Origin of the sequence: Micromonospora terminaliae, from assembly GCF_009671205.1 — a bacterium.
Taxonomy (GTDB): Bacteria; Actinomycetota; Actinomycetes; order Mycobacteriales; family Micromonosporaceae; genus Micromonospora; species Micromonospora terminaliae.
Window position 1 is genome coordinate 964,028 of the sequence record NZ_CP045309.1, and the last position, 110,993, is coordinate 1,075,020.

At 74.6% G+C, this 110,993-nt stretch carries 110 protein-coding genes (2 of these 110 running past the window's edge); 61 read left to right on the forward strand and 49 right to left on the reverse strand.

From position 1 onward, the window contains the following. The 3 genes from GCE86_RS04335 to GCE86_RS04345 all read right to left on the reverse strand — a co-directional run. On the reverse strand, positions 1-229 hold the 5' portion of the coding sequence (locus tag GCE86_RS04335) for a YciI family protein (RefSeq protein WP_154225717.1). It extends 101 nt beyond the left edge of the window; 229 of the gene's 330 nt are visible here — the first part of the coding sequence; the start codon lies at positions 227-229; its stop codon lies beyond the left edge, outside the window. A gap of 158 nt (positions 230-387) precedes the next feature. Next, entirely contained in the window at positions 388-708 is a 321-nt protein-coding gene (locus tag GCE86_RS04340; protein WP_154225718.1) for a DMT family transporter, read from the reverse strand. 120 nt (positions 709-828) lie between these two features. Continuing rightward, positions 829-3,438, reverse strand: a complete 2,610-nt coding sequence (locus GCE86_RS04345) for a glycoside hydrolase family 9 protein (RefSeq protein WP_154225719.1) — start codon at positions 3,436-3,438, stop codon at positions 829-831. Positions 3,439-3,640: 202 nt separating this feature from the next. On the opposite strand from GCE86_RS04345, the gene GCE86_RS04350 reads away from it, so the two are divergent. Further along, the gene (locus GCE86_RS04350) at positions 3,641-4,366 is read left to right on the forward strand and encodes a PP2C family protein-serine/threonine phosphatase (protein ID WP_154225720.1); all 726 of its coding nucleotides are present in this window, start codon (positions 3,641-3,643) and stop codon (positions 4,364-4,366) included. 6 nt (positions 4,367-4,372) lie between these two features. On the opposite strand, the gene hrpB is transcribed toward GCE86_RS04350, so the two are convergent. Further along, a complete protein-coding gene (gene hrpB / locus GCE86_RS04355; protein WP_154225721.1) occupies positions 4,373-6,886 on the reverse strand; it encodes an ATP-dependent helicase HrpB in 2,514 nt (837 codons plus the stop codon). Positions 6,887-6,981: 95 nt separating this feature from the next. Between hrpB and GCE86_RS04360 the strand changes: the two genes are divergently transcribed. Continuing rightward, positions 6,982-7,713: a class I SAM-dependent methyltransferase gene (locus GCE86_RS04360; RefSeq protein WP_154225722.1), complete on the forward strand. Its 732-nt coding sequence runs from the start codon at positions 6,982-6,984 to the stop codon at positions 7,711-7,713. A gap of 93 nt (positions 7,714-7,806) precedes the next feature. On the opposite strand, the gene GCE86_RS04365 is transcribed toward GCE86_RS04360, so the two are convergent. Continuing rightward, the gene (locus tag GCE86_RS04365) at positions 7,807-8,631 is read right to left on the reverse strand and encodes a SigB/SigF/SigG family RNA polymerase sigma factor (RefSeq protein ID WP_154225723.1); all 825 of its coding nucleotides are present in this window, start codon (positions 8,629-8,631) and stop codon (positions 7,807-7,809) included. Between the two features lie 336 nt (positions 8,632-8,967). Here GCE86_RS04365 and GCE86_RS04370 point away from each other — a divergent pair, with 336 nt between their 5' ends. Continuing rightward, on the forward strand, positions 8,968-9,723 hold the full coding sequence (locus tag GCE86_RS04370) for an acetoacetate decarboxylase family protein (protein WP_154225724.1): 756 nt from the start codon (positions 8,968-8,970) through the stop codon (positions 9,721-9,723). On the opposite strand, the gene GCE86_RS04375 is transcribed toward GCE86_RS04370, so the two are convergent. Next, positions 9,672-11,261 carry a phospholipase D family protein gene (locus GCE86_RS04375; RefSeq protein WP_154230329.1) on the reverse strand — a complete coding sequence of 530 codons (1,590 nt, stop codon included), beginning with the start codon at positions 11,259-11,261 and terminating at the stop codon, positions 9,672-9,674. The two genes, GCE86_RS04370 and GCE86_RS04375, sit on opposite strands and share 52 nt — an antisense overlap. Before the next feature lie 136 nt (positions 11,262-11,397). On the opposite strand from GCE86_RS04375, the gene GCE86_RS32295 reads away from it, so the two are divergent. Continuing rightward, positions 11,398-11,526, forward strand: coding sequence for a hypothetical protein (locus tag GCE86_RS32295; RefSeq protein WP_275587250.1), 129 nt, complete (start codon positions 11,398-11,400; stop codon positions 11,524-11,526). 50 nt (positions 11,527-11,576) lie between these two features. Here GCE86_RS32295 and GCE86_RS04380 read toward each other — a convergent pair whose 3' ends face one another. Together GCE86_RS04380 and GCE86_RS04385 are read right to left on the reverse strand one after the other, a co-directional pair. Continuing rightward, positions 11,577-12,563 carry a pirin family protein gene (locus GCE86_RS04380; RefSeq protein WP_154225725.1) on the reverse strand — a complete coding sequence of 329 codons (987 nt, stop codon included), beginning with the start codon at positions 12,561-12,563 and terminating at the stop codon, positions 11,577-11,579. A 10-nt stretch (positions 12,564-12,573) separates the two neighbouring features. Further along, the gene (locus GCE86_RS04385) at positions 12,574-13,056 is read right to left on the reverse strand and encodes a MarR family winged helix-turn-helix transcriptional regulator (RefSeq protein WP_154225726.1); all 483 of its coding nucleotides are present in this window, start codon (positions 13,054-13,056) and stop codon (positions 12,574-12,576) included. A gap of 126 nt (positions 13,057-13,182) precedes the next feature. Between GCE86_RS04385 and GCE86_RS04390 the strand changes: the two genes are divergently transcribed. Next, entirely contained in the window at positions 13,183-13,767 is a 585-nt protein-coding gene (locus GCE86_RS04390) for a DUF1684 domain-containing protein (RefSeq protein ID WP_154225727.1), read from the forward strand. A gap of 52 nt (positions 13,768-13,819) precedes the next feature. On the opposite strand, the gene GCE86_RS04395 is transcribed toward GCE86_RS04390, so the two are convergent. Beyond that, positions 13,820-14,407 (reverse strand): general stress protein, encoded by a 588-nt coding sequence (locus GCE86_RS04395; protein WP_154225728.1) that lies wholly within the window; start codon positions 14,405-14,407, stop codon positions 13,820-13,822. Between the two features lie 110 nt (positions 14,408-14,517). Here GCE86_RS04395 and GCE86_RS04400 point away from each other — a divergent pair, with 110 nt between their 5' ends. Next, positions 14,518-16,338 (forward strand): glycoside hydrolase family 15 protein, encoded by a 1,821-nt coding sequence (locus tag GCE86_RS04400; RefSeq protein ID WP_154225729.1) that lies wholly within the window; start codon positions 14,518-14,520, stop codon positions 16,336-16,338. Positions 16,339-16,406: 68 nt separating this feature from the next. Beyond that, the gene (locus GCE86_RS04405; RefSeq protein WP_154225730.1) at positions 16,407-16,907 is read left to right on the forward strand and encodes a metallophosphoesterase family protein; all 501 of its coding nucleotides are present in this window, start codon (positions 16,407-16,409) and stop codon (positions 16,905-16,907) included. Position 16,908: 1 nt separating this feature from the next. Here the strand turns inward: GCE86_RS04405 and GCE86_RS04410 are convergent, their stop codons facing one another. Then, positions 16,909-17,136, reverse strand: a complete 228-nt coding sequence (locus GCE86_RS04410; RefSeq protein ID WP_154225731.1) for a DUF3072 domain-containing protein — start codon at positions 17,134-17,136, stop codon at positions 16,909-16,911. A gap of 103 nt (positions 17,137-17,239) precedes the next feature. On the opposite strand from GCE86_RS04410, the gene GCE86_RS04415 reads away from it, so the two are divergent. Further along, the gene (locus GCE86_RS04415) at positions 17,240-18,187 is read left to right on the forward strand and encodes an NAD(P)/FAD-dependent oxidoreductase (protein WP_154230330.1); all 948 of its coding nucleotides are present in this window, start codon (positions 17,240-17,242) and stop codon (positions 18,185-18,187) included. Between the two features lie 66 nt (positions 18,188-18,253). Further along, positions 18,254-19,351, forward strand: a complete 1,098-nt coding sequence (locus GCE86_RS04420; protein WP_163636931.1) for an anti-sigma factor RsbA family regulatory protein — start codon at positions 18,254-18,256, stop codon at positions 19,349-19,351. On the opposite strand, the gene GCE86_RS04425 is transcribed toward GCE86_RS04420, so the two are convergent. From GCE86_RS04425 to GCE86_RS04435, 3 genes are all read right to left on the reverse strand, one after another. Continuing rightward, entirely contained in the window at positions 19,257-20,552 is a 1,296-nt protein-coding gene (locus GCE86_RS04425) for a cation:proton antiporter (protein ID WP_154225733.1), read from the reverse strand. The genes GCE86_RS04420 and GCE86_RS04425 overlap by 95 nt on opposite strands. A 65-nt stretch (positions 20,553-20,617) precedes the next feature. Continuing rightward, positions 20,618-21,379, reverse strand: a complete 762-nt coding sequence (locus GCE86_RS04430; RefSeq protein WP_154225734.1) for an HAD family hydrolase — start codon at positions 21,377-21,379, stop codon at positions 20,618-20,620. 42 nt (positions 21,380-21,421) lie between these two features. Then, positions 21,422-23,560, reverse strand: a complete 2,139-nt coding sequence (locus GCE86_RS04435; RefSeq protein ID WP_154225735.1) for an ATP-binding SpoIIE family protein phosphatase — start codon at positions 23,558-23,560, stop codon at positions 21,422-21,424. 189 nt (positions 23,561-23,749) lie between these two features. Between GCE86_RS04435 and GCE86_RS04440 the strand changes: the two genes are divergently transcribed. Further along, positions 23,750-24,613 (forward strand): mechanosensitive ion channel family protein, encoded by an 864-nt coding sequence (locus GCE86_RS04440; protein WP_154225736.1) that lies wholly within the window; start codon positions 23,750-23,752, stop codon positions 24,611-24,613. A 57-nt stretch (positions 24,614-24,670) separates the two neighbouring features. Here GCE86_RS04440 and GCE86_RS04445 read toward each other — a convergent pair whose 3' ends face one another. Beyond that, positions 24,671-25,033 (reverse strand): DUF6401 family natural product biosynthesis protein, encoded by a 363-nt coding sequence (locus tag GCE86_RS04445; protein WP_154225737.1) that lies wholly within the window; start codon positions 25,031-25,033, stop codon positions 24,671-24,673. 164 nt (positions 25,034-25,197) lie between these two features. Here GCE86_RS04445 and GCE86_RS04450 point away from each other — a divergent pair, with 164 nt between their 5' ends. Continuing rightward, entirely contained in the window at positions 25,198-25,644 is a 447-nt protein-coding gene (locus GCE86_RS04450; RefSeq protein WP_154225738.1) for a hypothetical protein, read from the forward strand. On the opposite strand, the gene GCE86_RS04455 is transcribed toward GCE86_RS04450, so the two are convergent. Then, positions 25,645-25,854 (reverse strand): hypothetical protein, encoded by a 210-nt coding sequence (locus GCE86_RS04455; protein ID WP_154225739.1) that lies wholly within the window; start codon positions 25,852-25,854, stop codon positions 25,645-25,647. Positions 25,855-26,032: 178 nt separating this feature from the next. Between GCE86_RS04455 and GCE86_RS04460 the strand changes: the two genes are divergently transcribed. Further along, positions 26,033-27,262, forward strand: a complete 1,230-nt coding sequence (locus GCE86_RS04460) for an MFS transporter (protein ID WP_244317179.1) — start codon at positions 26,033-26,035, stop codon at positions 27,260-27,262. 21 nt (positions 27,263-27,283) lie between these two features. On the opposite strand, the gene GCE86_RS04465 is transcribed toward GCE86_RS04460, so the two are convergent. From GCE86_RS04465 to GCE86_RS04480, 4 genes are all read right to left on the reverse strand, one after another. Continuing rightward, a complete protein-coding gene (locus GCE86_RS04465; protein WP_154225741.1) occupies positions 27,284-27,547 on the reverse strand; it encodes a hypothetical protein in 264 nt (87 codons plus the stop codon). A 99-nt stretch (positions 27,548-27,646) separates the two neighbouring features. Then, positions 27,647-28,108, reverse strand: a complete 462-nt coding sequence (locus tag GCE86_RS04470) for an SRPBCC family protein (RefSeq protein ID WP_154225742.1) — start codon at positions 28,106-28,108, stop codon at positions 27,647-27,649. Positions 28,109-28,163: 55 nt separating this feature from the next. Then, positions 28,164-28,580 carry a DUF2795 domain-containing protein gene (locus GCE86_RS04475; RefSeq protein ID WP_154225743.1) on the reverse strand — a complete coding sequence of 139 codons (417 nt, stop codon included), beginning with the start codon at positions 28,578-28,580 and terminating at the stop codon, positions 28,164-28,166. Positions 28,581-28,666: 86 nt separating this feature from the next. Further along, on the reverse strand, positions 28,667-29,641 hold the full coding sequence (locus GCE86_RS04480) for a YihY/virulence factor BrkB family protein (protein WP_154225744.1): 975 nt from the start codon (positions 29,639-29,641) through the stop codon (positions 28,667-28,669). A 143-nt stretch (positions 29,642-29,784) separates the two neighbouring features. Here GCE86_RS04480 and GCE86_RS04485 point away from each other — a divergent pair, with 143 nt between their 5' ends. Then, a complete protein-coding gene (locus GCE86_RS04485; RefSeq protein ID WP_154230331.1) occupies positions 29,785-30,189 on the forward strand; it encodes a ChaB family protein in 405 nt (134 codons plus the stop codon). A 60-nt stretch (positions 30,190-30,249) separates the two neighbouring features. On the opposite strand, the gene GCE86_RS04490 is transcribed toward GCE86_RS04485, so the two are convergent. Further along, positions 30,250-31,683, reverse strand: a complete 1,434-nt coding sequence (locus tag GCE86_RS04490) for an aldehyde dehydrogenase family protein (protein ID WP_154225745.1) — start codon at positions 31,681-31,683, stop codon at positions 30,250-30,252. A gap of 72 nt (positions 31,684-31,755) precedes the next feature. Between GCE86_RS04490 and GCE86_RS04495 the strand changes: the two genes are divergently transcribed. Beyond that, positions 31,756-33,348 (forward strand): phytoene desaturase family protein, encoded by a 1,593-nt coding sequence (locus GCE86_RS04495; RefSeq protein WP_154225746.1) that lies wholly within the window; start codon positions 31,756-31,758, stop codon positions 33,346-33,348. A gap of 310 nt (positions 33,349-33,658) precedes the next feature. Here GCE86_RS04495 and GCE86_RS04500 read toward each other — a convergent pair whose 3' ends face one another. The 3 genes from GCE86_RS04500 to GCE86_RS04510 all read right to left on the reverse strand — a co-directional run bounded on the left by GCE86_RS04500 (position 33,659) and on the right by GCE86_RS04510 (position 35,977). Beyond that, positions 33,659-34,426, reverse strand: a complete 768-nt coding sequence (locus GCE86_RS04500) for a polyprenol monophosphomannose synthase (RefSeq protein WP_154225747.1) — start codon at positions 34,424-34,426, stop codon at positions 33,659-33,661. Between the two features lie 115 nt (positions 34,427-34,541). Then, positions 34,542-35,543 carry an SDR family oxidoreductase gene (locus GCE86_RS04505; protein ID WP_154225748.1) on the reverse strand — a complete coding sequence of 334 codons (1,002 nt, stop codon included), beginning with the start codon at positions 35,541-35,543 and terminating at the stop codon, positions 34,542-34,544. Continuing rightward, entirely contained in the window at positions 35,540-35,977 is a 438-nt protein-coding gene (locus GCE86_RS04510; RefSeq protein WP_338106368.1) for an SRPBCC family protein, read from the reverse strand. The genes GCE86_RS04505 and GCE86_RS04510 overlap by 4 nt, the downstream gene beginning before the upstream one ends. Before the next feature lie 155 nt (positions 35,978-36,132). Here GCE86_RS04510 and GCE86_RS04515 point away from each other — a divergent pair, with 155 nt between their 5' ends. The 8 genes from GCE86_RS04515 to GCE86_RS04550 are packed head-to-tail and all read left to right on the forward strand — an operon-like array spanning position 36,133 to position 44,836. Then, positions 36,133-37,845: an HAD-IIIA family hydrolase gene (locus GCE86_RS04515; RefSeq protein WP_167537027.1), complete on the forward strand. Its 1,713-nt coding sequence runs from the start codon at positions 36,133-36,135 to the stop codon at positions 37,843-37,845. After that, a complete protein-coding gene (locus tag GCE86_RS04520; RefSeq protein WP_154225751.1) occupies positions 37,842-38,816 on the forward strand; it encodes a glycosyltransferase in 975 nt (324 codons plus the stop codon). The genes GCE86_RS04515 and GCE86_RS04520 overlap by 4 nt, the downstream gene beginning before the upstream one ends. Continuing rightward, positions 38,801-40,018 carry a glycosyltransferase gene (locus GCE86_RS04525; RefSeq protein WP_154225752.1) on the forward strand — a complete coding sequence of 406 codons (1,218 nt, stop codon included), beginning with the start codon at positions 38,801-38,803 and terminating at the stop codon, positions 40,016-40,018. The genes GCE86_RS04520 and GCE86_RS04525 overlap by 16 nt, the downstream gene beginning before the upstream one ends. Next, complete coding sequence (locus GCE86_RS04530) at positions 40,018-40,710, forward strand: D-sedoheptulose-7-phosphate isomerase (RefSeq protein ID WP_154225753.1); 693 nt, start codon at positions 40,018-40,020, stop codon at positions 40,708-40,710. The genes GCE86_RS04525 and GCE86_RS04530 overlap by 1 nt, the downstream gene beginning before the upstream one ends. Positions 40,711-40,721: 11 nt before the next feature. Beyond that, positions 40,722-42,197 carry a PfkB family carbohydrate kinase gene (locus GCE86_RS04535; RefSeq protein WP_154225754.1) on the forward strand — a complete coding sequence of 492 codons (1,476 nt, stop codon included), beginning with the start codon at positions 40,722-40,724 and terminating at the stop codon, positions 42,195-42,197. Then, a complete protein-coding gene (locus GCE86_RS04540; protein ID WP_154225755.1) occupies positions 42,194-42,895 on the forward strand; it encodes an SDR family oxidoreductase in 702 nt (233 codons plus the stop codon). Before GCE86_RS04535 ends, GCE86_RS04540 begins: the two co-directional genes overlap by 4 nt. Continuing rightward, positions 42,892-43,863 (forward strand): glycosyltransferase family 9 protein, encoded by a 972-nt coding sequence (locus GCE86_RS04545; protein ID WP_154225756.1) that lies wholly within the window; start codon positions 42,892-42,894, stop codon positions 43,861-43,863. The genes GCE86_RS04540 and GCE86_RS04545 overlap by 4 nt, the downstream gene beginning before the upstream one ends. Further along, positions 43,847-44,836 carry a DNA topoisomerase IB gene (locus GCE86_RS04550; RefSeq protein ID WP_154225757.1) on the forward strand — a complete coding sequence of 330 codons (990 nt, stop codon included), beginning with the start codon at positions 43,847-43,849 and terminating at the stop codon, positions 44,834-44,836. The genes GCE86_RS04545 and GCE86_RS04550 overlap by 17 nt, the downstream gene beginning before the upstream one ends. A gap of 164 nt (positions 44,837-45,000) precedes the next feature. Here the strand turns inward: GCE86_RS04550 and GCE86_RS04555 are convergent, their stop codons facing one another. The 7 genes from GCE86_RS04555 to GCE86_RS32300 all read right to left on the reverse strand — a co-directional run bounded on the left by GCE86_RS04555 (position 45,001) and on the right by GCE86_RS32300 (position 52,539). Further along, positions 45,001-46,041: a helix-turn-helix domain-containing protein gene (locus GCE86_RS04555; protein WP_154225758.1), complete on the reverse strand. Its 1,041-nt coding sequence runs from the start codon at positions 46,039-46,041 to the stop codon at positions 45,001-45,003. A 122-nt stretch (positions 46,042-46,163) separates the two neighbouring features. Then, the gene (locus tag GCE86_RS04560) at positions 46,164-46,667 is read right to left on the reverse strand and encodes a hypothetical protein (protein ID WP_154225759.1); all 504 of its coding nucleotides are present in this window, start codon (positions 46,665-46,667) and stop codon (positions 46,164-46,166) included. 66 nt (positions 46,668-46,733) lie between these two features. Continuing rightward, on the reverse strand, positions 46,734-48,365 hold the full coding sequence (locus tag GCE86_RS04565; protein ID WP_154225760.1) for a RecQ family ATP-dependent DNA helicase: 1,632 nt from the start codon (positions 48,363-48,365) through the stop codon (positions 46,734-46,736). A gap of 45 nt (positions 48,366-48,410) precedes the next feature. Beyond that, a complete protein-coding gene (locus GCE86_RS04570) occupies positions 48,411-50,246 on the reverse strand; it encodes a vWA domain-containing protein (protein WP_154225761.1) in 1,836 nt (611 codons plus the stop codon). Positions 50,247-50,249: 3 nt separating this feature from the next. Then, complete coding sequence (locus GCE86_RS04575; protein WP_208818109.1) at positions 50,250-51,293, reverse strand: ATP-binding protein; 1,044 nt, start codon at positions 51,291-51,293, stop codon at positions 50,250-50,252. A gap of 87 nt (positions 51,294-51,380) precedes the next feature. Continuing rightward, the gene (locus GCE86_RS04580; protein WP_154225763.1) at positions 51,381-52,331 is read right to left on the reverse strand and encodes a TIGR03557 family F420-dependent LLM class oxidoreductase; all 951 of its coding nucleotides are present in this window, start codon (positions 52,329-52,331) and stop codon (positions 51,381-51,383) included. An 85-nt stretch (positions 52,332-52,416) separates the two neighbouring features. Further along, positions 52,417-52,539 (reverse strand): hypothetical protein, encoded by a 123-nt coding sequence (locus GCE86_RS32300; protein WP_255474570.1) that lies wholly within the window; start codon positions 52,537-52,539, stop codon positions 52,417-52,419. 135 nt (positions 52,540-52,674) lie between these two features. Here GCE86_RS32300 and GCE86_RS04585 point away from each other — a divergent pair, with 135 nt between their 5' ends. Continuing rightward, a complete protein-coding gene (locus GCE86_RS04585; RefSeq protein WP_154225764.1) occupies positions 52,675-54,177 on the forward strand; it encodes a glycoside hydrolase family 3 protein in 1,503 nt (500 codons plus the stop codon). A 17-nt stretch (positions 54,178-54,194) separates the two neighbouring features. Here GCE86_RS04585 and GCE86_RS04590 read toward each other — a convergent pair whose 3' ends face one another. Then, positions 54,195-54,482 carry a GNAT family N-acetyltransferase gene (locus tag GCE86_RS04590; RefSeq protein WP_154225765.1) on the reverse strand — a complete coding sequence of 96 codons (288 nt, stop codon included), beginning with the start codon at positions 54,480-54,482 and terminating at the stop codon, positions 54,195-54,197. Continuing rightward, entirely contained in the window at positions 54,479-55,705 is a 1,227-nt protein-coding gene (locus GCE86_RS04595) for a cysteine desulfurase-like protein (RefSeq protein ID WP_154225766.1), read from the reverse strand. The genes GCE86_RS04590 and GCE86_RS04595 overlap by 4 nt, the downstream gene beginning before the upstream one ends. Before the next feature lie 74 nt (positions 55,706-55,779). Between GCE86_RS04595 and GCE86_RS04600 the strand changes: the two genes are divergently transcribed. The 7 genes from GCE86_RS04600 to GCE86_RS04630 all read left to right on the forward strand — a co-directional run bounded on the left by GCE86_RS04600 (position 55,780) and on the right by GCE86_RS04630 (position 60,150). Further along, on the forward strand, positions 55,780-56,145 hold the full coding sequence (locus GCE86_RS04600) for a hypothetical protein (protein WP_154225767.1): 366 nt from the start codon (positions 55,780-55,782) through the stop codon (positions 56,143-56,145). A 63-nt stretch (positions 56,146-56,208) separates the two neighbouring features. Continuing rightward, positions 56,209-57,030, forward strand: coding sequence for a DUF1206 domain-containing protein (locus GCE86_RS04605; RefSeq protein WP_154225768.1), 822 nt, complete (start codon positions 56,209-56,211; stop codon positions 57,028-57,030). Positions 57,031-57,108: 78 nt separating this feature from the next. Further along, complete coding sequence (locus GCE86_RS04610; protein ID WP_154225769.1) at positions 57,109-58,305, forward strand: mechanosensitive ion channel family protein; 1,197 nt, start codon at positions 57,109-57,111, stop codon at positions 58,303-58,305. Between the two features lie 311 nt (positions 58,306-58,616). Beyond that, the gene (locus tag GCE86_RS04615) at positions 58,617-59,051 is read left to right on the forward strand and encodes a phage holin family protein (protein WP_154225770.1); all 435 of its coding nucleotides are present in this window, start codon (positions 58,617-58,619) and stop codon (positions 59,049-59,051) included. Then, entirely contained in the window at positions 59,048-59,389 is a 342-nt protein-coding gene (locus GCE86_RS04620; protein WP_154225771.1) for a DUF3618 domain-containing protein, read from the forward strand. The genes GCE86_RS04615 and GCE86_RS04620 overlap by 4 nt, the downstream gene beginning before the upstream one ends. Then, positions 59,386-59,658 carry a DUF4235 domain-containing protein gene (locus GCE86_RS04625; RefSeq protein ID WP_154225772.1) on the forward strand — a complete coding sequence of 91 codons (273 nt, stop codon included), beginning with the start codon at positions 59,386-59,388 and terminating at the stop codon, positions 59,656-59,658. Before GCE86_RS04620 ends, GCE86_RS04625 begins: the two co-directional genes overlap by 4 nt. A gap of 288 nt (positions 59,659-59,946) precedes the next feature. Then, positions 59,947-60,150, forward strand: a complete 204-nt coding sequence (locus tag GCE86_RS04630; protein WP_007075740.1) for a cold-shock protein — start codon at positions 59,947-59,949, stop codon at positions 60,148-60,150. A gap of 91 nt (positions 60,151-60,241) precedes the next feature. On the opposite strand, the gene GCE86_RS04635 is transcribed toward GCE86_RS04630, so the two are convergent. Together GCE86_RS04635 and GCE86_RS04640 are read right to left on the reverse strand one after the other, a co-directional pair. Continuing rightward, positions 60,242-60,439, reverse strand: coding sequence for a hypothetical protein (locus GCE86_RS04635; RefSeq protein WP_154225773.1), 198 nt, complete (start codon positions 60,437-60,439; stop codon positions 60,242-60,244). A 91-nt stretch (positions 60,440-60,530) separates the two neighbouring features. Next, complete coding sequence (locus tag GCE86_RS04640) at positions 60,531-61,514, reverse strand: aldo/keto reductase (RefSeq protein WP_154225774.1); 984 nt, start codon at positions 61,512-61,514, stop codon at positions 60,531-60,533. An 85-nt stretch (positions 61,515-61,599) separates the two neighbouring features. Here GCE86_RS04640 and GCE86_RS04645 point away from each other — a divergent pair, with 85 nt between their 5' ends. Next, on the forward strand, positions 61,600-62,427 hold the full coding sequence (locus GCE86_RS04645; RefSeq protein ID WP_154225775.1) for a trans-aconitate 2-methyltransferase: 828 nt from the start codon (positions 61,600-61,602) through the stop codon (positions 62,425-62,427). Further along, on the forward strand, positions 62,424-63,449 hold the full coding sequence (locus GCE86_RS04650) for an adenosine deaminase (protein ID WP_154225776.1): 1,026 nt from the start codon (positions 62,424-62,426) through the stop codon (positions 63,447-63,449). The genes GCE86_RS04645 and GCE86_RS04650 overlap by 4 nt, the downstream gene beginning before the upstream one ends. On the opposite strand, the gene GCE86_RS04655 is transcribed toward GCE86_RS04650, so the two are convergent. The 3 genes from GCE86_RS04655 to GCE86_RS04665 form a co-directional block, all read right to left on the reverse strand. Further along, on the reverse strand, positions 63,406-63,681 hold the full coding sequence (locus GCE86_RS04655; RefSeq protein WP_154225777.1) for a hypothetical protein: 276 nt from the start codon (positions 63,679-63,681) through the stop codon (positions 63,406-63,408). The two genes, GCE86_RS04650 and GCE86_RS04655, sit on opposite strands and share 44 nt — an antisense overlap. Positions 63,682-63,918: 237 nt before the next feature. After that, positions 63,919-65,307, reverse strand: coding sequence for a HAMP domain-containing sensor histidine kinase (locus tag GCE86_RS04660; protein WP_154230332.1), 1,389 nt, complete (start codon positions 65,305-65,307; stop codon positions 63,919-63,921). Between the two features lie 29 nt (positions 65,308-65,336). Next, positions 65,337-66,026: a response regulator transcription factor gene (locus GCE86_RS04665; RefSeq protein WP_089155714.1), complete on the reverse strand. Its 690-nt coding sequence runs from the start codon at positions 66,024-66,026 to the stop codon at positions 65,337-65,339. Between the two features lie 73 nt (positions 66,027-66,099). Between GCE86_RS04665 and GCE86_RS04670 the strand changes: the two genes are divergently transcribed. After that, entirely contained in the window at positions 66,100-67,026 is a 927-nt protein-coding gene (locus tag GCE86_RS04670; RefSeq protein WP_154225778.1) for an ADP-ribosylglycohydrolase family protein, read from the forward strand. Between the two features lie 93 nt (positions 67,027-67,119). On the opposite strand, the gene GCE86_RS04675 is transcribed toward GCE86_RS04670, so the two are convergent. Further along, the gene (locus GCE86_RS04675; protein WP_154225779.1) at positions 67,120-67,983 is read right to left on the reverse strand and encodes a DUF1775 domain-containing protein; all 864 of its coding nucleotides are present in this window, start codon (positions 67,981-67,983) and stop codon (positions 67,120-67,122) included. 203 nt (positions 67,984-68,186) lie between these two features. Between GCE86_RS04675 and thrS the strand changes: the two genes are divergently transcribed. The 4 genes from thrS to GCE86_RS04695 all read left to right on the forward strand — a co-directional run bounded on the left by thrS (position 68,187) and on the right by GCE86_RS04695 (position 73,058). Continuing rightward, positions 68,187-70,211, forward strand: coding sequence for a threonine--tRNA ligase (thrS, locus tag GCE86_RS04680; RefSeq protein ID WP_154225780.1), 2,025 nt, complete (start codon positions 68,187-68,189; stop codon positions 70,209-70,211). 62 nt (positions 70,212-70,273) lie between these two features. After that, positions 70,274-70,837: an HIT family protein gene (locus GCE86_RS04685; RefSeq protein WP_154225781.1), complete on the forward strand. Its 564-nt coding sequence runs from the start codon at positions 70,274-70,276 to the stop codon at positions 70,835-70,837. A gap of 189 nt (positions 70,838-71,026) precedes the next feature. After that, positions 71,027-71,647: a CG0192-related protein gene (locus GCE86_RS04690; RefSeq protein WP_154225782.1), complete on the forward strand. Its 621-nt coding sequence runs from the start codon at positions 71,027-71,029 to the stop codon at positions 71,645-71,647. A gap of 352 nt (positions 71,648-71,999) precedes the next feature. Continuing rightward, a complete protein-coding gene (locus GCE86_RS04695) occupies positions 72,000-73,058 on the forward strand; it encodes an aldo/keto reductase (protein WP_154225783.1) in 1,059 nt (352 codons plus the stop codon). Between the two features lie 175 nt (positions 73,059-73,233). Here GCE86_RS04695 and GCE86_RS04700 read toward each other — a convergent pair whose 3' ends face one another. Continuing rightward, positions 73,234-75,396: an elongation factor G-like protein EF-G2 gene (locus tag GCE86_RS04700; protein ID WP_154225784.1), complete on the reverse strand. Its 2,163-nt coding sequence runs from the start codon at positions 75,394-75,396 to the stop codon at positions 73,234-73,236. 251 nt (positions 75,397-75,647) lie between these two features. Between GCE86_RS04700 and pgsA the strand changes: the two genes are divergently transcribed. From pgsA to GCE86_RS04735, 7 genes are all read left to right on the forward strand, one after another. Further along, positions 75,648-76,268: a phosphatidylinositol phosphate synthase gene (gene pgsA / locus GCE86_RS04705; RefSeq protein WP_154225785.1), complete on the forward strand. Its 621-nt coding sequence runs from the start codon at positions 75,648-75,650 to the stop codon at positions 76,266-76,268. Beyond that, positions 76,265-77,194: a phosphatidylinositol mannoside acyltransferase gene (locus GCE86_RS04710; RefSeq protein WP_154225786.1), complete on the forward strand. Its 930-nt coding sequence runs from the start codon at positions 76,265-76,267 to the stop codon at positions 77,192-77,194. The genes pgsA and GCE86_RS04710 overlap by 4 nt, the downstream gene beginning before the upstream one ends. 71 nt (positions 77,195-77,265) lie before the next feature. Then, positions 77,266-78,426: a glycosyltransferase family 4 protein gene (locus GCE86_RS04715; RefSeq protein WP_154225787.1), complete on the forward strand. Its 1,161-nt coding sequence runs from the start codon at positions 77,266-77,268 to the stop codon at positions 78,424-78,426. Positions 78,427-78,509: 83 nt separating this feature from the next. Then, positions 78,510-79,013: a hypothetical protein gene (locus GCE86_RS04720; protein WP_154225788.1), complete on the forward strand. Its 504-nt coding sequence runs from the start codon at positions 78,510-78,512 to the stop codon at positions 79,011-79,013. Positions 79,014-79,150: 137 nt separating this feature from the next. Then, the gene (gene pdxS, locus GCE86_RS04725) at positions 79,151-80,068 is read left to right on the forward strand and encodes a pyridoxal 5'-phosphate synthase lyase subunit PdxS (RefSeq protein ID WP_148426792.1); all 918 of its coding nucleotides are present in this window, start codon (positions 79,151-79,153) and stop codon (positions 80,066-80,068) included. A gap of 56 nt (positions 80,069-80,124) precedes the next feature. Continuing rightward, positions 80,125-80,730: a pyridoxal 5'-phosphate synthase glutaminase subunit PdxT gene (gene pdxT, locus GCE86_RS04730; RefSeq protein WP_154225789.1), complete on the forward strand. Its 606-nt coding sequence runs from the start codon at positions 80,125-80,127 to the stop codon at positions 80,728-80,730. Between the two features lie 235 nt (positions 80,731-80,965). After that, positions 80,966-81,715, forward strand: coding sequence for a YebC/PmpR family DNA-binding transcriptional regulator (locus GCE86_RS04735; protein ID WP_154225790.1), 750 nt, complete (start codon positions 80,966-80,968; stop codon positions 81,713-81,715). A gap of 67 nt (positions 81,716-81,782) precedes the next feature. Here the strand turns inward: GCE86_RS04735 and GCE86_RS04740 are convergent, their stop codons facing one another. Next, positions 81,783-82,376 (reverse strand): hypothetical protein, encoded by a 594-nt coding sequence (locus GCE86_RS04740; protein WP_154225791.1) that lies wholly within the window; start codon positions 82,374-82,376, stop codon positions 81,783-81,785. A 192-nt stretch (positions 82,377-82,568) separates the two neighbouring features. Between GCE86_RS04740 and GCE86_RS04745 the strand changes: the two genes are divergently transcribed. Further along, the gene (locus tag GCE86_RS04745) at positions 82,569-84,023 is read left to right on the forward strand and encodes a serine/threonine-protein kinase (RefSeq protein ID WP_154225792.1); all 1,455 of its coding nucleotides are present in this window, start codon (positions 82,569-82,571) and stop codon (positions 84,021-84,023) included. 9 nt (positions 84,024-84,032) lie between these two features. Here GCE86_RS04745 and GCE86_RS04750 read toward each other — a convergent pair whose 3' ends face one another. Both GCE86_RS04750 and GCE86_RS04755 read right to left on the reverse strand, forming a co-directional pair. Beyond that, the gene (locus GCE86_RS04750) at positions 84,033-84,569 is read right to left on the reverse strand and encodes a hypothetical protein (RefSeq protein ID WP_154225793.1); all 537 of its coding nucleotides are present in this window, start codon (positions 84,567-84,569) and stop codon (positions 84,033-84,035) included. After that, positions 84,562-85,101 (reverse strand): RNA polymerase sigma factor, encoded by a 540-nt coding sequence (locus GCE86_RS04755; protein WP_154225794.1) that lies wholly within the window; start codon positions 85,099-85,101, stop codon positions 84,562-84,564. Before GCE86_RS04755 ends, GCE86_RS04750 begins: the two co-directional genes overlap by 8 nt. Before the next feature lie 153 nt (positions 85,102-85,254). On the opposite strand from GCE86_RS04755, the gene GCE86_RS04760 reads away from it, so the two are divergent. Continuing rightward, complete coding sequence (locus GCE86_RS04760) at positions 85,255-85,824, forward strand: GNAT family N-acetyltransferase (protein WP_154225795.1); 570 nt, start codon at positions 85,255-85,257, stop codon at positions 85,822-85,824. 53 nt (positions 85,825-85,877) lie between these two features. Here the strand turns inward: GCE86_RS04760 and GCE86_RS04765 are convergent, their stop codons facing one another. Both GCE86_RS04765 and GCE86_RS04770 read right to left on the reverse strand, forming a co-directional pair. Continuing rightward, entirely contained in the window at positions 85,878-86,825 is a 948-nt protein-coding gene (locus GCE86_RS04765) for a permease prefix domain 1-containing protein (RefSeq protein WP_154225796.1), read from the reverse strand. Further along, positions 86,822-87,163: a PadR family transcriptional regulator gene (locus GCE86_RS04770; RefSeq protein WP_154225797.1), complete on the reverse strand. Its 342-nt coding sequence runs from the start codon at positions 87,161-87,163 to the stop codon at positions 86,822-86,824. Before GCE86_RS04770 ends, GCE86_RS04765 begins: the two co-directional genes overlap by 4 nt. 182 nt (positions 87,164-87,345) lie before the next feature. Here GCE86_RS04770 and dnaE point away from each other — a divergent pair, with 182 nt between their 5' ends. Next, on the forward strand, positions 87,346-90,879 hold the full coding sequence (dnaE, locus tag GCE86_RS04775; protein WP_154225798.1) for a DNA polymerase III subunit alpha: 3,534 nt from the start codon (positions 87,346-87,348) through the stop codon (positions 90,877-90,879). Between the two features lie 340 nt (positions 90,880-91,219). Continuing rightward, positions 91,220-91,597, forward strand: coding sequence for a VOC family protein (locus GCE86_RS04780; protein WP_154225799.1), 378 nt, complete (start codon positions 91,220-91,222; stop codon positions 91,595-91,597). A gap of 25 nt (positions 91,598-91,622) precedes the next feature. On the opposite strand, the gene GCE86_RS04785 is transcribed toward GCE86_RS04780, so the two are convergent. From GCE86_RS04785 to GCE86_RS04795, 3 genes are all read right to left on the reverse strand, one after another. After that, on the reverse strand, positions 91,623-91,964 hold the full coding sequence (locus GCE86_RS04785; protein WP_154225800.1) for an NIPSNAP family protein: 342 nt from the start codon (positions 91,962-91,964) through the stop codon (positions 91,623-91,625). A 64-nt stretch (positions 91,965-92,028) separates the two neighbouring features. Then, complete coding sequence (locus GCE86_RS04790) at positions 92,029-92,709, reverse strand: response regulator (RefSeq protein WP_154225801.1); 681 nt, start codon at positions 92,707-92,709, stop codon at positions 92,029-92,031. Beyond that, complete coding sequence (locus tag GCE86_RS04795) at positions 92,706-94,292, reverse strand: ATP-binding protein (RefSeq protein ID WP_154225802.1); 1,587 nt, start codon at positions 94,290-94,292, stop codon at positions 92,706-92,708. Before GCE86_RS04795 ends, GCE86_RS04790 begins: the two co-directional genes overlap by 4 nt. Before the next feature lie 134 nt (positions 94,293-94,426). Between GCE86_RS04795 and GCE86_RS04800 the strand changes: the two genes are divergently transcribed. Then, positions 94,427-95,809: a cation:dicarboxylate symporter family transporter gene (locus GCE86_RS04800; RefSeq protein WP_154225803.1), complete on the forward strand. Its 1,383-nt coding sequence runs from the start codon at positions 94,427-94,429 to the stop codon at positions 95,807-95,809. A 110-nt stretch (positions 95,810-95,919) separates the two neighbouring features. Then, the gene (locus tag GCE86_RS04805) at positions 95,920-96,957 is read left to right on the forward strand and encodes an aminotransferase class V-fold PLP-dependent enzyme (RefSeq protein WP_154225804.1); all 1,038 of its coding nucleotides are present in this window, start codon (positions 95,920-95,922) and stop codon (positions 96,955-96,957) included. 49 nt (positions 96,958-97,006) lie between these two features. Here GCE86_RS04805 and GCE86_RS04810 read toward each other — a convergent pair whose 3' ends face one another. Continuing rightward, positions 97,007-98,179, reverse strand: coding sequence for an acyl-CoA dehydrogenase family protein (locus GCE86_RS04810; RefSeq protein WP_154225805.1), 1,173 nt, complete (start codon positions 98,177-98,179; stop codon positions 97,007-97,009). A 223-nt stretch (positions 98,180-98,402) separates the two neighbouring features. Between GCE86_RS04810 and GCE86_RS04815 the strand changes: the two genes are divergently transcribed. Genes GCE86_RS04815 through GCE86_RS04825 form a run of 3 tightly spaced genes read left to right on the forward strand, consistent with a single transcriptional unit; the run spans position 98,403 to position 101,617 of the window. Next, on the forward strand, positions 98,403-99,056 hold the full coding sequence (locus GCE86_RS04815; protein WP_154225806.1) for a TetR/AcrR family transcriptional regulator: 654 nt from the start codon (positions 98,403-98,405) through the stop codon (positions 99,054-99,056). Positions 99,057-99,101: 45 nt separating this feature from the next. Then, positions 99,102-100,544: an aldehyde dehydrogenase family protein gene (locus GCE86_RS04820; RefSeq protein WP_154225807.1), complete on the forward strand. Its 1,443-nt coding sequence runs from the start codon at positions 99,102-99,104 to the stop codon at positions 100,542-100,544. After that, a complete protein-coding gene (locus tag GCE86_RS04825) occupies positions 100,541-101,617 on the forward strand; it encodes an alcohol dehydrogenase catalytic domain-containing protein (protein ID WP_204342887.1) in 1,077 nt (358 codons plus the stop codon). Before GCE86_RS04820 ends, GCE86_RS04825 begins: the two co-directional genes overlap by 4 nt. On the opposite strand, the gene GCE86_RS04830 is transcribed toward GCE86_RS04825, so the two are convergent. Then, positions 101,601-102,518, reverse strand: a complete 918-nt coding sequence (locus tag GCE86_RS04830) for a TetR/AcrR family transcriptional regulator C-terminal domain-containing protein (protein ID WP_154225808.1) — start codon at positions 102,516-102,518, stop codon at positions 101,601-101,603. The two genes, GCE86_RS04825 and GCE86_RS04830, sit on opposite strands and share 17 nt — an antisense overlap. Positions 102,519-102,664: 146 nt before the next feature. Here GCE86_RS04830 and GCE86_RS04835 point away from each other — a divergent pair, with 146 nt between their 5' ends. From GCE86_RS04835 to GCE86_RS04870, 8 genes are all read left to right on the forward strand, one after another. Continuing rightward, positions 102,665-103,864 (forward strand): FAD-dependent monooxygenase, encoded by a 1,200-nt coding sequence (locus GCE86_RS04835; RefSeq protein WP_154225809.1) that lies wholly within the window; start codon positions 102,665-102,667, stop codon positions 103,862-103,864. A 218-nt stretch (positions 103,865-104,082) separates the two neighbouring features. Beyond that, positions 104,083-104,844 (forward strand): ABC transporter ATP-binding protein, encoded by a 762-nt coding sequence (locus GCE86_RS04840; RefSeq protein ID WP_154225810.1) that lies wholly within the window; start codon positions 104,083-104,085, stop codon positions 104,842-104,844. Then, entirely contained in the window at positions 104,831-105,523 is a 693-nt protein-coding gene (locus GCE86_RS04845) for an ABC transporter ATP-binding protein (protein WP_154225811.1), read from the forward strand. The genes GCE86_RS04840 and GCE86_RS04845 overlap by 14 nt, the downstream gene beginning before the upstream one ends. Positions 105,524-105,570: 47 nt before the next feature. Continuing rightward, the gene (locus GCE86_RS04850) at positions 105,571-106,821 is read left to right on the forward strand and encodes an ABC transporter substrate-binding protein (protein WP_154225812.1); all 1,251 of its coding nucleotides are present in this window, start codon (positions 105,571-105,573) and stop codon (positions 106,819-106,821) included. A gap of 67 nt (positions 106,822-106,888) precedes the next feature. Then, the gene (locus GCE86_RS04855; protein ID WP_154225813.1) at positions 106,889-107,770 is read left to right on the forward strand and encodes a branched-chain amino acid ABC transporter permease; all 882 of its coding nucleotides are present in this window, start codon (positions 106,889-106,891) and stop codon (positions 107,768-107,770) included. After that, on the forward strand, positions 107,767-108,786 hold the full coding sequence (locus GCE86_RS04860) for a branched-chain amino acid ABC transporter permease (RefSeq protein ID WP_154225814.1): 1,020 nt from the start codon (positions 107,767-107,769) through the stop codon (positions 108,784-108,786). The genes GCE86_RS04855 and GCE86_RS04860 overlap by 4 nt, the downstream gene beginning before the upstream one ends. Positions 108,787-108,971: 185 nt before the next feature. Then, entirely contained in the window at positions 108,972-110,537 is a 1,566-nt protein-coding gene (locus GCE86_RS04865; protein ID WP_154225815.1) for an MFS transporter, read from the forward strand. A gap of 11 nt (positions 110,538-110,548) precedes the next feature. Then, positions 110,549-110,993, forward strand: partial view of a TetR/AcrR family transcriptional regulator gene (locus GCE86_RS04870; protein WP_154225816.1) — the 5' portion only. The gene runs 164 nt beyond the window's last position; only the first 445 of its 609 coding nucleotides appear in the window; its start codon is at positions 110,549-110,551; the stop codon falls past the right edge of the window.

The following is a 110,993-nucleotide window of genomic DNA, read 5'->3' on the forward strand; positions in this document are numbered from 1 at the left end:
AGAAGCCGACGACGTGCTCCTTCGACTCCACGTAGGGACCGTCGGTGAACACCGGCTCGCCGTCCCGGCCGTCCACCACGGTGGCCGTGTCCGGCGACGTGAGACCGCCGGCGAAGACCCAGTGGCCGTCGGCCTGCAGCTGTTCGTTGAAGACGTCGATCGCGGCCATCTCCTCCGCGGTGGCGAGGGCGGACGTGTCGTTCAGAACGGACATCAGGTACTGCGCCATCGGGATCATCTCCTGTCGTCGGGTGGCCGCCCGCTCGGGCCGCCGTTCACCCCTGCTACGAACGTCGCCGCCCCGATCCGACACGCGCCGCCGGACTCAGTGTGCCCCCTGCGGTTCGACAAGCCGACGCCCGCGATCACCAGCACCGGAACGCCGAGTCAGTGCGCGCCGCCGAGGTTGAGCACCACCACCCCGGCGATCACCAACCCCGCCCCGAGCACCTTCGCCACATTCAGCGGCTCGCCGAGGAACACCGCCCCGATCGCCATGATCGCCGCCGTCCCCAACCCCGACCACACCGCGTACGCGACGCCGACCGGGATGTCCTTCACGGTCAGGGAGAGCAGCCCGAACGACGACAGGTAGGCGACCGCCACCGCGAGCGTCGGCCAGAGCCGGCTGAAGCCGTCGGTCGCCTTGAGCAGGCTCGTACCGATCACCTCAGCCGCGATCGCACCAAGCAGGAGAAGATACGCCATCCCCGGACGCTACCGAACCCCGCGGCCCCCGCGGCCCCCCTCGGACGATCATGGAGTCGTGGCGCCCGGTTCGCCCGTACGGCGGCTTTCCGGTGGTGCCACGACTCCATGATCGGCGGGTCAGGAGATCGTGCAGGCTTGGCCGTTCAGGGTGATCAGGTTGGGGCGGGGGTTGGGGCCGCCGGACGTTGAGCCGGTGAGGCCGAAGGTGATTGTCCCGCCGGGTGCGATTCGTGCGTTCCACGACTCGTTTCGTGCGGTGACCGTGGCGCCCGACTGGGTGAGCTTCGCCGACCAGTAGCTCGCCACGCGCTGGTCGCCGGTGAACGCCCACCGCAGGCTCCACCCGTTCACCGCCGACGGGCCGGTGTTGCGCACCGTGACCTGGGTGGTGAAGCCGTCCGGCCAGCTGCCGTGGGTGGTGTACGCGACCGCGCAGGTCGGCCCCGGCACGGCGCCTGCGTCGCCCTGGTCGGCGAGGAACGACGCCAGCCAGGCCAGTGCCGAGTTCCAGTTGATCGCCACCTCGTTGGTCGCGTACGAGTTGATGTCGTCGACGTAGCAGAACATCGGGGCGCAGCCGGCGAGCAGGTTGGCCGCGTACGGGTCCTGGAGGGCGGCGTTCGGGCCACCGGCCAGCGAACCGGCCGGCGGGTTCGGCAGGTCCGGGTTCAGCTGGTGGGCGAAGATCCGGCTGTGCTGGTTGCGCGCGTGCTGCTCGCCCCAGCCGGTCACGTAGGACATGTTCAGCGCGTTGCGGCCGAGCAGGTAGTCGGCGCTCTGCACCGCCCCGTCCCGGTACTTCGCGTCCCGGCTCAGGTCGAACGCCGTGGCCAGCACGATGGCGTTGTTGACCACGTTGCTGTTGCTGCCCCAGACGTAGGCGTCGGCGGCGCCGGGCAGCGGCAGCCCGTACGCCTGGTCCCGCAGCGTGGCCAGGTAGCGGTCGGCGGCGGCGGTCACCGAGGCGCGGATCCGGGTCCGTTCGGCGGCCGGCAGGCCGTTGGGCACGGTGGCCAGGTCGAGCCGGCCCAGCGCGGCCACGCTCTGCCACCCGAACGCGCCGCCCGGGGCGAAGACGTCGGCCGTGTGCAGCGGCGAGGCGGTGAGGTCGGCCAGGTACGCCGATCCGCCGGTGGTCAGCCACAGTTCGGCGGCCGCCCAGTAGAACTCGTCGGTGACGTTCGTGTCGTCGTACGCGCCGCCGCCGGTGCCGTCGGTCGCCGGGGCGTAGACCGCCGGGTGAGCCTTGGCCGCGGCATACGCGGTCTTCGCGGCGGCGCCGCAACGGGCTGCGAACGCGGCGTCGTACGGGGCGAAGAGGCGGGCGCACTGGGCGGCCACGGCGGCCAGGTTGAGCGTGGCGGTGGTGGACGGCGGGTGCAGCTCGCGGGGCTGCGGGTCGTCCTGCGGCGCGAGCGGCAGGCCGGTCCAGTTCCGGTCGTGGATCTTGTGGTGGACCATCCCGGCCAGCGGCCGGCCGGCCGGCACCTGCATGCGCAGCAGGAACTCCAGCTCCCACCGGGCCTCGTCGAGGATGTCGGGGACCTGGTTGCCGCGCTCCGGCACGCGCAGGGTGCTGTCGCCCAGCGCCGCGCCGCCGGCCGCCGTCTCCGCCGTCCTGGTCCGCTCGAACGCGTTGAGCAGCTGGTAGGTGGCGATGCCGCCGTTGACGACGTACTTGCCGTGGTCACCGGCGTCGTACCAGCCGCCGCGCACGTCGAGGGAGTGGTCGCAGACGCCGGGCTGGCAGGGCACGTCGGTGTCGCCCTGGTTGGGCGCCACACCGAGGTGGCCGGCCGGGCGGGCGTAGGCGGCGCCGATCAGGTCACCGTCGATCGGGGTGCCGCTGCGCTGGGCGTAGAAGAACTGGAGCGAGTCGGCGCGCAGCCGGTCGTAGAGGGTGCCGGAGATGTCGAACGGGTGGCTGGTCTCGCCGTCGACGACGAGGGTGTAGCCGGTGCCCGGGGTGCGGTACGCGGAGAAGTCGACGGTCTGCACCGGCTGCCCCGACGCCGGGTCGGTGCCGCGTGGTGTGGTGGTCCCGTCGGCCACGACGGTCCCGGCGGCCGACCGCAGCTGCCACGGCAGCGCCTCGGCGGCGTCGGTGACCACGGTGGCGTGCTTCGGCCCGCCGGGCAGGTAGCCGACCTGGTTGACCCGCACCCGCGGCCCGGTGTCCGGCTCGTAGGGCGGGGCGGCCTCGCCGCCGCGCAGGGACACGTTGTCCAGGCAGAACGTCTGCGCCTCCGCGCTGCCGCCGACCTGGAAGATCAGTTGCGCGCCGGCGTTGTCGGCCGGGGCGGTGAACGTCGTGGTGACGTGCCGTGCGGCGCCGGTGGCGGTCGCGTCGACGCTCGCGTACGTCGTGTAGGGCGCGCTGCCGAGCTGGAGCACCGCCCGCAGCGCCGCGCCGGGGGTGGCGGAGATGTCGAAGGACAGCTCGTACTCGGCGCCGGCGATCAGCGGCACGGCGTCCTGCCCGATGCCGGCGTCCCAGGGGTTGGCGAGCCCGCCGGCGACGGCGGTGCAGAGCCGGCCGTCGCTGACCCCGAGCTCGCCGGTGCCGTAGGAGAACCAGGGGGACGTGCCGGCGCTGAAGTCGCCGTTGCGCAGCTGTTCGGGGGCGTCCGGCGGCACCTCGGCGCGGGCCGGGCCGGCGGTGCCGCCGGCGAGTGCGAGGGTGGTGGCCGCGGCGAGGGCGGTGAGCCGGCGTCGGGATGGGGTCACGGAGGTTCCTTCCGTGCGCGGGGACGGGTCGGGAGCTGGGAGCGCTCCCAATGCGGTCCGATGTTTCCAGCGCGCTGCGCCGCTGTCAATCGATCCGGTCCGATGGCCGCGCGCCGCGCCGACAGTGAGATTCACCGCGCCACGTAGCATGGTCCTGATCTCCTAGAGACAACCGAACCCTCCAACTGGCAGGCTGCGTCCCATGACCCTGAAGCTTCGTTCCGTCGGGGCGAGCGACCGTGGGCTGATCCGCAGTGGCAACCAGGACGCCCAGCACGCCGGCCGGTGGCTCGTCGCCGTGGCCGACGGCATGGGCGGCATGGCCGCCGGTGACCTGGCCAGCCGCATCGCGATGGACGCGGTCACGCCGCTGGACGTGGAGACTCCCGAGGACGGGCTGGTCGCGGCCCTCCAGGGCGGCATCGAGCTGGCCACCGCGCGGATCCGGCAGGCCGTCGAGGAGGACCCGGAACGCCAGGGCATGGGCACCACCCTCACCGCGCTGCTGTTCGCCCGCACGGGCAGCTGCCTGGCCCTCGCCCACGTCGGCGACTCCCGGGCCTACCTGTTCCGGGAGGGCGTGCTCAAGCAGGTCACCCGGGACGACACCTTCGTGCAGATGCTGGTCGACCAGGGCGTGATCACCGCCGAACAGGCGAGCAGCCACCCCCGCCGGGCCGTGGTGACCCAGGCGTTGCAGGGTGACGAGGTCTCCCCGACCTACGCCACCATGGTCCCCTGGGCCGGCGACCGCTGGCTGCTGTGCAGCGACGGGCTCTCCAACGTGGTCCGCCCCGACACCCTCGCCGAGGTGCTCGGCGGCCATCCCGACCGCGAGGCGTGCGCGGCCAAGCTGATCGACCTGGCGTTGCGGGCCGGCGGCCCGGACAACGTCACCGTGGTCATCGCGGACGTGGTCGACGAGTAGCCGGGGTCAGCGCCGGCGCGGGCTGGCCCGCCGGGTGGGCTCGGCGCTGGTGGGGTCCTCCGGCCACGGGTGCCGCGGATACCGCCCCCGCAGCTCCGACCGCACCTGCGGGTAACCGGTCTGCCAGAACGAGGCCAGGTCGGCGGTGACCGCCACCGGCCGGCCGGCCGGGGAGAGCAGGTGCAGCAGCACCGGCACCCGGCCGTCGGCGATCCGCGGCGCGGCGGCCCAGCCGAACGTCTCCTGGAGCTTCACGGCCAGCACCGGGGCGGCCGGGTCGGCGTAGTCCAGCCGGATCCGCGATCCACTCGGCACGGAAAGCCGCTCCGGCGCCAGCTCGTCGAGCCGCGCCGCCTGCCGCCAGTCCAGCAGCCGGCGCAGCGCCGCCGCCACGTCGACCCGGGCCAGGTCGGCCCGGCGGCGCGCGCGGGCCAGCTCCGGGCCCAGCCACGTCGGCGCCGCGGTGAGCAGCGCGGCGTCGGACACGTCCGGCCACTCGTCGCCGAGCGCCCGCCGGCAGAAGGCCAGCCGCCGGCGCAGCGCCATGGCCTCCGGCGTCCAGGTGAGCAGGGCCAAGCCCTCCTGGCGCAGCCCCGCGAGCACCGCCTCGGCGAGCCGCGCCGGATCGGGTGCCGCCAGGGGCCGGTCGACCAGCTCGATGGCGCCGAGCCGGACCACCTCCCGGGCCACCACGTCCCCGCCGGACCAGCCGACCTCACGGGCGTCGCGCAGCAGCGGCCCACCGGCCTCCCGGGCGGTCGCCTCGTCCACCGGGGTGGCCAGCCGGATCCGCGCGGTCGGCGCGCCGGGGGAGCGGTCCGCCACGGCAATGGCCAGCCATTCCGATCCCACGAGCCCCGACCCGGCCGCCAGCTCCGCGGCGGTCCCACCGGCCATCAGGTAGGCGGACCCGCCCGCCCGCCGCACCCGCGCCAACCGCTCCGGGTACGCCAGCCCCACCACGATCCCCGCGGCCAGGTCATCCGGGAGCCGTCCCGCGCGGGGAGGGGGCGGGGTGGGAAGGGCGGTGCGCAGGCGGCGTACCTCGGCGCGCCAGCGGGCGGTCGCCGCCGGGTCCGCCCCCGTGCGCAGGCGGCGCCACAGGGCCGTGAGGTCATCTCCGGCGCCGCCCAGCGTCTCCTCGGCCAGCAGCGCCACGATCTCGGCGGCCCGGTCGGCGCTGACTCGTTCCGCGCCGTCGAGCAGCGCGCGGGCCAGCCGGGGGTGCGCGCCGGCGGACGCGATGGCCCGGCCGCGGGCGGTGATCCGGCCGTCGGCGTCGACCGCGCCGAGCGTGGTCAGCGTGTCCCGGGCGACGGCCAGCGCGGCCGGCGGCGGGGGATCGGGCAGCGCCAGGCCGGCGCCGTCCGGGGTGCCCCAGGCGGCCAGCTCCAGCGCGAACCCGGTCAGGTCGGCGGTGGCGATCTCCGGCTCGGGCTGCGGAGCGAGCCGGGCGTGGGTCGCCTCGGACCAGCACCGGTAGACCGCACCCGGCGCCTCCCGCCCCGCGCGGCCGGCCCGCTGGGTGGCCGCCGCCCGGGACACCGGCACGGTGACCAGCGCGCCCAGCCCGCGGGCCAGGTCGGTGCGGGCCACGCGGCTCAGCCCGGCGTCCACCACGACCCGGACGCCCGGCACGGTCAGGCTGCTCTCCGCCACGGCGGTGGCCAGCACCACCCGGCGCCGCCCGGGTAGTGGCGTGAGGGCCGCGTCCTGCGCCGCGCCGGAGAGCCGGCCGTGCAGGGGCAGCACGGCGACCGCCTCGCGCAGGTCGGCCAGGCGGCCCGCCATGGCCGCGATCTCGCCGGCGCCGGGCAGGAAGACCAGCACGTCCCCGTCCCGCTCGCGCAGGGCCCGGCGCACCGTCCCCGCCACGTGGTCCAGCAGCGCCGGGTCGACGCGGCCCGCGCCGGGCGCGGCGACCGGGCGGGGCGGGGGCGCCCAGATCCGGTCCACCCGGTGCAGGGCGGCGTCGGCCCGGACCACCGGCGCGGCAGCGCCGCCGCCGAGCAGCGCGGCGAACCGGTCCGCCTGCGGGGTGGCCGACATGGCCAGCAGCCACAGGTCCGGCCGGAGCGTGCCGCGGGCCTCCACGCCGAACGCCAGGGCCAGGTCGGCGTCGAGCTGCCGCTCGTGGACCTCGTCGAGCAGCACCGCGCCGACGCCGGGCAGCTCCGGGTCGTGGTGCAGCCGGCGGACCAGCAGGCCGGTGGTGACCACCTCGATCCGGGTCCGCGGGCCGGTCCGGCGCTCGCCGCGCACCGCGTACCCGATCCGGTCGCCGACCCGCTCCCCGAGCAGGGCGGCCATCCGGTGCGCGGCGGCCCGCGCGGCCACCCGGCGGGGCTGGGCGATCACGACCCGGCCGGGAACCTCGCCGGCCACCGCCAGCGGCGCGAGGGTGGTCTTGCCGGTGCCCGGGGGCGCCACGAGGACCGCCGCGCCGGCCGCGTCCAGCGCCTCGACCAGCGCCGGCAGCACCGGCCGGACCGGCAGGTCCAGGGCGACGTCGGAGAGCACGGACCCACTCTCGCACCCCGGGCCGGGCGGCCGGCGCCGGGTCCTGTTCGACTTCTCACATTGACCGTGACCGTTTCCTCGCGTGGAGTGACGGGATGGCGATGATGGCGTACGACGAGAGGTCGGCCGAGGCCTTCGCGGCGACCCGGCACGTGCCGGCCGACGGCCTGGCGAGCTGGCGCGCCGCGGTGGCCCGGCACCTGCCCGCCGGGCCCGGGAAGCGGGTGCTCGACGTGGGCGCGGGCACCGGCGCGTGGGCCGCCGCCTTCCGGGCCTGGTACGGGGTGGACGTGCTGGCGGTCGAGCCGGCGGCGGCCATGCGGGCCCGCTCGGCGTACCCGGGGATGGTGGCCGGTCGGGCGGAGGCGCTGCCCCTCGCGGCGGCCGGCCTGGACGGCGCGTGGCTCTCCACGGTGGTGCACCACCTGCCCGACCTGCCCGCGGTCGCCGCCGAGTTGCGCCGGGTGCTGCGGCCCGGCGCGCCGGTGCTGATCCGGTCGGTCTTCGCCGGACGGGGCGGTGGCGTCACGCTGTTCCGCTGGTTCCCGGAGGCGCTGCGGGTGCTGGAGGGTTATCCCTCGGTGGCCGAGGTCTGCGCGGCGTTCGAGCCGGCCGGGTTCGCCCCGGTCGCGCTGGAGCCGGTGCCGCAGGTCAGCGCGCCATCGCTGCGGGCGGCGGCCGAAGGGCTGCGCCGCGCCGCGCACACGCCGCTGGTGCTGCTCGACGACGCCGACTACGACCGGGGGGTACGCCGGCTGCGCGCCGCGGCGCGGCGGACGCCGGACGCCCCGGTGGTCGACGCGCTGGACCTGCTGGTGCTGCGCTGAACGCGGAACGGCCCGGCCGGCGCAGCGCCGACCGGGCCGGAGTGGACGTCAACGGTGGCCGGGCCCGCCGACCCGGCCACCGCCGCCACCCCCCTAGTACGTTCCGTCGAGCTGCCCGCGCAGCTTCGTGAGCGCCCGGGCCAGCAGCCGGGACACGTGCATCTGGGAGACGCCGATCTGCTCGGCGATCTGGGACTGGGTGAGGTTGCCGTAGAAGCGCAGCGTGAGGATCTTCTGCTCGCGCTCGTCGAGGGTGGCCAGCGCGGGCCCGAGGGCGACGCGCAGCTCGGCCAGCTCGAACTCGCCGTCCTCGCCGCCGAGCATGTCGCCCAGCTCGGTGGCCCGGTCGCCGTCGCCCGTCGGGGTGGACAGCGACACCGCGTTGTAGGCGCGGGCACCCTCCAGGCCCTCCAGGACCTCTTCCTCGGTGAGGTTGAGGTGGCCGGCGATGTCGGCGACGGTCGGCGAGCGGCCGAGGGTCTGCAGCAGCGTGCTGTTGGCGTCGGAGATGGCCAGCCGCAGCTCCTGGAGGCGGCGCGGCACCCGGATGTCCCAGGTGCGGTCGCGGAAGTGGCGCTTCAGCTCGCCGATGATGGTCGGGATGGCGTAGCCGGCGAAGTCGACGCCGCGGGACGGGTCGAACTTGTCGATCGCCTTGATGAGGCCGACGGCGGCGGTCTGCGCCAGGTCGTCGGTGGGCTCGCCCCGGCCGCTGTAGCGGTGGGCGAGGTGGTTGGCGAGAGGCAGCCAGGCCTCGATCGCCCGGTCGCGCAGCGCGGCGCGCGACGGGTGGTGGGCGGGCAGTGCCGCCATCGCGTGGAGCAGGTCGGCGGCGCTGTCGGTGAGCGCCCGCGGGTCGAGCTTCTCGGAGGTGGACGGCGTTCTCGTCGCCGGCTCGCTGATCGTGTGCGCGGTCATGGGTGGTCCTCCCTGCACCTCGTCCGCGAAACAAAAAGACGTGACGCTTCGGTTTAGCTTCAGTTAGGCCGTTCGGAAGCCACCTTAACCTGATCGGCCTGAGGAAATCTAGCCGAAAGTACGATGTACTTAAGCCGTGTCTGGGCACCGAACGGCATGAAGCCGGGCATACACCCTTTGGACGGCCGCGCGGGGCCGGCTGGCCGTACGGACGAACCAGGGGACCGACCGGTCAACATGAAACCCGACACTCGGTTCAGACTGTCGCCATTCCGTCGTTGTCCCGCCAACGGGACCGCCCGTAGCGTCCAGGGTGTACACGTCTACGGAGGCACCGTGCTGGATCCCGCCGCTCCGCAACTCGTCGTCAACGCCCGGACGCTGCTGTTCAGCTGGCTCCCGGCAGACCCCGACGCCGTCGCGGCGCTCGTCCCGGCCGGCCTGCGCCCCCGTCCGGACCGTGCGGTGTTCCTCTGCCAGTACGTGGTGGACGACGAAACCCAGACCTCGGGGTTCGGCGCGTACTCGCTCACCTTCCTCGGTGTCTCACTCACGGACATGGACCCGCCCGACGGTGGGACACCGGGCGGCTGGTGGACGCACTACCTCGCCTCCAGCCCGCGCGTCCGGCAGTACGCGTCCGCCCGGGGCGCCCCCGCCGGGCCGGGGGAGACCCTGCTCGACGTCCGGGGCGGGCGGCTGACCGCCGAGACGTGGGCCGACGGGCGGCCGCTCGTCCAGGTCACCGCCCGGGTCGGGCACACCGGCACCGAGGCGTACAACGGCCACCACCGCTACCTCACGGCGCGCGACGGCGAGCTGATCGTGGCGGACTACCCGTACGTGGCCGAGCCGGTGTCGCCGTTCGAGGTCGAGTCGGTGGAGTTCCTCGCACCGGAGCACCCGGTCTACGCGCTCCGGCCGGCCAACCCGCTAGAGGTCTGCTGGGGCTTCTACTCGCCCCGGGTGTCGTTCGCATACCCGGCGCGGCCGAACGCGCTGGACGAACCGCTGCCCGCGGCCGAACCGGTCGCGGCGGCTCACCAGGTGCCGGCGCGCCGGGCGCGCAGCGGCCTGCCGTCCGGGTCGTAGACCAGCCGGTACGCCGGCAGCGCCCAGAGCCGCGTACGCCAGGGCAGCCGCTCCGGCCGGTGCGGTCGCAGCCGCCCCGGCGGGCGGGGGCCGACCCGCCCGGACTCGTGCCACCGCTCCAGCTCCGCGGCGGCCGCCGTGATGGCCGCGACCGCGTCGGCCGGGTCGAGCAGGTCGTGGTCCTCGCCGCCGTCCGGATCCCGGTCCAGGTGCTCACGCCACAACCGCAGCCGCAGCTCGCGGGCGAACACCCGGGCACCGTCGCCGAGCCCCGCCGGGTCGGCCGGGGCCCGCTCGTCCCGGGTCTCGTCCAGCACCGCGCAGGACAGCTCGCTGTCGTGGGTCCACGAGCGGCGGTTGAAGTTGTCGCTGCCCACGCTGGCCCAGACGTCGTCCACCACGCACACCTTCGCGTGGACGTACACCGGGGTGCCCTCGTGGTTCTCCACGTCGAAGACGTGCACCCGGTCCGGCGCGGCCCGGTGGCACAGCGCGAGGGCCTGCGCCCGGCCGACCATGTTGGGTGGCAGCGCCAGCCGGCCGTCCACGTCCGGGTGCCGGGGGACGACGGCCACCAGGTGCAGCTCCGGCTGCTCGCGCAGGGCCCGGGCGAAGAGGTCGGCGACCTCGGTCGACCAGAGGTACTGGTCCTCCAGGTAGATCAGCCGGCGGGCCCGGCGGACCGCCTTCGTGTAGCCGCGGGCCACGGTCCGCTCGCCGTCGGGGGCGAACGAGTAGCGCGGGCGCACGGCCGGGTAGGTGCGCAGCACCTGCACGTGGTGCGGACCGCAGGGGGGCGGGTCGGCGGGCTGGTCGGGCAGCGGGTCCGGGCTCAGGTCCGAGCCGCGGAGCCGGTCCCGCAGGTACGCCATCGGGTTCTCCGAGTCCAGCGGCATGGGGTCGGTCCACCGCTCCCGGAAGGTGGTGTCCAGCGCACCGACCACCGGCCCGCGCAACGCGAGCTGGACGTCGTGCCAGGGCGGGTGCGGGCCGTACCGCGGGGACATGGTCACCGGCTGCGGGTCCCCGCCGTGCGCGGCGTGGTCGCGCCGGCTGTGGCAGAGGTCGATCCCACCGGCGAAGGCGATGTCCCGCTCCGGGTCGCCGGGGCGGCGCAACACCACGAGCTTCTGGTGGTGCGAGCCCCCGCGGCGCACCCGCTGGTCGAGCAGCACCTCCCCGCCGGCGGCACAGATCGCCTCGCTGAGGCTGCGGTTCTCCTCCTCGCTGTAGGAGAGCGCGTCGAGGTGGGAGCGCCAGATGAGGCCCTTGACGACCACGCCGCGCTGGGCGGCCCGGGCGAACAGCTGCACCACGGTCGGGCCGTCCGGCCGCATCCGCTCGTCCGGGTCACCGCGCCAGTCGGTGAAGAAGAGATGGTCGCCGGCCCGCAGCTGCTCCACCTCGCTGACCAGCCGGTCGAAGTACGCGCCGCCGTGAATCAACGGCTCGGCGAGGTTTCCGCTCGTCCAGACGGGTAATTCAGACCCCGGGTTGGCGCGTTCCTGTGCGGAGAGGAACCACTGTCGCATCGTCACGTTCCAGCCCCCCGAGGTCGACAACGTCCTCACGGTAGGACCCCCGGCACGGCCCCGCACGCCGACGGTTTCCGTCGGTGGGGCGCTCGCGTGGGGGTGCACCGACCCTGGATCGCGAAACCGAGGAGGCCAACACATGTCCGCCGAGACGCCGAACACCGTGACCGAATACCGCGAGCAGGCGGTGGAGGGTGAACGGGGGGCGCTGGTGGCGGTCTTGTTGATGGTGATCCTCGGGGTGGCCGGCATCTTCGCCGTCTCCTGAGACCGCCGGCGGGCGCCCCGGGACACCGGGACGCCCGCCGGATCGAACGGTCAGGGGCGGTCGCCCTCGCCGCCGCTGTGCGGCATCCGCTCGGCCGGGATCACCCCGAGCCGGCCGGCCTGGTAGTCCTCGACCGCCTGGACCAGCTCGGCCCGGGTGTTCATGACGAACGGGCCGTAGTGCGCCACCGGCTCGCGGATCGGCTGGCCGCCCATGATGTAGAGCTCCAGCGCCGGGGTGTTGGCGTCCTGGCGGGCGTCGGCGGTGACGCGCAGCGCGTCGCCGGGCCCGTGCACGGCGAGCTGGCCGAGGTGGATCGGCCGGCGGTCGGTGCCCACCGTGCCCCGGCCGGCCAGCACGTAGACCAGCGCGTTGAAGTCCGGCCGCCAGGGCAGGCTCAGCTCGGCGCCGGGCTGGAGCGTCACGTGCGCGATGGTGATCGGGGTGTGGGTGGAGCCCGGCCCCCGGTGCCCGGCGACCTCGCCCGCGATCACCCGGATCAGCGCGCCGCCGTCGGGCGTGGTCAGCAGCGCCGACTCCTTGCCGCGGATGTCCTGGTAGCGCGGCGGGTTCATCTTCGCCACGCGGGGCAGGTTGACCCAGAGCTGGAGGCCGTGGAAGAGGCCACCGCTCAGCACCAGGTGCTCCGGCGGCGCCTCGATGTGCAGCAGGCCGCGGCCGGCCGTCATCCACTGGGTGTCGCCGTCGGTGATGCTGCCGCCGCCGCCCTGCGAGTCCTGGTGGTCCATGATCCCGTCGATCATGTAGGTCACCGTCTCGAAGCCCCGGTGCGGGTGCCACGGGGTGCCCTTCGGCTCTCCCGGGGCGTAGTCGACCTCGCCCATCTGGTCGAGGTGGATGAACGGGTCGAGCTCGGTCATCGGGACCCCGGCGAAGGCCCGGCGGACCGGGAAGCCCTCGCCCTCGTAGCCGTTGGGCGCGGTGGTCAGCCGGCGGACCGGGCGGAAGGTGGTGGACTCGCCGAGCTCCGGCAGGCGGGGCAGGACGAGGACGTCGTCGACGGTGATCGCGGGCATCGCGGGCTCCTTACTTGTCGGCCGGGGTGGACGACGCGTCGCGGTCGGCGCGCAGGCGCCGGCCGAGCCGTTCGAAGACCCGGGTGAGGCAGGCGACCTCGGCGTCGTCGAGGTCGTCCATGAGGTGGGTGCGCACGGAGCGCAGGTGGTGCGGCGCGGCCTCCCGCAGGGTCAGCAACCCGGCGGCGGTGAGCACCGCCTCGCTGCCACGCCGGTCGTCCGGGCAGGACTCCCGGGCCACCAGGCCGCGCTTCTGCATGGAGGAGATCTGGTACGTCAGCCGGCTCGGCGAGAACACCAGCCGGCCGGCCAGCTCGCCCATCCGCAGCCGCTGCCCGGGCGCCTCGGAGAGCAGCACCAGCACGTGGTAGTCGGCGAAGCTCAGCCGGCTGTCGTCGCGCAGGTCGTCCTCGAGCTGGGTGAACAGCCGCTGGCTCGCCTCGATGTACGCGCGCCAGCAGGCCAGCCGCTCGGCGTCCAGGCTCTCCGTCATGACCACGAGACTAGCACTATTTAAAATTTCAACAAGGCCGTCGCTGCGGTGGTGAGCCGCGCAACAGTGGGGTCGTCCGGCGGTGATTTTCGAATCTGAACCAGCGGGCGGGGCTAGGGTCGGAGCGTGGACGATCTCGACGTGCTGGACTGGCGTGAGCGGGTAGCCCGGCTCTACCTCTCCGACCTCGACCTGGCCGGCTTCCGGGCCGCCCGGGAGGAGCTGTTCCGCAGCCACCCCAGCAGCCCCGTGCCGCCCGCCGACCGGCCCGGCTTCACCGGGCTGCGCTGGTATCCGCCCGACCCGGCGGCCGTGGTCGAGGCGCCGCTGCGCCCCGCCTCGGGCACCGAGGCCATCGACACCGGCGGCCCCGACGGCGTGGTGCGCTACCGGCGGGTGGCGGTCGCCGAGACGCCCTGGGGGCCGCTCACCCTGTGGTGGATCGAGGCGTACGGGGGCGGGCTGTTCCTCCCGGTGCGCGACGCCACCTGTGGCGCCGAGAGCTACGGCGGCGGGCGCTACCTGACCGACACGGTGAAGGGCACCTTCGGGCGCGGCCTGACCGTGCTGCCCGGCAACCGGGTCCGCCTCGACGCCAACTACCTCTACAACCCGAGCTGCGCCTACGACGACCGGTGGGCCTGCCCGCTCGCCCCGCCGGAGAACCGGGTCGACGTGCCGATCCGCGCCGGCGAGCGGTCGTACCACTGAACGGCCGACGCCCCGGCGCGACGGTGCGCCGGGGCGTCGCGGGACCGACCGGTCAGCGGGCGGTGGTGCCGGTCGGGGTCAGGTGCATCCGGCCGAGCAGCTGACGGGCCTGGTCGGCCACGTCCGCGTCCACGGTGACCGCGTACTGGCTGGCCCGCAGCGAGCTGGCCGAGGTGAAGTCCCGCTGGCCCCCGGTCATGGCGTGGGCCACCGCGCCGAACACGGCGCCCCAGATCGCGCCGATCACCAGGCCCGCCAGGATCACCGCGACCCAGTTCCCCGCGGTGAAGATGCCGAACAGCAGCCCGATGAACAGGCCGAACCACGCGCCGGTACCCGCACCGACCAGGGCGGCCCGGCCCGTGGTCAGCCGGCCCATCACGGTCTCGACCAGCGTGAGGTTGGTCCCCACGATCGCGGTCCGTTCCACCGGGAACCGGTTGTCGGCCAGATAGTCCACCACCCGCTGGGCGGACGGATAGTCCGGGTACGACCCGATCGTGACGGTCGGCGGGCCGGTCTGGGGCCCGTGTCCGTCTCCGCTCGGCGGCAACGGACGGCCGCCCGGACCGGACGGGAGGTTGTCGCTGCCCGGCATCCCGGGCCGCCAGGCCGCGGTCGGGCTCGAGGAACTGGTCATGAGCATCCTCCTTCGTCAACCCGCCGCGTTCCCACCCCCGTCGGCCGGTAACGCGCCCGCCCGGACCGATGGCCGCGCATGCCGGCCGCCGGTCCGGGGTAGCCATCCGGGTGCGGACCGGACGGATCAGCGAGCACGGTTTCCTCGCCGACGGGCACAGCGCGGCCCTCGTCGACACCGCCGGCTCGGTCAACTGGTGGTGCCCGCCCCGCTTCGACGCACCGTCGGTGTTCGGGCGGCTGCTCGACGACGCGGCCGGGCACTGGAGCATCCGGCCCGTGGGCGAGTTCACCAGCACCCGGTCCTACCTGGACGACACGCTCGTGCTGCGTACCGTCTTCACCACCGCGACGGGGACGGCGGCCGTCACCGACGCCCTGGCGCTGGAGCCGGGCGCGCGCGGCCACCGGATCGGGCTGCGGTCGCCGCGGGTGCTCGCCCGGGTGGTCGAGGGGCTCGCCGGCGAGGTGCCCATGCGGGTCGACTACGCGCCGCGCTTTGAGTACGGCCGGGTCAACGCCTACCTCACCGAGACCGACGGGGTGATCGGTGCGACGGGCGGCGGGTGCCGGCTGGAGCTGCGCGCCAACGTGCCGCTGACCTGCGGCGAGGGCGCCGCCTGCGGGCGGTTCACCGCCCGCGCCGGCAGCACCCACCACTTCACCCTCGGGTACGCCCCGACCTACCGCGGCGGCGCGCCGGCGCTGCCCGACGCCGACCAGGTGCTGGCCGACGCCGTCGCCGGGTGGCGGTCCTGGGCCGCCCTGCACCAGTACGACGGCGACTACCACGACCTGGTCCGCCGCAGCGCCATGGTGGTGCAGGGCATGACCTACGGGCCCAGCGGGGCGGTGGTCGCGGCGGCCACCACCTCGATCCCCGAGGAGCTGGGCGGCGACCGCAACTACGACTACCGCTACGTCTGGCTGCGCGACTTCAGCCTCACGCTCCAGGCGCTCTGGCTGGCCGCCTGCCCGGATGAGGCGGACCGGCAGTTCACCTGGGTGGCCCGGGCGATGGGCCGGATCGACGACGAGCCGGTGCCGATCATGTACGGCGTCGAGGGCGAGCGGGACCTCACCGAGCACGACCTCGACCACCTCGCCGGGTACGCCGGCAGCCGGCCGGTCATGGTCGGCAACGACGCCTGGCGGCAGCGGCAGACCGACGTGCTGGGCGAGGTCCTCGACGCGGCGTGGCTGATGCGCCACTACCTCGACCCCATGTCGGCCGACGTGCGGCACCTGCTGCACGCCCTCGCCGACCAGGCCGCGGAGCAGTGGCGCCGGCCCGACGCCGGGATGTGGGAGGCGCGCGGCACCGAGCGGCACTACCTCTCGTCCAAGGTGCAGTGCTGGACCGCGCTGGACCGGGCCGTCCGGTTCGGACCCCGGATCGGGGAACCCGCCGACCTGGCGCGCTGGGCGGCCGCCCGCGACGAGGTGCGCGCCGCGGTGCTCCGCCGGGGCTGGAACGACCGGGTCGGCGCGTACACCGGGGCTTTCGGCTCCGACGAGCTGGACGCCTCGGTGCTGATCATGCCGCTGGTCGGCTTCCTGCCCGCCGCGGACCCGCGGATGCGCGCGACGATCGACCTGGTGGAGCGGCGGTTGTCCCGCAACGGCCTGCTGCGCCGCTGGGGCGACGACCCGGCGGGCTTCCTCATCTGCTCCTTCTGGCTGGCCGCCTGCCTGGCCGAGGCCGGCGAGCTGGACCGGGCCCGGCGGCTGTTCGCGCAGCTCGCCGGGCGGGTCAACGACCTGGGCCTCTATGCCGAGCAGGTGGACGAGACCACCGGGGAGCAGCTGGGCAACTTCCCGCAGGCCTTCTCGCACATCGGCCTGATCGACGCCGCGGGCCGGATCACCGCGGCCGCCGCGCGGCTCGGCGCCCGGCCGCCCGTGCCGACCGGCTTCATGGAAGGCGGCTGAGCCCGGCGCCCGGCCGCCGCGGGGCGCGCCCGCGCGACAGCAGGCCCGGCGGCGGGCAGGATCGGGGGATGGAGCTGGTCATCATGGCCGACACGCACGTGCCGAAGCGGGCGCGGGACCTGCCGGCGCCGCTCTGGGCAGCGGTCGAGGCCGCCGACGTGGTGCTGCACGCCGGGGACTGGGTGGACGTGTCGCTGCTGGACGAGCTGGAGGCCCGGTCCCGCCGGCTGGTCGGGGTGTACGGCAACAACGACGGGCCGCCACTGCGCGCCCGGCTGCCGGAGGTGGCCCGGGTCGAACTGGGCGGGCTGCGCGTCGCCGTGGTGCACGAGACCGGGCCGAAGACCCGCCGGGAGGAGCGCTGCGCCGCCGACTTCGGTGACTGCGACCTGCTGGTCTTCGGGCACTCCCACATCCCCTGGGACACGGTGGCCCCGGGCGGACTGCGGCTGCTCAACCCCGGCTCACCCACCGACCGGCGGGCCCAGCCCCACGCGACCTACCTGACCGCGCGGGCGGCGGCGGGACGGCTCGACCGGGTCGAGCTGCACCGCCTGCCCCCGCGCTGACTCACCGGCCGCGGCCGGTCTCCGCCTGGAGCTCGTCGATCCGGCGGGACGCCTCAGCCTTGGTCAGCCCGTCCGGCACCTCCTCGCCGGCCTCCCGGGCCAGGGTGTGCAGGTACGACTCCTGCGCCGCCGTCGGCGGCTCGTCGCCGGTGACCCAGTCGTCCGGGTCCTTGACGGCGGCGTCCGGGTTGACGGGGGCCTTGCTGCCGTTGTTGTTGCGGTCGGCCATGGTGATCACCTCTCCTCGAACACGTGTACCACTACCCCCGTCCCGCGCCCTTCATGCCGGGCCGCGGCCTACGATCATCGGCGTGACGGCGGACCGGGCGGGCGTGGTGGTGGTCGGCGCGGGCATCGCCGGGGTGGCCTGCGCCACCGAGCTGGCCCGGGCCGGCATCCCGGTGGAGGTCCGGGAACGGGCCCGCGTGACCGGCGGGCGGATGGCGAGCAAGCGCTTCGACGGCCGCACCGCCGACCTGGGCGCCGCCTACTTCACGGTCGACGACCCGGACTTCGCCGCCGTCGTCGAGGCATGGCGCGCCGGCGGGCTGGCCCGGGAGTGGACCGACACGCTGGTCGCGTACGGGCCGCAGGGGCGCGAGGACGTGGCCGGCCCGATGCGCTGGGCGGCCCCGCGCGGGCTCCGCTCGCTGGTGGAGCATCTGGCCGGTGACCTGCCGGTGGTGCACAACCGGCTGGTCATGACGGTCGAGCCGGGCCCCCGGGTGGACGGCCGGACCGCCGGGGCCGTGGTGCTCGCCATGCCGGGCCCGCAGGCCGCCCTGCTGCTCGACCCGGCGCTCGAGGCGGCCACCCGGGCGGTCGAGGCCCAGCGCTGGTCCGCCGCGCTGGCCGGGGTGCTGCGCTTCCCGGCCCGCCGCTGGCCGGACTTCCGCGGCGCGTTCGTCAACGGGCATCCCGTGCTGAGCTCGGTCTGCGACGACGGGGACCGGCGCGGCGACGGCGCGCCGGTGCTGGTCGCGCACACCACCTCCGAGTTCGCCGCCGGGCACCTGCTCCAGCCCACCGCCGCCGGCCCGGCGATCGAGCAGGCCGTCCGCGACCTGTTCGGCCTGCCCGAGCCGGCCGAGCTCACCCACGTGCACCGCTGGACGTACGCGAAACCGGTCGCCGGCGGTGCGGGGCCCTACCACCTGGACGACGACGGGATCGGCCTGGCCGGCGACGCCTTCGGGCGGCCCCGGGTGCAGGGCGCGTGGCGCTCCGGCCGCGACCTGGGCCGCGCCCTGGCGGCCCGGCTCCTCGCGGACCGTGGCTGACCGGTGCCACTGCGCGCAGGCGCCCCGTCACCCACGGGTATTCTTCGTCGCGGAGGTGTACGCGCAGTGAACGGTGCCGGCGGTCGGCCGGGGAAGGGCACGGCCGGGGTCGACCGGTCGCCGTTCCCGGAGGGTGGCTTGCGCCACGACGCGCTGTTCTACGCCGACGACCGGGACTACCGCGCGGCCGTCGAGGAGTTCGTCGAGGCGGGCCGGGCCGCCGGCGAGCCCGTGCTGGTCGCCGTACCCACCGACCGGCTCCACCTCGTCCAGCCGCTGCTCGCCCCGCTCGACGGTGTCGAGCTGGCCGACATGGCCGTGATCGGGCGGAACCCGGCGGCCATCATCGCCACCACGCTGCGGGGTTTCGTCCACCGGTTCCCGGGCCGCCGGGTCCGCGTCGTCGGGGAGTCGCTCTGGCCCGGCCGGCGGCCGGCCGCGTACCGGCACTGCGTGGAGCACGAAGCGATCATCAACCTCGGCCTCGCCGACCAGCCGCTCACGATGCGCTGCCTGTTCGACCGGTCCCGCCTGCCGGCCGGGACGCTGGCCGATGTCGCCGGGACCCACCCCTGGCTGGTCAGCGGGGGAGTGGCCCGGCCCAGCGCCGGCTACCGGTCGCCCCGGTCGGTGCTGCGCCGGCTCGCCCGCCCGCTGCCCCCGCCGCCCGGCGACGCGCTCACCGAGCCGGTCCGGCCGGAGCGCCTGGGGTCGCTGCGCGCGGCGGTCGCCGCCGTCGCCGAGGCCGCCGGTCTCGCCGCGGAACGGGTCGACGACCTGCGGATCGCCGTCACCGAGCTGGCCTCCAACGCGCTCACCCACGGCACGGGCCCGGCCATCGCCCGGTGCTGGGCCGCCGCGGGCGACCTCGTCTGCGAGGTGAGCGGCCCGGGCGAGCTGACCGATTCCCTGGCCGGGCGGATCCCGCCGCCGGCGACCGCCGTGCGGGGCCGGGGCCTGCTGCTGGTGCACCGGCTCTGCGACCTGGTGGACGTGCACGTCGCCGACGGGGTGACCACCGTGCCGGCTGCACCTGGAGCTGCCGGCCGCCCGGGTGCCGGCGCAGCGGTCAGCCCCGGACGCCGTCCAGGGCGGGTTCGTCCGCCCGGCCCCGCTCTGAGGCGTCCCGGGTCCGCTCGCCCTCCCGGTCGAGCAGCTGCATGACCGGTGTGGCGGCGATCCCGTGCACCACCACCGAGACCACCACGACCAGGCCGACCGTGGCCCAGACCAGCTCGGCCTGCGGAAACTCCATCTTGCTGGTGGCATACGCCAGGTAGTAGAACGACCCGACGCCGCGGATGCCGAACAGCGAGATCACCCAGTGCTCGGCCGGGCGGCCCGGCGCCCCGCGCAGGGACAGCCAGCCGGCCAGCGGCCGGATCACGAACACGAGGGCGAGCCCGACCAGGGCCGCCGGCCAGGTCAGCGGGGCGAGCAGGCCGCCGATCACCGCGCCGCCGAAGAGCAGCAGCAACAGCACGGTGAGCAGCCGCTCGACCTGCTCGGCGAAGTCGTGCAGCACGGAGTGGAACTCGTGGGTGCGTTCCGCGGCCCGGATCGCCCGGGCGGCCACGAAGACCGCCAGGAAGCCGTACCCGCCGACCACCTCGACCAGCCCGTACGCCAGGAAGGTCGCGGCGAGGGCCAGGAAGCCCTCGGCGTGCCGGGCCAGCCGCAGGTTGCTGGGGGCCCGGAAGAACAGCTTGCCGAGCAGCCAGCCGACGAGCAGCCCGCCGCCCACCCCGACGGCCAGCTTGTAGAGCACGTCGACGGCGAGCCAGTGGGCCAGCCAGTCCGCCGGGGCGAGGCTCGTGGTGGCGATCGCGACGGCCGCGTAGACGAAGGGGAAGGCCAGCCCGTCGTTCAGCCCGGCCTCCGAGGTGAGCGCGAAGCGCACCTCGTCCTCCGAGTCCTCCACGTCGGTCGGCTCGCCCACCTGCACGTCGGAGGCGAGCACCGGGTCGGTCGGGGCGAGCGCGGCGCCCAGCAGCAGCGCCGCGGCGGGCACCAGGCCGGCCCACCACCAGCCGAGCACCGCCACGGCGGCGATGCACAGCGGCATGGCGATCGCCAGCAGCCGCCACGTCGACGACCAGCGCGCCCAGCTCAAGGGCCGGTCGATCTTGAGCCCGGCGCCCATCAGCGCGACGATCACGCCGACCTCGGTGAGGTGGGTGGTCAGCTCGGGCCAGCGCAGCGGATCCGGGGTCGGCAGCCCGGTGGGCAGCAGGAAGACGAGCATGCCGAGGCCGAGGAACGCGATCGGCATCGACAGCGGCCGGCGTTCCAGCACCCGGGGCAGGATGCCCGCCAGCAGCGCCCCGACGCCCAGCAGCGCGAACGCGACATCGACCGGTTCCACGGCACCACCCTTCCGCCGCCCACGGTGTCGGGCAGGTGGTCACCAGTGCCCGGAAGCGGTGCCGGCTATGCCTCCGTGTCCGTCTTCTCCCCGGTGGGGCCGGTCACCGTCTCGCCGGCCCGGCGGGGGGCCCGGACCGACCTCGCCGGGTCGGTGAGGGCGGCGATCGCGCTGTCGGCGAGGCCGTCCAGCAGGGCTGCCGGGTCGTCGTAGACGGCCACGGCGCCGGAGCCCGCCAGCTCGCCGCGGCTGGTGCCGCCGCAGGTCAGGCCGATGCAGGGCACGTCCAGCTTGCCGGCGGCGGCGACGTCCCAGACGGAGTCGCCGACGAACACGACCCGCTCGGCGGAAAGCCCCGACTGGGCCAGCGCGGCCTCCAGGATGTCGGGAGCCGGCTTGCTCTCCTCCGCGTCCGCCGAGGAGGTGACCGTGTCGATCACGTCGTCGGCGTCGAGGGCGGCGCGCAGGGCGGCCACCTCGTGCTCGGCCGCCGAGGTGGCCAGCACCACCCGCAGCCCGCGCGCCGCGCAGGCGCGCAGCAGGTCCACCGCCCGGGGCAGCGGCGCCAGCCGTTCCCAGTACTCGGCGTACAGCGCGTCGTGGGTGTCGCGCAGCTTGCCGTCGGCGTCCCGGTCCCGCTCCGCGCCGAGCAGGTGGTCGAGGAGCTTGTCCGAACCCATCCCGATGGCCCGGTGGATCCGTGCCATGGGCACCCGGTGGCCGCCCTGGCGGAGCGCCTCCCACCAGCTCACGGTATGGAGAAAGGTGGTGTCGACCAGGGTGCCGTCCACGTCGAAGAGGACGCCGCAGCGGTTGTCGTCAGGCATGGCGCTTCTCCTACCCGCCCGGGGCCGCGGCGACGCGTGGTCTCAGTCCGCGGGGATGAGGATCTCGAACCAGACCGTCGAGCCGCGCACCGTGGGGTCGGTGCCCCAGGCGTCGCTCAGCTCCTCGATGAGCCCCAGCCCGCGCCCCCGGCTGCTCAGCGTGTCGGTCTGCGCCCGGGTCACCTGCCCGCGGGTGCCGTAGTCGGCGACCGAGACCAGCAGGCGCTCCGAGCTGAGGTCGATCTCGACGCGGGCCGCGGTGCCGGCGTGCAGCAGGGCGTTGGTGGTCAGCTCGCTGGTGCAGAGCACCGCCGCCCCGACCACCCCCTCGGGCACCTGCCAGTCGGTGAGCTGGGCCGTCATCCAGTGCCGGACCCGGCTCGGCGCGGTCGGCTCGGCCGGCACCTCCATGCTGGCCGACCGGCTCGGCCGGACCGCGTGCTCCACGGCCAGCACGGCCACGTCGTCCTCCGTGGCGCCGGGCACGGCGGCCGTCGCCACCGCGCAGAGCGCCCGGGGATCCCCGCTGGTCGCGGCGCTCACCGCGGCGCCCAGACCGGTCAGCCCGGCGGTGAGATCCTGCCAGCGCCGCTCCACCACCCCGTCGCTGAAGAGCAGCAGGGTGTCGCCGGGGCGGAACGGCACGGTGACGGTCCGCGGGCGGCACCCCAGGCCCAGCGGCGGCGCGGGCGGCACCTCGACGTACTCGGCGACCGGCTCGCCCTCGGCCGGGGAGCGCCGGATCAGCGGTGCGGGATGGCCGGCGCTGGCCAGGACGATCCGCTCCCGGTCGGCCTCGATCACGCCGAACACCACGGTCACGAAGAGCTCGTGGGTGCCGCCCTCCATGCCCAGGCTGGCGACCAGCCGGTCCAGGCCGCCGAGCACCGCGTCCGGCCGGGGGTCGGAGAGGGCCAGCGCGCGCAGCGCGGCGCGTACCTGGCCCATCCGGGCGGCGGCCTGCACGTCGTGCCCGGCCACGTCGCCGAGCACGACGCCGAGCGCGCCGGTGGGCAGCACGAACGCGTCGTAGAAGTCGCCACCGGCGGCGTTGCCGTCGACACCGGGGTCGTAGCGGGCGGCGATCCGCAGCCGGGGCAGGTCGGGCAGCTGCTCCGGTAGCATGCTGCGCTGCAACAGCTGGGCCGTGCCGTGCTGGGTCTCGAAGCGGCGGGCCCGCTCGGCGGCCTGGCCGACCAGCTCCGCCGAGGCGGCGAGCAGCGCCCGTTCCGCGGGCGACCAGGGGTGAGCGGCCTGGTAGCCGACGGTCAGCGCACCGCGGATCACCGTCGAGCGCAGCGGCAGCGACGCGAGCGACCGGATCTTCTGGTCGTGCCGGTCCGTCGCGGTGTCCCGCAGCGGCTGGCCGTCGGCGACGAAGGACGGCACGCCGCTGCGCGCGGTCACCACGATGGGGATCGCCGAGTCGGCGGGCATCCGCCGCCACAGCGGGGGCAGCCGCTCGTCGGCCTCGTCCAGCAGCTCGCCCCGGACCCGGCGGACCATCCGCCAGGCGGAGCCCTCGTCGACGACGAACGAGACCCGGTCGGCGTCGAAGGAGTGCAGGCAGTAGCGCAGCGTGACCCGGGCGACGTCGTCCAGGTTGAGGGTGCCGGAGAGCGCCGCCGCGAAGTCGCTCAGGCTCTGCAACTGCTGGGTGACCTGGGTCGTCTGGGCGGCCACCGTGAGCACGCCGATGATCCGCCCGGTGGAGTCGCGGACCGGGGAGTAGCCGCGGGTGAACACCGCGGGCTCGGCGGGACCGCCCTGCTGCCGGTCGACCGGCAGCACCGCCTCCCGCGCCAGGTAGGGCTCGCCCCGCCGGTAGACCCGGGTGACCACCTCGCCGGCGTCGGGATCGTGCCAGAGGTCGGCGAACACCTCCGCCGCCGGCCGGCCGAGCGCCGCCGGGTGCCGCTCGCCGATCAGCTCCGCGTACCCGTCGTTGTAGAGCAGGACCAGGTTCTCGCCGTAGAGCAGGGCCATCGGCACGGGGGAGGCCAGCACCAGGTCGACCACGGCGCGGACCGCCGGATCCCAGCTGTCCGGCGGGCCGAGCGGCGTGTCCGCCCACGGGTGGGCCAGGACGACGGCCGCGCCGGACCCGGTTCCGCCCGGTCCGGCGGGCGCTCCCGGGGTGGGCGCTGATGGCGAGGGGACCCGCCCGACGGTGCCTGGCATGACCGCAGCCTAACCGGAGCCTGGCGGTCAGGTTTCGATCACGCCCGCGCGTCGGCGGCCGGGCGGGCGTAAAGGCAGGTCAGGGCCCGTTAGGCCGTCCATGTCGGGAAATTGCCCCGGGTCGGCTCGGCGTGCCGCCGACCCGACCGGGTATGCGGGCGGCGCAGTTCACGCGACAGGAGGGACAACATGCCGAAAACCCTCGCGGTCGGGCAGGCCGACATCGGTGACGCCCTGACCGATTTCTGGAGGTCGGTGCTGCTCTTCATCCCGAGGGCCATCGCGTTCATCGCGATCCTCGTGGTGGGCTGGCTCATCGCCCGAGCCGTCCTCAAAATCGTGGACGCGGCACTGGAACGGGTGGGGTTCGACCGCGCCGTCGAACGTGGCGGCATCAAACGCGCGCTCGAACGTACGAGATACGACGCCAGCGACATCCTGGCCAAGTTGGCCTACTACGCGGTCCTGCTGTTCACCCTGCAGTTCGCCTTCGGGGTGTGGGGACCCAACGCGATCAGTGACCTGATCCGGGGTGTGGTCTCGTGGCTGCCGCGGGCCTTCGTGGCGATCGTCATCGTGGTCATCGCCGCGGCCATCGCCAACGCGGTGCGGGACCTGGTCTCGGGCGCGCTCGGCGGGCTCTCGTACGGCAAGATCCTGGCCGACCTGACGGCGGTCTTCATCCTGGCGCTCGGCGTGATCGCCGCGCTGAACCAGGTGGGAATCGCCACCACGGTCACCACGCCGGTGCTCATCGCGTTCCTCGGCACCATCGCCGGGATCCTGGTGATCGGTGTGGGCGGTGGTCTGGTGAAGCCGATGCAGGCTCGCTGGGACCGGTGGCTCGACCGGGCCGCCGAGGAGTCCCGGGCGATCAAGGAACAGCGCCAGTCGCAGGGCGCCGGTCGCAGCGACTACGAGCGGCAGATGGCCGATCGGGGCGGTCAGCCCGCCCCGGCCACTCCGCAGTCGTCGATGTCCGGGGCGCAGGGCACGTACCGGTCCGGCAACGTGGGTGACGAGACCCAGCAGTTCCGCCGGCCGAACGGCTGAGGGACAGAGGGCGACGAGGGTGTCCGCGGGGCGATCGCGGGCACCCTCCGCCGTGTCTCAGGCCAGGTCGCGGGGGTCCAGCGCGCGGGTCAGCAGGCAGACCGCGAGCAGGCGGGTGAGCACCCAGTCGGACTCGGACCAGTCGATCGGCTCGGCCGGCGGTTCCCAGCCGTGCTCCCGCGCCGCGTCGCGCACTCCCTCGGCGTACCCGGCCAGCGCCGCCACGGTCAGCGGGCGGCGGTCGCCGTGCAGGCTGTCGCGGACGCCGGCGGCATGCTGGTCGACCGCGGCGAGCAGGCCGGGGTTGGCGGCGGCCGCGGCGAGGCCGGCGGTGCCGACGGAGGCGGTGAGCGTGGTGAGGCTGGACCTCGCGGCCACGGCCGCGGAACGGGTCGCCACCCGGTTGTTCGGCACACGCATGGTGACCGAGGCTAGCCCCGTCGGGAGCGGGGCGACCTCCGCCGACCGGACGATGCCCGGGTCGTCCTGGTGACGCCCTGCCCCGTCCGCCGGGATTGAGTCGCGCGTCCGGGGGCAGAAGGGAAACCGCGCAGAGCGCGCAGCCGACCCCGCGGAGGAACGGAATGGGACAGCAGGTCGACGGACCGGATCAGGCGCACCGCCGGCCGGCCGGCGTGAGTGACGCCACGGTCGAGGCCCTCGGCAAGCTCAGCGAGGCCCTGGAATGCGTCGAGCGGGCGCGTGGGCACCTCTACTCGCTGCACCAGCTGATCGGGCACGCCGACCTCATGCTCGACGACGCCGTGGCGCTCTTCCGCTCCGCCGGGCACCCGGAGCTGGCCGGACGGATCGAGGAGGACCTGCTCGGCCGCAACGTCATCGCGGGACGCTGGACCTTCCAGATCGTCGAGGACTTCGACGACGGCTACTACGCGCTCTTCCGGGAGCTGGACCGGCAGGCCCGCGACGAGCTGGCCGGCGGCCGGCGGCACCTCTACGAGGCGGAGATGAAGGAACGCCGCCGCAGTCCGGGGCGGCCGGGGCACGAGGCGCGCCCCGCCGAGGGCTGATCAGTCGGAGGAGCGGACCTGCGCCGTGCGGCGGACGCCGTCGTCGGCGATGATCACGGTCGCCACCATGAGCGCCACCACGAGGCTGAACAGCCAGGAGCTGTCGTCGGCCAGCTTGGCGGCGACGGGGGCCTGGATCGCGGCGAGCAGGAAGCCGAGCCACGCCAGGCGGCGCTGACGCTGGGAGAGGAAACCGGAGCCCTGTTGCATCCCGAAAGTCTTACGCGGGCCCGGGGCATCGCCGTCAGCCGTTCGGCCGATTCTGGATGGGCTGACCGTTTTCCCAACCGTCCGTATCTTACTTTTTGTCCGTTCGGTTGGCCGCCACGTCACCGGCCGTCCGCCCGGCCTGTCGGGCCCCGTGCGGGGTTCGGCAGGATGGGGCCTCGTGTCCCGCGCCCCCGCCCCGCCGCGCCCGTCCCTGCTGCTCCTGGCCTACCTGGCCTTCGTCAGCCTCGGGCTGCCCGACGGCCTCATCGGGGTCGGCTGGCCCTCCATCCGGCTCGACCTGGACGTGCCGACCGAGGCGGTCGGCGTGGTGCTCACCGCGGGCACGGTGGCGTACCTCACCTCCAGCGTGCTGGCCGGGTTCACCCTGGCCCGGCTGGGCGTCGGCTGGCTGCTCGCCGGCAGCACGCTGCTGGCCGGCGTGGCCCTGACCGGCTACGCGTCCACCCCCGCGCTCGCCGTCATGGTCGGCTTCGCGCTGGTGCTCGGGCTCGGCTCCGGCGCGATCGACGCCGGTCTCAACGCGTACGCGGCCGCCGCGTTCGGCCCCCGGCACATGAACTGGATGCACGCGTTCTTCGGGCTCGGGGTGGCGATCGGGCCGCTCATCATGACCGGGGTGCTCGGTGCCGGCTTGAGCTGGCGCTGGGGCTACGCCCTGGTGGCCGCCGCCCAGCTCGCACTGGCCACCGCGTTCGCGCTGACCGTGCGGCTCTGGCGCGGCGACGCGCCGGCCGGCGCGGCCCTGCCGCCCGATCCGATCGCGCCGCAGGTGGTTCCCGGCGAGCCCGCCCCGGCCGCGCCGCGGGCCTCGATCGGCGCGACGCTGCGGTTGCCGGCCGTGTGGCTCGGCGGGGCCGCCTTCGCCGTCTACGTGGCCATCGAGGTGTCCACCGGCCTGTGGGCCTTCCTGCTGCTCACCGAGGGGCGCGGGCTCTCCGCGGCGGTGGCCGGGCTCTGCGTCTCCGGCTACTGGGGGAGCCTCTTCGTGGGGCGGGTGGTGCAGGGGGTGGTGGCGGAGCGGCTGGGCAGCGGCCGGGTGCTGCGGGGCAGCCTGCTCGGCATGGCCGGGGGAGCGGTGCTGACCGCGCTGCCGGCCCCCGGCTGGGTGACCGTCGCCGGTCTGCTCGTGGTGGGTTTCGCGGCGGCCCCGGTCTTCCCGCTGCTCACCCTCACCACGGCGGAACGGGTGGGCCGCGACCACGCGGACCGGACCATCGGCCTCCAGATCGGCGCGGCCGGGCTGGGCGCCGCCCTGGTGCCGGCCGCGGTCGGGGTGCTGCTGGCCCGGGTCTCGGTGGCCGCGCTCGGCCCGACGCTGGTGCTGCTCGCCGTGGCGCTCATCGTCCTGCACGCCGCCGGCGCCCGGCAGGCCCGCCACGCCGGCTGAACCCGGTCGTCCCGGGTCGCCTCACATGTTGTCCGGGCCGGTCCGGCCGGTGGTCGACGGCCGGTACGCCCGGTCGGCGTCGGTCATCTCCCGCCGCTCGGCCTCCGGGCCGGCGCCCCGGTCCACGGCCTCCGGACCGTGGCCGAACGCGGCCTCCTCGCCGGCGTCGTTGCCCGTGGCGTCGTCCGCCTGCCCGTCGAGGGTCGACCGGGCGATGGCCCGGTCCAGCTCGTGCAGGGGAGTGCGGTCCTCGTCGCGCCACACGTGGCTGTCGTTGTCGGTCATTCCCCTGCGGTACCCGGGCCGGATGATCGCAAACGATCCCCGGCACGGCGATGGCCGCCGGAAAACCGGCGGCCATCGGGGTCCGTGTGCGGGGGACGATCAGGGGGTCGGCCGGTCGACCTTGCCGCGCCAGGCGCCGGTCTCCTGGCCGCGGCGCTCGATGAATTGCTTGAACCGCGCCAGGTCGCCCTTGGCCCGGCGGTCGACCACGCCCAGCTTGTCGCCGGCCTTCTCGACCGCCCCCTGCGGCTCGAACTCCATCTGCAGCGTGACCCGGGTGTTCCCCTCGTCGAGGCGGTGGAAGGTCACCACACCGGCCTGCTGGGTGCCCCCGGTGGAGCGCCAGGCCACCCGCTCGTCGGGCAGCTGCTCGGTGATCTCGGCGTCGAACTCGCGCTTCACGCCGGCGATCTCGACCGTCCAGTGGGTCATCGTGTCGGAGAGCTGCCGGACCTCCTGGACGCCCTCCATGAAGTGCGGAAACTCCTCGAACTGCGTCCACTGGTCGTACGCGGTGCGGACGGGGACGGCCACGTCCACGTGCTCCATAACGCCACTCATGTCAGTGTTCCTCCTGTCCCGCCGGTGTTCGCTCGCGGACCGTGGGCCGGTCCGCTCACCAGCGCGTCGTCTCGTTCTTGTGCCCGAGCGCGGCCCACACCTCGGAAACCGTCTGGTATCGGGTGCCCTCGGGAAGTCCTTCCAGGGCGGCGACGATGTCGTCGGGCGCCTGGTTCTCCCGGGCGTTGGCCACCAGCGTGTCGCGGTCGCCGGGCAGGGCGCTCAAGGTGATGAACCGACCGAGGCGGCTGCGTCCCTCGACGTCGTCCATGCTCATTCCCTGCGGGTTGCCGCCGCGGCTCGCGCCGGCCGTCATGGTCTTCGGCTCCGGCTGATCCTCGCCGGCCGGCTCCGGCTGGCGGGACTCCTCGACGCGCGAGCCACCGGCACCCGGTCCTTGGACCAGGCCGCTGACGTCCTGAGCCATGTTCTCGTCAACCCTGGGCGAGTGCTTGCTGCTGACTCGTTCCATGCCCACAGACATGCCCGAGGGGGCCGCCGGTAAACCGATGCCGGCCGGTCGAGCCGGTCATAAGGGCTGAACCAGGCGAAAGGTGGTCAGGAATCCGCCGGGGCGCGGGGCGGCAGAACGGGCTCGCTGGGCTCCTCCACACCGGCCTGCATGACCCGGCCGCGCTGGAGTTCGGCGTTGACCTGGACGCCGAGCATGAGCGCGCAGTTGGACAAGTAGAGCCAGACCAGGAAGGCGATGACCGCGCCCAGGCTGCCGTAGGTCACGTCGTACGAGCCGAAGTTGGCCACGTAGAGACCGAAGCCGAAGGAGGCGACCACCCAGGCCAGCAGGGCCAGCGCGCCGCCGGGGGTGAGCCAGCGGAACCGGGGCTGCCGTACGTTCGGGGCGATCCAGAACAGCAGCGACAGCAGGGTCATGGCCACCAGCGCGAGCAGCGGCCACTTCGCCACCGTCCACACCTGGCGGGTGAGCCCTCCGGCGTGCAGCCGGTCGCCCACGAAGTCGGTGACCGGGCCGCTCACGATCAGCCCCAGCGCCACCACGGCGAGCAGCACCAGCGACACCGCGGCGAGCCCGATCTGCACGGGCCGCAGCCGGTAGAACGGCCGCCCCTCCTCGACCCCGTAGATCGCGTTGGACGCCCGGGTGAACGCGCCGATGAAGCCGGACGCCGACCAGAGCGCACCGAGCAGGCCGAAGCTCAGCAGCACCTTCGCCGAGCCCTGCTGCTCCACCACGTTGCGCACCACCGTGACGAAGGCGTCGTTGCCGACCACCGAGCCGGCGCCGATCTCCCGGGCCAGGTCGATGACGGTGTCCACGGTGCGTGGCCCGTCGGAGACCAGCCCGACCAGGGCGACCACCACGATGGTCGAGGGAAAGAGCGCCAGCACCCCGTAGTAGGTGAGCGCGGCGGCCCAGTCGGCGCAGTTGTCCTTCACGAAGTTGCGTCCGGCGCGGACCAGCACCCCGCGCCAGGTGGCCCAGCTCAACTGGCGTACCCGCCGGGGGATCCGGGCCCGCTGCCGGCCGCCGGCCGCCGCATCCGTCGCCGTCATGACCGCCTCCTCCGCGCCGCCGGCGCACCTCCGGCAGGTGGCCCGGGCGGTACCCGGTGGGGGAAGCCGACAAACCGGTGCCGGTTTGTCCTGGACCGGTGCGGGAATTCGTAGTGGATCCCACGGAGACGGAGGAGGACGAGATGCCCGGGCGCGAGGTACTGCCCAGCACGCTGAAGCGCTCCCCGGACAAGGCGCAGCGGACCTGGGAGAAGACGCACGACTCGGCGGTCGAGACGTACGGCGAGGGGGAGCGGGCGCACCGCACCGCCTTCGCCGCCGTGAAGCACGAGTTCGAGAAGGTCGGCGACCACTGGGAGCCGAAGGGGCGCAAGGGCCCGAGCGACCGGCAGGCGGCCGGCGGCGGCCCGGCCCGGCGGGCTCCCACGGCCGGCGGGGTGGACGCCAACGCCAAGAAGGAACACCTCATGGAGGTGGCGAAGAAGCTCGACGTGCCGGGCCGGTCCCGGATGACCAAGCCGGAGCTGGTCAAGGCGATCGAGAAGGCCAACAACAACGCCACCCGCGAGGCCCGCGGCGGCCGCTGACCGGCCGGTGCCGACACGGGAGCCCGGGACCGCGCAGGTCCCGGGCTCCCGTCGTGCCGCTCACCAGTGTCCGCCGCCCGGCGCCTCGATGTGCACGGCCTTCACCGTGCTGAACTCGTCGAGCAGCTCCGGGCCGTACCCGAAGCCCTGGCCGCTGCCGCGGCGCGGCTGCGCGGCACCGCCCGGCGCCCCCCCGAACACCGCGTTGACCTTCACGGTGCCGACCGGCAGGTCCCGCCAGGCCCGGTGGGCGTGGCTCATGGAGCCGGTCAGCACCGTGGCGGCCAGCCCGTACGGTGAGTCGGCCGCGCAGCGCAGCCCCTCGCTGAACGAGTCGACCACGACCACCGGGGCGACCGGCCCGAAGGTCTCCTCGCGGACCAGCGCCATCTCGTGCCGGCAGTCGCTGACAACCGTCGCCGGGTAGAACGCCCCCGGCCCGTCCGGCACGCTGCCGCCGGTGCGCAGCCGCGCGCCCTCGGCCACCGCCGCCGTGACCTGCCCGTGCACGTGGTCCCGGTGCCGCCGGTCGACCAGCGGCCCGAGCTGCGTCCCCGGGTCCCGGCCCGGGCCCAGGGCCAGCGCCTCGGCCCGCTCCACCAGCGCGTCCACGAAGTCCTCGGCCACGTCCCGGTGCACGTAGATCCGCTCCACGGCGACGCAGATCTGCCCGGCGTTGGCGAAGCAGCCCAGCGCGGCCTGCTCGGCCGCCCACACCGGGTCCACGTCCGCGTCCACCACGAGGGGATCACTGCCGCCGTTCTCCAGCAGCACCTTCGCGCCGGTACGGGCGCCCGCGGCGGCGATCGCCCGGCCGGTGGCCGTCGAGCCCACGTGGGCGATCACGTCCACCTCCTGCCCGGCCAGCGCCGCGCCCACCTCGGCGCCGCCAGTGAGCAGGGACAGCACGCCGGCCGGCAGCGCCGAGTCCAGGGCCCGGGCCAGCAGCCAGCCGGTCGCCGGGGTGCGCTCGCTCGGCTTGTACAGCACCACGTTCCCGGTGACGAGGGCCGCGCCGAGCAGGCCGCAGGAGACCGCCACCGGGTCGTTCCAGGGGGTGATCGCAGCGACCACGCCGCGCGGCTCGGGGGCCATGAAGTCCAGCGCGGAATGGGAGCCGTGCAGGGTCCGCCCGCCCCGCACCGGGCCGAGTTCGGCGTACTGTCGCAGCGTGCCGATGCCCGCCGCCACGCCACCGCGCGCGTCGTCCAGCGGCTTGCCCATCTCCGCCGTGGTGGCCTGCGCCAGCTCGTCGGCGACGGCCTCGACCGCGTCCGCCGCGCGGTGCAGCGCCGCCGCGCGCTCCGCCGGGGCCGTCGCCGCCCACTCGGCCGTCGCGCCCCGGGCGGCCTCGACCGCCTTGGCCACCTCGTCCGCCGTCGCCATCGGCACGGTGGTCACCGGGGAGCCGTCGGCCGGATCGTGTACGACCAGCTCGCCCCCCTCACCACCGGCACCCCAGACTCCACCTATGAGCTGCGCAACCGTGTACATGCGGCAGTGGATGCCCCGACCCGGGCGAGGCAAACGCGTTTCGCCCGGTAACCGGCCGGGTAGGCGGATCGGATGATTTCGACCGCGGACGCCGTCGTGATCGGCGCCGGGCACAACGGACTGGTGGCCGCGAACCTGCTGGCCGACGCGGGCTGGGACGTGCTGGTGCTGGAGGCCACGCAGGTCCCCGGCGGGGCGGTACGCTCCGCCGAGGTGACCGCCCCCGGCTACCTCAGCGACCTCTACAGCTCCTTCTACCCGCTCGGCTACGCCTCGCCGGTCCTGCGCGGCCTGGGCCTGGAGCGGCACGGGCTGTCCTGGACCCACTCCCCGGACGTGCTGGCCCACCTGCTGCCGGACGGCCGCGCCGCCGTCATCAACCGGGACCTGGACGCCACCGCCGCCTCGCTGGAGACGTTCGCGCCCGGCGACGGCGACCGCTGGCGGAACGCGTACGCCGACTGGCGCCAGGTGGCCGAGCCGATGCTCGACACCATCACCAGCCCGTTCCCGCCCGTGCGCGGCGGCCTGACCCTGCTGCGCCGGCTCAAGGTCTCCGGCGCGCTGCGGCTGGCCCGCCGGCTCGTGGTGCCGGTGCGCAAGCTCGGGGACGAGCTCTTCGCCGGCGAGGGCGGGCCGGCGCTGCTGGCCGGCTGCGCGCTGCACACCGACCTGTCACCGGAGGAGGCCGGCTCCGGGGTGTACGGCTGGCTGCTCGCCATGCTCGGCCAGCAGGTCGGCTGGCCCGTGCCGGTCGGCGGCGCGCAGCGGATCACCGACGCGCTGGTGGCCCGGCTCGTCGAGCGCGGCGGCCGGATCGAGTACGGCGCCCGGGTCGACCGGGTGCTCACGGCCCGGGGCCGGGCCATGGGGGTGCGTACCGCCGGCGGCACCGACTGGCGGGCCCGGCGGGCGGTGCTCGCCGACGTTCCCGCCCCGGCGCTCTACCTGGACCTGGTCGGCGCGGCGGCACTCCCGCCCCGGCTGGTCGAGGACCTGGCGCACTTCCGGTGGGACGGCTCGACGCTCAAGGTGGACTGGGCGCTCTCGGCGCCGGTGCCGTGGAAGAACCGGGCCGTCGCCGGCTCCGGCACGGTGCACCTCGGCGCCGACCTGAACGGGCTCACGGCCTACGCGGGGGAGCTGGCCCGCGGCGAGGTGCCCCGGAACCCCTTCCTGCTCGTGGGGCAGATGTCGGTGGCCGACCCGAGCCACTCGCCGCCGGGCACCGAGTCGCTCTGGTCGTACACGCACCTGCCGTTCCGCCGGGCCTGGCGGGCCGAGGAGGTCACCGCGCACGTGGAGCGGATGGAGGAGGTGCTGGAGGAGGCCGCCCCGGGCTTCCGCTCCCTGATCGTGGGGCGGCACGTGGCCGGCCCGGCCGACCTGGAGGCCGCCGAGCCGAGCCTGGTCGGCGGCGCGCTGGGGGGCGGCACGGCGGCCGCGTACCAGCAGCTGTTCCTGCGGCCGATCCCCGGCCTGGGCCGCGCGGACACCCCGGTGGACCGGCTCTACCTGGCCAGCGCCTCGGCGCACCCCGGCGGCGGCGTGCACGGCGCCCCCGGCGCGAACGCCGCCCGGGCCGCCCTGGCCCGCGACCGGGCCCTCACCGGCGATCTGTACGCGAGTGTGATCGGCGCGGCGCACCGCACCGTCTACCGCTGACCGGCCACCCGGCAGGGCGCACTCGTCGCTTCCCGTCACCGTTGGTGACCGATGCCCGCCGGCCGGCGCCCCTCCTCCGCCGCCTTTGCTCTGCAGCCGCATACGCAGCGGTGACGCAGGGTGTCCGGCCGGCGCCGGCGCGGGCGGCCGGGCGGTTGCTCGCCGCGCAGGTGGGGAGGGTGCTGCGGTGATGGCTGCAGAGCAAAGGCGGTCCGAGGCTTTGGCGGCCGGGACGACGAAGCCGCACGCTGCGTCATCGTGACGCAGCGTGCGGCCAGTGTCCGTGCGAGAGCGACCGCGACCGCGGGGGTCAGGTGTCCAGGTTGCGGTGGCGCGTGCGCAGCTTGAACGGCATGAGGGCGCTCTCGATCTTGGTGGCCGTGGTCATCTTCGAGGCGCCCTCGCGGCGCTCCTCGAAGCGGATCGGCACCTCGAGGATGGTGTGCCCCAGCTTGGTGGCCAGGTAGTGCATCTCCACCTGGAAGCTGTAGCCGTTGGACTGCACCCGCTGCAGGCCGATGTCGCGCAGCGCGTCGGCCCGCCAGATCTTGAAGCCGGCGGTGAGGTCACGGATCCGCACCCGCAGCAGGGTGTGCACGTAGAGGTTTGCCCAGCCGCTGAGCGCGCGCCGATAGAGCGGCCAGTTCTCGTCCAGCTCGCCGCCCGGCACGTACCGCGAGCCGATGACCACGCCGGACTGGGTGGAGAGCAGCGCCCCGAGCATGCCGGGCAGCGCCTCCGGGGGGTGCGACAGGTCGGCGTCCATCTGCGCCACGTACTCGGCGCCGTCGGCGAGCGCCCGCCCGATGCCGTCCACGTACGCCCGGCCGAGGCCCTCCTTGCCCGGGCGGTGCACCACGAGCAGCCGGTCCGGGTGCTCGATGGCCAGCTTGTCGGCGACCTCCCCGGTGCCGTCGGGGGAGTTGTCGTCCGCGACGAGCACCTTCAACCCGGGCAGCGGCAGCGCGAGGAGGCGCTCGACCAGCACCGGGAGGTTGCCCGCCTCGTTGTAGGTCGGAACGACGACGGTCAGGCGTGCGTCGCGCCACGGGGAGGGCAACTGCACGGGTTCGATCATCACGGACATCCTCGGTCGGCCGACAGGTTCACCTGAGAGGGTAGCCAGTCCTCTCCGCGCGGTCCGCACAGATGCCCGCCCGGAGGATTCCGGAGCGTCCCGCCGCGTGGGCACGTCACCGAAGGCGACGGGTCAGCCCGCCGGCCAGCGTCAGCAGCCCACCGACCGCCAGCGCGGAAACCGCGCGCTTGTGCGTGCTCACCCACAGTGCGGCGGAGTGCCCCCGGGCCCGGTCGGCGAAGACGCCCTCGGCGCCCCGGTCCTGCTCGTCGTCGCCCGGCCGGTTCAGGTTGTCGCGCCACGCCGCCGGGTCGATCGGCGCGTCGGTCTGCTGGCTGTCGTAGCCGTCCCGGGCCAGCTTCCGGTCCAGCAGTCCGGGGAAGAGGACGTTGCCCAGCCGGGCCCGCCAGGTCGGGCCGCCCACGTTCAGCTCGCGCGGCCCGCGGTCGGCGGCCCAGACGACCGCCCGCGCGGCCACCTCGGGCGCGAAGATCGGCGGCACCGGCTGCGGATGCCGGGGCAGGCGGGTGCGCACCCAGGAGAACTGGGGGGTGTTCATGGCGGGGAGCTGCACCATCGACAGCTTCACCCCGGGGCAGTCGTGCAGCAGTTCGGCCCGGAGCGAGTCGTTGAAGCCCTGCACCGCGTGCTTGCTGGCGCAGTACGCCGACTGCAGCGGGATGCCCCGGTAGGCCAGCGCCGAACCGACCTGCACGATGGCCCCGCGGCCGTGGGCGCGCATGTGGCGGAGCGCGGCCAGCGTGCCGTGCACCGTGCCCAGGTAGTTGACCTCGGTGACCCGGCGGAACTCCGCGGCGGTGATCTCCCAGGCCGGCGCGAAGACCGAGACCATCGCGTCGTTCACCCAGACGTCGAGCCCGCCGTAGTGGTGCACCACGTCGTCGGCGGCCCGCTGCACCACGCCCGCGTCGGCGACGTCGACCGGGTAGGTGCGGACCTCGGCGGCGCCGAGCCGGCGGCAGTCGCGCTCGGCGCCGGCCAGCCCGGCCGCGCCCCGGGCCAGCAGCGCCAGCCGGGCGCCACGCGCCGCGTACGCCCGGGCGACCGCGCGGCCCACGCCCGCGCTCGCTCCGGTGATCACGACCCGCTGCGTCACCGGTCCGCCTTCTGCCGGGTCGCGATGTCGGAGAGCCGGCGCAACGTCTCCTTGTTCCGCTGGTGCAGCACCAGGTCGTTGAGCTTGTTCCGGATCCAGCGCAGCGGCCCGGCGGCGAAGTCCTCGCCGATGGTGACCCGGGTCCGGCCGTCACCCAGCGGCTGCAGCTGGAACACCACGACCGCCTCACCGGCGGGCCACAACCCGGCCCGCACCACGAACCGGTGCGGGGCGTCGCACTCCAGCACGGTGGAGGTGTCCTGCAGCGAGAGCGGCCACGGGCCGGCCTTGTGGTGCAGCCGGCTGCCCACCCGGGGCCAGGTGTCGTCCACGTCCCGGACGTGCACGGTGCCGACCACCCAGTCGCTGTACGTCCACCCGTCGGCGAGCACGTCGAAGACCTGCTGCGGGGACGCGTCGATCACTTTCTCCACAATCGCCACCGGAACCCCATACCCCCGCCCCGACCGCCGCTAACGGGCGGTCGGGTTAGCTTCTCGGGGGCGGCGGGTAACGCCGGACCGGGCCGGTGGGAAGCGCGGTGCGGACCGGCCGTGCGGCACCGGCGGACGCGGCTCCGCCGAAGTTGATGTTTACTCCTCGGGGGGTCGGGAACCCGCCGCCCGTGCGACGGGACCACGAGCGGGATCAGTGCAGGTCAGCCCGGGTTGACCCGGGTGCTGACCGGTTCCCGCACGGCCTGTACGACGCGGTGCTGCTGGACCGGGACGGCACGCTCATCGAGGACGTGCCCTACAACGGCGACCCGGAGAAGGTCCGCCCGGTTCCCGGCGCCCGGGAGGCGCTGGACCGGCTGCGCGCGGCGGGGCTGCGCCTCGCGGTGGTCAGCAACCAGTCCGGCCTGGCCCGAGGCTGCTTCACGGCCGACGACCTGCGCCGGGTCAACGCCCGGGTGGAGGAGCTGATCGGACCCTTCGACACCTGGCAGATCTGCCCCCACGGCGAGCCGGACGGCTGTGCCTGCCGGAAACCGGCCCCCGGGCTGGTGCACGCCGCCGCCCGGGCGCTCGGCACCACACCGAGCCGCTGTGTCCTGGTCGGCGACATCGGCGCCGACATGGCCGCCGCCGCGGCGGCCGGCGCCGCCGGCATCCTGGTCCCCACCCCGGCGACCCGGGCCGCCGAGGTGGCCGCCGCGCCGACGGTCGCCGCCGACCTGCCGGACGCGGTCGGCACCATCCTCGCCCGGATGCGGCTGGTGGCCGCGCCCGAGCCGGCGCCCCGGCGCGGCACCGTGCTGGTGGCGCGCAGCGACGCGGCCGGCGACGTGCTGGTCACCGGCCCCGGGATCCGCGCGGTGGCGGCCGGGGCGGAACGGGTGGTGCTGCTCTGCGGGCCACGCGGCCGGGCCGCGGCGGAGCTGCTGCCCGGCGTCGACGAGATCATCGAATGGCCGCTGCCGTGGATCGACGCCCCGGCCCCGCCGGTCGACCCGGCCCGGATGCGCGCCCTGGTCGACCGGATCGCCGCGGTCGGCGCCGAGGAGGCGGTCGTCTTCACCTCCTTCCACCAGTCGGCGCTGCCCCTCGCCCTGCTGCTGCGGATGGCGGGCGTGCCGCGGATCAGCGCGATCAGCGACGACTACCCGGGCGCCCTGCTCGACGTGCGGCACCGGGTGCCCGTCGGGGTGCCGGAGCCGGAGCGGGCGCTGTCGCTCGCCGCGGCGGCCGGCTTCGGCCTGCCCGCCGGGGACGAGCCGGGGCTGCGGTTGCGCGCCGACCGGCTGCCGCCCGCGCCCGCGGCCGGCGAGCCCGGTTACGTGGTGCTGCACCCGGGCTCCTCGGTGGAGACCCGGGCCTGTCCGTTCGAGCTGGCCACCCGGATCGTCCGGGTGCTCAGCGCCGCCGGCTACCGGGTGGTGGTCACCGGCGGTCCCGACGAACGCGAGCTGACCGCGCAGGTGGCCGCCGCGGGCGGTCTCGACCTGGGCGGGCGCACCGGGCTCGGTGAGCTGGCCGCGGTGGTCGCCCGGGCCGGCGCGCTGGTGGTCGGCAACACCGGGCCGGCGCACCTCGCGGCGGCGCTCGGCGTGCCGGTCGTGAGCCTCTTCGCCCCGACCGTCCCCTTCGGGCAGTGGGGGCCCTACCGGGTGCCCACGGTCCGGCTCGGCGATGCCGGTGCGGCCTGCCGGGACACCCGGGCCATGCGCTGCCCGGTCCCCGGCCACCCCTGCCTCTCCGCCGTCGAGCCGGGGCGCGTGCTGGAGGCGCTGCGGCTGCTCGGGGTGCCCGCCGACGCACCCGAGCCGCTGGTCACCGTCCCCGGCGGGGTGGTCGGATGAACATCCTGGTGTGGCACGTGCACGGGTCCTGGACCACGTCGTTCGTGCACGGCAAGCACCGCTACCTGGTGCCGGTCACCCCGGACCGGGGGGCGTACGGGCTGGGCCGGGCGCGGACCTACCCCTGGCCGGACAGCGCCGTCGAGGTGACCCCGGCGGACCTGCGCCGGGCCGACGTGGACATGGTGCTGCTCCAGCGGCCCGAGGAGTTCGACCTGGCCTGCGAGTGGCTGGGCCGGCGGGTCGGCCGGGACGTGCCGGCCGTCTACGTCGAGCACAACACCCCGAAGGGCGACGTGCCGAACACCCGCCACCCCATGGCCGACCGCGACGACCTGCTGCTCACCCACGTCACCCACTTCAACGAGCTGTTCTGGGACAACGGCGGCACCCGCACCGCCGTGGTCGAGCACGGGGTGGTCGCGCCGGCCGTCGAGTGGACCGGGGAGCTGGACCGGCTCGCCGTGGTCATCAACGAGCCGGTCCGCCGCTGGCGGGTCACCGGCACCGACCTGCTGGCCCGGTTCGCCGAGCTGGCCCCGCTGGACGTCTACGGCATGAAGGTGGCCGGGCTCGCCGAGCACCTGGGCCTGTCGGCGGACCGGCTGACCAGCCACGACGACGTGCCGCAGCACGCCATGCACGCAGAGCTGGCCAAGCGGCGGGCGTACCTGCACCTGTGCCGGTGGACCTCGCTCGGGCTGAGCCTCGTCGAGGCCATGACCATGGGCATGCCGGTGGTCGCGCTGGCCACCACCGAGGCCGTGGAGGCGGTGCCGCCGTCCGCCGGCGCCCTCTCCACCCGGGTCGACGTGCTGGTCGAGGCGGCCCGGGGCCTGCTGGACGACCCGGCGGCGGCCCGCCGGGCGGGTGCCGCGGCCCGGACCGCCGCCCGCGACCGCTACGGCCTGGAGCGTTTCCTCGCCGACTGGGACCGGCTGCTGGAGGAGGAAGTATGCGCATCGCGATGATCTCGGAACACGCCAGCCCGCTCGCCGTCCTCGGCGGGGAGGACGCCGGCGGCCAGAACACGCATGTCGCGGAGCTCTCCGCCGCGCTCGCGGCCGCCGGTCACGACGTGCGGGTGTACACCCGGCTCGACGCGGTGGACCTGCCGGTGACGGTCCGCGCCCCGGACGGGTACGACGTGGTGCACGTGCCCGCCGGGCCCGCCGAGCCGATGGCGAAGGACGACCTGCTGCCGTACATGCCGGCGTTCGGGGAGTGGCTGGCCGAGCGGTGGCGCACCGGCGACTGGCAGCCCGAGGTGGTGCACGCGCACTTCTGGATGAGCGGCCTGGCCGGGCTGGCCGCCGCCCGCCGCACGGGGGTGCCGGTGGTGCAGACGTACCACGCGCTCGGCACGGTCAAGCGCCGGCACCAGGGCGCGCAGGACACCAGCCCGCCGGGCCGGGTCGGGCACGAGCGCCGGCTGGGCCGCGCCGTCGACCGGGTGGTGGCCCAGTGCCAGGACGAGGTCGCCGAGCTGGTCCGGATGGGTGTGCCCCGGTCCCGGATGACCGTCGTGCCGTCCGGGGTGAACCTGTCCACCTTCGCGCCGCTCGGCCCGGTCGCCGAGCGGGACGGCGCCCGGCCCCGGATCCTCACCGTCGGGCGGCTGGTCGAGCGCAAGGGCTTCCAGGACGTCATCCGGGCCGCGGCGCTGGTGCCGGACGCCGAGTGCGTGGTGGTCGGCGGCCCGCCGGCCGGGCTGCTGGAGACCGACCCGTACGCGCTGCGGCTGCGCGCGCTCGCGCAGTCCCGCGGCATCGCCGACCGGGTGAAGCTGATCGGGGCGGTGCCCCGGGAGGAGATGGGCCGCTGGTACCGGTCGGCGGACGTGCTGGTGGCCGCCCCCTGGTACGAGCCGTTCGGGCTCACCCCGCTGGAGGCGATGGCGTGCGGCGTACCCGTGATCGGCACCGCCGTCGGCGGGCTGATCGACACGGTGGTGCCCGGCCGGACCGGCGACCTCGTGCCCGCCCGCGACCCGGCGGCCCTCGGTGCGGCGATCCGCGCGTTGCTCGGGGACCGGTTCCGCCGGTTCGCCTACGCCACCGCGGCGCTGGAGCGCGCCCGGACCCGCTACTCCTGGTCCACCACGGCCGACCGGCTCGCCGCGCTGTACGCCGAGGTGGCCACCGTGCGCCGGCCCTCCCGGGTGGTCGCCTGATGGCGGCGCCCACGCCGGCCGTCGGTGGGACGGTGCTGGAGGACCACCTCACCCGGCTGGCCGCCGCGCTGCTGCCGCTGCGCGACGCGGAGCAGCTGCTGGCCCGCTGGGGCGGCGAGCTGGCGAACCGGCTGGCCACCGGCGGGCGGCTGCTGGTCGCCGGCAACGGCGGCAGCGCCGCCGAAGCCCAGCACCTCACCGCCGAACTCGTCGGCAAACTCCGCGACGACCGCGAACCACTGTCCGCCATCGCCCTGCACGCCGAAACCTCCGCCCTCACCGCCATCGGCAACGACTACGGCTACGACGAGGTCTTCGCCCGCCAGGTCCGCGCCCACGGCCGACCCGACGACATCCTCCTGCTCATGTCCACCAGCGGCACCAGCACCAACCTCCTCACCGCCGCCCAGGCCGGCCACGACACCGGCCTGCGCTGCTGGGCCTTCACCGGCCCCGCCCCCAACCCGCTCGCCGGGTCCTGCCACGAGACCCTCGCCATCGACTCACCGGACAGCCAGGTCGTGCAGGAGCTGCACCTGGTCGCCACCCATGTGCTCTGCGAGTACGTCGACCGGGCGCTGCCGGCGGCGCTCGCCGCCCGCGCCGCCGACCCGGTGCCGGCCGACACGGTGCGCGCCGGCGTCGAGGTGGTGCTCGGCGACGGCCCGGACGGGAAGGTGCAGGCCCGATGAGGAGGTCGAGCATGACGGGACCCGTGGTGGTGCTCGGTGACACGCTGCTGGACCGGGACGTCGAGGGGGTGGTGAACCGGCTCTGCCCGGACTCCCCGGTGCCGGTGCTCGAGGAGACCACGCACGTCGACCGCCCCGGCGGCGCCGGCCTCGCCGCCGTCTTCGCCGCCGCGCAGGGCGCCGACGTCGCGCTGGTCACCGCGGTGGCGGACGACGCCGGCGGCGCCCGGCTGGGCACCCTGCTGGCCGCCGCCGGCGTGCAGTTGTACGCGCTGCCGCTGGCCGGGGCGACCCCCGAGAAGATCCGGCTGCACGCCCGCGGCCGGGTGCTGCTGCGCCACGACCGGGGCGGACCGGCCGGCGACCCGGGCGAGCCGAGCGAGGCCGTGCTGCGCCTGCTCGCCACCGCCTCCGCCGTGCTGGTCAGCGACTACGGCCGGGGCGTCGCCCGGCACCCGGCACTGCGCGCCGCGCTCGCCGCGACCCGGGCGCCGGTGGTCTGGGACCCGCATCCGCGCGGCCCGGCCGCCGTGCCCGGCGTCAGCCTGGCCACACCGAACGAGTCCGAGGCACGGGAACTGGCCAAGGCGCCGCCGGGCGCGTCCCGGCTGGTCACCGCCTCCCGCGGCGCGCAGGCGCTGCGCCGGCGCTGGCAGGCCGGCGCAGTGGCGGTGACCCTGGGCGGGGACGGCGCGCTGCTCTGCCACGCCGGCTCCACCCCGCTGGTGGTGCCCGCCCCGGCCGCCGAGGGGGACACCTGCGGCGCCGGGGACCGGTTCGCCGCCACGGCCACGCTGGCCCTGGCCCGGGGCGCGCTGGTGTCCGAGGCGGTGCAGGAGGCGGTGGCCGAGGCGTCCGCCTACGTGGCCGACGGGGGAGTGGCCACCGCGCTGCCCGCCCCGGTCCGGACCGCCGCCCCGGCGGTGGTCGTCGGCGGCGGGGACCGGATCGGCGCGGCCGCGGCCGGCGAGGTGGTGTCCCGGGTACGCGCGGCGGGCGGCACGGTGGTGGCCACCGGCGGCTGCTTCGACCTGCTGCACGCCGGGCACGTGGCCACCCTCCAGGCGGCCCGGCAGCTCGGCGACTGTCTCGTGGTCTGCCTGAACTCCGACACCAGCGTGGCCGGGCTGAAGGGGCCGGAGCGGCCGGTCGTGCCGCAGGGCGACCGGGGCCGGCTGCTCGCCGCGCTGGGCTGCGTCGACGCCGTCCTGATCTTCGACGAGCCCACCCCGCACGCGGCGCTGTCCTGGCTGCGGCCGGACATCTGGGTCAAGGGCGGTGACTACGCCAGCGGCGGCGGCGCGGAGACCCTCCCGGAGGCGCAGGTCCTGGCCCGCTGGGGCGGGCACACGGTGGTGGTGCCGTACCTGGACGGCCGGTCCACCACCGACATGATCGCGGCGGCCCGCGCCGGGCGCGGCACGGCGGGCTGGCCGACGTCCGGGCTTCCGGCGATCGTCCGGTCCACGGCGGAGGGAGCGGCATGAGCAGCAGTCCACCCGGGGCCGGCCCGACCGTCCTGGTCACCGGCGGGTCGAGCGGGCTCGGCGCGGCGGTGGTCGCCGCGGTGGCCCGGGCCGGCGGCCGTCCCCTGGTGCTGGACCGGCAGCGGCCCGCCGACGGGGTGCCCTGGGCCGAGTGCGACCTGGCCGACACCCGGGCCGCCGAGGCCGCGACCCGGGACCTCGCGGAACGCTCCGGCGGGCTGGACGCCGTGGTGACCGCGGCCGGCATGGACGTGCCGGGGAAGCTCATCGACGTGCCGGCGGAGACCTGGGAACGGATCGTCACCGTGGACCTGCTCGCCACCGCCGCCGTGATCCGGGCCGCGCTGCCCTTCCTGGAGGCGTCCCGGGGCAACATCGTCACCATCGCCTCCACGCTCGGCGTGAAGGCGGTCAGCGACGCGACCGCGTACTGCGCGGCGAAGTTCGGGGTGGTCGGCTTCACCCGGGCGCTCGCCGCCGAACTGGCCGGCGCGGTCGGCGTCACCCTGCTCATCCCCGGCGGCATGCGCACCGCCTTCTTCGACCAGCGGGACGCCCAGTACCGTCCCGGCCCGGACGCCGTGCTCAACGAGCCCGCCGACACCGCCGCCGCGGTGATGTTCGCCCTCTCCCAGCCGGCCGGCTGCGCCGTACGCGAGATGGTGGTCTGCGCGGAGCAGGAGTCCTCGTACCCGTGATCCTGGTGCTGCGGGCGCTCGGGGTCGGCGACCTGGCCACCGCCGTCCCGGTGCTGCGCGGCCTGCGGGCCGGCCTCCCGGGGCGGGAGCTGGTGCTGGCCGCGCCGGCCTGGCTCGCGCCGCTGGCCGAGCTCACCGGGGCGGTCGACCGGGTGCTGCCGACGGCCGGGCTGGCCGACCGGCCCGCATGGCCGGGCCCGCCGCCGGAGGTGGCGGTCAACCTGCACGGGCGTGGCCCGCGGTCGCACCGGATGCTCGCCGCCGCCCGGCCGGGCCGGCTGCTCGCCTATCGCAACGCCGAGGCCGGACATCTCGCCGGACCGGCCTGGGACGACGGCGAGCACGAGGTGCGCCGCTGGTGCCGGCTGCTGCACTGGTACGGCCTCCCGGCCGACCCCGGCGACCTGGCGCTGCACCGGCCGCCGGACGCCGCCGTCCCGGCCGGGGTCACCCTGCTGCACCCCGGCAGCAAGGTCGCCGCGAAGCGCTGGCCGGCGGACCGTTTCGCCGCGCTGGCCCGGATCCTCGCCGACCGGGGACACCGGGTGGTGCTCACCGGTTCGACCGACGAGCGGGACCTGGCGGCCCGGGTGGCCCGGGACGCCGGGCTGCCCCCGGACGCGGTGCTCGCCGGCCGCACCGGCCTGGCCGAGCTGGCCGCCCTGGTGGCCGGCGCCCGGCTCGTGGTCAGCGGGGACACCGGGATCGCCCACCTGGCCACCGGGTACGGCACCGCGTCGGTGGTGCTCTTCGGGCCGGTGCCGCCGGCGCACTGGGGCCCGCCGCCCGACCGGCCCCGGCACCGGGTGCTCGGGGTCGCGGACCGGGACGGGACGGACGTGGATTGGCCCGGTCCCGCCGGGGTAGGAACGCACCCGACATTGGCGGCCATCGAGGTCGACGAGGTGGTGGCCGCCGTGGACGAGGCGGAACGGGCGGTGCGGGTGTCCGGTGCGATTGCGGCGTAGTGATCCGGGCCGGCCGGGGTACGGGCGCCGGCGGCGGGGCAAGGGCTGGCTCTTCGTCGACGCGAAGGGCGAACCGGTGCGCGACCCGGACGAGCTGGCCCGGTTGCGCGACCTCGTGATCCCACCGGCCTGGCAGGACGTGTGGATCTCGCCGTACCCGAACGGGCACATCCAGGCCACGGGGATCGACGCCGCCGGCCGCAAGCAGTACCTCTACCACCCGAAGTGGCGGGAGAAGCGGGACGAGGCCAAGTTCGACCACGTGCTGGAGGTGGCCCACCGGCTGCCCGTGCTGCGCGACCGGGTCGAGCACGACCTGGCGCTGCGCGGCCTGCGGCGGGAGCGGATCCTGGCCACCGTCGCCCGGCTGCTCGACATGGGCACGTTCCGGGTCGGCAACGACCAGTACGCCACCGGCGAGGACGCCACCTTCGGCGTCTCCACCCTGCGCCCGGAGCACGCCCGTTCGCGGGGCGGCTGCGTGGTCTTCGAGTTCCCGGCGAAGGGCGGCATCGAGCAGGTCCGCCGGATCGAGGACCCGGAGCTGTGCCGGGTGCTCACCAACCTGCGCCGCCGGCGGCGGGCCGAGGAGCGCCTGTTCGGCTACTGGGACGGCCGGACCTGGCGGGACGTGCGCAGCGACGAGGTCAACGACTACCTGCGCGAGGCCAGCGGCGGGGAGATGACCGCCAAGGACTTCCGCACCTGGCACGCCACCGTCCTGGCCGCCACGGAGCTCGCCACGCTCGGCCCGCAGCGCTCCACGGCGGCCCGCAGGCGGGCGGTGGCGGCCGTCATGCGCTCGGTCGCCGAGCTGCTCGGCAACACCCCCACGGTGGCCCGCACGTCCTACGTGGACCCGCGGGTGGTCGACCTCTTCCACGACGGGGTGCTGGCGCCGGTGGAGCCCGAGATGCCGCGCGAGGCCGCGGAGAAGGCGGTGCTGGTGCTGCTGGAGGAGGAGGCGGGCTGACCGGCCCCGCCGTCGATCCTGGGGGGAAGCACGACGGGGCCGGAAACCCGGTGTGGCCCCTCGGTGGGCCACCGGGCGGCCGCCCGCGACGGAGATCGCCGCGGGCGCCTCGCCACGGCCCCCCGATACCAGTGGGCCGCGCCGGTCGCCCGGCCGGCCCGCACTCAGTATGTCCGGCCGGAGTTGACTGCGGACGCCGCCGTGTTGACGATCCGTGCCGCTTCCAGGTGCCGCGCCCGGTACGCCTGCGGCGTCTCCCCGTACGCGGTGCGGAACGCCCGGCTGAAGTGCGCCTTGTCCCGGAAACCCCAGCGGCCGGCGACGAGCTGGATCGGCCGGTCGGCCAGCGCCGCGTCGGCGAGGTCCCGGCGGCACCGCTCCAGCCGCTCGTCCCGGATGTACGCCGCCACCGTGGTCTCCTCGTCCTCGAAGAGCCGGTGCAGCGACCGGACGGAGACGTGGTGCGCGTCGGCGATCGACTGCGGGGTCAGCGCCGGGTCGCCGAGGTGCTGGCGGACGTGCGAGCGCACCTGGGCCAGCAGGGCCCGCCGCCGCACCTCGGTGGGCACCGCGTCCTCGGAGACCAGGTGCCGGCCCAGCAGGGTGGACACCAGGTCGAGCCCCACGCCGCCCAGCCGCTCCGCGTCTGCCGCGTGGTACTGCTCGGGATGGCCGGTGAGCCGGATGAGGTAGTCGGCCAGCAGGGCGCCGATCCCCTCGTCGCCGGACATGCGGCCGGCGAACAGGGGCGCGAGCCGGCGACTCGACAGCGGCAGCGACTCGTACGGGATGAAGGCCACGATGGAGCTGACCGGCTGGTCCTCATCGACGCCGTGGTGGCTGATCTCCTGCGGACGGGCGCAGTCGTAGAACGTGAAGTCGCCGGGGCGGCAGATGCCGCGCTGCCCCTCCTGGTCGGTGATGCCGGTGCCCGCGAGGGTCAGCGCGAGCACGTAGTAGTCCGCGTCGGAGCGCTGGATCAACTTCCGGGTCCGGACGGCGTCGAGCGGGGGGTAGCGGTGGCGGACCAGCTGCATGGGGCCCAGGTCGAGGAACTCGGACCGGGCCACGAAGTTGTCGGCGTGCTCGGTGCGCACCCGCATGAGGCCGGGCGTGCTGGCGAGCATGTCCAGCCACAGCCCGAAACGGTCGGCGGCGGGCACCTGCTCCGTGTCGAAGACGTGCCGCGTCAGTTGTGCGTCCATGCCGGACCCCCGTTGGTGTGTCGCCTTCATAGGCAGGACGCCCCACGAGGCCGGAAGTTGGCACCCGTGGGGCGTGACATAGCCGTCATTGACGGATGTGAAATCTTCTGTTAAGAGTCCGTTCAGTCGTTGAGCACGTGGGAGAGCCGGTCGCGGAAGCGCCGCTCCGAGTCGCTCACCACGTCGCCGCCGAGACCCAGGATGCCGCCCGTGGACGCGGCGCCCACCACCTGCTCGGCGATCTCCACCAGCCAGTGCCGGTACGCGCCGGCCTGCCCCTCGTCGATCTTGCCGGACAGCAGCGCCGACGCCTGCCCGGCCCGGGCGAGCACGTCGTCGATCATCGCCTGCGGGTCGTCGGGGGTGATGATCGGCAGCTCGGCGCCGATCTCGGGGTCGCCCACCCGGGAGACCACCTCCCCGGCGACCGCGGCCACCAGTGGGCTGGCCGACTCGCGGCCCGCCGCGATGGTCTCCAGCCCGGCGGCGTTCTCGGCCATGGTGCGCCGGGTGCCGTCGGACTCGGCCGCGGCCGCCGCGGCGAGGACCGACTGCGGCAGCCCGACCAGCAGCCCCCACTCCTCGTCGGAGAAACCGAACCCGGTGTACGCCGGCTGCTCGATCACGATCAAGCCCCTTTCGCCGTGGTCGTCGTTGTCGACGGGCACCGCCTCCGCGGCGCCCGGGTCAGGCTAGTCCAGCTCCAGCAGCCCCTGTTCGGACACCACGCGGACGGACAGCGTCTTGTAGCCCACCTCGTCGAAGAGCACCGTCATCCGGTCCTCCTCGTAGCTCAGCACCAGACCGGCACCCCACTCCGGGTGGCGGACCTGGCTGTGCACGGGAAACGGCCCGACCGCGCCGTCCGCGGCGACGCTGGTGCCGGCGTGGCAGTTGTCGCAGTGCCCGCAGACCTCGTTCATCTGCTCGCCGAAGTACGCCAGCAGCGCCTGCCCCCGGCAGCCGGTGGTCTCCGCGAAGGCGCGCATCATGTCGGTCCGCGACCGGGTCACCGTCTGCTGGCGTTCCGCCTCGGCGAGCGCGGCGCGGCCGGACTCGGCGGCCGCCGGGGCGTACCGGGGGGCGGCGATCCGCTGCCGGGCCCGGGGTTCCGCGGCGCCCACCTGCTCCAGCAGGGACAGGTACTGGCCGAGCTTGCGCGGCCCGAGGCCGGTCAGCTCGCGCAGCTCCTTCTTGGTGCGGGCCTGCTTGCGCAGCAGGGCGGCGAGTTCCGCCAGCTCCTTCTCGTCGGGCAGGCCGCCGCTGAAGTACCGCTGGAGACCGACGTCCTCGGCGCGCCAGAGCAGCAGCACCCGGGCGGGCGCCCCGTCCCGGCCGGCCCGGCCGATCTCCTGGAAGTAGCTGTCCGGCGAGTCGCGCAGCGCCATGTGCACCACCCACGCGATGTTCGGCTTGTCGATGCCCATGCCGAACGCCGAGGTGGCCACCATGATCGGCACCTGGTCGGCGAGGAAGGCCTCGTGCAGCTCGTTGCGCGCGCCGGTCGGCATCCCGCCGTGGTAGTACTGCGCCGGGAAGCCCGCGTCGGTGAGCCGCTGCGCGAGTTCCTCGGCCGCCCGCCGGGTCGGCACGTAGATGATGCCCGGCCGCTCGTCGTCGCGGAGCAGCGCGACCAGCCGCCGCCACCGGTAGTCGTCGGTGGGGCAGTGGGCCACCTCCAGGAAGAGGTTGGGCCGGTCCAGCCCCGACACCACCACCTCGGGGTCGCGCAGCCGCAGCCGGGCGACGATGTCGTCGCGCACCGGCGGGGAGGCGGTTGCGGTGAGCGCCACCACCGGCGGCCGGCCGATGCCCTCGATGAGGTGGCCGAGCGCCAGGTAGTCCGGGCGGAAGTCGTGCCCCCAGGCGGAGATGCAGTGCGCCTCGTCGATCGCGACCAGCGCCGGCTTGAGCGCGCGTACCTCGGCCAGCCGCTCCGGGTTGCTCAGCGCCTCCGGCGTGATGAACAGGAACTCGGCGCGGCCCGCCCGGATCTCCGCGATCGCCTCGGCCTGCTGGGCCGCGCTCTCGTCGGAGCTGATCCGGACCGCCCGCAGCTCCGGGCGCTGCCGCTCGTTGAGCGCGGCGATCTGATCCTGCTGGAGGGCGAGCAGCGGGGAGATGACCACCGTGGGACCGGGGATCAGGCTCGCCGGGATCTGGTAGATCGCCGACTTGCCCGCGCCGGTGGGGAGCACCACCAGGGCGTCGCGGCGCTTCATGACCGCCCGCATGGCGGCCAGCTGGTTCGGCCGGAGGGCGGTCCAGCCGAAGAGGCTCTTGGCCGCGCGCCGCAGGGTCGTCGAGTGCCTGGTCAGTTTCATCAGTGGCCGCAGGTACCCCTGCCGATCACCCCCGAAACCGCGCCGTCAGGTCATCCGGAACACCGGGCCGCGTGGCGTGAACGGCAGTCGGGCGCCCCGGGACACCAGGAACGCGTGGTCCCGGCGGATCCGCAGCACGTCGCACTCGCCGTCGGTGATCACCAGGATCGGGCCGTCGGCCGGGAAGTCACCGGCAGCCTCCAACAGGCGGACGCCCGGCTGCAGCACGGTGCCCCCGCCGCCCCGCACCCGCACCCGCCCGGCGATCTCCTCCACCGGCAGGTAGCCGGCGTCGTACGCCACCGCGTCGCAGAACACCACGCGGGCGGCGGGCACGTCCCGGGCGAGGGCGTACGCGGCTACGGCGCCGAGCGCCCGCCCCATCAGCCGGGTGCCCATCGACCCGGAGGTGTCCAACAGCACGCCGAAGGTCGGCCGGCGCTCCTCCACCTCGGGCCGGTGCCAGCCGGGACGCGGGATGCCCGGAGTGGCCGCCTGCCGCCGCGACGGCCGGGCGTACGAGCGCAGCCGCTCCCGCGCGGGGAACCGCTCGTCGAACCAGCGGGCCAGTTGCACGTCCCACGGCGGTGGCGGTTCGTCGAGCACGCGGATCTCGGCGACCAGCCCGGCCGGGAGCAGCCCGCGCCCGGCCGACTCGTGGTACGCGAGCCCGCCGGTGAGCGCCCGCCGGTAGTACTCGTCCAGGTCGACGCCGCGGCGGGCCTCGCCCGGTCCCGGCGTCCCGTGGCCCAGGATGTCCCCCCGCCCCGGGCCGCGCAGGGTGGCGAGCTTGCGGTGGCGGCGCAGGTCCGTGACGAGCCGGTCGTACACCGCCTCGCTCGAGAGGCCGCGCAGCTGCGGGTCGTGCAGCAGGCCCTCGGGCATCTCGCCGACCGCCATCTCCACGAGCCAGCCGTTGACGACGTAGTCGGTGGCGACGTTCCACAGGTACGGGTCGCGGTGCGCCACCCGGTCGCCGTGCCGCAGCGCGGCGTGCAGCATCTCGTGCGCCAGCACGAAACGGCACTGCGCCTCCGGCATGACCCGGAGCGGGTTGACGTAGATCTCCCCGGCGCCGGCGTCCACGGCGGCGACCGTGATGTCCCAGGAGCGCGCCAGCTCCGCGTCGGCGACGATCCGGAACCCCGCGGCCAGCGCGCCGAGCAGCGGGTACGACGAGACGAACCAGCGCCGGGCCCGTTCCCAGGGGTTGTCGCGGGTGACACCGCCCGGGCCCGGCTTCGGCGCGCCCGCCGCCTCCACGGCCGCCGTGGCGGCCGCCGCCAGGCCCACGGCGAAGCGCTCCGGCCAGGTCTGCCAGCGGGTGCCGGGCACGGTCGGGGCGGTCGGCCGGGCGGGCGCGGCCGGGAGCGCCACGTCGCCGTCGTGGCCGCCGACGCCGCAGGCCAGGTACTCCGGCGGGATCCCGCGGTGCCGCCAGTCGGCGGCCAGCCGCTCCTCCGTGCCGCCGGGCAGCGGGGTGGGCAGCAGGCGGGGCGGCCGGCCCAGCTTCGCGTCGAGCTGGAAGCGGCTCACCGCCACGCAGGCCGCGACCGCCGCCGCCTGGTCGGTCCGGCCGGCGCGTTCCGGCGCCAGGTGGCCGAAGCCGAGATGCAGGAGGCAGTGGGCCACCACCCACCACCACTCCTCGGTGTCCGCGCGCCGGCGCCGGTCGACGCGGATCTCGCCGTCGGCGGCCACCCGGGCCCAGCCCCGCCCGTCCGCGGCCGCGTCGTCGTCCACCCAGCGGAACCGGGCGCGGGGATAGCCGTCGGCGAGCAGGGGCCGGAACATCGGATGGTCGTACGCGCGCCTCTCGGCCCGGCCGAACGCCTCCTCGTTCGGGTCCGGCCGGCGTCCGCCCCGGCGTCGGGTCGCCATCGCTCAGGCCCGGGCCGCGACGAGGCGGGGCAGGTCCCGGGTCACCTCGACCAGGAACCAGGCCGGCAGCACCGGCATCCCGTCGTCGTCGGTGGCGACGACGAGCTGCGCGCACTCGAGGGAGATCTCGGCCAGTTCCACCAGCAGTCCCTTGGCCCGGATCGAGAAGTCCCGCACCGCGGGGGAGGCGTGCTCCCGGGAGGCGGGCAGCTCCTTGACCAGCCGGGCGCGGAAGGCCTCGGCGAAGAAGTAGAGCAGGTCCCGGTCGTGCGGGGCCCGCGGCCAGCCGGCGTCACCCCGCACGATGGCGTCCAGGCCGTACCGGTGGCGCACCGTCTTGACGTACGCGGCGAAGCCGGCGGCGTGCTGCCCCGTGAGGGTGCCGCCGGCCAGCAGCCGCACGGTCGTCTCGTCGACGTCGTCGCCGAAGGAGTGCAGGGCGTCGGAGAGCATGTGCCAGCTGCGCGGGGTGGAGAACGCCTCCTCGGTATTCGGCGGGGCCACCCAGAGCTGGTCGGGGCGCTCGGTCAGGTAGTCCCGCACCCACGGGTGCACCCCGGCGCCGGCCGCCCAGGCGAGCCAGTCCGTCGCCGAAGCGCGCAGGTGCACGTGCACCAGCCGGTTCACCAGCGCGGACGCCATCGGGCGGGCGAGGGCGTTGTCGGTGGCCCGGTTGCCGGCGCCGATCACGATGGACCCGGCCGGCAGCTCGTACGAGCCGATCCGGCGGTCCAGGATCAGCGAGTAGAACGCCTTCTGCACCTCCGGGCTGGAGGAGTTGAGCTCGTCCAGGAAGAGGCAGTACGGCTCGTCCCGCGCGATGGACTCCGGCGGCGCGAACCGGCTGCGGCCGTCGCGCAGCTCCGGCACCCCGATCAGGTCCTCCGCGGCGAGCTGGGTGCCGACCAGGGTCACGCAGGGCAGGCCGAGCGAGTCGGCGAAGGCCCGCACCAGCGAGCTCTTGCCGATGCCGGGCGGTCCCCAGACGAAGACGGGCCGGACCACCGCCACGTGCAGCAGCAGCGCGGGCAGCTCGGCCGGGGTCACCGTGAGGGCGGAATGCACGCCCACCATGATCGGAAGTGAGGCACCCCTCGCGCACCCGAATTCCGGTGGCCCCGGCCGGTGCGGCTCTCAGCGCAGCCGGGGGAGCACCTCGCGCTCGTAGAGGTCGAACAGGCCCTGCCAGTGCGGGCCGGTGTTGGCCACGTAGATCTCGTCGAAGCCGGCCTTGGCGTACTTGTCGATCATCTCCAGGTGGGCGTCGGCGTCCTTGCCGCAGACGAACGACTCCTTCATCATCTCCGGCTGGACCAGCTGCGCGGCCTGCTCGAAGTGGCGGGGCGACGGGAGCACCTGGGACAGCTCGCCCGGCACGCCGGCGTTGGGCCACCGCTCGTACGCGATCCGCACGCCCTCGTCCTCGCTGTCGGCGTACGCGGCCTTGAACCCGGCCTGGCAGGGCTTGTCGCCGCCGCCGGAGTCGCGGAACCGGCGCACCATGTCGGCGTCGGGCATGGTGCTGACGTAGCCGTCGCCGATCCGGGCGGCCAGCTCGATCGACTTCGCGCCGAAGCCGGAGACGTAGATCGGCGGGGGCGTGTCGGGCCGGGTGTAGATCCGGGCGTGCTCGACGGTGTAGTGCCTGCCGTGGTGGTTGACGAAGTCGCCCGTCCACAGCTTGCGGATCACCTCGATCGACTCCTCCAGCATCTCCAGCCGGACGTCGGCCTGCGGCCACGGGTCGCCGAAGATGTGCTCGTTGAGCGCCTCGCCGCTGCCCACCCCGAGCACGAAACGGCCCTCGTGCAGCACGGCGCTGGTCGCCGCGGCCTGCGCGATCACCGCGGGGTGGATGCGGACGGTCGGGCAGGTGACCGCCGTGGTCACCGGCAGCCGGCAGACCTGGCTGAGGGCGCCGATGGTCGACCAGACGAAGGGGCTCTGCCCCTGCGCGTCGACCCAGGGGTGGTAGTGGTCGGAGATCCACAGTGCCTCGAAGCCGGCCCGCTCGGCGCCGCGCGCCTGTTCCAGCAGCTCCGCCGGGGTGTACTCCTCACTGGACAGAAAGTAGCCGATCTTCATCGTTCCCCCTCGCCGCGTCCGCGTGCCGGGCGCACGCCGGACAACGAGAGCCCTACCCCGGGAGACGCGCTCCGAACGCGGCGGGTCAGCGGCGGAACATCGCCCGGATGGCGATCAGCAGGAACAGGCCGCCGACCACCAGGCCGAGCAGGCGTACGCCGGGGATGTCCGCGGCGCTGGTGGCGTCGGCGAGCAGGGCGGGAGGCATGCCCGCACTCTCCCACGGGTCGCCCGGCGGTGCCAGCCGCTAACAGTAAGGATTGTTGACTATTTCGGGACGCGGTGTGACCATGGCAGCACCGCCGGGCGGCGGGCCGTGGGGAAGACGGGGGTACGACAGCGCATGAGCGAGCGGATCGTGGGAGCGACCGGAGACCTGGCGGCCCTGGCGGCCGCCGTCCTGCAACCGGGGTTCGTCGGCACCACGCCGCCCCCGTGGGTCTGCCGCTGGCTCGGCGAGGGGCTCGGCTCGGTGGTGCTCTTCGCCCGCAACGTCGTCGACCACGAGCAGGTCGCCGCGCTCACCGCCGCCCTCCGCGCCGAGCGCCCCGACGTGATCGTGGCGATCGACGAGGAGGCCGGCGACGTCACCCGGATCGAGTCGGTCCGGGGCAGCTCCCGGCCCGGCAACCTCGCCCTCGGCGCGGTCGACGACCCGGCCCTGACCGAGGAGGTCGCCCGCGACCTGGGCGCCGAGCTCGCCGCCGTGGGCGTCACGCTCAACTACGCCCCGGACGCCGACGTCAACTCCAACCCCGAGAACCCGGTGATCGGCGTCCGCTCGTTCGGCGCCGACCCGGCCCTGGTCGCCCGGCACACCGCCGCCTGGATCCGCGGCCTGCAGGCCGGTGGCGTCGCGGCCTGCGCCAAGCACTTCCCCGGGCACGGCGACACCCGGGTCGACTCCCACCACGACCTGCCCCGCATCGGCGGCGACCGGGCCCGGCTGGACACGGTCGAGCTGGCCCCGTTCCGGGCCGCGGTGACCGCCGGGGCGCAGGCGATCATGACCGGGCATCTGCTGGTGCCGGCGCTGGATCCGGAGCTGCCGGCCACCCTGAGCCCGCGCATCCTGGGCCGCCTGCTCCGCGAGGAGCTCGGGTTCGGCGGCGTGGTGGTGACCGACGCGGTGGAGATGGGGGCGGTCGCCGACCGGTACGGCTTCGCGGGTGCGACGGTCCGCGCGCTCGCCGCCGGTGCGGACGCGATCTGCGTGGGCGGCGAGCGGGCCACCGAGGCCGACGCCCGCGAGCTGCGCGACGCCATCGTGGCCGCCGTGGTCGCCGGCGAACTGCCGGAGGAGCGCCTGGCCGAGGCGGCCAAGCGCGTCGGGCAGCTGGCCGCCTGGACGGTCGCCGCCCGCGCCGGCCGGTCCGGTGCCCGGCCCGCCGCCGCCGGCTCGGCGATCGGCCTGGCCGCCGCCCGCCGGGCCCTGCGGGTGGTCGCCGCCACGGGCGGGCTGCTGCCGCTGGCCGGTCCGGCGCACGTGGTCGAGTTCGCCCCGCCACACAACATGGCCATCGGCGACGAGACCCCGTGGGGGATCGCCGCGCCCCTGGCCGACCTGGCGCCCGGCACCACGACCGCCCGGTACGCCCGGGACGAGGTCCCCGCCGACCCGGCCGCCGGCACGGCCGGTCGCCCGCTCGTGCTCGTGGTGCGGGACCTGCACCGGCACGACTGGATGCGCGACGCCGTGTCCCGCGCCCTGGCCACCCGCCCGGACGCGGTGGTCGTCGAGCTGGGCGTGCCCGAGCTGGTCACCGGCGCGGTGCACGTGGCCACCCACGGCGCCACCCGGGCCGCCGCCCGCGCCGCCGCCGAACTGCTCGCCGGCGCCCGCTGAGCCCCGGGCCCGGCCGGTCAGGGTTCGGGGACCACCAGGTCGGCGTACTCGGGGTGGCGCTCGATGAACGCGGCCATGAAGCGGCACTGCGTCGCGATACGGCCGCCCCGCTCGCGGATCTGGTCGAGTGTGCCCTTGATCAGCGCCGAGCCCACCCCCATGTTCTGGAAGCGCTCGTCCACCTCGGTGTGCGTGAAGACCAGCACCTCCCCGCGCGGCACGTACTCGGTGGACCCGGCCAGGGCGTCGTCGACCAGGATCTCGAAGCGGTGCCGCGCGGGGTTCTCCTCGACCAGGAAGCTCACCCGGCCATTGTCTCCCCGCCCGCCGCCAGCCGGTCGAGTTCGGCCAGCAAGCGGTCCACCTCCTCGACCGTGTTGTAGTGGTAGACGCTGGCGCGGACCGCGCCGCCGCTGTCCCGCAGGCCCATGGTGCGGAAGTACTCGTAGGCGTAGTAGTCGCCGGAGGAGAGGCAGACCCCGGCCGCGCCCAGCGCCGCCGCCGTCTCCGCCGGGGCCGACCCCGCCACCCGGAAGGACACCGTCGGGCAGCGCCGGGCCGGCGTGCCGTGGACGGTGACGAAGGGCCGGGCCGCCAGCCCGGCGAGCAGCCGCTCGAAGACGGCCTCCTCGTGCGCCTGGGCGGCGGCCAGCCCGGCCCGGACCCGGTCCCGGCGGCTGCCGGTCGCGGCCGGATCCAGGGCCGCCAGGTGGTCCACCGCCGCGACCACCCCGGCCAGCAGGGGGAAGCTCGGCGTGCCGTACTCGAACCGGTCCGGGACCGCGTCGGAGGAGGGGATCAGCTTGGCCGGGCGCAGCGACGCCCACCGGTCCGGGTCGGCGGCCATCGCGGCCAGGTGCGGCCCGGACCACTTGTAGGCGCTGGTCACCAGGAAGTCCGCGCCGAGCGACGCCAGGTCGGTCGGCCCGTGCGGCACCGCGTGGACCCCGTCCACGCAGACCAGCGCGCCGGCCGCGTGCGCGGTCTTGGCGATCGCCGCCACGTCCGGCACGGTGCCGATCGCGTTGCTGCCGGCGGTCACCGCCACGAGCCGGGTGCGCTCGGTGACCAGGTCGGCGTACTGGCCGGCGGGCAGGTCACCGGTCGCCGGGTCGAACTCGGCCCAGCGCACGGTCGCCCCGGCGGCCTCGGCCGCCTGCACCCAGGGCCGGACGTTGGCGTCGTGGTCGAGCCGGGAGACCACCACTTCGTCGCCGGGCCGCCAGGCCGCGCCGAGCGTCCGGGCCAGCGTGTACGTGAGCGCCGTGGCGCTCGGGCCGAGCACCACGCCGCCGGGTTCCGCGCCGAGCAGGTCGGCCACCGCCGCGCGCGCCGCGGCCACGAGGTCCAGCGACCGCCGGCCCGGCACGAACGCGGTGCTCCGGTTGCCGGTGGCGGCCGTCATGGCGGCGGCGACCGCCTCGATCACCGGCTGGGCGGTCTGGGTGCCGCCGGCGCCGTCGAAGTGGGCGAAGCCCTCGGTCAGGGCGGGGTAGGCGGCCCGGGTGCGGGCGATGTCGAAGGGCATGCCGGGACCCTAACCCGCCCCGGAACGATCACCGGCGGGTGGCGGTGTGGCCGCCGTCTCGTACCCTTGGCCGGGTGACGAACCGACGCGTTTCCCCCTCGCTGACCCCCATCCGCCGGGCCGCCGGCCTGCTGGCCGGCCTCGCGCTCGGCGCCGCGCTGCTGGCCGGTTGCAGCTCGCAGAACGCCTCCACCGACTGCGGCCTGGACGCGTGCACCGTCACCTTCGACCGGGGCGTCGAGGCCAGCGCCACCATCCTCGGGGTCGAGGCGAAGCTGGTCGGCGCCGAGGGCGACCAGGTCACCGTCGAGGTGGCCGGTGAGCAGCTCTCGCTCACCGTCGGCCAGCAGGCCGCCCAGGCCGGCGGCTTCTCGGTGACCCTGGACAGCGTCACCGACCAGCAGGTCGTCATCCGGGTGGCGCGCGACCCGAACAGCTGATCGCGGGGGCCGGGCGGCGGCGGCCGACGTTTGGAAATCTTCGCACCGGGAGATTGAGGCGCCATGTCTCTCACCCGGAACGCCGGAGCCACCGCCGCCCAGGCCGCGAACAGCAGGTGGCTCGAACTGTTGACCCGGGCCGGTTTCATCGGCTACGGGATCGTGCACCTCCTGTTCGCCTGGCTTGCCGTGCAGATCGCCTTCGGCAAGTCGGGGGAGGAGGGCAACCAGAACGGCGCCCTGCGCACCCTGGGCGCCCAGCCGCTGGGCAAGTTCCTCCTCGTCGCCGTCGCCGTCGGGCTCTTCGCCATGGCGATCTGGCAGGCGTTCGAGGCGGTCATCGGCCACCGCTTCCTGCGCGGCAAGGAGAAGCTCTTCGAGCGGATCGCCTCCGTGGTCCGCGTGATCGTCTTCGTCTGGCTGGGCTGGACCGCCATCAAGGTCTTCCAGGACGCCAGCAGCAACGCCGCGGACCAGCAGCAGCAGTTCACCGAGAAGCTGATGGCCTCCGACGGCGGCCGGTGGCTCGTCGGGCTGGCCGGTCTCGTGCTCGCCGCGGTCGGCATCGGCATGGTGATCTACGGGCTCAAGAAGAAGTTCGAGCGCAACCTGAAGACCGGTGAGATGAGCCCGAAGACGCACACCCTGACCCGCCGCCTCGGCATGGCCGGCTACGCCGCCCGGGGCGCGGTCTTCGCCATCGCCGGCCTGCTGATCGTGACCGCCGCCGTGAAGTACGACCCCGAGAAGGCCCGCGGCCTGGACGCCGCCCTGCGTACCCTCCGGGACCAGTCGTACGGGCCGGTGCTGCTGGCGCTCATGGCCCTCGGTATCGCCGCCTTCGGCGTCTACTGCTTCTTCCAGTCGCGCTACCGCCGGGTGTGAGCCTGGTCGATACGCGGTAGTCCGGGCACCATTGGGCCTTTGCCCGATTCCCGCCCGGCCGGAGGGAGAGTAGAGAACGTGCAGACCTACCTCGTGACCGCCGCCGCCGCGCTCGCCGCGGCGGCGGTCGCGCTGTTGCTGGTCGAGGTGGTGCACCGGGCCACCCGCCGGCTCGGCCGGCGCTCGCTGCTGATGACCGAGCTGACCGAGCACTCGCACCGCTCGTTCCAGGTGGCCGCCACCGTGCTCGCCGTGCAGCTCGCTGTCCGGTTCACCACCCTGTACGCCGTGGGCAGCCCGTGGCGGCAGGTCGTCCTGCACGCCCTGGTGCTCGCCCTCATCGCCGCGACCGCCTGGCTGGTGGCCTCGCTGCTGGTGGTGGCGGAGGACACCGCGCTCGCCCGGTTCCGGGTGGACGTGCCGAACAACCGCCACGCCCGGCGGGTGCGTACCCAGGTGGTGCTGCTGCGCCGGCTGACCATCGCGGTCATCGTGGTGCTCGCCCTCGGCGTCATGCTGATGACCTTCCCCGCCGTCCGCGGCATCGGCGCCGGCGTGCTGACCAGCGCCGGTGTGGTCGGTGTGGTCGCCGCCCTGGCCGCGCAGAGCCTGCTGGGCAACGTCTTCGCCGGCCTCCAGCTCGCCTTCAGCGACGCCGTCCGCCTCGACGACGTGGTGGTGGTCGAGGGGGAGTGGGGCCGCATCGAGGAGCTGACCCTCAGCTACGTGGTGGTGCAGGTCTGGGACGACCGGCGGCTCATCCTGCCCACCTCGTACTTCACGAGCACCCCCTTCCAGAACTGGACCCGGACCGAGGCCGCCGTGCTCGGCACCGCCGAGTTCGACCTGGACTGGGCCATCCCCGTGCAGGCCATGCGGGAGGAGCTGCGGCGGCTGTGCGAGGGCACCGAGCTCTGGGACGGCCGGGTGTGCGTGCTCCAGGTGACCGACGCGACCGGCGGCATGGTCAAGGTCCGGGCCCTGGTCAGCGCCGCCGACGCGGGCAGCCTCTGGGACCTGCGCTGCCTCGTGCGCGAGCACCTGGTCGCCTGGGTACGCGACCAGCGTCCCGCCGCCCTGCCCCGGCTGCGCGCCGAGGTGGGCGACACCGGCGGCTCCCTGCCCTGGCAGGCGGTGCCGCCGCGCCGCCCGGCCCGCCGGCGGACCGACACCGAGGTCCCGGACGACGCGCGGGTCTTCGGCGGCAGCGACGACGGCGAGGCCCGCAGCGAGGCGTTCGTCGGCCGGGAGGAGCACGCCGACGTCCGCCGCTGACCCCGTACCCCCGTCCGGAGCCCCCGGCCGCCCCCGCGGCGCCGGGGGCTCCGCGCGTCGGCCGGCCCGCTCGTGACCTCCGGCCCCGCCGGCCCGTTGCACCTGCCGGACGCCCTGCGGCCCGGGTCGATCAGGCCGGTCGCGTTTGACCGGCGTTATCCGGGGGACCTGCTGCGCACGCCCCGGATCCGGCCGCCGCCCGGCGGCCGGGCGAGGCGAGGGTGCGCGGCCGGGCCGACCGGCCGCTCCGCGCAGGATTGACGGGCGGCGACTCCGGGCATACAGCGCGGTGATGATGAAAGGAGGACAGCATGGCTGACGTCGCGAGTCGCAGCGCGTCCCGGAACGGGCACGAGCCGTCCACCGCGGAGCTGGTGCAGCGGGCCACCGAACAGGTCACCCGCCTGGTGCGGGACGAGCTGGCGCTGGCCCGGGCGGAACTGACCCAGAAGGGCAAGCACGCCGGGATCGGGATCGGTCTGTTCGGCGGCGGCGGGGTGATGGCCCTCTACGGCGCCGGGGCGCTGGTCGCCACGGTGATCCTGCTGCTGGATCTGGTCATGCCGGCGTGGCTGGCCGCGCTGATCGTGGCGGTCGCGCTCTTCCTGCTCGCCGGCATCCTGGCGCTCGTCGGCAAGAAGCAGGTCAGCCGTGCCGTCCCGCCGGTGCCGGAGGCGACGGTCCGCAGCGTCCGGGCGGACGTGGACACCGTCACCGCCGCGGTGAAGGACGGGAGGCGGGCATGACCGGCAACGGGACCGGGGACGTGGCGGCGCTCCGGGAGGAGATCCGCCGGACCCGGGTGGAACTGGGCGAGACGATGGAACTGCTGGCCGCCAGGGCCGACGTCAAGGCGCTGGTGCGGCACTCCGCCGAGCAGGCGAAGGTGCGGATGCGCCAGCAGGCGGCGCTGACCGTGGCCCGGGTGCGCGGGCAGGCGGCGCAGAAGGCCCGGCTGGTCCGGGCGCAGGCGTACGACAAGGGCGGCGCGGTCGGGCGCAGCCCGGTGCCGTGGGCGGCCGTCGCGGCCGGCGCCGTGGCCACCGCGGTGGTGCTGCTGATCGTCCGGGGGAGGCGCAGGTGAGCAACAGGATCGGCAAGGCCGCGTACAAGCCCGTCGGGGTGCTGATGGGTCTGGCGGCCGGCACCGTGGCCGGGGTCATCTTCCGGCAGGTCTGGAAGATCACGGCCGGCGACGGCGAGGCGCCGAGCGCCACCGACGAGGACCGCCGCTGGGGCGAGATCCTCGCCGCCGCGGCGTTGCAGGGCGCGATCTTCGCGGTGGTCCGCGCCGCTGTGGACCGTGGCGGGGCGGTCGGCGTACGCCGGCTCACCGGCCGCTGGCCCGACTGATTCCATACGCACGAAAGGCCCCTTTTCCGCCTCCGGAACAGGGGCCTTTCGCATGGCCCGACCGGGCCGGCCAGTGGATCTGCCGCAACCGTCAGGTCACATGTCGGAGAATTTCGTCGGGTAGGCTGTGCGAAGTTTTTGCGTACGTGGTTTGCTGTCTCACGCTGTTGAGAGACGCGTGGGTTGAGAGAAGTCTCCTTCGATGGGGGCCGCCTCAGGCGCCGCTGCTCGAAAACGGCCAATCGGCCGCACGGCGTGCTCGGCCGCCAGTTTTAGAAGGAGATACACATGGCGCAGGGAACCGTGAAGTGGTTCAACGCTGACAAGGGCTTCGGCTTCATCACCGTCGACGGCGGGGGTGCTGACGTGTTCGTCCACTTCTCGGCCATCCAGACCAGCGGCTACCGCACGCTGGAGGAGAACCAGCGGGTGGAGTTCGAGATCGCCCAGGGTCAGAAGGGTCCGCAGGCCGAGCAGGTCCGCCCCATCTGAGCTGTCGGAGCACCGGCCGCGCCGGCCGGTGCGTAGAAGCCCCGCGTCCCTTCCGGGAGGCGGGGCTTTTCCGCGTGTGGACTCCCGGTGCTCAGCCGCGCCGGCGCCGGGCCCGCATGCCGAACCACAGCGCGACGAGTCCGATGAGGACGAGCGCCGGACCGGCGGCCGCCCAGATCCGCTGGTCGGTCATGACGCTGCCGTCGACGTAGCCCAGGCCCGTCACGGTCCACAGTGCACCGAGCACGACGGCCAGCAACCCCACGGTGAGCCGGAACCAGCCCCTCATCGCTCCCCCTCCGCCGACGTGCGCCCCGCTCCAGCATGGCCGCGGGCGCCGGCTCGCGGCGACGCCGCGCCGACGGGCCGCCGGTCCGGGCTCACCACCGGTCGTGCACCTGCGGCCGGATCAGCTCGTCGTAGGTGGCGCGCACGGCGGCCAGTTCCACCTCGGTCAGCGGCGGCAGCGCGGCCGCGGCGGCGTTGCGCCGGGCCTGCTCGGCGTTGCGGGCACCCGGGATGACCACGGTGACACCGGGCTGGTCGAGGATCCAGCGGAGCGCGAACTGGGCCATCGTCCGGCCCTCGCCGACCAGCGGCGCGAGCCGGCGCACGGCGGACAGGCCGAGGTCGTAGTCGACACCGGAGAAGGTCTCGCCGACGTCGAAGGACTCGCCGTGCCGGTTGAAGTTCCGGTGGTCGTTCGCCGGGAAGGTGGTGTGCTCGTCGTACCGGCCGGAGAGCAGGCCGCTGGCCAGGGGCACCCGGGCGATGATGCCGACCCCGGCCTTCGCGGCCTCGGGCAGCACCCGCTCCAGCGGCTTGTGCCGCACCGCGTTGAGGATGATCTGCACGCTGGCCACGCCGGGGCGGGCGATCGCGGTGAGCGCCTGGTCGCAGGTCTCGACGCTGACGCCGTACCCGGCGATGCGCTCTTCGGCGACCAGGGTGTCCAGCGCGTCGAAGACCCGGTCGTCGGCGAAGACCGCGGTGGGCGGGCAGTGCAGCTGCACCAGGTCGAGGGTGTCCACGCCCAGGTTGGCCCGGGACCGGTCGGTCCAGGCCCGGAAGTTGTCCAGGGTGTACGCCTCGGGCGTCTGCGGCACCCGCCGGCCCATCTTGGTGGCCACCGTCAGGCCGTGCCCGGGGTGCTCCCGCAGGAACCGGCCGATGAGCTGCTCGCTGCGGCCGTCGCCGTAGACGTCGGCGGTGTCCAGGAAGGTGACACCCGCGTCGACGGCGGCGCCCAGCACGTCGAGTGCGGCGTCCTCGCTCACCTCGCCCCAGTCCGCGCCCAGCTGCCAGGCGCCGAGTCCGATGATGCCGACGTGCCGGCCGAGCCGGTCGAAGCTGCGCTGTTCCACCCGGTCGAGCCTAGTGAGCCGCTTGCCGGGACGCTCGCCGGGCCGTATCTTCCCAACAAGACGTACGTACGGTTTGGAGGCGGCCATGTGGGACCCGAGCACCTATCTGCGCTACGGCGACGAACGTTCCCGGCCCTTCCACGACCTCGTGGCCCGGGTCCCGGCGGAGCGGCCCCGCGCGGTCGTCGACCTGGGCTGCGGCCCGGGCACCCTGACCGCGAGCCTCGCCGGCCGCTGGCCGGACAGCCGGATCGCCGGCCTGGACTCCTCCGCCGAGATGATCGCACGGGCCCGCGCCCTGACCCGGGTCCGCAGCCTGGCCGGGGCCGGCGTGGTGGCCGAGCCGGTCGCCTTCTCCGTCGGCGACGTGCGCGACTGGCGTCCGGAGCCCGACGTCGACGTGGTCGTGTGCAACGCGGTGCTCCAGTGGGTGCCCGGCCATCAGGAACTGCTCACCGGCTGGGCCGGCGCGCTGCCGGCGGGCGCCTGGCTGGCCTTCCAGGTGCCGGGCAACTTCGCCGCCCCGTCACACCGGGCGCTGCGCGAGGTGGCCGGGCGGGACCGGTGGCGGGACACCCTCGCCCCGCTGCTGCGCGAGGCGCCGGTCGAGGAGCCGGTGGACTACGCCGCGCTGCTGGTCGGTGCCGGCTGCGCCGTCGACGCCTGGGAGACTACCTACGTGCACCTGCTCCCGGCCGCCAGCGCCGACCACCCGGTGCTGGCCTGGATGGAGGGGACGGCGCTGCGCCCGGTCCGCGCCGCGCTCGACGCCGCCGGCTGGGCCGACTTCCGCGCCGAGCTGGAGGTACGCCTCGCCGAGGCGTACCCGGTCCGGCAGGGTCAGGTGTACTTCCCGTTCCGCCGGATCTTCGTGGTGGCCCGCACCGGCGCCCGCGCAGAGGAGAACCCGTGACCGACCTGCCCACCTTCATCGCCGGACTGCCCAAGGTGGAGCTGCACGTGCACCACGTCGGCTCCGCCTCGCCCCGGATCGTGGCCGAGCTGGCCGCCCGGCACGAGGGGCGCAGCCCCGTCCCGGCCGACCCGGAGGCGCTCGCCGACTACTTCGCGTTCCGCGACTTCGCCCACTTCATCGAGGTCTACCTGAGCGTGGTGGACCTGATCCGCGACGCCGACGACGTCTGGCTGCTCACCCACGAGGTGGCCCGCGAGCTGGCCCGCCAGCAGGTCCGGTACGCCGAGCTGACCGTCACGCCGTACTCCCACGTACACCGGGGCATCCCCGCGCCGGCGTTCTGCGAGGCGATCGAGGACGCCCGCAAGCGGGCCGAGGCCGACTTCGGCATCGCGCTGCGCTGGTGCTTCGACATCCCCGGTGAGGCCGGCCTGCCGGCCGCCGAGCAGACCCTGCGCATCGCCCTCGACGAGCGGCCGGACGGGCTCATCAGCTTCGGCCTGGGCGGCCCGGAGATCGGGGTGCCGCGGCCGCAGTTCAAGCCGTACTTCGACCAGGCCCGGGCGGCCGGCCTGCGCTCGGTGCCGCACGCCGGCGAGACCACCGGCCCGGAGACCGTCTGGGACGCGCTGCGCGAGCTGGGTGCCGAGCGGATCGGGCACGGCATCTCCGCGGCCCTCGACCCGGCGCTGCTCGCCCACCTGGCCGAGCGGCGGATCCCCCTCGAGGTCTGCCCCACCTCGAACGTGCGCACCCGGGCCGTGGCGACCATCGAGGAGCACCCGCTGCCGCAGCTCGTCGAGGCCGGCGTGCTGGTCACCGTCAACTCCGACGACCCGCCCATGTTCGGCACCACGCTCAACGACGAGTACGCCGTGGCGGCCCGCCTGCTGCGCCTCGACCCGGCCGGGGTGGCGGCACTGGCCCGGAACGCGGTTACCGCCGCGTTCCTGGAGCCGGGGGAGCAGGCCCGGATCAGCGGCGAGATCGACGCGTACCTCGCGGCCGCGACGCGCTGAGCGGACGGGACGGCACCGGCCGCCGGGACACCCGCAGCGGCCGGCGCCGCCCCGCCAGGGCCAGCCCGAAGCCGACCGCAGCGGCCACGGCGACGGCGGTCGTGGGCAGGTCGTCGGCGGACCGGTCGGGGCCGTCCGCGAGGACCGGGTCCTGCCAGGCGGCGAGCGTGAGGGCGACGCCGAGGCCGATCACGGCGGCCCAGCGGAGCAGGCGGCTCAGGGGTGGCGTCATCACGGTCACCTCACGCCCGGGGTGCGGCACGACGGGGAGAAGCGGCGCGCGGCGGGAGCGAGGTGTGGGGGGACCGAACTCCCGCCGCGCGCACTGCTCCGCCGACCGGAGTCTTACGGGGCGTCCCGGCCGACGGAACTGATGGGTTCGGTCCTGATCCTGACAGCACGGCAGGACGCCGGCGCCGTCGTTAATCCACTCCTAAGGAAGACTTGCGGCGGCCCACAACCACCGGTTTCAGCGCGGGCGCGGCCAGCGCCGGCCGGCCTTCGGCTCCCGGGCGTCGCGCGCCATCCGGCCGACCAGGCCGAAGCGGTTGACCTGCCGGGGCGTCGCCTCCGGATCGGCCAGCAGCATCACCACGCTCGCCCCGCCGAGCCGGGCCCGGTCGATGCTCACCGAGCCGTTGGCCTGCAACGCGACCCGCTTCGCGATGTCCAGCCCCAGCCCGGTGGAGCCCTGGTCGCTGGCGCCGCGCCGCAGCGCCCGGTCCGGGTCGGTGATGCCCGGCCCGGCGTCGTCGATCCGGATCGCCACCCAGCCGTCCCGCCGGCTCACCGCCACCTCGAACGCGGTGCCCTGCGGGGTGTAGCGGAAGACGTTGCCGATCACCGCGTCCAGCGCCGCGGCCAGCTCGGCCCGGGGCACCGGCGCGGGGATCCGCAGCTGCGCGCCGACCACCCGGTACGGCCGGTTCTGGTCGCCCGCGAGGGCCGACCAGAAGACCATCCGGTCCCGGACCACTTCGCTGACATCGCAGGTCGCCGGCCCGGTCTCCTGGCTGACCGCCTTGCGGGTGGTCGTGATCAGCTGGTCGACCTCGCCCTCCAGCGTCACGATGGCCTGCCGGATCCGCCGGATGCCGCGGCGGCGGTCCAGCTCCGCCTCGCTGAACGTGCCGATGCTGGTGTCGTCGGACTCCAGGGCCTCGGCGTCCAGCCGCAGCGCGGTCAGCGGCGTCCGCAGCCGGTGCGACAGGTCGGCGACGAGTTCCCGCTCGTCGGCGCGGAGCGCGACCAGCCGCTCCGCCATCCGGTTGAACGCGTGCCCGGCCTCGGCCAGCTCCCGCGGCCCGGTCGGCTCGACCCGGACGCCCAGCTCACCGTCGCCGACCGCGAGGGCCGCCTTCACCAGCTCGCCCGTCGCGTCGACGGCCCGGGCGGCCACCCGGTCGACCACGATCACGGCGGCGCCGACCAGCGCCCCCGCCACGGCGAGCAGCAGCAGCCACCGCCCGCCGGCGCCCTCGTCGAGCACCTCGTCGGGGACGAAGACCTCCACCACGGCGACCCGGTCGCCGAGCACCACCGGGTCCAGCCGGAGGACGCCGCCGGGCACGTCGGTGACCACCGAGCGCCGCTCGGCGGCCGCCCGGTCCAGCGCCGCCGCGTCGGCACGGCCCGCGCCCTCGTCGAGCCCGATCCCGTGTACGACGGGCCGCAGCGCCGGGTCGTCGCCGCTGGCCGCCACGGCCCGCCGGACGATCTCCGGATCGGTGCTGACGGCGAGCGCCCCGGTGACCAGCGCGCTGCGCCGGGCCGCGTCGGCCAGCTTCTCCTCGCGGGCCTGGTCGGACAGGGTGATCCCGAGCGGGATGAGGAAGGCGAGCGCGACGAGGCTGCACATGCCGGCCGTGAGCCAGGCCAGCACCGGCCTCAGTCCGGCGCCACCAGCCGGAAGCCGACCCCCCGCACGGTGCGCAGGTAGCGCGGCTTCGCCGCGGACTCGCCCATTTTGCGGCGCAGCCAGTAGAGGTGAACGTCGATGGTCTGGTCCTCGCCGACCGAGGGCTGCCGCCATACCTCCTCCAAGAGTTCCCGCCGGGACACTACCCGGCCGGGACGTGCGGCGAGATACGCCAGCAGGTCGAATTCCTTGCGGGTCAGGGCCAGCGGCTCACCGTCCAGCACCGCGCTGCGCTCACCGACGTCGACCCGCAGGCCGCCGACCGTGTGCACGGCCGGCTGGACGGTCCGGCTGGCCCGGCCCGCCCGGCGCAGCACGGTGGTGATGCGGGCGTCCAGGTGGGCGCCCGTGAACGGCTTGACCATGTAGTCGTCGGCGCCCGCGCGGAGCAGCCGGACCACCGACTGCTCGTCGTCGCGCGCGGTCGCGATGATGATCGGCACGTCGGTGATCCCGCGCAGCATCCGCAGCGCGTCGGAGCCGTCCAGGTCGGGCAGGCCGAGGTCGAGCACCACGAGGTCGGGGGTCTCGGCGGCGACCCGGCGCAGCGCGTCCAGCGCCGTGCCGACGGCGTGCACGGCGTGGCCCCGGTCGGTCAGGGACCGCAGCATCGCGCCGCGGACGACGTGATCGTCTTCGACCAGGAGGACCGTTGCCACGTCAGCACCGTACTCGGCGTGGCAAGTTGATCGCGTTGCGGCGCTCCTGGGAACCGGGCAAGCTGGGACGACGATGACGTTCACTCTCTTCCCCGACACCCGCCTGACGCTGGCGCGCGACTCGCTGGCGGGGCTGTCGGTCGGCGACGCGCTCGGCGCGCGGTTCTTCGTCCCGGGCCGCGCCACCGCCGCCTGGGCCGACGCGCTGCCGCCCGGCCCGTGGCCGTGGAGCGACGACACCGAGATGGCCTGCTCGGTGCTCACCGTGCTCGCCGCGCACGGCCGGGTCGACCGGGACGCCCTCGCGCTCGCCTTCGCGGCGCACTACGACCCGGCCCGCCGTTACGGCGCCGGCGCCGTGGAACTGCTCGAACTGATCCGCGCCGGCACGCCGTGGCCGGTGGCCGCCGCGTCCGCGTTCGACGGGCAGGGCTCCTGCGGCAACGGCGCCGCCATGCGGGTGGCCCCGCTCGGCGCCTGGTACGCCGACTCCACCCGGCGGGCCGCCGACCAGGCTCGCGCCTCCGCCGAGGTGACCCACGCCCACCCCGAGGGGATCGCCGGTGCGGTCGCCGTGGCGGTGGCCGCCTCGCTGGCCGCCCGGGCCCGGCTCGACGGGGACCGGCCCGACCCGGCCCGCCTGCTCACCGTGGTGGCCGGCGCCCTCGACCCGGCCGGCGAGGTGCACCGGGGCGTACGCCGGGCCGCCGCGCTGCTCGGCCACCCGGCCCGTGAGGTGGCCGAGGCGCTGGGCAACGGCTCCCGGGTGACCGCGCAGGACACCGTCCCCTTCACGCTCTGGGTCGCCGCCACCCACCTGCACGACTACCCGGCCGCGATCCGCGCCTGCGTGGAGGCGGGCGGGGACGTCGACACCACGGCGGCGATCGTCGGCGGCGTGGTGGCCGCCCACACGGGCGTCGGCACCCCCGGTGGCGTGCCGGACGGCTGGCTCGCCGCCCGCGAACCCCTCCCGCCCTGGCTCACCGCCCCCGCCTGACCGCCCCGGGCGTCCCGCCGGCCGCGCGGGTTTCGGATCGTGGAGAGTTGTCGTCCGTGACGAACGGTAAGTCGCCAAGATCGCGTGGAGCGCTCAGCGGGAGGCGACGGAGCTGAGGGGTGCTGTTTCGACGGCGGCGGGGCGCGGTTCGCCCGGTGGGTCCTCGTCGTCGTCGGGCGCGACAGGGGTGTCGGGCGGGAAGGTCAGGGTGTCGCGCCGGCGGCGGCTGAGCAGCCAGCCGAGCGCCGCGCCGCCGGCCAGCCCCGCGAGCAGCCCGCCGCCCAGCAGGAGGTCCGCGCTCGGCCCGTCATCGGCGGGTCGAGGCGGTGCGGCCGCCGCCGGCGCCTCGGCGGCCGGGTCCCCGTGGCCGGCGTGGCCGGGCGCCTCTGCGGCCGGGCCGCCGTGCGCGGCGGCGCCCGGCGGCGGGGGCAGCAGGGCGACCGTCGGGGCGGGGTGGGCGCCGCCGGGTGGGTCGGCCCAGCGGACCACCGTGCCGTCGGCGTAGGTCTGGATCACCGTGAAGGTGAGCTTGTCGGTGGCCGGCATCGGGCCCATGCCGAGCGAGAGCCGGGCCGGCCCGGTGGAGCCGCCGGGCATCCGGATCCAGGTCACCGCGTCGGTCACCTGGTTCAGCTCGGAGGAGTGGATGCCGGCGACCGGCTGGTCGAGGGTGCGGGTGGTGATGGACGGCGCCCAGTCCGGCACGGAGAGCGGGTAGACCTCGCCGATCGGGGCGTCCGTGGGCATCCGCAGCTCGATCCGGCTGGTCCGGCTGCCGGCCCGCTCCTCGGGCAGCACGACGGCCAGCTCGATGGCGTCGCCCTGGTGCACCTGGGCGGGGGAGGTCGTGACGGTCACCTCGGCGGCGCTCGCGGCGCCGGGCCAGCCCAGCGTGCCGCCGGCCACGGCGGCCAGCAGCGCGATCGCCCACCACCGGCCCCGACGGGTCATGGTCATGGTCGTCCCCATCCGTGTCGACGCGGCCGGTCCGGCTCCGGCCCCACCCGGTAGTTCGGGCGCGGGGGCGGAAAGGTTCAACCCGGGACGGAACTGATCGCCGGGGCGAGCGCGGCGTCGCCGACGGTGCGGGCCGGGGCGACCGATAGCATCGCAGGGGCCGGTACCCGGCACATCCGAACCCGTCGACGACAGGAGTCACCGTGTCCGCACCCCGTACCCCGATCGTGGCCGACCCCGTCGTCGTCGCCGCCGGGTCGACGGCGGCCGACGCGGTGGCCGCGGCCGGGCTGCCGATGAACGGTCCGAAGGCGATCGTGGTGGTCCGCGACCCGCAGGGCGTGCTGCGCGACCTGGACTGGAAGCCGGCCGAGGAGACCGCGGTCGAGCCGGTCGCCCTGGACAGCCCGGACGGGCTGAACGTGCTGCGCCACTCCACCGCGCACGTGCTGGCCCAGGCCGTGCAGGACGTGTTCCCCGAGGCCAAGCTCGGCATCGGCCCGCCCATCGAGAACGGCTTCTACTACGACTTCCAGGTGGCCAAGCCGTTCCAGCCGGACGACCTGGCCAAGCTCGAGAAGCGGATGCAGGAGATCGTCAAGTCCGGCCAGCGGTTCCGCCGGCGCCGCTTCAACAGCCTGGACGAGGCGCGCGGCGAACTGGCCGCCGAGCCGTTCAAGATGGAGCTCATCGAGGTCAAGGGCGAGGGGCTGGACTCCTCCGAGGTGATGGAGGTGGGCGGCGGCGAGCTGACCATCTACGACAACCTCGCCGCCAACGAGGACAAGGTCTGCTGGTCGGACCTGTGCCGCGGCCCGCACCTGCCGAACACCCGGCTCATCGGCGCGTTCAAGCTGATGCGCTCGGCCGCCGCCTACTGGCGGGGCTCGGAGAAGAACCCGCAGCTCCAGCGGGTCTACGGCACCGCGTGGCCGACCCGGGACGAGCTGAAGGCGTACCTGCGGTTGCTGGAGGAGGCCGCCCGGCGCGACCACCGCAAGCTCGGCGCGGACCTGGACCTGTTCAGCTTCCCCGACGAGATCGGCTCCGGCCTGGCGGTCTTCCACCCGAAGGGTGGCGTGCTCAAGCGGGTCATGGAGGACTACGTCCGCACCCGGCACATCGAGGAGGGCTTCCAGTACGTCGGGACCCCGCACATCTCGAAGGAAGGGCTCTTCCACACCTCGGGCCACCTGCCCTACTACGCCGACGGCATGTACCCGCCCATGGAGCTCGAGGGCGCGGACTACTACCTCAAGGCCATGAACTGCCCCATGCACAACCTGATCTACCGGTCGCGCGGGCGGTCCTACCGCGAGCTGCCGATGCGGCTGTTCGAGTTCGGGTCGGTCTACCGGTACGAGAAGTCGGGCGTGGTGCACGGGCTGACCCGGGTGCGCGGGCTGACCCAGGACGACTCGCACTCCTACTGCACCCGCGAGCAGGCGCCGGCCGAGATCAAGCACCTGCTCAACTTCGTGCTGAGCCTGCTGAAGGACTTCGGCATCGACGACTTCTACCTGGAGCTGTCGACCCGCGACGAGGCCCGGCTCGACAAGTTCGTCGGCTCCGACGAGGACTGGGCGACGGCCACCGCGGTGCTGGAGCAGTGCGCCAGGGAGACCGGGCTGGACCTGGTGCCGGATCCGGGCGGCGCGGCCTTCTACGGCCCGAAGATCTCGGTGCAGGCCAAGGACGCTATCGGCCGCACCTGGCAGCTGTCGACCATCCAGTACGACTTCAACCAGCCGAAGGGCTTCGGGCTGGAGTACCAGGCGGCCGACGGCACGCGGCAGCAGCCCGTGATGATCCACTGCGCGAAGTTCGGGTCGATCGAGCGGTTCATCGGCGTGCTAACCGAGCACTACGCGGGCGCGTTCCCGGCCTGGCTCGCCCCGGTGCAGGTGGTCGGCATCCCGATCCGCGAGGACCACACCGACTACCTCCAGGACTTCGTCACCACCCTGCGCCGCAAGGGCATCCGCGCCGAGGTCGACGCGGGCGACGACCGGATGCAGAAGAAGATCCGCAACGCGCAGCAGCAGAAGATCCCGTTCATGGTCATCGCCGGTGACGACGACGTGGCCGCCGGCACGGTCTCGTTCCGCTACCGGGACGGGTCGCAGCGCAACGGCGTGCCGATCGAGGAGGCGGTGGCCCACGTGCGGGAGGTCGCCGAGTCCCGCACCAACTCCGGCCCGTCGGCCGAGGGCACGCCCAACACCTGAGCGCCCCGTCGCGGGTCCGGCCGGCCAGGCCGGACCCGCCACGGTGACCGTAGGATCGGCGTGTGACTGGGGCGGAACGGCACTTCGACGGCGGCGACGGCGGCGACAACGGTCTGGCGGACGGGCTGGAGCGGCTGTGGACGCCGCACCGGATGACCTACATCTCCGGCGAGGACCGGCCCGCCGGCGGGTACGAGAAGCCGGCCGGCTGCCCGTTCTGCCTCGCCCCCGGCCTGCCGCCCGACGAGAGCCTGGTGGTGGCCCGGGGCGAGCACGTCTACGCGGTGCTCAACCTCTACCCCTACAACCCCGGGCACCTGCTGGTGTGCCCGTACCGGCACGTGGCCGACTACACCGAGCTGGACGCGCCGGAGACCGCCGAGCTGGCCGCGTTCACCAAGGACGCCATGCGGGTGGTCCGGCACGTCTCCAACGCGCACGGCTTCAACCTGGGCATGAACCAGGGCGGCGTGGCCGGCGCGGGCATCGCCGCGCACCTGCACCAGCATGTGGTGCCGCGCTGGGGCGGCGACGCTAATTTCATGCCGGTCATCGGCCGTACCAAGGTGCTGCCGCAGCTGCTCGCCGACACCCGGGACCTGCTGGCCAAGGCCTGGCCGGCCTGACCGGCGCCGGGCCTGCGTGGCGCTGGGTCTGCGTGGCGCCGGGCCTGCGTGGCGCTGGGTCTGCGTGGCGCTTGGCCTGCGTGGCGCGCACCTGGGTCGCCGACGTCCGGGCCCGGTTCACGGCCCGCCGGGCGGCCCCGCCGACGCCGGTCGCACCGGCGGCGCGGCCCCGACAGTACGATCTTGCGCATGGCCCTGCTGCACCGCGCGGAACTGCGCCCCTCGAAGCTCGACCTGCTCACCACCTGGCTGCCCGGCCGGCCCTGGTTCGCCGGCACCCCGGGGGCGGAGGCCACCCGCGTGGCGTCCTACCGGTTCGACGACCCGGCCGGCGAGGTCGGCATCGAGACCATCCTGGTCCGGGCCGGGGACGGGCCGGTGCTCCAGGTGCCGCTCACCTACCGGGCCGCGCCGCTGGCCGGCGCCGAGCGGTGGCTGGTCGGCACCACCGACCACTCCGTGCTCGGCCCGCGCTGGGTCTACGACGCCTCCGGCGACCCGGTCTACCCGCCGGCGCTGGCCGCCGCCGTCCTCGCCGACGCCGGACAGGCGGAGGAGTACTTCGAGGTTGACGGCCGGCGCGAGGTGCGCGCCCCGAGCGTGACCCTGACCGGCGGCCGGGCCGACACCGCACCGGCGTTCGACCTGGTCGACGAGGTGGTCGACGGCGACCCGACGCTGATCCGCGCCGGTGGCGCGGAGCTGGCCCTGGTCCGCCGACCGGCCCCGGCCGACGCGTCGGCGGCGGCCCGGCTGACCGGCTCCTGGGCCGGGCAGGTTGACCCGGTGCTGCTGGCCTACGTCCGCTGACCGGCCGGGCTGCCGGGTCGCCGGGCCGCCGGGCCGCTGGGCTGCCGGGTCGCCGGGTCGCTGGGTCGCCGGGCCGCCGGGCTGAGGGTCGCCGGGCCGCTGGGCTGCCGGGTCGCCGGGCTGCCGGGTCGCCGGGTCGCCGGGTCGCCGGGTCGCCGGGTCGCCGGGTCGCCAAGGCTGCCGGGGGGGCGCCGGACAACCGGGCCGCCGGGCCACCGGACAACCGGGTGGCCGGGCGGCCGAAGCGCCGGACAACCGGGCGGGCCGGCGGCTGCTGACCGTGCGCCGGTCGGCTCGGCACCCGGGGTGAGGACGCCGCCCACGGGTCCCGGGAAGGTGGCAGGATGCGGCGATGGCAGTCAGCACGCGGCCGTTGGGCCGCAGCGGCATCGCGGTCAGCGCCCTGGGCATGGGCTGCTGGGCGATCGGCGGCCCGTGGGCCGAGGGTTCCCGGCCGCTGGGCTGGGGCGCCGTGGACGACGACGAGTCGATCCGGGCGGTCCGCCGTGCCCTCGACCTCGGGGTGACCCTTTTCGACACCGCCGACACGTACGGCGCCGGGCACGGCGAGCGGATCCTCGGGCGGGCCCTCGCCGGCCGGCGTGACGAGGCGGTGATCGCCACCAAATGGGGCTACACCTTCGACGAGCGGACCCGGCAGGCCACCGGGGAGGACGCCTCGCCGGAGTACCTGCGGCGGGCGGTCGTCGACTCGCTGCGCCGGCTGGACACCGACCGCATCGACCTCTACCAGCTGCACCTCGCCGACCTGCCGGTGCCCCGGGCCGAGGCGCTGATCGGCGCCCTGGAGGACCTGGTCGCCGACGGGCTCGTCCGGGCGTACGGCTGGAGCACCGACCGGGCCGACCGGGCCGCCGCCTTCGCGCAGGTGGTCCGGAGCGCCGCCGCCGTGCAGCACGGCCTGTCGGTGCTGCGGGACGCCCCGGCCATGCTGGCCGTCTGCGAGAAGCACGACCTGGCCAGCCTGGCCCGGGGGCCGCTCGGGATGGGGCTGCTCACCGGCAAGTACACCCCGGAGTCCACGCTGCCCCGCGACGACGTGCGCGGCACCGCCCCGAACTGGCTGGAGTGGTTCCGCAGCGGCCGGCCCGCCCCGGAGTGGCTGCGCCGGGTCGCCGCCGTCCGCGGCGCGCTGACCGCCGACGGCCGGACCCTCGCGCAGGGCGCGCTCGGCTGGATCTGGGCGCGCAGCGGCCGGGCCGTGCCGATCCCGGGCGCCCGCACGGTCGCCCAGGTGGAGGAGAACGCCGCCGCGCTGGACCGCGGCCCGCTCGCCCCCGACCAGTTCGCCGAGGTGGAGCGGCAGCTCGCCGCCCTGCGCGCGGCCGCCCTGCGCGACGCCGACCGACCGCACTGGCCCATGCCGCCCGTCCCCGCCGCCCGCCCCTGACCGCGCCGGGCGCCCCGCGCCCCCGCGCCCCGCACCCCGCGCCCGCGCCCCGTCGATCATGGAGTTGTGGCACCGCCGAAAACGGTCTCAATCGGGTGGACCGGGAACCACAACTCCATGATCGACGCGGGTGGGTGCGGGTGCGTGCGGGGATCGCGGGGGGACGTCGCGCCGGTCAGGACCGGGTGACGGCTTCCTTTCGGACCTGCTCGGCCAGGTGGGCGGGCATCGGCTCGTAGCGGGCGAACTCGCGGCGGAAGGTGCCGGTGCCGGCGGTCATCGAGCGCAGCTCGACCGCGTACCGCAGCAGTTCGGTGGCGGGGACCTCGGCGCGGACCAGCGTGCGGCCCTCGGCCTCCGGGTCCGGCTCGGTGCCGAGCACGCGGCCGCGCCGGCCGGACAGGTCGCCCATCACGGCGCCCACCGACGCGTCGGGCACCCGTACGGTGATCTCGTCGACCGGCTCCAGCAGCGTCGGCTGTCCCTTCTCGGCGGCGTCCCGCAGGGCGAGCGCGCCGGCGGTCTGGAACGCCGCGTCGGAGGAGTCGACGCTGTGCGCCTTGCCGTCGAACAGGGTCACCCGCAGGTCCACCACCGGGTAGCCGCCGACGAGGCCGCGTTCCATCTGCGCCCGGACGCCCTTCTCCACCGAGGGGATGTAGTTGTGCGGCACCGCGCCGCCGACCACCTTGTCCACGAACTCGAAGCCGGCGCCCCGGGGCAGCGGCGTCACCTCGATGTCGCAGACCGCGTACTGGCCGTGGCCGCCGGACTGCTTGACGTGCCGGCCGTGACCCTTGGCGGCGGCCGTGAACGTCTCGCGCAGCGCCACCCGCACCGGCTCGGTCTCCAGCTCCACCCCGCCGGCGCGCAGCCGGTCGAGCACCACGTCGGCGTGCGCCTCGCCCATGCACCACAGCACCAGTTGGTGGGTCTCGGCGTTGCGGTCCAGCCGCAGCGTCGGGTCGCCGGCGACCAGCCGGGCCAGGTTGCGGGCGAGGGCGTCCTCGTCGGCCCGGCTCTTCGCCACGATGGCCACCGGCAGCAGCGGCTCCGGCATCTCCCACGGAGCGATGAGCAGCGGCTCCTCCTTGGCGGAGATGGTGTCGCCGGTCTCCGCGCTGCCCGACTTGGTGATCGCGCAGATGTCGCCGGCCACCGCCATGGGCACCTCGCGCAGCGTCGCGCCGAGCGGGCTGTAGATGTGGCCGACCCGCTCGTCGGCGTCGTGGTCGGGGTGACCGCGCTCGGCCATGCCATGGCCGGACACGTGGACCACCTGATCGGGGCGGAGCGTGCCGGAGAAGACGCGCACCAGGGAGACCCGGCCGACGTGCCGGTCCACGGTCGTCTTGACCACCTCGGCGACCAGCGGCCCGTCCGGGTCGCAGGCCAGCGGCGGCCGGGGCGAGCCGTCGACCCCGGTGACCGCGGGCAGCTCGTGCTCCAGCGGCGACGGGAACGCGGCCACCAGGCCGTCCAGCAGCGCGTCCAGGCCGACGCCGGTCTCGGCGCAGACCGGCACCACCGGGTAGAAGTGGCCGCGGGCGACCGCCGTCTCCAGGTCGGTGATGAGCACCTCGGTGTCGATCTCCTCGCCGCCGAGGTAGCGGTCCATGAGGGTCTCGTCCTCGCTCTCCGCGATGACCCCCTCGATGAGCTCGTTGCGGGACTCGAGGATGGCCGGCAGGTGCTCCGGGTCCGGCTCGCGCACCGCGGCCGGCAGGCCCTGGGAGTAGTCGAAGACCCGCCGCGTGATGAGCCCCATGAGGCCGGCGACCGACTCGCCGTCGTCGCCCAGCATCGGCAGGTAGAGGGGGAGCACGTTGTCGCCGAAGACCCGCTGGCAGAGCGCCACGGCCTCGTCGAAGTCGGCGCGCGGGTGGTCGAGCCGGGTCACCGCGACGGCGCGGGGCATGTCGACGGCCGCGCACTCCTCCCAGAGGGCGGCGGTGGCGGCGTCCATGCCGTCGACGGCGGAGACCACGAACAGCGCCGCGTCGGCGGCCCGCAGCCCGGCGCGCAGCTCGCCGACGAAGTCGCCGTACCCGGGGGTGTCCAGGAGGTTGACCTTGACGTCGCGGTGCAGCAGCGGGGCGCAGGCCAGGCTCACCGAGCGCTGCTGGCGCACGGCGGCGGGATCGTGGTCGCAGACGGTGGTGCCCTCGGTGACGCTGCCGGCGCGGCCGATCGTGCCGCTGGCGGCGAGCAGCGCCTCGACCAGCGTCGTCTTGCCCGCTCCGGAGTGCCCGACGAGCACCACGTTGCGAACCCTGCCGGGCTCGGTCACCACCGGCGCGCCGCCGGTGACACCCTTCTCCTGATTCTTCTGCGCCATCGCGGCGCACCTCCCTCAACCGGTGGTGGTGGCGACCGCCGCGCGCGACGGGGAAGCGGCCCGGGCGGGCACCGCGGCGATATCTTCCGGTGATCTCCTGGACGACGGGTGGGCGGACGGGTGATCCGGTGAGCTGGCTCACCTTCCACGCTCGATCTCACACCCGTAACCGGGCCGGCACAAGAGCGCCTGGCGGGTCGGGACGACCGGCTGTGTTCCCGGCCGCTGCCGGCCGTTATCGTGGGACCGCCATGGCGAAGATCTTCCAAGTGTCGGCCCGCGCGGGGATGACCCGCGTCGTGGAGCCGATCGCGCGCGGTCTGCTCCGCGCCGGTGTGTCCCCCAACGCGGTCACGGTGACCGGGACGGCCGGCGTGCTCGTCGGTGCGCTCGGCTTCGGTGCCCGCGGTCACCTCGTCGCCGGTGCGCTGATCGTGACGGTCTTCGCGCTCACCGACCTGCTCGACGGCACGATGGCCCGGATGAGCGGCGGCTCCACCCGGTTCGGCGCCTTCCTCGACTCGAGCATGGACCGGATCGCCGACAGCGCGGTCTTCGGCGCGGTCGCCTACTGGCTGGCCAGCCGGCACGACCAGTCGGGCGTGGCCGCCGCACTGCTCTGCCTGGCCGCCGGTGGCCTGGTCTCCTACGTGAAGGCCCGCGCCGAGGGCCTCGGGATGACCTGCAACGTGGGCATCGCCGAGCGCACCGAGCGGCTGTTGATCGTCGGGGTGGGCGGCCTGCTCACCGGCCTCGGCGTCGGCCCGGCCCTGGAGATCGCGCTCTGGCTGCTCGCCGCCGTCTCGATCTTCACGGTCGGGCAGCGGATGGCCCACGTGTACCGGCAGGCGCAGCTGGCCGGCCGGGAGTGAACCTCACCGAGGCGGGCTACGTCGCCGGGTGGCGCCTGGTCCGGGCGTTGCCCCGGCCCGTGGTCGCCGCCGCCTTCCGGGCGGGCGCCGACCGCGCCCACCGGAGCAACGGCCGGGGTACGCGGCGGCTGCGCGCCAACCTGCGCCGGGTGGTCGGCCCCGACCTGCCCGAGGCGGAGCTGAACGCGCTGGTCCGTGCCGGCCTGCGGTCGTACGCCCGGTACTGGCTGGAGGCGTTCCGGCTGCCCAGCCTGAGCCGGCCGGAGATCCTCGCCGGCTTCCACCTGGACGGCCAGGAGAAGCTCGCCGCCGACGTGGCGGCCGGCCGGGGCGCGGTGGTCGCGCTGCCGCACTCGGGCAACTGGGACGCGGCCGGCGCCTGGGTGGCCGCCACCGGCTGGCCGATCACCACGGTCGCCGAGCGGCTCAGGCCGGAGGGCCTCTACAAGCGTTTCCTCGCCTTCCGGCAGAGCCTCGGCATGGAGATCCTGCCCACCTCCGGTGGCGACCGGCCGGCGTTCGACGTGCTGCTGGACCGGGTGCGGGCGGGGGCAGTGGTGCCGCTGCTCGCCGACCGGGACCTCTCCGCCCGGGGCGTGGAGGTGGAGTTCTTCGGCGGCCGCACCCGGATGCCGCCCGGGCCCGCCCTGTTGGCCATCCGCACCGGCGCGCCGCTCTACGTGGCCTCGCTGTGGTACACGCCGGACCGCGCCCACGCCGCCATCGAGGGCCCGCTGGAGCTGCCCGATCCGGACAGCGCCCCGCTGGACGCCCGGGTGCGCGCGGTGACCCAGCGGATTGCCGACCGTCTTGCGGCGGGCATCGCCCGGCATCCGGAAGACTGGCACATGTTGCAGCGGATGTGGCTGGACCAGGGCACCGACGGCACGCTGTCGCAGCCGGCGGCCACCACCGGGACGATCTGAGGAAGGGGCTGCGGTGAGCGCGAGGAGCGCAGCGCAGCGGAGCCCCGCAGTCGCGAACGAAGGGCATTGACGTGCGTATCGGCATCGTGTGCCCGTACTCCTTCGACGTCCCGGGCGGGGTGCAGAACCACGTCATGGACCTGGCCGAGGCGCTGCTCGGGCTCGGCCACGAGGTGAGCGTGCTGGCCCCGGCCGACGAGGACTCGCCGCTGCCGCCGTACGTGGTGTCGGCCGGCCGGGCGGTGCCGCTGCCGTACAACGGCTCGGTCGCCCGGATCGCCTTCGGCCCGGTCTCGACGGCCCGGGTGCGCCGCTGGATCACCCGCGGCGACTTCGACGTGCTGCACGTGCACGAGCCGCTCACCCCCAGCCTGTCGATGCTGGCGGTGCTCTGCGCCCGGGGCCCGGTGGTGGCCACCTTCCACACGGCGATGACCCGTTCGCGGGTGCTCTCCGCCGCCCAGGGGGTGCTCCAGATCCTGCTGGAGCGGATCACCGCCCGGATCGCGGTGAGCGCCCTGGCCCGCAAGGTCCAGGTGGAGCACATGGACGGCGGCGCCGTGGAGATCCCCAACGGCGTGGCGGTGGCGAAGTTCGCGGGCGTCGAGCCGCTGCCGGGCTGGCCGGGGGAGTGCCCGCCGGGCAGCGGCGGGACGCTCGGCTTCCTGGGCCGGTTCACGGAGCCGCGCAAGGGCTTCCCGATCCTGCGGGACGCCTTCGTCGCGCTGGCCCCGCACCGGCCCGGGCTGCGGCTGCTGGTCGCCGGGCCGGGCGACGCCGACGACCTCTACGACCAGTTCCCGGCCGACCTGCGGGACCGGGTCACCTTCCTGGGCCTGGTCTCCGAGGCGGACAAACCTCGCATGCTGCGCAGCCTGCACCTCTACGTCGCACCGAACACCGGCGGGGAGTCCTTCGGGATGATCCTCACCGAGGCGCTCGCCGCCGGCACCACCGTGGTGGCCAGCGACCTGGACGCGTTCCGCCGGGTGCTGGACGGCGGGCGGGCCGGCCGGCTCTTCCCGACCGGGGACGCGGCCGCCCTGCGTACCGCCCTGGCCGAGCTGCTCGACGACGGCGGGCAGCGGGCCGCGCTGACCGCCTGCGGCGACCAGGTGGTGGCGAATTTCGACTGGCCCGTGGTTGCCCGCCGGGTTCTGGAGGTATACGCAGCGGCGATCGAAGCCACCGACGGCCGGGTCATGGACCAGGAATGGGCGGGGCTGGGCTGAACCCGGTGGCCGGTGGGGCCGCTGTGACGAGCGCGTCGGCCGGTGCCCCGCACCGGCCGGGCGGGATGAGGAGCAGCACTACGATGCCGGGCATGTGGTGGGTGGTGGGCGCGGCGCTGGTGCTCGGGCTGGTCTCGGCGTACCTCATCTGGACCGCCGGCCGGGTCGAGCGCCTGCAGGCCCGCGCGGAGTCGGCGGCCCGGGCCCTCGACGCGCACCTGCTGCGCCGCGCGGCCGCCGCCGCGGTGCTGGCCGAGCAGCGCTACGGCGTGGAGCTGTACTCGGCCGCCCGGATCGCCCTGGATGCCGTGGGCGAGGAGCGGGAGGCCGCGGAGAACGACCTCACCCGCCAGCTGCGCGCGGTCGAGCTGGATCCCGAGGACCCGGCCTGCGAGGCGGTGATCGCGGCCAGCCGGCGGCTTGCCCTGGCCCGGCAGGTGCACACCGACCTGGTCCGCGACGCCCGGGCGGCCCGGGGCCGCCCGCTGGTGCGCCTGCTCCGGATGGGGCGCGGCCGGGAGTGGCCCCGCTACTTCGACGTCGACGACCCGACGCTCACCCCGCGGGCCGACGTCACCACCGGCTGAGCGGGGGCGGTGACCCGGCCCCGGTGACGGCGGCCACAGAGCAGGCCACCGGGGGTCTGATTGGCTGTCGGACCGGCGTTGACCCCGTCGTAGCCTTCTGGCAGCCACCCCCGAGCCCGTCCAAGGAGCGATGACCCGTGCCCGAATCCACCTCCCCGAACACCAACGCCAACCCGGTCGTCGGCACCGCCCGCGTCAAGCGGGGCATGGCCGAGATGCTCAAGGGCGGCGTGATCATGGACGTGGTCACCCCCGAGCAGGCCAAGATCGCCGAGGACGCCGGCGCCGTCGCCGTCATGGCGCTGGAGCGGGTGCCCGCCGACATCCGCGCCCAGGGCGGCGTCTCCCGGATGAGCGACCCGGACATGATCGACGGCATCATCAACGCCGTCTCCATCCCCGTGATGGCCAAGGCCCGGATCGGCCACTTCGTCGAGGCGCAGGTCCTCCAGGCCCTCGGCGTCGACTACGTCGACGAGTCCGAGGTGCTGACCCCCGCCGACTACGAGAACCACATCGACAAGTGGGCCTTCACCGTGCCCTTCGTCTGCGGCGCGACCAACCTGGGCGAGGCGCTGCGCCGGATCACCGAGGGCGCCGCCATGATCCGCTCGAAGGGTGAGGCCGGCACCGGCGACGTCTCCAACGCCACCACCCACATGCGGAAGATCCGCAAGGAGATCCGCCGGCTCCAGTCCCTGCCCACCGACGAGCTGTTCGTGGCCGCCAAGGAGCTCCAGGCGCCGTACGAGCTGGTCAAGGAGGTCGCCGAGACCGGGAAGCTGCCCGTCGTGCTGTTCACCGCGGGCGGCATCGCCACCCCGGCGGACGCGGCCATGATGATGCAGCTCGGCGCCGAGGGCGTCTTCGTCGGCTCGGGCATCTTCAAGTCGGGCAACCCGGCCCAGCGCGCCGCCGCGATCGTGAAGGCCACCACCTTCCACGACGATCCGGACGTGCTGGCCAAGGTCTCCCGCGGGCTGGGCGAGGCGATGGTCGGCATCAACGTCGACGAGATCCCGCAGCCGCACCGGCTGGCCGAGCGCGGCTGGTGACGGCGACCGAACGGGGCCCGGGCCGGGCCCCGTCCGACGAGCGAGAGGAGCGAGAGGTGACCGCACCCGTCATCGGTGTGCTCGCCCTCCAGGGCGACGTACGCGAGCACCTTGCCGCCCTGGCCGGGGCCGGCGCGGACGCCCGTCCGGTGCGCCGCCCGGCTGAACTGGACGAGGTCGACGGCCTGGTGATCCCGGGCGGCGAGTCGACCACCATGAGCAAGCTCGCCGACATCTTCGAGATGCGCGAGCCGATCGACAAGCGGATCGCCGGCGGCATGCCGGTCTACGGGTCCTGCGCCGGCATGATCATGCTGGCCGCCGAGGTGCTCGACGGCCGCCCCGACCAGCGCGGCTTCGCCGGCATCGAGATGACCGTCCGGCGCAACGCGTTCGGCCGGCAGGTCGACTCGTTCGAGGCGCCCGTGGAGATCACCGGGGTCGAGGGGGAGCCGTTCCACGCGGTCTTCATCCGGGCCCCCTGGGTCGAGCGGGTCGGCGCGGGCGTCGAGGTGCTCGGCCGGGTCACGGACGGGCCGGCCGCCGGCCGGATCGTCGCCGTGCGGCAGGGGCACCTGCTGGCCACCTCGTTCCACCCGGAACTCACCGGCGACCTGCGGCTGCACCGCTACTTCGTGGACCTGGTCCGCGCCGCCGCCTGACCGCTTTCCTCCTGGTTGCGGCATTCCGCCCGGACGGTTCCGGTCTCCTCGGGTGAGGCGCCCGGGCCCGCCCCGGGTGCGGGTGTGACATGCGGGGACGCCACCTCGGTAGGATTGCGGCGGTTCGGCAGGGCTCACCGCCCGCCGCCGCCCCCCAGCCGACCGCCCGGCGGTCCCGGTTCGGCGCGGGCGCGGACAGTCGACGCAGGCGTGAGTCAACAGACGGAGGTATGAGATGTCCGGCCACTCAAAGTGGGCGACCACCAAGCACAAGAAGGCCGTCATCGACGCCAAGCGCGGCAAGATGTTCGCCAAGCTGATCAAGAACGTCGAGGTCGCGGCCCGGACCGGCGGCGGGGACCCCGCCGGCAACCCGACCCTCTACGACGCCATCCAGAAGGCGAAGAAGAACTCCGTCCCGAACGACAACATCGACCGCGCGGTCAAGCGGGGCTCCGGGCTGGAGGCCGGCGGCGCCGACTACCAGACGATCATGTACGAGGGCTACGGCCCGAACGGCGTCGCGCTGCTCATCGAGTGCCTCACCGACAACCGCAACCGCGCCGCCACCGAGGTGCGCACCGCGCTCACCCGCAACGGCGGCTCGTTCGCCGACGCAGGCTCGGTGTCGTACATGTTCTCCCGCAAGGGCGTCGTGATCGTCCCGAAGGCCGGCACCAGCGAGGACGACGTCATGATGGCCGTGCTCGACGCGGGCGCCGAGGAGGTCAACGACCTCGGTGAGGCGTTCGAGGTGGTCTCCGAGCCGACCGACCTCATCCCGGTCCGCACCGCCCTGCAGGATGCCGGCATCGAGTACGAGTCGGCCGAGTCGTCCCTCGTCCCCAGCGTCAACGTGCCGCTGGACGAGGAGGGCGCGCGCAAGATCTTCAAGCTGATCGACGTCCTCGAGGACTGCGACGACGTGCAGAACGTCTACGCCAACTTCGACGTCTCCGACGAGGTCATGGCCGCCGTCGGCTGACCTCGACCGCAAGCGCGTGCCGCGCCGGGCGACCTGGTCGCCCGGCGCGACGTCGTCTCCGGCCCGGTCAGCAGGACGGCCCCTGCCGGAAGGCCCGCTCGACGTGGGAGGCCAGCCCGGCCTCGTACCAGCCGACACCGGGGCGGATCGGGTGGCCGGTGAACAGCTCGACCCGTGACCCGTGCCGCACGAGGTACGCCTCGGCGTCGCCCGCGTCGTTGCGGATCAGCGCCCCGCGCCGCCCGTAGATGCGCTCCAGTTCGGCGAAGGACATGCCGACCGACGCGCCGGCCGGGGAGCGGGGCGGGACGGTGGCGGTGCCCACCGACACCAGCCGGCCGTCGCGGAAGGCCAGCATGATCACCCCGGCCCAGGCCCCGGTGGCGCCGGCGTCCACCACCCCGGCGCAGCCCGGCGCGGTCCAGTCGATGAGGCCGGCCGCCGCGAGCCGGTCCAGCCGGGCCCCGATCCGGTACGGGCCGGCGCCGCGGACGCCGAGCACCTCGACCGTCGCGACGGCCGGCCGGCCGGCCATCGGCGCCCGGTCGGCGGTCGTACCGACCGCCGGCGCAGCGGCCGAGGCCGGCGCGGCGACGGTCACCGGGACGGCGGCGGCGAGGGCCAGCAACCCGGTGAGGACGGTGGACGAGAGACGGTTCATGGCGGATCTCCTTCCGTTGGCTCTTCTCCTGCTCTGTTGGTCTCCGGCCGGGCCGGTTCGGTTCGGTCCGTCGGGTTGCCGACCGTCCCGCTGCGCGACCGCGAGCCGACGCCGTCGGGACAGCCGCCGGCCGGGTACGGCGTCTACCGTCAAGGGAACGGCGGCCGAGTGACGATCGGCGGTGGTGATGTGATGACCGCGCCGACGCGGATCGGGGCCTACCGGGTGGAGCGGCTGCTCGGCGCGGGCTCCTTCGCCACGGTGTGGCTCGCCCATGACCCGCTGCTCGACGGCCGGGTGGCGATCAAGGTGCTGGCCGAGAACTGGAGCCACGACCTGCGGGTGCGGGAACGCTTTCTGGACGAGGCGCGGCTGCTGCGCCGGCTGGACCACGACCGCCTGGTCCGGGTGCACGCCGTGGGTGAGCTGCCCGACGGCCGCCCGTACGCCGTGCTGGCCTGGGCGGACGGCGGCAGCCTCCGGGACCGGCTGGTGCGGGGGCCGCTGCCGGTTGCCGAGGCCGTGACGCTGCTCGACGAGATCGCGGCGGGGGTCGCCGTGCTGCACCGGCACGGGGTGGTGCACCGGGATCTCACGCCGGGCAACATCCTCTTCCGGTCGGCGTCCGGCGCCGAGCGGGTGCTGGTCGCCGACCTGGGGCTGGCCAAGGCGCTCGCCGCCGCCTCCGGGCTGACCGCCCGGGCGGGCACTCCCGGTTACATGGCGCCGGAGCAGGACGACCCGTTCGCCGTCGTCGACACCCGCGCGGACGTGTTCGGGCTGGGCCGCCTCGGGCTCCGGCTGCTCGGCGACGCCCCGGCGGCCCCCGTCCGGGACGACCGGCGGGGCGGGAGGGGCCTGCCGCGACTGCGAGCCGGCGTGCCGCCGGGGGTGGCCGCGGTGCTCCGCACCGCCACCGCCGTGCGGCCCGCCGACCGCTACCCGGACGCGGCGGCGTTCCGGGCCGCCCTCCGGCACGCCGCGACCAGCGCCCGCGTCGGGCAGGCCGCAGCGACCTCCGCCGCGCACACCGGGACAACCTTCGCCGGGCTCGCCGTGGCGCCCTCCGCCGTGGGTCCCGGTGGCGGTGCCCCTCGGCCGTCCCGGCGGCGGCTCGCCGCCTCGGCGGCGGTCGCGGTGCTGCTCGTCGCCCTGGGCGGCACCGCGGGCGACGCCGCCGGCCGCGACCCGGCCGGCGCCGTGGGACGCAGCGGGCCGCTCACCGTCGCCCTGCCGGCCGGCTGGCGGGCCGACGGCACCGGCTGGGCCGGGCAGTACGGCGACGACGGCGAACTGGAACCCGCCCTGGTGGTGTCACCGGACCCGGGCCGCTGGGCGGCGGACCCGGGGGTGCCCGGTGCCTTCGTCGGACTCTCCGCCGGCACGGCCCGCCGCACCACGCCCGAGGGCTTCCTCGCCGAACGCCCGCACGCGGACTGCGCCGCGGCGCCGGTGCGGCGCAGCCGGCAGGGCGGCGTCGACTGGATCGTCGCCGCCTTCGCCTGCCCCGCCGGCCGGCCGGTGATCGTCGAGGCCGCCGGGCGGGCGGCCGGCCCGGCCGGCCTGCTCTACGTGCAGCTCACCCCGCCGCCGGGCAGCGGCACGGACTTCGTCGACGCCCTGCTCGCCGGGGTGCGGGTCGGGTAGGCCGCCCGGTCAGACCACCACCACGGTGATCCGGTACGTCCGGCCGTCCTGCGGGATCGTCACCACGACGGTGCCGGTACGCACGAATCGGATGTCCACGACGCCGGCCTCGTAGCTCCGGGACACCAGGTCCTCGCGGTCCACGGTGACCAGACCCGGCCCGATGCCCCGGATCCGCAGTACCCCGCCGGTGGCGAAACAGAGCGACTTCAGCAGTGCCAGCTCGGTCTCGGCGAGGACCAGGTCGTAGCGCACCGCCTCGAGGCAGGCGCTCGGCAGCGCGGCCGATGCCGGCGGGGTCGCCCGGGGCGTCCGGCTCCGGGTCGGCGCGGGGCTGCGGCTCGGCGGCGTGGCCGTCGACGTTTCCGGTGCGGTGGAGGTGGGCGGCGCGGCGGCGCCGACGGTGCTGGCCGCGGGGGTCGGTGGCCGGACCGGCAACGGCGAGACGGGGCGGCCGGCGCAGCCCGGCACCCCGCCGAGGACGGCGAGGGCGGCAAGCGCGGTGAGGGCGCCGGCCCGGAAGCCCCGGCGTGGCGGCTCAGCCATCGGACAGCCGCTGCCGGACCTGCCGGCGGGCCTCGTGGATCCGGGACTTGACGGTTCCCTCGGGCAGGTCGAGAAGGCCGGCGATCTCGCGGTAGCTCAGGCCGAGCACGTCCCGCAGGGTCACCGCCTCGGCGAGGTCGGCCGGGACCGCGTCGAGCGCGTCGAGCAGGTCCAGCCGGGTGCCGGCCACCACGCTGGTCCGCCGGGGATCGGGCGGGTCAGGCAGTGGCACGCCGCCGGCCTCCAGCTGCCAGCGCCGGCGCAGCATCCGGTAGGTGGAGCGCGCCCGGTTCGCGGTGAGCCGGTAGAGCCAGGTGTGGAACGACGACCGCTCCTCGAACCGGGTGATCCCGCGGGCCAGCGCCAGCAGCGCGTCCTGGCAGGCCTCCTCGGCGTCCTGCCGGTGGGGCAGCAGGCGGGCGCACTGGCGCAGCACTTCGGGCCGTACGGCCACCAGCAGCGCGTCGAGCGCCCTCCGGTCGCCGCGCGCGGCCGACCGGGCCAGCTCGTCGGTGCCGTCAGGGAGAGGCATCAGCGCGTCCAGTGCTCGCCGGTGGGCCGGGTCTCCAGGCTATGCCCGCCGCCGCCCGGCGGGCCCGGACGAGTCCGGCAGCCGACGCAACCCCGGGCGGCCCGTGAGGAAACCCGGCTGACCGGCCGGCCGGCGCGCCCGTACCCTGCCGGAATGCTCGTTCCCGACCTGCCGCTGCGCACCGACCGCCTGCTGCTGCGCGCCTTCACCCCCGACGACCTGGCCGTGATCCGCGACTACCGGGGCCGGCCGGAGGTCACCCGGTTCCTCTACCACGAGCCCTACGACGACGCCGCCGCGCGGGCGGCGGTGGACCGGATGGTGCGGCGCACCGGACTCCGCGCGCCGGGTGACGTGCTCAACCTGGCCCTCGTCGTGGCGGAGACCGGTGAGTTCGTCGGCGACGTGCTCCTCAGCTGGACCAGCGGGGAGCACCGGCAGGGTGAGATCGGCTACGTCGCCCACCCCGACCACACGGGCCGGGGGTACGTCACCGAGGGCGCCCGGGAGCTGCTGCGGCTCGGCTTCGAGGGCCTCGGGCTGCACCGGATCGTCGGCCGGCTGGACGCCCGCAACACCGCCTCGGCCCGGGTGCTGGAGCGTCTCGGCATGCGCCGCGAGGCGCTCCTGAGGGAGAACGAGTTCGTCAAGGGCGAGTGGACCGACGAGGCCGTGTACGCCCTGCTCGACCGCGAGTGGCGGGCCCAGCGCGCGGAGGCCTGAACCGGCGTGGCCCGGCACCCCCCGTGGGTGCCGGGCCAGGCCGCTCGCCGCGATCAGTGCCGGTTGCGGTACGCCTTGACCGCGCTGTCGACGATGTCCCACACCACGACCAGGGCGGTGCCGGCCACCACGATCGTGGCGACGGTGGTCAGGTTCTCCTCGCGCCCGAGCCACGCGAAGCGGCCGACGAACTCGGGGTTGAGCAGCCGGTCGGTCGACATCAGCCAGATCACCGGCACCGCGAACGCCAGGTCGAGCACCGCGTTCACGGCGACCAGCGGCCACGTCCACCGCCCGGCCCGGTACTTGGCGATCTCCAGGCCGATGGTGGCGACGAGCACGGCGATCAGGAACGGCAGCCAGAAGCTCCACAGCGCCGGGTCGAGGATCGGCAGGTTGCCGCCGCCGCTCGGCACGAACGAGTGGAAGTGCTGGATCGGCAGGTAGGCGATGACCAGCACCAGCCAGCCGATCGCGGCGGTGACGTCGACGAGGGTGATCTGCCGGTTGGCCTGCACCTCGGGGAGCTGGTCGACGGTCCACGCCGGCAGGTGCAGCGACGTGTTGGTCCGCTCGAGGACCGCGAAGACCAGCGTGACCCAGAAGGCGATCTGGACCGCGACCTCCAGGGCGGTGGCAACGCCCGCGCCGACCGCGCCGCCGGGGTTCTTCCCGTCGGTGGCCTCCAGCAGGCCGACGATGATCCCCACGGTGGCCGGGACGAAGCTGAGCAGCAGCTTCATCAGCCGCTCCCAGGCCAGGTAGTAGGTCGGGCCGATGAGCTGGAGCCGCCGGTCGGCGTAGCGGGCCGCCAGCTGTGCAGGGTTGCCCAGTTCGGTGAGGACCTCGCGTTCCGCGGTCTCGGCGTCCCGGCCGTCGGCGCGGCGGCCGTCGATCATGTCCTCGATCGAGCCGCGCAGCTCGGTCTCGATCTCGGGGCGCCGGGCGGCCGGCACGGCTCGGAGGGTGGCGGCGAGATAACGGTCGGTCAGCGAGCTCATCGCTCCACTCCTTCGATCAGGCTGGTGAGAGAGGTCTGGACGGCGGCCAGGTCGTCGAGGAGTCGCCGGAGCAGCCTCTCGCCCTCGTCGCTGGTCCGGTAGAACTTGCGCGGTCGGCTCTCCTCGGTGTTCCACTCGCTGGTCAGCAGCCCCTGTTCCTCGAGGCGGCGCAGCAGCGGGTAGAGCGTGTTGGCGTCCACCGGGAAGCCGTGGCCGGTGAGCCGTTGCAGCAGTGCGTAGCCGTAGTCGGGGCGGCGCAGGGCGACCAGGCTCGCCACCACGACCGTGCCCCGACGTAGTTCCTGGAGGTGGGTCCGGAGGATCTCGTCGGCGACCATGCGTCACACGATACTGTGTGCTACACACTGTTGTCCACCAACCAGCATTGTGCCGCGCACAACGCTGTGGGGGAGACGCCGGCCACCGTCGGCGCGGCCGGTGGAGCCGCGGAGTTGACCTCGGTAGGGTGGGTCCCGGTCGGTTCCGACCGCCCAAGATCCACAGCTGGGGGGCGCCACGCATGGGCGATTCGTTCGCGCATCTGCACGTACACACCGAGTACTCGATGCTGGACGGAGCGGCCCGGCTCAAGGACCTCTTCGCCGAGGCCGCGCGGCTCGGCATGCCGGCGGTGGCGATCACCGACCACGGCAACATGCACGGCGCGAACGACTTCTACAAGCAGGCCATGGCCGCCGGGGTGAAGCCGATCCTCGGCGTCGAGGCGTACGTGGCGCCGGAGTCGCGCTTCCACAAGCAGCGGGTCAAGTGGGGCCGCCCCGAGCAGAAGAGCGACGACGTCTCCGGCAATGGCGCCATCACCCACATGACCATGTGGGCGGCGAACCGCGACGGCCTGCACAACCTCTTCAAGCTCAACTCGCGCGCCTCCATGGAGGGCCACTACGTCAAGTGGCCGCGCATGGACATGGAGCTCATCGCCGAGCACGCCGAGGGGATCATGGCCACCACCGGCTGCCCCTCGGGCGCCGTGCAGACCCGGCTGCGGCTCGGCCAGTTCGACGAGGCGCTCAAGGTCGCCGCCGCCTACCAGGACATCTTCGGCAAGGACAACTACTTCCTGGAGATCATGGACCACGGGCTCGACATCGAGCGCCGGGTCCGCGACGGCCTCACCGAGATCGCCCGCAAGCTCGACATCCCGCCGGTGGTCACCAACGACTCGCACTACACCCACGAGGCGCAGGCCGAGGCGCACGACGTGCTGCTCTGCGTACAGACCGGCAGCAACGTCGCCGACCCCAACCGCTTCCGGTTCGAGGGCGGCGGATACTTCGTCAAGTCGGCCGAGCAGATGCGCGCCGTCGACTCGTCCGAGCTGTGGCAGCAGGGCTGCCGCAACACCCTGCTGGTGGCCGAGAAGGTCGACCCGGCCGGGATGTTCGAGTTCCACAACCTCATGCCGCGGTTCCCGATCCCCGAGGGGGAGACCGAGGAGTCCTGGTTCCGCAAGGAGACCTTCGCCGGTCTGGCCCGCCGCTACCCGAACGGCATCCCCGAGGGGCACGTCGTCCAGGCGGAGTACGAGCTGGGCGTCATCATCCAGATGGGCTTCCCGTCCTACTTCCTCGTGGTCGCCGACTTCATCCAGTGGGCGAAGAGCCAGGGCATCGCGGTGGGCCCGGGCCGGGGCTCGGCCGCCGGCTCGCTGGTCGCGTACGCCCTGGGCATCACCGACCTGGACCCCATCCCGCACGGCCTGATCTTCGAGCGGTTCCTCAACCCCGAGCGCATCTCGATGCCCGACGTCGACATCGACTTCGACGAGCGCCGGCGCGGTGAGGTGATCCGCTACGTCACCGACAAGTGGGGCGAGGACAAGGTCGCGCAGATCGCGACCTTCGGCACCATCAAGGCGAAGGCCGCGATCAAGGACTCGGCGCGGGTGCTCGGCTACCCGTACGCGGTGGGCGACCGGATCACCAAGGCCATGCCCCCGGCCGTCATGGGCAAGGACATCCCGCTGTCCGGCATCTTCGACCCGAAGCACCCGCGCTACGCGGAGGCGGGCGAGATCCGCGGCCTCTACGAGTCCGACCCGGACGTCAAGAAGGTCATCGAGACGGCGAAGGGCATCGAGGGCCTGATCCGGCAGACCGGCGTGCACGCCGCCGGCGTCATCATGTCCGCCGAGCCGATCATCGAGCACATCCCGCTCATGCGGCGGGACTCCGACGGCGTCATCATCACGCAGTTCGACTACCCGACGTGCGAGTCGCTCGGGCTGCTGAAGATGGACTTCCTCGGCCTGCGCAACCTCACGATCATCGACGACGCGGTCAAGAACATCCAGCTCAACCACGGCAAGGAGCTGGACCTGCTGGGCCTGCCGCTGGACGACAAGGCGGCCTACGAGCTGCTGGCGCGCGGTGACACGCTGGGCGTCTTCCAGCTCGACGGCGGGCCCATGCGCTCGCTGCTGCGGCTCATGAAGCCCGACAACTTCGAGGACATCTCCGCCGTGCTGGCGCTCTACCGGCCCGGCCCCATGGGCGTGGACTCGCACACCAACTACGCGCTGCGCAAGAACAACCTCCAGGAGATCACGCCGATCCACCCGGAGCTGGAGGAGCCGCTGCGCGAGATCCTCGCCCCCACCTACGGCCTGATCGTCTACCAGGAGCAGGTGCAGCGCGCCGCGCAGATCCTCGCCGGCTACACCCTCGGCCAGGCCGACCTGCTCCGCCGCGCGATGGGCAAGAAGAAGAAGGAGATCCTCGACAAGGAGTTCATCCCGTTCCGGGACGGCTGCCGCGAGCGCGGCTACTCCGACGAGGCCATCCAGGCGGTGTGGGACGTCCTCGTCCCGTTCGCCGGCTACGCGTTCAACAAGGCGCACTCCGCCGCCTACGGCCTGGTGTCGTACTGGACCGCGTACCTCAAGGCGCACTACCCGGCCGAGTACATGGCGGCGCTGCTCACCTCCGTGGGCGACGACAAGGACAAGATGGCGCTCTACCTCTCCGAGTGCCGCCGGATGCGCATTCAGGTCCTTCCGCCGGACGTCAACACCTCGGCCGGGCCGTTCACCCCGGTCGGCGAGGACATCCGGTTCGGCCTGGCCGCCGTGCGCAACGTCGGCGCCAACGTGGTGGCCGCCATCATGCGGTGCCGCGAGGAGAAGGGCGACTACGCCGACTTCTACGACTTCCTGTCCAAGGTGGACGCGGTCGCCTGCAACAAGAAGACCATCGAATCGCTGATCAAGGCGGGCGCCTTCGACTCGCTGGGCCACAGCCGCAAGGGCCTGCTCGCCGTGCACGCCGACGCCATCGACGCGTATGCCGACGTCAAGCGCAAGGAGGCCGTCGGCCAGTACGACCTGTTCGGCGCCGGCTTCGGCGACGTGGACACCGGCGGCAGCACCACGGTCATGCCGGTCATCGGCGAGGGGGAGTGGGACAAGCGGGACAAGCTCGCCTTCGAGCGCGAGATGCTCGGCCTGTACGTGTCCGACCACCCGCTCTTCGGGCTGGAGCACGTGCTCGGCGCGGCGGCCGACACGACCATCACGGCGCTCTCCGAGGAGGGCAGCGTGCCCGACGGCGCCGTGGTCACCCTGGCCGGCATCCTCTCCGGGGTGCAGCGCCGGGTCACCAAGCAGGGCCGGGCCTGGGCGTCGGCCACCCTGGAGGACCTGGCCGGCGGGGTGGAGACGCTGTTCTTCCCGAACACCTACGAGGTGATCGGGCAGTACATCGCCGAGGACGCCATCGTCGTGGTGAAGGGCCGGGTGGACCGCCGCGACGACACGCCGCGGATCATGGCGATGGACATGCAGATGCCCGACATCAGCAGCAACCCGGCGAACAAGCCGGTCACCCTCACCATCCCGGTGCACCGCTGCACGCCGCCGCTGGTCGAGAAGCTCAAGGAGACGCTCGTGCTGCACCCGGGCGACACCGAGGTGCACGTCAAGCTGCTCAACGGCGGCAAGGTCACCACGCTGCGCCTGGGCCCGTTCCGGGTGGCGGCCACCACCGCGCTGATGGGCGACCTGAAGAGCGTCCTCGGCCCGGCCAACGTGAGCTGACCGAGTAACGGAAGGCCGCGACCAGCGGATATAACGCAGAGTAAACTCCGACTTCACCTGGAAGCCCTAGGTTCGGCGGCGGCGCGCCACCCGGCGCGCCGCCCGCAGAACCCAGGAGCCTCCCGTGAGTCAGGTACTCGTCGCCGTCGCCGTGAACGTCCTCAGCGCCGCGCTGATCGCGCTCGCCACCGCCATCGTCCGTCGACTCCTGGCACCCGTCGCCGCCTGACTCCGGCCGCCGCGCCCGGGCGCGCGCGTCGGTGATGGGGACCCGACCCGGTCGGCTGCGCCGGCTGCTGCGTCGCCGCGGCCCGGCACGCACGGCCCCTAGGATCGGCTCATGATCGCTGGCCTGCAGTGCGTCGTGCTGGACTGCTCCCATCCGGCGGAACTCGCCGAGTTCTACCAGGCGCTCCTCGGCGGTGCCGTCAACCAGCGGGATCGGCGATGGGCGCTCAGCGACGACTGGGCGACGTTGCATACGTCGTCCGGTCTCGTCCTGGCCTTTCAACGCGCGGTGGACTACCAGCCGCCGCGGTGGCCCGACCCGACCCGGCCCCAGCAGTTCCACCTGGACTTCGGCGTCGCGGACCTGGACCGTGCCCAGGAACAGGTGCTGGCCCTGGGAGCAACGGTCTTGGACGATCGAGCGGGTGGACAAGTCTGGCGCATCTATGCCGACCCCGCCGGGCATCCGTTCTGCCTTGTCCGCCACTGACCGGACGCGGCCTGCTACGGGCGGCTCAGAGCCGGTGGCCGCCGAGGACGTCCGCGGCGGCGTCGGAGGTCTCCAGCACCACGGTGTGGTAGCTCTCGATGCGCGACAGGATCGCGTCGCGGGGGCCGTCGTGCCAGGCGTCGCTGCCGTAGAAGGCCTCCTCCTGCGCGTCCCGCACCGCCAGGGAGGGGAAGCCCCGGATCAGGTACGCCTCCTCGTGGCCGTCCTCACGGACCAGGGACGCCCCGGCGGCCACCACCCGGATGCCGAAGCGGCCGAGCAGCGGCGCGGCCTCCTCCCGCATGACCCGGACGAACTCGTCGATCGTGCCGGGCTTCAGGCGGTAGGTTCGGATCTCGAGAATCATCGACGACCTCCGGAGCGGCTGCGAGCCTGACGCTAGCCGTCCCGCACGACGTGGGCCACCCGCCTCAGACCGGCCGGTACTCGACCTCGGGGCGGCCGGGGGTGCCGTAGCGGGGCGCCCGGACGACGCGGTCGGCGGACACCAGGTACTCCAGGTAGCGCCGGGCGGTCACCCGGGAGATCCCGGTACGGTGGCCGACCTCGGTGGCGGAGAGCCCGCCGTCGCCGAGGGCGGCCAGCACGGTGTGCAGGGTCTGCTCGTCGAGGCCCTTGGGCAGGGTGTGCCGGTCCGCGCCGCGCAGGGTGGCGAACATCCGGTCCACCTCGTGCTGGGCGGCCACCTCGCCGTCGGCCAGGGCCTGCCGCCGGTATTCCGCGTAGCGCTCCAGCTTGTCGCGGAAGGCCGCGAAGGTGAACGGCTTGAGCAGGTAGTGGGTCACCCCGAGGGACACCGCGGTGCGGACGACCGCGAGGTCCCGCGCCGAGGTCACCGCGAGCACGTCCACGTCGCTGCCCGCCGCCCGCAGAGCCCGGCACACGTCGAGGCCGTGCAGGTCGGGCAGCCGGAAGTCGAGCAGGACCAGGTCGACGTCCGCGCCGCCGCGGCGGCGCAGCGCGGCCATCGCGTCCCGCGCCGTGTGCACCACGCCGACCACCACGAAGCCGGGCACCCGCTCGGTGTACGCCTTGTGCGCCTCGGCCAGCAGAGGCTCGTCCTCCACCACGAGCACCCGGACGTCGTTCACCGGGCCGCCCCCGCCACCGGCAGCCGGACGGTGAACACGGTCTCCCCGTCGTCGGTGCGGACGACCTCCGCCGTTCCGCCGTGGCGGCGGACCACCTGCCCGACCAGCGCCAGGCCGAGCCCCCGGCCGGCGCTCTTGGTGGACCAGCCGCGCCGGAACGCGTCCGCCACCCGGTCCGGGTCCAGCCCGGGGCCGCTGTCGCCGACGCGGACCACCAGCTCGGCGTCGGCCGTACCGACGAAGATCCGCACGCGGCGCGGCGGCGGGGTGCCGGCGACCGCCTCCAGGGCGTTGTCGACCAGGTTGCCGACCACGGTGAGCAGGTCGGTCGTGGGCAGCGGGCTGTCGTCGAGCCGGCAGTCCGGGTCGATCACCAGGTCCACGCCGCGCTCGCCGGCCCGGGCCGACTTGCCGAGCAGCAGGGCGGCCAGCGCCGGTTCGGTCACCGCCCCGACCACCTGGTCGGTGAGCTGCTGGGCGAGCGCCAGGTCGCGGGTGGCCAGCCGGACGGCCTCGTCGGTGCGGCCCAGCTCCACGAGGGTGAGCACGGTGTGCAGCCGGTTCGCCGACTCGTGGGTCTGCGCCTGCAGCGCCTCGGTGAGGGCCCGCACCGAGTCCAGCTCGCTGGCGAGGTTGCGCAGCTCGGTCTGGTCGCGCAGGGTCAGCACGGTGCCGAGCACGGCGCCCTCGAACCGGGTGGTCCGCTGGTTGGCCACCAGCACCCGGTCGCCGGCCAGGACCGGCTCGTCGTGCGCGTCCCGGCCCGAGTCGAGCAGCTCGGCCACCGCCGGGGGCAGGTCGATCCCGGTGACCGGCCGGTCGGTCACGGCCGCGTCGTCGGCCAGCCCGAGCAGCCGCCGGCCCTCGTCGTTGACCAGCGCGACCCGGCGGTCCCGGGTGAGCACCAGCAACCCCTCCCGGACGGAGTGCAGGACCGCGTCGTAGTACTCGTACATCCGGGTCATCTGGCTCGGCCCGAGGCCGTGGGTCTGCCGGCGGAGCCGGCGGCTGAGCAGCCAGGACCCGGTCGCCGCGAGGGCCAGGGCGGGCGCGGCGGCGCCGAGCAGTACCGGCACCTGGGCGAGCAGCTTCCGGTTGATCGCCTTGGTCGTGATGCCCACCGACACCAGCCCGATGAGCCGGTGCTCGCCGTCGTACACGGGGACGACCGCGCGCACCGACTCGCCGAGCGTGCCGACGTTGGTGACCGTGAAGGGGTCGCCCGCGAGCGCCGGGCCGATGTCGCCGATGAACGGCTGCCCGATGAGCTTCGGGTTCGGGTGCGAGTAGCGGGTCCGGTCCGGTGCCATCACCACCACGAAGTCCGTTCCGGTGGCGACCCGGGTGGCCTCCGCGTACGGCTGGAGGGTGGCCGACGGGTCGGCGCCGGTGAGGGCCGCGTGGACGTTGGGGGAGCCGGCCACGGCCTGCGCCACGGCCAGCACCTCGTCCTCGGCGGCCTGGTGGGAGTCGCTGCGGGCCAGCCAGACGGCGCCCGCCGCCCCGGCCAGCACGAGCAGCGTCACCACCACCGCCTGGAGGGCGAAGAGCTGCCCCGCGATGCTCCACTGCCGTCGGGCCACGTTCCCCTCCTCCCCACCGCCGGTCGCCGGCAAGTCTGGCGCACCGGGCCGGTGCCGTTTCGGCCGTGCGCTGCGCGGATGAACAGAATGAACGCAAGCGTGCCCGGTGGTGAGATGGGCCTCACATTGTGGGCATGGACACCACCACCACATCCACCCCCGCCCGGCCCGCCCGCCGGGACCGGACCCGATACCTCTACCTGGCGGTCATCGTGGCCGTCGTCGCCGGCATCGTGGTCGGCCTCGCCGCGCCCGAGGTCGGCAAGGAGTTGAAGCCGCTCGGCACCGGCTTCGTCAACCTGATCAAGATGATGATCAGCCCGGTCATCTTCTGCACGATCGTCCTGGGCGTCGGGTCCGTCCGGCAGGCCGCTCGGGTCGGCAAGGTCGGCGGCCTCGCGCTCGGCTACTTCCTGCTCATGTCGACGGTGGCGCTCGCCATCGGCCTGGTGGTCGGCAACATCATCCACCCCGGCTCGGGTCTGAACCTCGGCCCGGAGGTGGCCGACGCGGGCAAGTCCGCCGCCGGCGGCGAGAGCGGCGACACCGTCGAGTTCCTGCTCGGCGTCATCCCCACCTCGCTGTTCTCCGCGCTGACCGAGGGCTCGGTGCTCCAGACGCTGCTCGTCGCCCTGCTGGTCGGCTTCGCCGTGCAGGCCATGGGCCGGCGCGGCGAGCCGGTGCTGCGGGCCGTGGAGGTCATCCAGCGCCTGGTCTTCAAGGTGCTCGCGATGATCATGTGGGTGGCCCCGATCGGCGCGTTCGGCGCGATCGCCGCAGTGGTGGGCGCGACCGGCGTCGACGCGCTGACCAGCCTGGCCCAGATCATGCTCGGCTTCTACGCCACCTGCCTGATCTTCGTGATCGTGGTGCTCGGCGCGCTGCTGCGGCTGGTCTCGGGTGTCTCGATCTTCGGCCTGCTGCGCTACCTGGGCCGGGAGTTCCTGCTGATCCTGTCCACCTCGTCGTCGGAGTCGGCGCTGCCCCGCCTGATCGCCAAGATGGAGCACTTCGGCGTCAGCAAGCCGGTGGTCGGCATCACCGTCCCCACCGGCTACTCCTTCAACCTCGACGGCACGGCCATCTACCTGACGATGGCCGCGCTGTTCATCGCCGACGCGCTCGGCAAGCCGATGGCGGTCGGCGAGCAGATCGGCCTGCTGGCCTTCATGATCATCGCCTCGAAGGGCGCCGCCGGAGTCACCGGCGCGGGCCTGGCCACCCTGGCCGGCGGCCTCCAGTCGCACCGGCCGGACCTGGTCGACGGGGTCGGTCTGATCGTCGGCATCGACCGCTTCATGTCCGAGGCCCGGGCACTGACCAACTTCGCCGGCAACGCGGTGGCCACCGTGCTGGTCGGCACCTGGACCGGCGAGTTCGACCGGGCCCAGGCCCAGGCGGTGCTCAGCGGGCAGCGCCCGTTCGACGAGACGACCATGCTCGACGACGACGAGCCGGACGACGACGGCGCCGAGCCGGCCGGGCGTCCGGGCGCCCTGGCCGACGCGCCGGCCTGAGCCGACCGCCCACCCGGCCCGCCGGACCCCGTCCGGCGGGCCGGCCGGTGGGACCACGAGGCGGGAATTGGCCGTCCCGTCGCCCGGCCACGATCACTAGCGTCGGCGGCATGGATCTGGAGCAGGCGCAGAAGCTGTGGCAGCCGGACCCCGGCTGGCTGAACACCGCCACCTACGGGCTGCCGCCCGACCCGGCCTGGACGGCGCTGCAGGACGTGCAGGCCGACTGGCGGGCCGGGCGGGTCTCCTTCGAGGGCTGGGGCGAGTCGGTGGGCCGGTCCCGCTCTGCCCTCGCCCGCCTGTTCGGGGTGGACCCGGCGGACGTGGCGATCGGCAGCACGGCCTCGCAACTGCTCGCCCCGGTGGCCGCGGCCCTGCCGGCCGGCGCGACGGTGGTCGTCCCCGAGGAGGAGTTCACGTCCAACCTCTTTCCCTGGCTCGTCCAGGAGGAGCGGGGCGTGCGGGTCCGGACCGTCCCGCTCGCCGGCCTGGTCGACGCGATCGACGGCGGCACCGACCTCGTCGCGTTCAGCCTCGTGCAGTCCTCGGACGGCACCGTCGCCCCGTACGAGACGATCGTCGCGGCGGCCCGCGCGCACGGCGCCCTCGTCGCGGTCGACGCCACCCAGGCCGCCGGCTGGCTGCCCTTCGACGCCGGACTGGCCGACGTGGTCGCGGTGGCGGCGTACAAGTGGCTCATGGCCCCGCGCGGCGCGGCCTTCGCGTACCTGGCCCCCGCGCTGCGCGAGCGGCTGCGGCCGGACGCGGCCGGCTGGTACGCGGGCCGGGACCCGCAGTCGTCCTACTACGGCCCGCCGCTGCGCCTGGCCGACGACGCCCGGCGCTTCGACATCTCGCCGGCCTGGTTCAGCTACGTCGGCGCGGCCCCGGCACTCGAACTGCTCGCCGAGATCGGGCTGCCCGCCGTGCACGCCCACGACGTGGCGCTGGCCAATCGGTTCCTCACCGGGCTGGGCCGCGCGCCCGGCGACAGCGCGATCGTCGTCGTCGAGGTGCCGGACGCGCAGGAGAAGCTGGCCCGGGCCGGGGTGCGGGCGGCCGTCCGCGCCGGGCGGGTCCGGGCCGCGTTCCACCTCTACACCACCGAGGACGACGTCGACCTGGCCCTGACGGCGCTCAGCGGCTGAGGCCGGGGGTGGCTCCCGCCCCGGGACCGGGCGGGAGCCACCCGCCGCCTCAGGCCAGGTGGCCGCCGATCTTCGTGTAGCCACGCAGCAGGTCGCGCGAGATGATGAGCCGCTGCATCTCGTCGGTGCCCTCGAAGATCCGGTACAGCCGGACCTGCCGGTACCAGCGCTCGATCGGCAGTTCCCGGGTGTAGCCCATGCCGCCGTGGATCTGGAGCACCCGGTCGACCACCCGGTTGACCATGCCGGCGCCGTAGAGCTTGCCCATCGACGAGGCGTGCCGCGGATCCAGGCCCTGGTCGACGGTCCAGGCCGACTTCAGCACCAGCCAGCGGGCCGCCTCCAGTTCGGTCTCCGAGTCGGCGATCATCCACTGGATCGCCTGGTTGGTGCCGATCTTCGCGCCGAAGGTCTCCCGGGTGTTGGCGTGGTCGATGGCCATCTGCAGGGCCCGTTCGGCGATGCCGATGGCGTGCGAGGGGATCGTGTAGCGGCCCTTTCCGATCCACTCCATGCCCAGCGTGAAGCCCTGCCCGATCTCGCCGAGGATGTTGCGGTGCGGCACGCGGACGCCGTCGAAGATCAGCGACGCCGGGCCGCCCTCGCCCATGGTCTGGATGAACTCCGACCGCCAGCCCATCGCCCGGTCCACCAGGAACGCGGTCGCGCCGCCGTTGCGGGCGCCCTTCTCCGGGTCGGTCACCGCCACCACGATGGCGAAGTCGGCGTCGTTGCCGTTGGTGATGAACGTCTTCTCGCCGTCGAGGACCCAGTCGTCGCCGTCGCGGCGGGCGCGCAGCTTGATGTTCGCGGCGTCCGAGCCGGCGCCCGGCTCCGTGATCGCGAAGCAGGAGATCCGTTCCCCCTCGATGGTGGGGACGAGGAACTCCCGCTTCTGCGCCTCGCTGGCGTGGAACAGGATGTTGTCCGCTTCGCCGCCGAAGCGGAACGGCACGAAGGTGCGGCCCAGCTCGGTCCAGATCAGCGACTGGAGCACGGCGGGCAGGTCCATCCCGCCGTACTCCTCGGGGGTGGCCAGGCCCCAGAAGCCGAACTTCTTCGCCTTGAGCTGCAACTCGCGCAGCTCGGAACGGTCCAGGCCGGGCTGGTGGGCGCGCTCGCGGCGCAGCACCTCCTGCTCCAGCGGCTGCACCTCGCGGGTGACGAAGGCGCGCACGGTGTCCCGGACGGCCCGTTCCTCGTCGGACAGTGCGAAGTCCACGTTGCTCCCTCGGTCGGCGTGGCGACCGTCGCGGACGGCGGCGGTCGCTCTTAAACTAGCGGTGTAAGTTTTAATCCGTCCAGACCCTTCCGCCGGCCGTCGCGGTGAGGTTCGGCGGCCCCGCCCCGGTTAGGGTGCGTGCGCAGGTGTTCCAACGGGGAGGCGGCGTGGCGGTATTCGACCGGCGAGGGGCGCACGGCGGCCCGGCGTGGGTGGCCTGACCGTGCCCCGTCCCCGCCAGGCCCTGCTGAACCGCGAGCGGATCGTCGAAACCGCGCTCGCGCTGATCGACGCCGACGGTCTCGGCGCGTTCTCCACCCGCCGGCTGGCCGCCGCGCTGAACGTGCAGGGCCCCTCGCTCTACAACCACTTCGCCACCAAGGACGAGATCCTCGACGCGGTGGCCGACAGCGTCACGGCGTCCGTCGACGTCAGCGTCTTCGACCGGTACGACTGGGTCGAGGCGCTGCGCCGCTGGGCCCGGTCCTACCGGCAGGCCCTGGCCGTCCACCCGAACATCGTCCCGTACCTGGCACAGGGGCCGGGCCGCCGGCCGGCCGCGCTGGCCATGGCCGACGCCGTCTACGGCGCCCTGGTCCGGGCGGGCTGGCCGCCGGCCCGGGCCACCCACATCGGCGCCGCGCTGCGCTACTTCGTGGCCGGCTCGGCGCTCGGCTCGTTCGCCCGCGGCTTCGTCGAGGACCCGGAGCTCTACGCGGCACACCCGCACCTCACGCAGGCGCACCGCCTCCGCGGCCACCAGCGCAGCGTCGACGAGGGCGCGTTCACCCTCGGCCTGGACGCGTTGCTGGACGGTCTCGCCGCCGAGTACGCCCGGACCGTCACCCCTCTGGAAGGCGGCACCGGTCCGGGGTAGCGTCAAAACTCCCACTGCTAGTTTGCCGCCCCCCGAAGGGACGCCATGGATCTCGCCGACGCGCCCCCCGCCCTGCTGGTCCGCCGCCACCTGCACGTCGCCGGGGACTGGGTCGACCCGGCGGACGACGGGACGATCCCGGTCGAGAACCCGGCCACCGGGGAGATCGTGGGGCAGGTCCCCGCCGGCACCCCGGCCGACGTGGACCGGGCCGTCGCCGCCGCCCGGGCCGCCTTCCCCGGCTGGGCCGCCACCGCCCCCGCCGAGCGGGCCGCCCACCTCGACCGGCTGCACACCGCGCTCGCCGCCCGGGCCGAGGACATCGCCCGCACCGTGGCGCTCGAACTGGGCACCCCGCTCAAGCTCGCCACCCGGGTGCAGGCCGGCCTGCCGCTGACCGTGCTGCGCGGCATGGTCGACCTGGCCGCGAGCCCGCCGGCCGAGCGGACCGTCGGCAACTCCCTCGTGGTCCGCGAGCCGGTCGGCGTGGTCGGCGCGATCACCCCGTGGAACTATCCGCTGCACCAGGTGGTCGCCAAGGTGGCCCCGGCCCTCGCCGCCGGCTGCACGGTGGTGCTCAAGCCCAGCGAGCTGACGCCGCTCACGGCGTACCTGCTCTTCGACGCGATCGCCGAGGCCGGGCTGCCGCCCGGGGTGGTCAACCTGGTGCCCGGCACCGGGCCGGTGGTCGGCGAGGCGCTCGCCGCTCACCCCGACGTCGACCTGGTCTCCTTCACCGGGTCCACCGCCACCGGCCGGCGCATCGCCCACCTGGCGGCCGACCGGATCGCCCGGGTCGCCCTGGAACTCGGGGGCAAGTCCGCCAACGTGATCCTCGCCGACGCCGACCTGCCCACCGCCGTCAAGGTCGGGGTCGGCAACGCCCTGCTCAACTCGGGCCAGACCTGCACGGCCTGGACCCGGATGCTGGTCCACCGCGACCGCTACACCGAGGCCCTGGACCTGGCCGCGGCGGCCGTGGCCGGCTACCGGCCGGGCGACCCGTTCGACCCGGCCACCCGGCTCGGCCCGCTGGTCTCCGCCGCCCAGGCCGAGCGGGTACGCGGGCACGTCGACCGCGCCCTCGCCGACGGCGCCCGGCTCGTCGCCGGCGGCCCCGACGCGCCGCTGCCGCCGCGCGGACACTTCGTCGCGCCCACCGTCTTCGCCGACGTGCACCCGGACAGCGCCCTCGCCCAGGAGGAGGTCTTCGGCCCGGTGCTCGCGGTCATCCCCTTCGCCGACACGGACGAGGCCGTCGCGATCGCCAACAACTCCCGGTACGGGCTGGCCGGTGCGGTCTGGTCCGCCGACGAGGAGGCCGCGCTGGCCGTGGCCCGGCGGCTGCGTACCGGCCAGGTCGACGTCAACGGCGGCGCCTTCAACCCGCTCGCCCCGTTCGGCGGCTACAAGCAGTCCGGCCTCGGCCGTGAGCTGGGCGGGTACGGCATCGAGGAGTTCACCGAGCTGAAGGCCATCCAGCGATGAGGGCGCTCGTGGTCCGCGGCCGGGGCGCCACCCCCGCCGTCGAGGACGTCCGCCTGCCCGACCCCGGCCCCGGCGAGTTGCGGGTCCGCATCCGGGCCGCCGGTATCTGCCACTCCGACCTGGCCATGGTGGACGGCACGGTGGCGCCCGCGTACCCGCTGGTGCTCGGGCACGAGGCGACCGGCGTGGTGGCCGAGGCCGGCCCCGGCACCCGGCTGGCCGTCGGCACGCCCGTGGTGCTGAACTGGGCACCCGCCTGCCGGGCCTGCTGGCACTGCCGGCACGGCGAGCCCTGGCTCTGCACCGCCAACACGGGGGCCTCCGTGGCCCGGGGCGAGACCGCCGACGCCGGCCCGCTCCAGGTGACCCTGGGTCTCGGCGCGCTGGCCGAGGAGGTGGTGGTGCCCGAGCGGGCCGCCATCGCGATCCCGGCCGGCCTGCCGCCGGAGCAGGCCGCGCTGCTCGGCTGCGCCGTGCTCACGGGCACGGGCGCGGTCCGCAACACCGCGCGGGTCGCCCCCGGGGAGTCGGTCGCGGTGATCGGCCTCGGCGGGGTCGGCCTCGCCGTGCTCACCGCCGCCCGGCGGGCCGGCGCCGCGCCGATCCTGGCCGTGGACGTGGCCGAGGCGAAGCGGGACCTCGCCCTGGCCGCCGGTGCCACCGACTTCCTCCGCTCCGACGACACCCTCGCCAAGGAGGTCCGGGCGCGCACCGAGGGGCGCGGCGTGGACCACGCCTTCGAGTGTGTCGGCCGGTCCGTCACGATCCGGGCCGCCTGGCGGTCGGCCCGGCGCGGGGGAGCGGTCACCGTGGTCGGCATGGGCGCCAGGGACGACCTGCTCAGCCTGTCGGCGCTGGACATCTTCCACTCGGCCCGCACCCTGCGGTCCTCGGTCTACGGCTCCTCCGACCCGGACCGGGAGGTGCCGGAGCTGGCCGCCGCGCTCGCCGACGGAAGCCTGGACCTGGCCCCGCTGGTCAGCGGCGCCATCCCCCTCGACGAGGCGCCCGCGGCGCTGGACCGGCTGGCCCGGGGCGAGGGCGCGCGCTGGGTGGTCACCTTCCCGGACTGACGCCGGGCCCGCTCCCGATCAGCGCGGCGAACCCGTCGAGCAGTCGGCGGAGGCCGAAGTCGAAGACCGTCTCCAGGTCCACGTCGACGCCGCCGCTGGTCAGGGCGTCCATGGTGGCCAGCCCGCCGCCGGCCATCAGCTGCTGGAACGTGGCCTGCTGCCGCTCCACCCACTGGTCGTGGGTGAGGCCGGTGTCCTGCTCGGCCAGCGCGCCCATCTCCAGGTTCGTGGCGATGCCCTTCACGTACGCCATGAGGGTGATCGCCAGGTGCCAGCGCACCTGCCGGTCCAGGCCCAGCCCGGCGGTGGCCCGCAGGGCCCGGTCGGTGTGTGCCATGCCGTGCGGCAGCGGCTGCGGACGGGCGATCGAGATGACGTGCGGCACCCAGGGGTGCCGCCGGTAGACGGCCCACTGCGCCCGGGCCAGCACGTCCAGGCGGGCGCGCCAGCCGGCCGGTTCGGCGTCCGGCAGCGGGGCGCCGGCCAGTGCCGCATCGGCCATCGCCAGGATCAGCTCGTCGCGGCCCCGCACGTGCCGGTAGAGCGACATGGTGGCCACGCCCAGCTCGGCGGCGATCTGCCGCATGGACACCGCGGCCAGCCCGCCCTCGTCGGCCAGCGCCAGCGCGGTGCGCAGCACCCGGTCCCGGCTCAGCTCCGGCTCCCGCCGCGGCGGGGCGACCACGGTGCCGGCGCCCGGCCGGGTCAGCACCAGCCCCTCGGCGCGGAGCAGGGCCAGCACCCGGGTCGCGGTGGCGATGGCCACGCCGTGCTCGCGGGTGAGCTGCCGGGCCGAGGGCACCCGGTCGCCGGGCCGCAGCTCACCGAGGTCGATGCGGCGGCGGATCTCCGCGGCGATCCGCCGGTACGGCGGCTCCTCGCCCCTGGCACGCTGCGACATCCCGGCAGCGTACTAGTACACCGGCCCGGTCGGACACGCCGGAACGGGCAGCGTACTAGGTCGGCGGGGGCGCACGGGCGCGCCGGACCCTAGCGTCCAAACCGGCACCGGATGGACGGTGTACGCGCGACCCTCGGGAGAACACCATGAACGACAGGACCGTGCTCATCTCCGGCGCCGGCGTGGCCGGCCCCGCCCTCGCCTACTGGCTGCGCCGGTACGGCTTCGCCGTGACCGTGGTGGAACGCGCCCCCGGACTGCGCCCCGGCGGGCAGGCGGTCGACGTGCGGGGGACCGCCCGCGAGGTGGTCGACCGGATGGGGCTCACCGCCCGGGTCCGGGCCGAGACCGTCCGGGAGCAGGGCATGGCGTACGTCGGCGAGCGGGGCGAGGTGCGCGCCCGGCTGCCGGTGCACGCCTTCGGCGGGGAGGGCATCGTCGCCGACATCGAGATCGAGCGCGGCGACCTGGCCCGGCTGCTGTACGAGGCCACCCGGGACGAGGTCGAGTACGTCTTCGACGACTCGATCGAGACGCTGGACCAGACCGGGGACGGGGTGCGGCTCACCTTCGCCCGGTCCGCCCCGCGCACCGTCGACCTGGTGATCGGCGCGGACGGCTCGCACTCGCGTACCCGGGCGCTCGCGTTCGGCCCCGAGGCGGCGTACGTCCGGCCGCTCGGCGCGTACCTCGCCTACTTCTCCACCCCGTACCGGGACGAGACCGGCTGGTTCCTGCTGCACAACGCTCCCGGCGGCCGGGTCGTCGGCACCCGCCCGACCCGCGACGGGCGGACCGCCGCCTTCTTCAGCTTCCGCTCCGAAGCGCTCGGCGTGGACCGGCGGGACGCGGCCGCCCAGCAGCGGCTGCTCGCCGAGCGCTTCGCCGACGTCGGCTGGCGCGCCGCCGACCTGCTGGCCGCCGCGCCGGACGCCGGCGACTTCTACTTCGACCGGTACGGCCAGGTGCGGATGGAGTCGTGGAGCACCGGGCGGGTGGCGCTGCTCGGCGACGCCGCCTGGTGCCCGTCCCCGCTCACCGGGCAGGGCACCAGCCTCGCCCTGGTCGGCGCGTACCTGCTGGCCGGCGAGCTGGCGGCGGCGCGGGGCGACCACACGGTGGCCTACCGCCGCTACGAGGAACTGCTGCGGCCGCACGTGACCCGCGGCCAGGAGCTGCCGGGCGGCGGCATCGGCGGGTTCCTGCCGGACAGCCGGGCCGCGATCCGGATGCGCGACGCGTCGATGCGCGCCATGACGTCCCGCCCGCTGCGTGGGCTCGCCACCCGGCTCTTCTTCAGCAAGGCCGACGGGCTCGACCTCCCGGAGTACGCCGCCACCCGGTGACGGTGGCGCACCACATGTCGACACCCGCCGATCCGCCCGCAGGTCGGTGGACAGGCCCGCCCCCTATGGGGAGCGGGCCCGTCCCATCGGGGGTGAATGTGTGGGGGATCGACATGGCTCGAGTCCGCCGGTGCGCCGTAGGTTTCCTGCACGCGTCGGCCCTGTGACCCCGGTCACCGACCTGGCCGGCGCGGGACGGACCTGCGGAGGGTGTGGCGATGGCCGGGCAAGCGATCCTGTCGGCCCGTGGGCTGACCCGGGACTTCCGGGGCTTCCGGGCGGTCGACGGGGTCGACCTCGACGTGGCGCCGGAGACCGTGCACGCCCTGGTGGGCCCGAACGGCGCCGGCAAGACCACCCTGTTCAACCTGCTCACCGGGTTCCTGCCGCCCAGCGCCGGCCGGATCGAACTGGCCGGCCGGGACGTCACGGGCCTGCCCCCGGAACGGGTCGCCCGCCTCGGGGTGGCCCGCTCCTTCCAGATCACCAGCCTCTTCCCGCAACTGGGCGCGCGGGAGCACGTCGAGCTGGCCCTCCAGTCCTCCAGCGGGCTGGGCTGGCGGTTCTGGCGCTCGGCGAAGCTGATGCGCCGCTACCGGGACCGGGCCGACGAACTGCTCGCCATGGTCGGCCTCGCCGAGCTGGCCGAGGCCCCGGCCGAGGCCCTCGCCTACGGCCGCAAACGCGCCCTGGAGCTGGCCATTGCGCTCGCCCTCGACCCGAAGGTGCTGCTGCTCGACGAGCCCACCGCCGGGATGGGGCTGGAGGACGTGGACCGCACCGTCGACCTGATCGCCCGGGTCCGCGAGGGCCGGACCGTGGTCATGGTCGAGCACAACATGAGCGTGGTGGGCCGCCTCGCCGACACGGTCACCGTCCTGCAGGCCGGCAAGGTCCTGGTCGAGGGGCCGTACGAGCAGGTCCGCGCCGACGAGCGGGTCATCACCGCCTACCTGGGAGCCGCCGATGCTGCGCATTGAGAACCTCTCCGCCTGGTACGGCGAGGCGCAGGTGCTGCGGGAGGTGAGCCTGGAGGTGGCCGCCGGCGAGGTGGTCACCCTGGTCGGGCGCAACGGCGCCGGCAAGTCGACCCTGCTGCGCTCCGTCATGGGGCTGCACCCCGGCCAGAGCGGCACGGTCACCTTCGCCGACCGGGACGTCACGAAGCTGCCCGCGCACAAGCGGGCGCGGCTCGGCCTCGGCTGGGTCCCCGACGACCGGGGCGCGTACGCCACCCTGACCGTCACCGAGAACCTGACCCTGCCGCCCCGCGTCGGACCCGACCCGTGGCCTCTCGAACGGGTCTACGAGGCGTTCCCCGCCCTCCACGCCCGGCGCGACTCGGCGGCCACCATGCTCTCCGGCGGCGAGCAGCAGATGCTCGCCCTGGCCCGGGTGCTGCGCATGGGCGCCCGGCTGCTGCTCTGCGACGAGCCCACCGAGGGCCTGTCTCCGCTGCTCGTGCAGCAGGTCGGCGACCTGCTGCGGGAGGCCAAGAAGCACGGCGTGACCGTGCTGCTGGTCGAGCAGAACCTGCACTTCGCCACCGGCGTCGCCGACCGGCACTACCTGCTGGCCGAGGGACGGATCGCGGAGGCGATGGACAACTCCGAGGTGCGCTCGCGGGAGCGCGAGCTGCTGGCGTACCTCGGGATCTGAAACGACGGCTGACCCGCGCGGACCGCGCGGTATGAAGGGATTTCGACATGCGGAGAAGCGTGGGTGTGGCCGCCGCCTCGGCGGCGGCGGTGCTGGTCGCGGGCTGTGGCGGCGGTGGCCCGCAGTCCGGCGGCGACTCGAAGCTGACCGGCGACAAGATCGTGCTGGGCGTCCTCAACGACCAGTCCGGGGCCTACTCGGAGCTGTCCGGGCGGAACTCGGTCAAGGCCGTGGAGATGGCCATCGCCGACTTCAAGGCCAAGTACGGCGACAAGGCCGTCACCAAGAACATCAGCGTGGAGACCGCCGACCACCAGAACAAGCCGGACGTGGCCAACAGCAAGGCCCAGGAGATGTACGACCGCAAGGGCGTCGACGCCATCCTCGACGTGCCGACCTCCTCGGCCGCGCTCAAGGTCGCCGACGTGGCCAAGGAGAAGAAGAAGCTCTACTTCAACATCGGCGCGGCGACCACCGACCTCACCGGCAAGAGCTGCAACAAGTACACGTTCCACTACGCCTACGACACCTACATGCTGGCCCACGGCACCGGCACGGTGACCACCGAGCAGGTCGGCAAGAACTGGTACATCCTCTACCCGAACTACGCGTTCGGGCAGGACATGGAGAAGAGCTTCTCGGCCGCCATCACGGCCGCCGGCGGGCAGGTCGTCGGCAAGGACGGGGCGCCGTTCCCGAACACCAGCGGCGACTACTCCTCGTTCCTGCTCAAGGCGCCGACGCTGAACCCGAAGCCGCAGGTGCTCGGCACCATGCAGGCCGGCGCCGAGCTGGTCAACGTGGTGAAGCAGTACAACGAGTTCAAGCTGCGGGACAAGGGCGTCGGGCTGGCCGTCGGCCTCATGTTCATCACCGACATCCACTCGCTCACCCCGGCCGCGCTCGCCGGCACCACCTACACCGACGCCTGGTACTGGAACTTCGACCAGCAGAACCGGGAGTGGGCCGACAAGTTCCAGAAGGAGACGGGTACCCGGCCGTCCTTCGCCCACGCGGCCAACTACTCCGCGGCCATGCAGTACCTGGAGGCCGTGCAGGCCGCCGGCACCGATGACGCGGACACCGTGGTGAAGGCCCTGGAGGGCAAGGAGGTCAACGACCTCTTCCTGCGCAACGGCAAGATCCGCGCCGAGGACCACCGCGTCATCCACGACGCGTACCTGGCCCAGGTGAAGCCGCAGGCCGAGGTGGGCGAGCCGTGGGACTACGTGAAGATCCTCAAGACCATCCCGGCGGCCGAGGCGTTCCGCGCCCCGTCGGCCGACTGCAAGATGTGAGCGCGAGGAGTGAGCCGGTTTTGCGAGCCCCGCAGTCGCGAACGAAAGACGGCACGGTGACGAGCTGATGTCAGGTTTCCTGCAGAACACGTTCAACGGGTTGGTGGGCGGGGCGTTCTACGCCCTGCTCGCCCTCGGGCTCGCGGTCATCTTCGGCATGCTCCGGGTGGTGAACTTCGCCCACGGCGCCTTCTACATGCTCGGCGCCTTCGGGGCGTACGTGCTGCTCGCCGAGGCGGGTGTGCCGTTCTGGGCCGCGTTGGTGATCATGCCGCTGGCGCTGGGCCTGCTCGGCATGGTGCTGGAGCGGGCGGTGATCCACCGGCTGACCCGGCTCGACCCGCTCTACAACTTCCTGCTCACCTTCGGCCTCACGCTGATCCTGCAGGACCTGGTGAAGTCCCGGTACGGCGTGCAGTCCAGCCCGTACGCCACGCCGACCGAGCTGAGCGGGTCGGTCGACTTCGGACTCTTCGACTTCCCCACCTACCGGGTGTTCATCCTGGGCTTCACGGTGCTGCTCTGCGCCGTGGTCTGGTGGGTGCTCGGCCGGACCCGGGTCGGCATGGTGGTGCGGGCGGCCACCGAGCGTCCCGAGCTGACCCGGGCCTTCGGCATCGACGTGGGGAAGTGGGTGACCCCGGTGTTCGGCTTCGGCATCGCCCTGGCCGGGCTGGCCGGGGTGCTCGCCGCGCCGATGCGCGCGGTGAACCCGCTCATGGGCGCCGACCTGATCATCGTGGTCTTCGCGGTGGTCGTCATCGGCGGGCTCGGCTCGATCTTCGGTTCGGTCGCCGCGGGCTTCGGCATCGGCCTGATCCAGGCCTGGGGCGAGGCGTACCTGTCGGACTTCCCGATCGTGTCGCAGACCGTCGTGTTCGTAGTGATGGCCGCGGTGCTGCTCTGGCGGCCGGCCGGCCTGTTCGGCCGTGAGGAGGCACCGGCATGACGAGCGCCGTCGACACACCCGCCGAGGAGTCGGCCCGGCCCGCCCCGCCGTCCGGGCTGCTCACCGTCGCCCGGGCGCCCGGCTGGGTCCGGTACGCGCTGCTCGCCGCCGGCCTGCTCGTGGCCCTCTGGCTGCCGAACGGGCTCTATCCGGCGGTGGCGGTCGACATCCTCTGCTGGGCACTGTTCGCCGTCTCGGTGGACCTGCTGCTCGGCTTCACCGGGCTCATGTCCTTCGGGCACGCCGCGTTCTGGGGCACCTCGGCGTACGTGACCGGCCTCGTGGCGATCCACGCCGGCCTGCCCTTCCCGGCGGCCGTGCTGGCCGGCGCCCTGGCCGCGGCGCTGCTCGCGCTGCCCATCGGCTACCTGGCGGTCAAGCGCACCGGCATCTACTTCGCCATGGTCACGTTGGCGTTCGCGCAGATGGTCTACTACGTGGCCAACGAGTGGCGGTCGGTCACCCAGGGCGAGAACGGCCTCCAGGGCGTGCCCCGGGAGTTCTTCGGCGCCGACCTCTCCGACGACTACTACTTCTACTACGCGATCCTGCCGATCGTGGTGCTCGGCCTGCTCGCCGCCTGGCGGATCGTGAACTCGCCCTTCGGCCGGGTGCTGGTCGGCATCCGGGACAACCCCGCCCGGGCCCGCGCGCTCGGCTATCCGGTGCACCGCTACAAGCTGACGGCGTTCGTGCTCTCCGGCTTCCTGGCCGGGCTGGGCGGCGGGCTCTTCGCGGTCGGCCACCGGTTCGTCTCGCTGGACGTGCTGCACTGGACGACCTCCGGCAAGGCGGTCATCGTCGTGGTGCTCGGCGGTATCGGCACCCTCTGGGGTGGCGTGCTCGGCGCGGCCCTGGTGGTCCGCCTGGAGGACTGGCTGTCGTTCTCCGGCTTCGAGGCCATCGGCCTGGTCACCGGCGGCATCTTCGTGCTCGTCGTGCTGCTGTTCCGGCGGGGCATCTGGGGCACGATCGCCCACCTGGCCCGGCGCCGGGGAGCCGCCCGCCGTCGCTGACCCTTCTCTCGACGAGACCCCGGGTGGCCGTGCCGCCCGGGGTTCCGTCTGCGCGCCGCCGGGGTGACGTGGGACACAAACGATACGAACCGGTTCCGTATCGAAACCTTCTCACTTACGCTCGGCAGCGTTACGAGTCTGTCCCGTATCGTATTTGACGCGGGTGAGTCGGGGGGAGAACCCGAGTGGAGCCGCACGAGAACACCGGACACCCGAGGAGGTGGGCGATCCTGGGGGTGCTGGTGATCAGCCTCCTCGTGGTCGTCCTCGACAACACGATCCTCAACGTCGCCCTGCGTACCCTCGCCGACCCGGTGCACGGCCTCGGGGCCAGCCAGGGCGAGCTGGAGTGGGCGATCAACTCCTACACCCTGGTCTTCGCCGGACTGCTGTTCACCTTCGGCGTCCTCGGCGACCGCCTCGGCCGCAAGCGCTTCCTGATGGTCGGCCTGGCCCTGTTCGGGCTGGCCTCGCTGCTCTCCGCGTACGCCCAGGACCCGGGCCAGCTGATCGCCACCCGAGCCCTGATGGGCGTCGGCGGCGCGGCCATCATGCCGGTGACCCTGTCGATCATCTCCAACGTCTTCGACCCGCGGGAGCGGGCCAAGGCGATCGGCGTCTGGGCCGGCGCGGTCGGCCTGGCCGTGGCCATCGGCCCGGTGCTCGGCGGCGCCCTGCTCGAGCACTACTGGTGGGGCTCCGTCTTCCTCATCAACGTGCCCGTGGTGGCGCTCGGCGTGGTGCTCGTCGCCGCCCTCGTCCCGGAGTCCCGGGACCCGCGGCCGGGCCGGGTCGACGTGCTCGGCGTGCTGCTGTCCGTGGTCGGCCTGGTCGCCCTCACCTACGGCATCATCGACGGGGGCGAGCACGGCTTCGACCGGTCCCGGGTCTGGCTCGCGGTGGTCGGCGGGCTCGCGGTGCTCGGCTGGTTCGTGGCCCACGAGCTGCGCAGCGACCACCCGTCGCTGGACGTCCGGCTGTTCCGGGTCCCCCGGTTCGCCGCCCCGGTGGCGCTGGTCGGCCTGGTCTTCTTCGCGGCCATGGGCGTGATGTTCTTCGGCGCGTTCTACCTCCAGCTGGTCCGCGGCTACAGCCCGCTGGAGAGCGGCCTGCTCTTCCTGCCCTTCGCGGCCGCACAGCTGATCTTCGCACCGCGCAGCGCGGCCATGGTCCGGCGTTACGGCGGCCGGGCGGTCGCCGGGGTCGGGCTGCTGCTCACCGCGGCCGCGCTCGGCGCGTTCGTGCTCATCGACGCGGACACCCCGATCTGGATCTTCTCGGCGCTGGGCTTCGTGCAGGGCGCCGGGATGGCCAACATCATGCCGCCGGCCACCGAGTCGATCATGTCGGCGCTGCCCCGGGAGAAGGCCGGCGTGGGCTCGGCCGTGAGCAACACCGTCCGCCAGGTGGCCGGTGCGCTCGGCGTGGCGGTGCTCGGCTCGGTGCTCTCCGCCGTCTACCGCAACGACGTGGCCTCGGCCGTGTCCGGCCTGCCCGCCCCCGTCCGCGACGCGGCCCAGGAGTCCATCTCCGGGGCGTACGCCGTCGCCGGCCGGCTCGGGGCCGGCGCCCCCCGGCTCATCGACGCGGCGAACGGTTCGTTCGTCTCGGCGATGCACTGGGCGGCCGGAGTGTCCGCGCTGGTGGCGCTCCTCGGTTTCGTCATCGTGCTGCGCTGGATGCCCGGCCGCCCGGTGATCGAGACCGACGCCCGGCCGGCCACCGAGCGGGAGTTGGCCGGGACCGCGTAGGTTCGGCGACAATGTCTGACATGACCTCTACGGCTGATGCTCCGCGGTCGCCCGGGCGACCGCGGAGCGTCCGCGCGGACGAAGCGATCATCGAAGCCACCCTCGACCTGCTCGCCGAGGGCAGCACCATCGAGGCGCTCTCCATCGAGGCGATCGCCGCCCGCGCCGGAGTTGGCAAGGCCACCATCTACCGCCGGTGGTCGGGCAAGGACGCGTTGCTCATGGACGCGCTGCGCCGGCTCAAGGGCGTGCCGCCCCAGCCCGCCGGGCGGTCGGTCCGCGACGACCTGGTGCTGCTCGTCGGCGCCGTCGGCCACAACGTCGACCCGCGGGCCGCCAGGATCATGCCGTGCCTGGTGCCCGAGGTGAACCGCAGCCCGGACCACTTCCAGCTCTACCAGAACATCATCGAGCCGCGGCGGAAGCTGATGCGCGAGGTGCTGCGCCGCGGGGTGG

Coding starts and splice junctions, on each gene's coding strand:
- GCE86_RS04340 (WP_154225718.1), bottom strand. CDS start 708: ATGGCGTATCTTCTCCTGCTTGGTGCGATCGCGGCTGAGGTGATCGGT.
- GCE86_RS04350 (WP_154225720.1), top strand. CDS start 3,641: ATGACCCTGAAGCTTCGTTCCGTCGGGGCGAGCGACCGTGGGCTGATC.
- GCE86_RS04360 (WP_154225722.1), top strand. CDS start 6,982: ATGGCGATGATGGCGTACGACGAGAGGTCGGCCGAGGCCTTCGCGGCG.
- GCE86_RS04365 (WP_154225723.1), bottom strand. CDS start 8,631: ATGACCGCGCACACGATCAGCGAGCCGGCGACGAGAACGCCGTCCACC.
- GCE86_RS32295 (WP_275587250.1), top strand. CDS start 11,398: ATGTCCGCCGAGACGCCGAACACCGTGACCGAATACCGCGAGCAGGCG.
- GCE86_RS04380 (WP_154225725.1), bottom strand. CDS start 12,563: ATGCCCGCGATCACCGTCGACGACGTCCTCGTCCTGCCCCGCCTGCCG.
- GCE86_RS04385 (WP_154225726.1), bottom strand. CDS start 13,056: ATGACGGAGAGCCTGGACGCCGAGCGGCTGGCCTGCTGGCGCGCGTAC.
- GCE86_RS04395 (WP_154225728.1), bottom strand. CDS start 14,407: ATGACCAGTTCCTCGAGCCCGACCGCGGCCTGGCGGCCCGGGATGCCG.
- GCE86_RS04405 (WP_154225730.1), top strand. CDS start 16,407: ATGGAGCTGGTCATCATGGCCGACACGCACGTGCCGAAGCGGGCGCGG.
- GCE86_RS04410 (WP_154225731.1), bottom strand. CDS start 17,136: ATGGCCGACCGCAACAACAACGGCAGCAAGGCCCCCGTCAACCCGGAC.
- GCE86_RS04430 (WP_154225734.1), bottom strand. CDS start 21,379: ATGCCTGACGACAACCGCTGCGGCGTCCTCTTCGACGTGGACGGCACC.
- GCE86_RS04435 (WP_154225735.1), bottom strand. CDS start 23,560: ATGCCAGGCACCGTCGGGCGGGTCCCCTCGCCATCAGCGCCCACCCCG.
- GCE86_RS04440 (WP_154225736.1), top strand. CDS start 23,750: ATGCCGAAAACCCTCGCGGTCGGGCAGGCCGACATCGGTGACGCCCTG.
- GCE86_RS04445 (WP_154225737.1), bottom strand. CDS start 25,033: ATGCGTGTGCCGAACAACCGGGTGGCGACCCGTTCCGCGGCCGTGGCC.
- GCE86_RS04450 (WP_154225738.1), top strand. CDS start 25,198: ATGGGACAGCAGGTCGACGGACCGGATCAGGCGCACCGCCGGCCGGCC.
- GCE86_RS04455 (WP_154225739.1), bottom strand. CDS start 25,854: ATGCAACAGGGCTCCGGTTTCCTCTCCCAGCGTCAGCGCCGCCTGGCG.
- GCE86_RS04465 (WP_154225741.1), bottom strand. CDS start 27,547: ATGACCGACAACGACAGCCACGTGTGGCGCGACGAGGACCGCACTCCC.
- GCE86_RS04470 (WP_154225742.1), bottom strand. CDS start 28,108: ATGAGTGGCGTTATGGAGCACGTGGACGTGGCCGTCCCCGTCCGCACC.
- GCE86_RS04475 (WP_154225743.1), bottom strand. CDS start 28,580: ATGGAACGAGTCAGCAGCAAGCACTCGCCCAGGGTTGACGAGAACATG.
- GCE86_RS04480 (WP_154225744.1), bottom strand. CDS start 29,641: ATGACGGCGACGGATGCGGCGGCCGGCGGCCGGCAGCGGGCCCGGATC.
- GCE86_RS04485 (WP_154230331.1), top strand. CDS start 29,785: ATGCCCGGGCGCGAGGTACTGCCCAGCACGCTGAAGCGCTCCCCGGAC.
- GCE86_RS04490 (WP_154225745.1), bottom strand. CDS start 31,683: ATGTACACGGTTGCGCAGCTCATAGGTGGAGTCTGGGGTGCCGGTGGT.
- GCE86_RS04495 (WP_154225746.1), top strand. CDS start 31,756: ATGATTTCGACCGCGGACGCCGTCGTGATCGGCGCCGGGCACAACGGA.
- GCE86_RS04500 (WP_154225747.1), bottom strand. CDS start 34,426: ATGATCGAACCCGTGCAGTTGCCCTCCCCGTGGCGCGACGCACGCCTG.
- GCE86_RS04515 (WP_167537027.1), top strand. CDS start 36,133: ATGTTTACTCCTCGGGGGGTCGGGAACCCGCCGCCCGTGCGACGGGAC.
- GCE86_RS04520 (WP_154225751.1), top strand. CDS start 37,842: ATGAACATCCTGGTGTGGCACGTGCACGGGTCCTGGACCACGTCGTTC.
- GCE86_RS04525 (WP_154225752.1), top strand. CDS start 38,801: ATGCGCATCGCGATGATCTCGGAACACGCCAGCCCGCTCGCCGTCCTC.
- GCE86_RS04530 (WP_154225753.1), top strand. CDS start 40,018: ATGGCGGCGCCCACGCCGGCCGTCGGTGGGACGGTGCTGGAGGACCAC.
- GCE86_RS04535 (WP_154225754.1), top strand. CDS start 40,722: ATGACGGGACCCGTGGTGGTGCTCGGTGACACGCTGCTGGACCGGGAC.
- GCE86_RS04540 (WP_154225755.1), top strand. CDS start 42,194: ATGAGCAGCAGTCCACCCGGGGCCGGCCCGACCGTCCTGGTCACCGGC.
- GCE86_RS04555 (WP_154225758.1), bottom strand. CDS start 46,041: ATGGACGCACAACTGACGCGGCACGTCTTCGACACGGAGCAGGTGCCC.
- GCE86_RS04565 (WP_154225760.1), bottom strand. CDS start 48,365: ATGAAACTGACCAGGCACTCGACGACCCTGCGGCGCGCGGCCAAGAGC.
- GCE86_RS04570 (WP_154225761.1), bottom strand. CDS start 50,246: ATGGCGACCCGACGCCGGGGCGGACGCCGGCCGGACCCGAACGAGGAG.
- GCE86_RS04580 (WP_154225763.1), bottom strand. CDS start 52,331: ATGAAGATCGGCTACTTTCTGTCCAGTGAGGAGTACACCCCGGCGGAG.
- GCE86_RS32300 (WP_255474570.1), bottom strand. CDS start 52,539: ATGCCTCCCGCCCTGCTCGCCGACGCCACCAGCGCCGCGGACATCCCC.
- GCE86_RS04585 (WP_154225764.1), top strand. CDS start 52,675: ATGAGCGAGCGGATCGTGGGAGCGACCGGAGACCTGGCGGCCCTGGCG.
- GCE86_RS04595 (WP_154225766.1), bottom strand. CDS start 55,705: ATGCCCTTCGACATCGCCCGCACCCGGGCCGCCTACCCCGCCCTGACC.
- GCE86_RS04605 (WP_154225768.1), top strand. CDS start 56,209: ATGTCTCTCACCCGGAACGCCGGAGCCACCGCCGCCCAGGCCGCGAAC.
- GCE86_RS04615 (WP_154225770.1), top strand. CDS start 58,617: ATGGCTGACGTCGCGAGTCGCAGCGCGTCCCGGAACGGGCACGAGCCG.
- GCE86_RS04620 (WP_154225771.1), top strand. CDS start 59,048: ATGACCGGCAACGGGACCGGGGACGTGGCGGCGCTCCGGGAGGAGATC.
- GCE86_RS04630 (WP_007075740.1), top strand. CDS start 59,947: ATGGCGCAGGGAACCGTGAAGTGGTTCAACGCTGACAAGGGCTTCGGC.
- GCE86_RS04635 (WP_154225773.1), bottom strand. CDS start 60,439: ATGAGGGGCTGGTTCCGGCTCACCGTGGGGTTGCTGGCCGTCGTGCTC.
- GCE86_RS04645 (WP_154225775.1), top strand. CDS start 61,600: ATGTGGGACCCGAGCACCTATCTGCGCTACGGCGACGAACGTTCCCGG.
- GCE86_RS04655 (WP_154225777.1), bottom strand. CDS start 63,681: ATGACGCCACCCCTGAGCCGCCTGCTCCGCTGGGCCGCCGTGATCGGC.
- GCE86_RS04660 (WP_154230332.1), bottom strand. CDS start 65,307: ATGTGCAGCCTCGTCGCGCTCGCCTTCCTCATCCCGCTCGGGATCACC.
- GCE86_RS04670 (WP_154225778.1), top strand. CDS start 66,100: ATGACGTTCACTCTCTTCCCCGACACCCGCCTGACGCTGGCGCGCGAC.
- GCE86_RS04675 (WP_154225779.1), bottom strand. CDS start 67,983: ATGACCATGACCCGTCGGGGCCGGTGGTGGGCGATCGCGCTGCTGGCC.
- GCE86_RS04690 (WP_154225782.1), top strand. CDS start 71,027: ATGGCCCTGCTGCACCGCGCGGAACTGCGCCCCTCGAAGCTCGACCTG.
- GCE86_RS04695 (WP_154225783.1), top strand. CDS start 72,000: ATGGCAGTCAGCACGCGGCCGTTGGGCCGCAGCGGCATCGCGGTCAGC.
- GCE86_RS04700 (WP_154225784.1), bottom strand. CDS start 75,396: ATGGCGCAGAAGAATCAGGAGAAGGGTGTCACCGGCGGCGCGCCGGTG.
- pgsA (WP_154225785.1), top strand. CDS start 75,648: ATGGCGAAGATCTTCCAAGTGTCGGCCCGCGCGGGGATGACCCGCGTC.
- GCE86_RS04720 (WP_154225788.1), top strand. CDS start 78,510: ATGCCGGGCATGTGGTGGGTGGTGGGCGCGGCGCTGGTGCTCGGGCTG.
- GCE86_RS04735 (WP_154225790.1), top strand. CDS start 80,966: ATGTCCGGCCACTCAAAGTGGGCGACCACCAAGCACAAGAAGGCCGTC.
- GCE86_RS04740 (WP_154225791.1), bottom strand. CDS start 82,376: ATGAACCGTCTCTCGTCCACCGTCCTCACCGGGTTGCTGGCCCTCGCC.
- GCE86_RS04745 (WP_154225792.1), top strand. CDS start 82,569: ATGACCGCGCCGACGCGGATCGGGGCCTACCGGGTGGAGCGGCTGCTC.
- GCE86_RS04750 (WP_154225793.1), bottom strand. CDS start 84,569: ATGGCTGAGCCGCCACGCCGGGGCTTCCGGGCCGGCGCCCTCACCGCG.
- GCE86_RS04755 (WP_154225794.1), bottom strand. CDS start 85,101: ATGCCTCTCCCTGACGGCACCGACGAGCTGGCCCGGTCGGCCGCGCGC.
- GCE86_RS04760 (WP_154225795.1), top strand. CDS start 85,255: ATGCTCGTTCCCGACCTGCCGCTGCGCACCGACCGCCTGCTGCTGCGC.
- GCE86_RS04765 (WP_154225796.1), bottom strand. CDS start 86,825: ATGAGCTCGCTGACCGACCGTTATCTCGCCGCCACCCTCCGAGCCGTG.
- GCE86_RS04770 (WP_154225797.1), bottom strand. CDS start 87,163: ATGGTCGCCGACGAGATCCTCCGGACCCACCTCCAGGAACTACGTCGG.
- dnaE (WP_154225798.1), top strand. CDS start 87,346: ATGGGCGATTCGTTCGCGCATCTGCACGTACACACCGAGTACTCGATG.
- GCE86_RS04780 (WP_154225799.1), top strand. CDS start 91,220: ATGATCGCTGGCCTGCAGTGCGTCGTGCTGGACTGCTCCCATCCGGCG.
- GCE86_RS04785 (WP_154225800.1), bottom strand. CDS start 91,964: ATGATTCTCGAGATCCGAACCTACCGCCTGAAGCCCGGCACGATCGAC.
- GCE86_RS04800 (WP_154225803.1), top strand. CDS start 94,427: ATGGACACCACCACCACATCCACCCCCGCCCGGCCCGCCCGCCGGGAC.
- GCE86_RS04805 (WP_154225804.1), top strand. CDS start 95,920: ATGGATCTGGAGCAGGCGCAGAAGCTGTGGCAGCCGGACCCCGGCTGG.
- GCE86_RS04820 (WP_154225807.1), top strand. CDS start 99,102: ATGGATCTCGCCGACGCGCCCCCCGCCCTGCTGGTCCGCCGCCACCTG.
- GCE86_RS04825 (WP_204342887.1), top strand. CDS start 100,541: ATGAGGGCGCTCGTGGTCCGCGGCCGGGGCGCCACCCCCGCCGTCGAG.
- GCE86_RS04830 (WP_154225808.1), bottom strand. CDS start 102,518: ATGTCGCAGCGTGCCAGGGGCGAGGAGCCGCCGTACCGGCGGATCGCC.
- GCE86_RS04835 (WP_154225809.1), top strand. CDS start 102,665: ATGAACGACAGGACCGTGCTCATCTCCGGCGCCGGCGTGGCCGGCCCC.
- GCE86_RS04840 (WP_154225810.1), top strand. CDS start 104,083: ATGGCCGGGCAAGCGATCCTGTCGGCCCGTGGGCTGACCCGGGACTTC.
- GCE86_RS04845 (WP_154225811.1), top strand. CDS start 104,831: ATGCTGCGCATTGAGAACCTCTCCGCCTGGTACGGCGAGGCGCAGGTG.
- GCE86_RS04850 (WP_154225812.1), top strand. CDS start 105,571: ATGCGGAGAAGCGTGGGTGTGGCCGCCGCCTCGGCGGCGGCGGTGCTG.
- GCE86_RS04855 (WP_154225813.1), top strand. CDS start 106,889: ATGTCAGGTTTCCTGCAGAACACGTTCAACGGGTTGGTGGGCGGGGCG.
- GCE86_RS04860 (WP_154225814.1), top strand. CDS start 107,767: ATGACGAGCGCCGTCGACACACCCGCCGAGGAGTCGGCCCGGCCCGCC.